Genomic DNA, 110,747 nt, shown 5'->3' on the forward strand with positions numbered 1-110,747 from the left:
TTGCCGAGCAGGTTCTGGCGGAACCGGCCCTGCTTGCCCTTGAGCATGTCGGACAGCGACTTCAGCGGGCGCTTGTTGGCGCCGGTGATGACGCGGCCGCGACGGCCGTTGTCGAACAGCGCATCGACGGCTTCCTGCAGCATGCGTTTTTCATTGCGCACAATGATGCCGGGAGCGCGCAGCTCGATCAGCCGCTTCAGACGGTTGTTGCGGTTGATGACGCGGCGATAGAGGTCGTTCAGATCGGACGTGGCAAAACGGCCGCCGTCCAGCGGGACGAGCGGGCGCAGGTCCGGCGGGATCACCGGAACCACCTTCATGATCATCCATTCCGGACGGTTGCCGGATTCCATGAAGTTCTCGACGACCTTGAGCCGCTTCAGATACTTCTTCTGCTTGAGCTCGGACGTGGTCGAAGCCAGTTCCGAACGCAGGTCGCCGGCGATCTTCTCCAGGTCCATGCCGGCCAGGAGGTCATGAATGGCCTCGGCGCCGATCATGGCGGTGAAAGAATCCTCGCCATACTCGTCGACGGCGATCATGTACTCTTCCTCGCTGAGCAGCTGGTGCTCCTTCAGCGCGGTGAGGCCAGGCTCGGTGACGATGTAGTTCTCGAAGTAGAGGACGCGCTCGATATCCTTCAGCGTCATGTCGAGCAGCGTGCCGATGCGCGAGGGCAGCGACTTCAGGAACCAGATGTGAGCGACGGGAGCGGCGAGCTCGATATGGCCCATGCGCTCGCGGCGGACGCGCGACAGCGTGACTTCGACGCCGCACTTCTCGCAGATGACGCCCTTGTACTTCATGCGCTTGTACTTGCCGCACAGGCACTCATAGTCCTTGATCGGGCCAAAAATGCGCGCGCAGAACAGACCGTCACGCTCCGGCTTGAAGGTGCGGTAGTTAATGGTCTCCGGCTTCTTGATCTCGCCGAACGACCAGGACAGAATCTTCTCAGGGCTGGCCAGTGAGATCCGGATGGAATCGAACACCTGCGCAGGCGCCTGCGGATTGAAGAGATTCATGACCTCTTGGTTCATGCCGTTCTCCTTTTCGGGGTCCTCGAAAACCCCTTGCATCTAGTCGCGGGCCAAACGCCCGCCGCCTTTGTCGGCCACAGGCCGACGAATTGGTTTGGCGCGCCACAACTTCGTGCGGCGCGCCGTAGCCTTACTCAGCCGCGTCGGGCAGCCGAACCGGGGCGTCGTCGAGCTTGGTGTTCTCCAACTCGACATTGAGGCCAAGCGACCGCATTTCCTTGACGAGCACGTTGAAGCTCTCGGGAATGCCGGCCTCGAACGTGTCGTCGCCGCGCACAATCGCCTCGTAGACCTTGGTGCGGCCGGCGACGTCGTCCGACTTCACCGTCAGCATTTCCTGCAGCGTGTAGGCGGCGCCATAGGCTTCCAGCGCCCAGACCTCCATTTCGCCGAAGCGCTGGCCACCGAACTGCGCCTTGCCACCCAGCGGCTGCTGGGTGACGAGCGAGTACGGACCGATCGAACGCGCGTGGATCTTGTCGTCCACCAGGTGGTGAAGCTTGAGCATGTAGATATAGCCCATCGTCACCTTGCGATCGAACGGCTCGCCCGTGCGTCCGTCATAGAGCTGCGACTGACCTGATGTGTGCAGGCCCGCCTGCTCCAGCATGATGTTGATGTCAGCCTCGTGCGCGCCGTCGAACACCGGGGTCGCGATCGAGACGCCGCGGCGCATCTGCTCGCTGAGGCGAACAATGCTCTCGTCGTCATATTCGCGAACCGGCTCGTTGCGGTCGTTGGCCGGCATGAAGCTCTCGAGCGTCTTGCGCAGCGGCTTGATGTCGCCGGCCGCCTTGTACGTGTCGATCAGCTCGCCGATCTTCTTGCCCATGCCTGCGCAAGCCCAGCCCAGGTGCGTTTCCAGGATCTGGCCGACATTCATGCGGCTCGGCACACCCAGCGGGTTGAGCACGATATCGGCATGCGTGCCGTCCTCGAGGAAAGGCATGTCCTCGACCGGAACGATGCGCGACACGACACCCTTGTTGCCATGACGGCCGGCCATCTTGTCGCCAGGCTGCATCTTGCGCTTCACCGCCACGAAGACCTTGACCATCTTCATGACGCCCGGAGGCATTTCGTCGCCGCGCTGCACCTTCTCGACCTTGTCCATGAAGCGCTGTTCGAGCGCCTTCTTGGAGTCGTCGTACTGGCCACGCAGGGCTTCCAGTTCGCTCTGGAGCTTTTCGTTCTCCACGGCAAACTGCCACCACTGCGAACGCGGATACTCGTCGAGCGTATCCTTGGACAGCGTCGAGCCCTTCTTGAAGCCCTTCGGTCCGGCAATCGCTTCCTTGCCGACGAGCACGTCGGAAAGACGCGCGTAGACGTTGCGGTCCAGGATGGCCTGCTCGTCGTCACGGTCCTTTGCGAGGCGTTCGATCTCCTCGCGCTCGATCGCCATGGCGCGCTCGTCCTTCTCCACACCGTGGCGATTGAACACGCGCACCTCGACGACGGTGCCGAAAGTGCCCGGAGGCATGCGCATCGAGGTGTCGCGCACGTCGGAAGCCTTTTCGCCGAAGATGGCGCGCAGAAGCTTCTCTTCCGGCGTCATCGGGCTTTCGCCCTTCGGCGTGATCTTGCCGACCAGGATGTCGCCCGGCTGCACTTCCGCGCCGATATAGACGATGCCGGCTTCATCGAGGTTCTTCAGCGCTTCTTCCGAAACGTTCGGAATGTCGCGCGTGATTTCCTCCGGACCGAGCTTGGTATCGCGCGCCATGACCTCGAACTCCTCGATATGGATCGAGGTGAAGACGTCGTCGGCGACGATGCGCTCGGAGAGCAGGATCGAGTCCTCGTAGTTGTAGCCGTTCCACGGCATGAACGCGACCAGCACGTTGCGGCCGAGCGCCAGATCACCGAGCTCCGTCGACGGACCGTCGGCGATGATGTCACCCTTGTTGACCCGGTCACCCATACGCACCAGCGGACGCTGGTTGATGCAGGTGTTCTGGTTCGAACGCTGGAACTTCATCAGCCGGTAGATATCGACGCCGGACTTACCCGGATCGAGATCCTCGGTGGCGCGGATAACGATACGCGTCGCATCCACCTGGTCGACGATGCCGCCGCGGCGGGCGCCGATGGCGGCGCCCGAGTCACGGGCGACGATCGGCTCCATGCCGGTGCCGACGAACGGCGCCTCGGCACGCACCAGCGGCACGGCCTGACGCTGCATGTTCGAGCCCATCAGCGCGCGGTTGGCGTCGTCGTTCTCGAGGAACGGGATCAGGGCCGCGGCCACCGACACCATCTGCTTGGGCGAAACGTCCATCAGGTCGACGTTTTCGCGCGGCGCCATCATCACTTCGCCGGCACTGCGGCAAATGACGAACTCGTCGACGAAGCCGCCATTCTTGTCGAGCTCGGCATTGGCCTGCGCGACATGGTGCTTGGCTTCTTCCATCGCCGAGAGATAGACGACGTCATTGGTCAGCTTGCCGTCGACGATCTTGCGGTACGGGCTCTCGATGAAACCGTACTTGTTGACGCGTGCGAAGGTGGCCAGCGAGTTGATCAGACCGATATTCGGGCCTTCCGGGGTCTCGATCGGGCAGATACGGCCGTAATGCGTCGGGTGCACGTCGCGCACCTCGAAGCCGGCGCGCTCGCGGGTCAGACCGCCCGGTCCAAGCGCCGACAGGCGGCGCTTGTGGGTGATCTCCGACAGCGGGTTGGTCTGGTCCATGAACTGCGACAGCTGCGAGGAGCCGAAGAACTCGCGCACGGCGGCGGCCGCCGGCTTGGCGTTGATCAGGTCCTGCGGCATGACCGTGTCGATCTCGATCGAGGACATACGCTCCTTGATCGCGCGCTCCATGCGCAGCAGGCCGACGCGGTACTGGTTCTCCATCAGCTCGCCGACAGAACGCACGCGGCGGTTGCCGAGATTGTCGATGTCGTCGATCTCGCCCTTGCCGTCGCGCAGTTCGACCAGCGTCTTGACCACGGCCAGGATGTCGTCCTTGCGCAGCACGCGCACGGTGTCCTCGGCCTTGAGTTCGAGGCGCATGTTCATCTTGACGCGGCCGACAGCCGACAGGTCATAGCGCTCGCTGTCGAAGAACAGCGAGTTGAACATGGCTTCGGCGGTCTCGAGCGTCGGCGGCTCGCCCGGGCGCATGACACGGTAGATGTCGAACAGTGCGTCCTGGCGGCTCTCGTTCTTGTCGACGGCGAGCGTGTTTCTGATATAGGCGCCGACATTGACATGGTCGATGTCGAGGATCTTGATCTCCTGCTCGCCGGTGCCGAGCAGCACCTTGAGCGTCTTTTCGTCGATCTCGTCGCCGGCCTCGAGGAAAATCTCGCCGGTGGCGTAGTTGACGATGTCCTCAGCCAGATAGTTGCCGAGCAGATCCTCGTCGGTTGCCTTGATCGCCTTGAGGCCCTTTTCGCCAAGCGCCCTGGCCTGGCGGGCGGTGATCTTCTTGCCTTGCTCGACAACGATCTCGCCCGTGTCGGCATCGACCAGGTCGCCGACGGCCTTGAGGCCGCGGAAGCGCTCGACGTTGAACGGAATGCGCCAGTGGTCGCCGGCGCGCACGTAGCTGATCTTGTTGTAGAAGGTCGACAGGATCTCTTCGCCGTCCATGCCGAGCGCCATCAGCAGCGACGTCACCGGAATCTTGCGGCGGCGGTCGATGCGGGCGTGCACGACGTCCTTGGAATCGAACTCGATGTCGAGCCAGGAGCCGCGATAAGGAATGACGCGCGCGGCGAACAGAAGCTTGCCCGACGAGTGCGACTTGCCCTTGTCGTGGTCGAAGAAGACGCCCGGCGAACGGTGCATCTGCGAGACGATGACGCGCTCGGTGCCGTTGACGATGAAGGTGCCGTTCAAGGTCATGAGCGGCATGTCGCCCATGTAGACGTCCTGCTCCTTGATGTCCTTGATCGACTTGGCGCCTGTATCCTCGTCAATATCGAACACGATGAGGCGCAGCGTCACCTTCAGCGGCGCAGCATAGGTCAGGTCGCGCTGACGGCATTCGTCAACGTCGAATTTCGGTCCTTCGAACTCGTACTTCACGAACTCCAGCATCGAGGAGCCGGAAAAATCGGAGATCGGGAAGACCGACTTGAAAACAGCCTGCAGTCCCTCGTCCGGACGCCCGCCCTTGGGCTCGTCCACCATCAGGAATTGGTCATAGGATGCCTTCTGAACCTCGATCAGGTTCGGCATCTCCGCAACTTCCGGAATCTTTCCGAAGAACTTGCGTACGCGTCTGCGGCCATTGAAAGTCTGGGTCTGGGCCATCGTCGCTCCTTAGCTCTAAACTCGGGGCGGACCTCGCCGCGGTCCGCCTTGCATACCGAGCCGCCTGGGCGGCGGCTCTCTGTCTGTTCTCCGTCCGCCCAACGAATTGCTTGTCGGCGGCCGGCTAAAACGGGAGAAAACCCGTTTCCTGAAGGCCGGTTGCGGCCCTCAGGAAAGAGGTTCTCGTACATCTCGCGCTACGCGTCCTCCCTCCAGGCGAAGGGAGTGGCGGACGGCGCGAGGCCGCCCGCCGCTTTTACGCTTACTTCAGGTCGACCTTGGCGCCGGCTGCTTCCAGCTGGGCCTTGAACTTGTCAGCGTCGGCCTTGGAAACGCCTTCCTTGACCGGCTTCGGAGCCGCTTCGACCAGGTCCTTGGCTTCCTTGAGGCCAAGACCGGTGATGGCGCGGACTTCCTTGATGACGTTGATCTTCTGAGCGCCAGCGTCGGTGAGGACGACGTCGAATTCCGTCTTTTCCTCGACCGGAGCAGCAGCAGCGGCAGCGCCGCCGGCAGCGGCAACCGCCACCGGAGCAGCAGCCGAAACGCCCCACTTTTCTTCCAGAAGCTTCGACAGCTCGGCCGCCTCGAGGACGGTCAGCTTCGAAAGGTCGTCTACGATCTTTGCGAGATCAGCCATTGTTGTATTCCTTCGTTAGGTTCGAACGTGTGTTTTTGATAGCGAGGAACGGCCTCATGCCGCCTCGTCCTTCCGGGCGTAAGCGCCGATGACGCGCGCGACCGAGGCCGCTGGCGCATTGACGATCTGGGCGATCCGGGTTGCCGGCGTGGCGATCATGCCAACCAACCTGGCGCGCAGCTCATCGAGCGACGGAAGTGTGGCGAGTGCCTTCACACCGTCGGCGTTGAGCGAGGTGGTGCCCATAGCGCCTCCGAGAATGACAAGCTTGTCATTTCCCTTGGCGAAATCGGACGCGACCTTCGGCGCCGCAATCGGATCCTCCGAATAAGCAATCAGCGTCTGTCCCTTGAACAGATCGATGATCGATGCGGAGTCCGTGCCCTGAAGAGCGATTTTGGCGAGACGGTTCTTCGCGACTTTAACGGTGCCACCGGCAGCGCGCATTTTCGACCGAAGGTCGTTCATTTGCGCGACGGTGATACCGGCATAGTGGGCCACGACGACTGAACCTGCGTTTCCGAACGCTTCGTTCAGGCCCGTGACGAGTTCGCGTTTTTCCGCTCTGTCCACTGCCTATCTCCAGTTGACCCCTGCCCTATTTCGAGGACAGGCGTCGGGTTGCCTTTTGCCGGCCGGGCCATCCAGTAACGGATCTCCCGAACGACGCTCGAGGATCCTGCCCCCTTTCGCCACACCGCCGGCAAGCCGACGATGCGCAGACAAAAGGCAAACACGGTTCGAACCTTTCATTGGAGCACTTGCTCCGTTGTCGGGTCTTCACCCGTCTCATGCAGGCCCACATGAATTAAGGCTTTTGGGCCGCCTGCAATCTCGGACAGGATGTCCGGAAGCCTTTCGACTTCCGGCACCGGGCCCAGGATAAATCCGGGGCCCGGAATTCAGTCACGGATCGGCCGTCCAGCGGCCGATCCAAATGGTCTTAATCAGGACGCAGCGAGCGTCGCGACGTCGAGCTTGAGGCCCGGGCCCATCGTCGAGGTGACCGACACCTTCTTGACGTAGTTGCCCTTGGCGCCAGCCGGCTTTGCCTTGGTCACCGCATCGGCGAAGGCACGGATGTTCTCTTCGAGCGCCTTGACGTCGAACGAGACCTTGCCGACGCCGGCATGAACGATGCCGGCCTTCTCGACGCGAAACTCGACCGCGCCGCCCTTCGATGCCTTGACGGCGGCAGCGACGTCGGTGGTGACGGTGCCGACCTTCGGGTTCGGCATCATGCCGCGCGGGCCGAGCACCTTGCCGAGACGGCCGACCAGCGGCATCATGTCCGGCGTGGCGATGCAGCGATCGAAATCGATCGTGCCCTTCTGGACGATGTCGACCAGGTCCTCAGCACCGACGATGTCGGCGCCGGCGGCCTTGGCTTCCTCGGCCTTGTCGCCACGGGCGAACACGGCGACACGAACCGAGCGGCCGGTGCCGTTCGGCAGATTGACCACGCCGCGGACCATCTGGTCCGCATGGCGCGGGTCGACGCCGAGGTTCATGGCGACTTCGACGGTCTCGTCGAACTTGACCGAGGAACGGTCCTTGAGCAGTTTCAGCGCTTCACCCAGGGCATAAGCCTTGTTGGGATCAATGCCTTCGCGGGTCTTCGATACACGCTTTGCAATCTTTGCCATGATCTCAGCCCACCACTTCCAGACCCATCGAGCGGGCGGAGCCCTCGACCATGCGCATGGCCGCCTCGACGTCGTTTGCGTTCAGATCCTTCATCTTGGCGGTCGCGATCTCGCGCACCTTGTCGCGCGAAACGGTGCCAGCCTTGACCTTGCCCGGCTCCTTCGAGCCCGACTTCAGGTTCGCGGCCTTCTTCAGGAAGTAGCTCACCGGCGGCGTCTTCATGACGAAGGTGAACGACTTGTCCTGGTAGTAGGTGATGACGACCGGAACCGGCGATCCCTTTTCCATTTCCTGGGTCTGCGCGTTGAACGCCTTGCAGAACTCCATGATATTGATGCCACGCTGACCAAGCGCCGGGCCGATCGGGGGCGACGGCGTAGCCGAACCCGCGGAGACCTGGAGCTTGAGCTGGCCTGCAATTTTCTTAGCCATCTCTTTTCCTGCCTTTGTTTATGCCGGTCCCACCATCAGGGAAAACACCGGCGGTTGCAGTCTGGTGGTGCGGTTCGCGTGGCCGGCTAAAGCCACATTCGCCTCCCACCGTTCTCAGGCCGTGCGTTTCCGCACCGCCTCCCCCGATCGCCGAACCGGCATCGCCGGCCCAACATCGGGGATTTCGGATCAGCCCTTTTCGACCTGTCCGAATTCCAGATCGACGGGCACGGCGCGCCCGAAGATCGAAACTTCCACCTTGAGCCGCGCCCGCTCCTCGTCCACTTCCTGGACGAAACCGTTGAACGACGCGAAAGGACCATCCGAAACGCGGATCGCCTCGCCGATCTCGAACGTGACCGAGGGCTTCGGCCGCTCGACGCCTTCCTGCACCTGGTTCAGGATGCGCTGCGCTTCCGCCTCGGTGATCGGCACCGGCTTGGAGTCACCGAGAAAGCCGGTGACCTTCGGCGTGTTCTTCACCAGGGAAAACACGGCATCGGTCAGGTTGGCCTTCAGGAGCACGTAGCCCGGGAAGAACTTGCGCTCGGCATCGACCTTGCGGCCACGACGAACCTCGACGACCTTCTCGGTCGGAACCACGATCTGCTCGATATCGGCGGACAGGCCCTTCTGCTTGGCCTTGTTCTCGATGTCCTCGGCGACCTTCTTTTCAAAGTTCGAATAAGCGTGGACGATGTACCAGCGCGCAGCCATTTTTTTAGACTTCTCCGTAATCGCCGGACTTAGCGTCCAATGCCCAGAATCTGTTCGATCGCGAGGCCCATCAACTGATCGGCGCTAAAGAAAAAGATCATCGCAATCACAGCGAAGGCCAGAACCATCACCGTCGAGATCATCGTTTCGCGCCGCGACGGCCAAGTCACCTTGGCGGTCTCCGAGCGAACCTGCTGGAGAAAGACGAAAGGATTTGTGGTTTTCGAAGCCATATGCCGCCTGTCTTCAAGACCCGTTGGCCGGGCCTCCTGGATGATCCCGCTGGCCGGGACGTGCCGCCTGAGCCCAGTCTCACGCCGAATCAGCGCAATCACTTCGCCCATGCAAATCAGACGCGTAAAGCCGGCTTCCCAGCTTCACGCGTCGCGTGCCTGTTCCGTCTACATAAAACCGATTCTTGATCCACGCAAGTGGCAAGTGTCCGCTTTATGACCAAACGCCGCCTCGGAACCATCCAGTCGTTCCGTCCCGGCTATGGCGCCCTTATGCCCCAATCGAGCTAATATGGCAAGCGTGTCGCCGATTTTCAAAGGGCGGCCCGCGGAAATATCGTTTCTGACGGTCATTTCGGAAAATGGCACGGGCAGCGGGACTCGAACCTACGACCCGCGGTGTTGGAGACCGAATAGCCTTGCCGCATCTCGTTGCGCCATGGCAACGACGAGAGCTACTGCTACCGCCCTTGCGATCAGAATTGCGTTCGGAGACCGAAATTGGCCTTGAGGATGTAGCTGTCGCCGAAACCACGGAACGGTGTGTTGCCCGAGAACTCGCCATAGAAGGTGAGATCCTTGCGCCAGCTTACGCTCGCACCGAGGCCGAGTTCGCCCCACAGCCGGTCGTCGGCATTGATGATGGGTGTCCCCGCGACCAGAGTGCGCGTGCCATCGAGCCATTCATAGCTGACATTGGCGATTCCGTAGATGTGGCTGCGGCCACCTTCCCCGGCGCCCTGATGATCGAGCGCGACGCCCCAGCGCGTTTTCAGGCTGTCGTTCCTGCCGGCGGCCACGTCGGCACCCGACGGATCAACGAAGTGATCGAACCGCACATTGGAATAGACGATCTGGAATTGCGGCGTGATGCCAAAGTGCTCGCCGAACGAAATCCGCTTGCCCGCTTCGATGCTGAACGCCTCGCCGCTGCCGCCATTGTCGTGGGTGAGTAAGCCGAGAAGTTCGGAATTGAGGTCGCTGCCATAGCGGTTGACCTGTGCCTGACCGTCAACATAGAAGCCCGTCATCCCATACCAGGTCAATGTCGCGCCAAGGCCATAGCCGTCGGTTTTCACCGCACCGTTGCCGAACGCCGAGTTGATCCGGCTGTTGGCCTCGCCATAGGAGACGTTGACGCCTGCCACCAGACGCCCGCTCGTGTCGCTATCGACAAGCACCCGATCGGCACCCGCCTGCATTTTCCAGGTATCGATGTCCTGATCCGAACCAGTCGCCGACACCGCGGCATTGTTGAAGCGCCCGTGGGAGCCTTCCGCTCGGCCCCAAATTCCATTGCCGTCGCCATTGGCGCCGGGGCCCCAGACACGGTTGCCGACACGTTGCTGCAGCGTCGGGAGAGTGTTGAGCGACTGCAGATTGGAGCCATAGGCCTCGTAAACCGGCACGCCGGGCTGATAGAGCGGCGCGCCGGGACCGCCCAGGGAGGAACGCAGATACCAGTCGCCATCCAAGGGAGTAGAGACGCCGCCCTGATAGAGGCGATAGGCATAAGCGCCGGCTATCACCGCCGGTGCGCCCTGGAAGACATAGTTGCTGTCGAGCACGAAAGCACCGTTGGACCCACCCGTCACGTCGACGATCTTGATGCCTTCCACCGTCGGCGCGCCAAGGCCGCCACGGTTGATGATGGTGACTTGCGTAACGCCTGAAGTCGTGCCGTTGACCGCAAGGCGGCTGGTCTGCGAGCTGTCGTCGCCCAGAACGGTCGCGATTTCGAGGCGTCCGCCAGTGCTGACATAATCGCCCTGGACGGTGAGCGTGCCCATGGCATTGCCATAGCCCGGCGCGACGACGCCGGTATTGACGACATTGCCCACGCCGCCCGTGCCGACGAGCCGTCCGCCGGTGTCGACCAGCATGTTGCCGCCCAGCACGCCGTTCACGGCCAGCGTGCCGGCCGACACGGTCGATGCGCCGGTAAAGCCGGAACTGTCCCCGGTCAGCGTCAGTTGACCGAGGCCGAGCTTGTTGAAGTTCGATGAGCCGGAAAAATCCGTGCCGATACCGATGTCGTGCCCGTTGGTATCGAACCAGGCTCCTCCGGCTGCCACAGTCAGTGTCGTGAAGCCGTTCAGGAAATCGGCTTCATCCCGGTTCGCACGCAGAATGCCGCCGTTGAGGTCGAGGATAGCGGTGGCGCCGGCTCCCTTGATCACCGAGCCGGTTTCGACAACGCCGCGTCCGGTGGCGTCGCCGTCGAGATGGAGCGTCCCAGTGGCTGTGCTGCCGCTGGCTATATGAACATCGGTACCGACGCCCACGAAGCCGCCTTTTCCAACGGTCATCGTACCGTCGCTAACATAACCGACATCGATGCGGTCGGTCGCGGTCAAGCTTGAGACGCTGCCCGTGCTGCTCGAGACATTGACCGTGCCCGTGCCGCCGCTCGCGTAGCCGATATAGACAGAGGCAGCGCCGCCTCCAGTTGCACTCGTGGCCACCGCGGCGCCGTCCACGACGTTGAGTGTACCGTTGCCTGAGAAACCCACGTAAATATTGTTGGCGGCGTTCCAGACCGAGGCGTTGCCGTTGCTGTCGCGACCCGAGACGGTGGCCGTGCCTTCGCTACCGCTCCCGTAGCCGATAGAAGCCTGTCCACTGTTCACCAGCCCGCCATCCAGGATGTCGAGCTTGTTGCCTGTGCCGCCATTACCAACATAAATCTGGTTGGTAATGTTCAGGGTCGAGGCATGTTGGTCTATGTCGCGGCCCGTGACCGCAACCATGCCAGTGCCGGTGCCATTGCCATCGCTATTGTTGCCGATGACGACCAATGCACTGTTAACGATCCCGCCATCCTGGATGGCGAGCAAGGCTTTGCCGTTGTCGCCGACATAAAGCGTGCCTGTATTGGTCCATGTCGAGGCGTGACCGCTACCGTCGTGGCCCGAGACAGTGACATCGCTTTGGCTGGCGGCCGCGACGCCGATATAGCCGTCAGCATTGCTCACCTGGCCGCCATTTCCGATATTGAGCGTGCCGTTGCCATCCTGACCGACAACGAGGTCACCGTTATTGGTCCAGGTCGAGGCATTGCCGCCACCGTCGGTGCCCGAGACGGTGACCGTCCCTTGGCCACCATAGCCGATAAAGCCAGTGTCATTGGTGACGGTGCCGCCATTCTGGATGTCCAGCGTGCCTGTGGCGATATTACCGACAACGAGATCGGCCCCGACCGTCCAATCCGGCGTTTGAATGGTGGTTGCGTCCGGCGATAGATCACCGGTGCCTGACACCGACTGCGCGGACGCCGGCCGCATGCCGGCAACCGCGGTGACGAGTGTGATGATTGCCGTGGTCAAAAACAAGGATCGGCGGAAGCCGACCGTATTGGCGCCGTCCTTTGCCGTGCATCTCATCCCTTGCGCCGCTCCCCGCCAAGCCCCCGCTTCACCATAGAAGTGCGACGCACCCGGCAAAGCCCGAGTCAATGACCGCTCGAATCATTGCCATGCGCTGTATTCGAGTAGATCAAGGTTAACCTTTGGTTGTAAGTTGAGTTGTCCTCCCTGAACCATTCTCGCCATCGCCTCAACTGCAGCGCGTACGTGCGGCAATGCTGCTCGATAGCCATCAAATACGGTCGAGTGGATTGGCGATCGCCGTGGCCGGCCCTCGTCATTCAGGTCGAAATACCAATCCTCGGCCCAATCCTTGGCCTGGCAAGACTTCTTCCTTGATGCTGACCCGGCGGTTCTTGGCTTCGACATACCTCGAACAGTGCCAAATCGGGCTGTCGTTACGCCTATGGACGTGGACCTTGCCTTCGAGAATCGAATGTTCTTCCGCTATCGCCAGGCACTCCCTGCGCGCGTTCAAGTTTGTGCAAGAGATGTGTAAGGCGGCTTGAGGCGTCCTTGCCAAGCAAGACGATCTCTAAATGCCTGATTTCCCTTGGGAAATGGCACGGGCAGCAGGGCTCGAACCTACGACCTGCGGTTTTGGAGACCGCCGCTCTACCAACTGAGCTATGCCCGTATCGTGCGCGCCTCGGCGCAGCAGGGGTTTCCTAAAAGCTTCCGAGCTCTCTGTAAAGAGTGGTTTGCACGCAAACGCGCCTTCATCCCCTTGCCGGAAATGCGGACCACCGATGACTGGCCGCCGCTTCGGCCTGTTCGCAACGGTTGCGACTACGATTTCCCGGCCGGCGGCGTGTATGGCCCGCCAGGCACGCCCCAGCCCCAGGCCGGCATCGGTTCGGTTTCCGGATCGCAGGTCTCGCCGAGATTGGAATTCATCTTGGCCAGCCGCGACCCCCATTCGACATAGCCCATGAAGGCCGAACGGAATTCGGGATCGTCGGGCAGACCAACGGCATCGGCTGCATCGGCGAGCAGGTTGATCCAGCGGCGGCGTTGCTCTTCGGTCAAATGCTTGCCCAGATGATGCATGACCATCTCCCGGTGGCCGCCGAACTTTTCGCTGTAGGTCTTCGGTCCGCCAAAGACCTCGCCGATGAACGCCGCGACATGGGCGGGATGGTCTGGCGACATGGCTTTGAACACCGGCCCGACGACCGGGTCCTTTGCCACCTTGTCATAAAAGGTCCGCGTCAGCCGGTTCAGCGCGTCGCTGCCGCCGGCCCATTCGTAAAGTGTCGGAACATCCTTGCGCATGGCGGTCACCTTGTCCTCGATCGCCAGACGGTAGCGGAAAGACCCGACCGGCCTCAACCTGCCTCGATGGCCAGTCCAACACAGGCGGCGTTACAATTTGGCCGGCATGTCGGCTTCGGCGTTGGCTGACGGGACGAGCCGGCAATTGTCCGGCCTCGGAACCGACCGGCATATGGTGGCGCCCGTCAGTTCGTCGGCGGACTGAGGCCCGGTCGCCAGCCCGAATTTCAGTATCGCCTGCTGATAGAGCTGCCGTTTGGATGAGGAGAGCTGCATGGCGGCGAACAGGCCGGGTCCGATCGCCATCTCCTCGAGATACGCCTTGACCTTATCGCCAAGCCCAACTGAACTCACGCTGAGGCGCACGGCAGGCCCGATGAAACGCCTGACGCCACCGGCAACCATGATCGGACAGGCCGAAGCGCATTCGCTCTCGGATTCAATGGTCAGCCCGCTATGGACGCCATCCTTGGCCAGGCACTCCGCCGAGGGATCGCAATCCGCGAAATCCGTGTGGGCGACAACGACATCGAGCTTGCGTTCCCGGATCAGCCTGCCGGCGGCGAGCGCGCTCTCGACATCGCCGCCCTGCGAGTTGATGACGATAGGCAGCCGCCGGCCGGCGATGGCATCGAGGGCCTGTCTAAGCTTTTCCGGCGTCTGCGCGGTGATCGAGCCCTCCGCCGAGATCCATTCCGGACAGTCGGGATTGCAGAGCGGGTTGCTGCCGCGGACAAGCACGAAGCGCATGTCGGCCTCCTTCGGCGTCGTGGCCTCGACCGGCGCAGCGAGAGTGGGTTTTGCCTGGGCGGTCGGGAGATTGGCCGGCGTCGCCTCTTTGTCAGCCGGTATCTCCCGGCAATTCGCCGGCATCGGGTTTGCCTTGCAGATGGTTCCCCCGGTGAAAAGCTCGACGCTGTCGAGGGAGGTTACGAGGTTCATGCGGAGCATGTTTTCGAGAACCAGCTGATGGATTTCACTGGCCGGCGTGTTCTTCATCGTTGTGAAGACGCCTTCGCCTATCCCCATCCCCTGCAAATAGGCCGAAAGCCTCTTCTCGACCGCCTTGCTCATTTCGTAGGTCTTGTAGCTGCCCGCGTTCTTGCGGCTGACGACCTTGGTGCTGATGATCTTCTTCTTGCCGTTCACGATCCGATAGGTCGTCCGGTAGAGCAGCTTCTCGCGCCTGTAGGTGGTGGTGACCTGATGAACGCCGAGATAAGCGAAATCCCCGACAACGCGGCGGACACCGCCGGAAAACATCAGCGGGCAAGCGGAATTGCACATGGCGCCGCTGTCATAGGCCATGCCGAAATATTCGGCACCCTTGCCCTGGTTGTCCCTGCAATTCTTCATCTGCGGCTCGCAGCCGGAAAACACAGTCGTGCCGACGGCGATATCGAGCTTGTTCTTGCGGATCATCTGGCCGAGCGTCACCGCAGCATCGACGTTACCGCCAGGGGAATTGACGACCACCGGCAATTGCCGGCCCTTGAGCGCCTTGAGTGTGCGCTTGAGCAACGACGGCGTGCCCGCGTCGATGGTGCCTTCCGCCGATATCCATTCCGGGCAATTGGGCTCGCAGCCCGGCGCGTTGCTGCGCACGACGGCAAACCGCATCGGGGGGATATCCAGCGACTGCTCCTGCGCCAGCGCCGGCGGGACAGCAAAGACCACGGCCACCAACAGCACGAGACGGACCAGTGCCCGCCATGCCTTCCCATCGAAACAGCGCCCTGGAACCACTCTTCGGCAAGCTCCCGCAATGCAACCTATACTAGTTGGCGCGATGGCGCTTGCAACAGCTTTGAAATGACCACGGCTGGCGGCTGTCCCGGGCTGCCCGGAAACGAAAAAGGGCGGCCCGAAGACCGCCCTTTCCTTGTCGATCCGGCTAATGCCGGTGTCGATTATTCCTTGATGGTGACGACGATGCCGGCACCGACGGTGCGGCCGCCTTCACGGATGGCGAAGCGCAGCTTCTCTTCCATGGCGATCGGCACGATCAGCTCGACATCGACCGTGATGTTGTCGCCAGGCATAACCATCTCGGTGCCAGCCGGCAGCGACACGATGCCGGTCACGTCCGTCGTGCGGAAGTAGAACTGCGGGCGGTAGTTGGTGAAGAACGGCGTGTGACGGCCACCTTCGTCCTTGGTCAGGATGTAGGCTTCGGCCACGAACTTCTTGTGCGGCTTCACCGTGCCCGGCTTGGCCAGAACCTGGCCGCGCTCGACACCTTCACGATCAACGCCGCGCAGCAGCGCGCCGATGTTGTCGCCAGCCTGGCCCTGATCGAGCAGCTTGCGGAACATTTCCACGCCCGTGCAGGTCGTCTTGGTCGTCGGACGGATGCCGATGATCTCGAGTTCCTCGCCAACCTTGACCACGCCACGCTCGACGCGGCCGGTCACGACCGTGCCACGGCCCGAGATCGAGAACACGTCCTCGATCGGCATCAGGAACGGCTTGTCGAGCGGACGAACCGGCGTCGGGATGTAGGCGTCGACCTGAGCCATCAGCTCGCGGATCGCGTCCTCGCCGATCGTCTTGTTCGAATCCTCAAGAGCGGCCAGCGCCGAACCCTTGACGATCGGAATGTCGTCGCCGGGGAACTCGTTCTTCGACAGAAGCTCGCGAACCTCGAGCTCGACCAGCTCGAGCAGCTCGGCGTCGTCGACCTGGTCGACCTTGTTCAGGAACACCACGATCGACGGCACGCCGACCTGACGGGCAAGCAGGATGTGCTCGCGGGTCTGCGGCATCGGGCCGTCAGCAGCGGAAACCACCAGGATCGCGCCGTCCATCTGCGCGGCACCGGTGATCATGTTCTTCACATAGTCGGCGTGGCCGGGGCAGTCGACATGGGCATAGTGGCGATTGGCCGTCTCGTATTCGACGTGAGCCGTCGAGATCGTGATGCCGCGCGCCTTCTCTTCCGGCGCCGCATCGATCTGGTCGTAGCGCTTGTACTCGCCAAAATACTTCGTGATCGCCGCCGTCAGCGACGTCTTGCCATGGTCAACGTGACCAATCGTGCCGATGTTCACATGAGGCTTAGTGCGCTCGAATTTACCTTTTGCCATAGTCTCTTTCCTTGGACGGCCTTGACCTTCAGTTCAGTCGAATGCGGGGCGATTAGCGACAAAGGCCAAAAAACACAAGCGTCTTTTGGCCGGGTGCCGTCTCACTCAGTCCGAACCTGGGATCCGATTGCGGGGATGTGGCGCTGATATAGGTAGTCGATGGGTGAAATGAAATGGGCTGGCCGGCCGATCGACCACGGCCTGCATCCCATGCTCTTGTCCGCCAGTCCCTGTCTCGATCACGGCCAGTTGATGGCCCATTGCGGTGGCCATCGAGGTCTGATCTCCTGACCCCATGCATTTCATCCCTACCTCGATCCGAGGCCCGCTGTTCATGATCGTTTCGACCGGGTCGTACCTGGTCAACGACACGATGATGAAGCTCGCGACCGCGGGGCTGCCCTCCTACGAAGTGCTGTTCCTGCGCGGGGCGGCGGCAACGCTCTGGGGCTTCCCGCTGCTGTTCCTGCTCGGCTACGGCAAACAGATTCCACTGATCTTCGACGGCCATGTGCTGCGCCGAAACCTGCTCGAGCTGGCGGCGATCCTTTGCTATGTCGTTGCGCTCGCCAACATGCAGATCGCGGATTCCACCGCGCTCGGACAAATCACGCCGCTGCTGATGCTGGTCGGCTCGTCGATCCTGTTTGGCGAGCGCATCGGCGGCCAGCGCATGGCGCTGATCGGGCTCGGCTTCATCGGCGCCCTGATGGTGGCGCAGCCGACCATGCAAGGCATTTCGGTCTATGCGCTGCTGGCGCTCGGCAACGCGGCGCTGTCGGCCGCGCGCGACCTGGCCGGCAGGCATGTCCCGGCGGAGGTGCCGGGGATGATCGTGGCGATTTCCGCCGTCTTGGTGGTGCTGGTCGGCGCGGGTGCCGCGCATCTGATATCCGAGCGCTGGGTCATGCCCGAGGGGCGCCATTTGCTGCTGATGGCCGGTGCCGGGTTTTTCCTGATCTTCGGCCATTTCTTCATCTTCATGGCCTATCGCGTCGGGCCGACCAGCGCGGTGGCGCCGTTCTACTACTGCTTCACCGTCTGGGCCGTCATTTCAGGCCTGCTGGTGTTCGGGCAGTTCCCCAACACGCTGGCGGTCTGCGGCATCCTGCTGGTGGTGGGCAGCGGACTGACCATCGTGTCGCTGGATCAGCGCAAACGGAGGCTGACTGTCGTCGCGTAGTATCGGCGCCATTGCGCCTGTCGTCCGCCGCTGTTGCAGAGGCCAGATTGATCGTCTATTCGGCTATGTATCGTCTATCCGGCGAAGACATGATCAATTCAGCCAAGGGAGGTTCCCCATGACCGATTTTGACCAGAAGAAGAATTCCGACGCCGAGCACAAGGCCGCCATTCGCAAATCGCTGGTCGGCTGGGTGGTATTCATCGCGGGAACGCTGATCTTCTTCGCCGCGGCCGATGCGGTGCTGATGCCATAGGCAAGCTCTGCCGCCGGCACCGAAGCAGATCTTGTCTCAGCAGAAACTCGAAATTTCAAACGTTCGGGCTGGCGCCTAAAGCGTCCGGCGTCCGCTGAACTGATGGTAGGCCCACAGGACAACCACCGCGCCAACCACCGCGACGATCAGGCTGTAGATGTTGAGGCCGGTGACGCCCGATGCGCCGAAGGCACTGAAGATCAGGCCGCCGACAATGGCGCCGACGATACCAAGCACGATATCCATTATCATGCCCTGGCCGGTCTTGTTGACGATCTTGCTGCCCAGGAAGCCGGCGATGACGCCGAGTATGATCCAGCTGATGATTGACATTTTTTCCTCTCCATCCCCCGCCGCCCCGACATTTTCATATGATTGTCAAAACCTCAAGCCAGCTTGAAATTCCGCCCGGATGCGCCATTGTTGTAGATGGGCTGGGCTTGGTCGAGATGGAGGATCCACTATGGGACTTTTTGACAACGCCGTTCCCGGCGGCAACATCACCAAACCGCTGATGATCGCGCTCGGCGCGCTGCTGGTCGGAAAGATGCTGAGCGGCAGAAGTGCCGAACAGCCTGACCAGCCTCAGGCACCGGCGCCATCCGACCCGGCCGCAACCACCGCCAGCGACGGCGGCCTGCTCGGCGGACTGGGCGGCCTGCTGGACAAACTGAAAGATGCCGGCCACGGCAATGTCGCCGATTCATGGGTCGGCACCGGGCAGAACCAGTCGATCAACGCCAATGATCTCGGAACAGCACTCGGGCCGCAAGTCATCCACGAGATCGCGCAACGCACCGGACTGGACGAGCAGGAACTGCTCAAGCAGCTGTCCACCGCCCTGCCCGGCATCGTCGACAAACTGACACCGAACGGCCAGGTGCCGCACCAGCACCAGGTGGCCTCGGCGTTCAACAGCTGACGCGGCGCACATTGATGCCCTGAAGCGCTGCGCGGATTGCCGCGCAGTGTCCGGGCTTACCGATCGCGGGGATGAAAATCTGGAGCGGGTAGCGGGAATCGAACCCGCATATTCAGCTTGGAAGGCTGCTGCTCTACCACTGAGCTATACCCGCGCCTTGCACTGAAGTATCGGATTCACCCGAAAAGCGCCATGCACTTTTCGGCCCGATGCTTTTCTCGTTTCAGGGCTTCCGGGCCGGCAGTGGTGGAGAGGGTTGGATTCGAACCAACGTAGGCTAAGCCAACGGATTTACAGTCCGTCCCCTTTAACCACTCGGGCACCTCTCCAGTCTGCCGCCGGAGCCATGCAACGAGGCATTCTTGCCGATCCCGGAGCCCGAGATAGATGTCTTCTCCGAAATCAGCGAAGCGCCTTATGGCGGCAAGGCCAGTGGGTGTCAACCGCGCAGGAAGGGTTTTTCGATGTTGTTCGCCGGCTGCGGCGACGGGCCATATCCTTGGCCGCAGCAGACGGCTATAGAAGCCGGCCATGAGCAACAAGACCAATACCCCCAAAGACACCCATTACGCCAAGCTGCGCCGCGCGCACCGCGACGAGAAAAGCGGCGGCGGGCCTGCGTTCCGGCCGCGCCAACCCGTTCCGCCCGGCGAAAACGCCTCCGACGGCCTGGTGCGGCTTTATGGCCTGCACACGGTGCGCGCCGCACTCGACAATCCGCGCCGCAAGATTCGCAAAATGCTGGTGACACGCAATGCGTCCGAGCGTCTTGAGATTGCCGATCTTGCCGCCCTGCCCTTCAAGGCGGAACTGGTCGAACCCAGGGACATCGACAAGATAACCGGATCGGATGCCGTGCATCAGGGCGTGCTGATCGAGGCGGAACCGCTGAAACCCAAGCGCCTCGACGCGCTCGGCGACACCAAGCTGGTGCTGGTGCTCGACCAGGTCACCGATCCACACAATGTCGGCGCCATCCTGCGCTCGGCGGTCGCCTTCGGGGCCGGCGCGCTGATCACCACGGCGCGCCACAGCCCGCAGGAATCGGGCGTGCTGGCGAAATCCGCCTCCGGCGCGCTGGAGCATATCGACCAGATCGAGGTGAAGAACCTGGCCGACGCGCTCGGGCAACTGCATGAGGCCGGCTTCCAGACGATCGGGCTTGATTCGGACGGGCCGGCGGAACTCGAGACCAGCTTTGCCGGCGACAGGATCGCGCTGGTGCTCGGTGCCGAAGGCAAGGGCCTGCGCCAGAAGACGCGCGAGACGGTGACGACGCTGGCGCGGCTCGATATGCCCGGCGCCATCCGCTCGCTCAACGTGTCGAACGCGGCAGCGGTCAGCCTTTACGCGGCGCGGGCATTCTTGAAGCGCGGCTGAACGGAAACAAGCAGACTATTTGCTCCAAACGAGAAACGGGTTCCGGCGACAGACGCCGAAACCCGTTCTTCGACGGACAGGAGTTGGCGACTTGGGAACGTTACGCCGCCTTCTCCCGACCTATGCCGCTTTGCCCTTGATTGCGGCCACTTCGCCGCCGACCTCGAAATTGGCCATCCGTTCCAGCGCCCTGACCAGCGCCGAATGGTCCTCCTTGGCCCCGCCATTGGCGGCGCAGGAATTGAACAGCTGCTGCGTGGTCGAGGTGTTGGGCAGCGAGACGCCGAGCGCCTTGGCGCCCTCCAGTGCCAGGTTGAGATCCTTCTGGTGCAGTTCAATGCGGAAGCCCGGCGCGAAGGTGCGCTTGACCATGCGCTCGCCATGCACTTCGAGAATGCGCGAGGCCGCCAGCCCGCCCATCAGCGCCTGCCTGACCTTGGCCGGGTCGGCACCGGCTTTCGATGCAAAAACAAGCGCTTCGGCGACGGCTTCAATGGTCAGCGCGACGACGATCTGGTTGGCAACCTTGGTGGTCTGGCCGACACCGTTCGGTCCGACCAAAGTGATGTTCTTGCCCATCTTCTCGAAGACGGGTTTTGCGCGCTCGAACGGCTTGTCCTCGCCGCCAACCATGATGGTGAGCGACGCCGCCTTGGCGCCGACCTCGCCGCCGGAGACCGGCGCGTCGAGATAATCGCAGCCGAGATCGTTAATCTTGCGGGCGAACACCTTGGTCTCGATCGGCGAGATCGAGCTCATGTCGATGACCAGCTTGCCTTTGGACAGGCCGTCCGCGACGCCATTGTCGCCGAACAGCACATCGGCGACCTGCGGCGTATCGGGCACCATGGTGATGACGATGTCGGCCGCCTTGGCGACGGCGGCGTGGCCGGAGACTGACTTCAGGCCCTTGGCGACGAGATCCGCCGGCGGCTTGGAGCGATGGTCGCTGGCGATGACCTTGTAGCCGGCATCCAGCAGATGCCCCGCCATCGGCGCGCCCATGATGCCGAGGCCGATAAAGCCTATGGTTTCCATTGTTTTTCTCCGTCTTTTGTTGGGCCGCGTTCCTTCGCGCCCCCCTCTGGCCTGCCGGCCATCTCCCCGACAGGTGGGGAGATTGGCAGCTTCGGCGCCCGATCTTAAGCCGCAGCGCTTCCCTGCCCGGCCAGATCCCGGAACCATCCAAGCCCGGCGTCGGTGCCGGCCCTCGGCTTGTATTCCGCACCGATCCAGCCGGAATAGCCGATGCGGTCGATGTGGTCGTAGAGGAAGGGATAATTGATCTCGCCCGTTCCCGGCTCGTGACGGCCGGGATTGTCCGCAAGCTGGATATGCGCGATGCGGCCGAGGTTGGCCTCGATTTTACGGGCGAGATCCCCCTCCATGATCTGCATGTGATAGATGTCGTATTGCAGGAACAGGTTTTTCGAGCCGACGCGGTCGATGATCGCCAGCGCCTGATCCGAGTAATTCAGGAAAAAGCCCGGAATGTCGCGGGTGTTGATCGGCTCGATCAGCAACCGGATGCCGGCCTGCTCCAGTTTCTCCGCCGCGAAGGCAAGGTTCTCGGTGAAAACATCCTCCAGCACCTTGCGGTCGGCGCCGGCGGGCGCGATGCCGGCCAGGCAATTCACCTGCGGGCAGCCGAGCGCCTGTGCATAGGTGATCGCCTTGGCGATGCCTTGGCGGAATTCCGGAACGCGGTCCGGCAGTACGGCAATGCCGCGCTCGCCCTTGCCCCAGTCGCCGGCCGGCAGGTTGAACAGCACCTGGGTCAGGCCGTTCTTCTTCAGTCTCGCCGCCACCACCTCGGGCGCATGGTCGTAGGGCCCGATATATTCGACGCCTTTGAAGCCCGCGCGTGCGGCTGCGTCGAAGCGATCGAGGAAATCATGCTCACCGAAGAGCATCGATAGGTTGGCCGAAAAACGTGGCATTCTTCTTGTCCTTCTTATCAGTCGAGCATCACGATAGCGGTCGGGGCGTCTTCCTGATGTTCGGCAAGTTCCTCGAATTCGGTGATCTTGTCGATCTCGGTGCCCATCGAGATGTTGGTGACGCGCTCGAGGATGAATTCGAGCACGACGGGAACCTGGTGCTCCTTCATCAGCCGCTGCGCCTGCTTGAAGGCACCCGCAAACTCCTCGGGCTTGCGCACCCGGACCGCCTTGCAGCCCATCGCCTCGGCGACCGCCACGTGGTCGACGCCATAGCCGGCTTCTGGATCGCCTGACCGGTTGATGTTCTCGAAGGCAAGGCTCACCTCGTAGTCCATCGCAAATCCGCGCTGCGCCTGGCGTATCAGGCCGAGATAGGCGTTGTTCACGACGACATGGATGTAGGGCAGCTTGTGCTGCGCGCCGACCGCCAGTTCCTCGATCATGAACTGGAAATCATAGTCGCCCGACAGCGCCACGATGGTGCGGTCCGGATCGGCGGCACGAACGCCAAGGGCAGCGGGCAGCGTCCAGCCGAGCGGGCCGGCCTGGCCGCAATTGATCCAGTTGCGCGGCTTGTAGACATGCAGGAACTGCGCGCCGGCGATCTGCGACAGGCCTATCGTGGTGACATAGGTGACGTCACGGCCGAACGCCTTGTTCATCTCCTCATAGACGCGCTGCGGCTTCAGCGGCACCTGATCGAAATGCGTCTTGCGCTTCATCGTCTTCTTGCGGCCCTGGCACTCCTTTGCCCAGCCGGACCAGTCGCGCAGCTTGCCTGATGTCTTCCACTCGGTGGCGACGTCTAGCAGCATTTTCAGCGCGGCACCCGCATCCGAGACGACGCCGAGGTCCGGCGCGAAGACACGACCGATCTGCGTCGGCTCGATATCGACATGGATGAATTTCCTGCCCTTTGTGTAGACGTCGACCGAGCCGGTGTGACGGTTGGCCCAGCGGTTGCCGATGCCGAAGACGAAGTCAGCCTCCAGCATCGTCGCATTGCCGTAGCGGTGCGAGGTCTGCAGGCCGCACATGCCGGCCATCAGCCTGTGGTCGTCGGGGATCGCGCCCCAGCCCATCAGCGTCGGAATAACGGGGACTCCGGTGATTTCGGCAAACTCGATCAGCAGATCCGATGCGTCCGCGTTGATGATGCCACCGCCGGCGACGATCAGCGGCTTTTCGGCTGCGTTGAGCATCGCCAGCGCCTTTTCCGCCTGGGCGCGCGTCATCGCCGGCTTGAACGGCGCCAGCGGCTCATAGGCGTCGATGTCGAATTCGATCTCGGCCAGTTGCACGTCGACCGGCAGGTCGATCAGCACCGGGCCGGGCCGCGACGAGCGCATGAGGTGAAATGCCTTCTGCAGCGCCATCGGGACGAGATAAGGCTCCATGACGGTGACCGCCCATTTGGCGACGGGTGCCGCGATCGCGGCGATGTCGACGGCCTGGAAATCCTCCTTGTTCAGCCGTGCCCGCGGCGCCTGCCCGGTGATGCACAGGATTGGAATGGAATCGGCTGATGCCGAATAGAGCCCAGTGATCATGTCGGTGCCGGCCGGCCCCGAAGTGCCGATGCAGAGCCCGATATTGCCCGCCTTGGCGCGGGTGTAGCCTTCGGCCATATGCGAGGCGCCCTCGACGTGACGGGCCAGCACGTGGCGGATCGTGCCCCTCGCCTTCAGCGCCGAATAGAGCGGATTGATCGCCGCACCCGGCACGCCGAAGGCGCAGGAAATACCTTCCTTTTCGAGAACGAGAACCGCCGCATCGACAGCGCGCATCCTGGCCATTTTCCGGCCCTCCACTAGGGTTGTCATTGTTGGATGGCCAAGAATGGCAGCAAGCCAGCTATTTTTCAATTTTTTCAGAATATTTTTTCATTTCTAGAAAATGGCTCCTGTGCCCTGATTTTATTCGTTTTTCGGTTTTCCAGGATTTTCTGCCTCGCCTAATTGAAAAACTTTTTCATTGCGTGTTCGGTGAAATTTGCGAGACTGGCGCCATGGAAACCACTGAGAAACGGCAGCGTGGTCGTCCGCGCGCTTTCAACGGACCATCCGAGGCCAGTTCGGTGCAATCGCTCGACCGGGCCTTGCGCATCCTGGCCATCGTCGCGGAGGGCAGCGGCCTGTCGCTGAGCGAGATTTCGGCGCAGAGCGGCCTTGCCGCCTCCACCGCCTACCGCATGCTGACGACGCTCGAAAACCACGGCATGGTCGAGTTCGACACATCAGACCAGTTGTGGTCGATCGGCGTCGAGACCTATCGCATGGGCGCGGCGTTCCTGCGCCGCCGCAAGCTGGTTGATCGCGCCCGCACCGTCATGCAGGAATTGATGGAAAGAACCGGCGAGACCGCCAATCTCGGCGTCGCCGAGGATGATTGCGTGGTGTTCGTCAGTCAGGTCGAGACGCACCAGGCTATCCGCGCCTTCTTCCGCCCGGGCACGCGCAGCCCCTTCCATGCGTCCGGCATCGGCAAGGCGGTTCTGGCGCATCTCGAACCGGAGCGCGTCGGGACAATCCTGCGCAAGGCCGGCCTGCAGCGCTTCACCGACAAGACGCTGTCCGAGATTCCTGCCCTCGCCCACGACCTGGCTGTCATCAAGCAGCGCGGCTGGTCGGTCGACGACGAGGAGCGGCATCCCGGCATGCGCTGCGTGGCCGCCGCCATCTTCAACGAATTCGGCGAACCGATCGGCGGCGTCTCCGTATCGGGGCCGACCGTGCGGGTGACGCCGGAACGGCTGGCCGAGATCGGCCCGATGGTGCGCAGTGCCGCGGCCGAAGTGACCAGGATGATCGGCGGGGCGCAGACCGGTTGATCAGCGGCTTGCCCCAGGCAATGCGCTCTGGTCGCAGTCAGGTCCTGCTCGTCCAGTGTCACCCTCCCCTCTGTTGGCGCTCGAATGGCCGATTGGACGTTCGCAAAATCGCTGGACATCGCCGGCAGCATGACGCCGCCTTGCCGCGGCATTCGAATGCATGCGAAAGGGCACGGATGCGGAAAACGGTTCAGCTCTTGCTTACGGCTTCACTTTGCGGATGCGTGGCGGCGGCACCTCGACCTGATGCCGGCGGCCAGCGCGTCGATCCCATTCCGATCCCGCTTGCCCTGGAGGAGATCATAACCACCGGCATCCGTCAGCACTTGCCGGATCCTGCTTCCGCCAGGTTCGGAAGGATGCTTGCCGGCGAGCGGACGCTGAACGGCCGCAAGGAGATCGTCGTCTGCGGCTTCGTCAACGGCAAGGATTCTTCCGGCCGCTACGGCCGCGACCAAGCCTTCATTGCCAAGATCTACCCGGATTCGGAAAGCAGCTTCGAACTCGCCGCCATGGGCGACGCTTCGGAAACGAGGCATATCGTCAGCAGCACATGCAACGCAGCCGGACTGCCAATCTCCGATCCCAGCTCGAAAACGCAACTGTAAACATTTGTGAGACAACGGAAAAAGGGGCTCACGCGAGCCCCCTTTCTGTTGTTGAACAGTCCTCCCTCAGAGCCTGCAGTAGTGGCGATAGCCGTCGTAACCGACATAGGTGTCCGAGTCCGGATCGTAGCTGGAGTAACGATCGAAGCAGCGGCGGACGTGCCAGGAACCGCCGTCTTCGTCGACATAGACGGTCCGCGGCGGCTGCTGGGCGAGCAGGCTGCCCAGGACGAACCCGCCGACGCCGGCGGCGATGCCGATGCCGAGGTCGTGGTGATGCGAATGAGCCGCCGAAGGCTGAACGGTACCGACCAGCATGGTGGTGGCAGCGGTGGTGGCGATGAGGCCGGAAACGAGTGTGCGCTTGAACATGATGATCTCCTTGCTTCGTTGACCGAGGCGATCCATCCGCCTCTTGATCATCTGTCGTTGCCGCGCAGGAAAAGGTTCGAATCTTTTTTCGATTTTTTGTAGAGCCGGCCGATATCCCCTCACCAGGTATCCCTCACTTCGCCCGACGATCGAAAGGTGGGCGCATCAAACGAAAAAGGGCGGCCGAAGCCGCCCTTTTGAGGAGAAAGTGGGTCCCTCCATCAAAGGAAAATGATCACCTTGCCGTGCTTGTGGTGATGATGGTTGTGGTGCCACCACCAATGCTTCTTGAAGTGCTTCTTGTGGTGATTGTGGTGATGGTTGTGATGATGATTATGCATGCCGTGGGCAGACGATGTGCCGACGGTGCCGGCAAGCGCGCCGGTGGCGACGAAAATGGCGACGAGGCCTGATGTCAGAGTGCGCTTGAACATGATGATCTCCTGGATCCTTGATCGAGGCGACCCATTCGCCTCCGAACCTCAGTCGGCGTGGCGCGAGAAAAGGTTCGAAAGGTCGAGGAGATTTTTCGGTGAGGCGGAGGAGTAGCGAGAGGCGGATCACATGGGGTCGCGGACCACTACTGGCTACCCACTTCACCCCATGCCCGTGATGTGGCGCAGCCAGAAGGCGAGCGCGATGAAGCCGACGATCGTGGTCACGCCGGTCCAGTCGACATTGGCCTTCTTCACGTCGCTGATGAGCTTCACCAGCAGCATCCAGGCGATGACGATGATGGGGAGAATGATGACAAGCCTGATCATGCGACACTCCAGTCCGAAGCGATTGCACCTGATATCGATGTAGGAACTGTCTTCGTGGATTTCAGCACGCTGCGGGTAACTGAAAATGGAGTTTTGTCTTTACTGGCGCACGAAATATGCTAACGGGGCGCCATGCCCTTGTAGCTCAGCTGGTAGAGCAGCGGTTTTGTAAACCGAAGGTCGCGGGTTCGATTCCTGCCGGGGGCACCAGTTCACCCGAGACAGTTCGGCTTTTGTTGCTCACTCGCCTGCCAAGCAGCGAGGATAAGACCCCAGCAGCGATCGGCTACTTGTGCTCCGACGACCAAGGGAAGTTTACGTATCTGTCGCGGCTGTCGTAGCAGATGTTCCCGTACGTTTTCAGATAGGCGTCCCGTCGCACCGCGTCCGCGTAAACCGAGGCTGGGTCCTTCAGGTCGGCCTCATACTGCGCAAGGTTGGCGCTCGTCAGCGCTATGGGAAGGATGTCCATCGCCTGGGGAATACTTTTGCCTCCAAGCCAGTCGGCTGCAAACTCTCCCATGGCATACCCGAAAACCGGCGAGGACAACGAGATACTCGCCTTGTAAGGGCTGCTTCCCTTCCTGATTTCAGCGACAGCCTCCGGCTCGCCGTCAATTCCGCCGAGGAATTGGTCGGGCCGATCTTTCCCCGCCGCACGCAACGCCTCCAGCGCACCAAGCACGACCGCGTCGCCGCCGAGCACCACGTCGATGTCGGGATTGGCAAGAAGGATGGTTTGCATGGTGGCGAACCCGCCTTCCTTGCTAACCGGTTTCGGCGCGATATCCGCCACGATCGTCACGCCGGGCATCGCATTCAGGCCGGCGCGCATTGCCTCGAACCGAGGCGCCAGAAACTCCATCGTATCCTGGGTCAGCAGAACGACCTTGGCCTTCCCGCCGAGCTTGGTTTTGATGTGATCGATCGCTGCGTCGGTCAGCACCTTGCCCGTTCGATATTGCGGTGCATTGAGCAGCAGTGTTGCCGGCGGAGGCACGATGGTGCCGACAAACGCACCCGACCAGATTGCCTGCTGAAGGGCGGGACTGAAAGCCGCCGGATCCGGAGAGGTGGCAACCATGGCGCCAACCTTTGCCGCCACCAAGGACTGAACCTGTGTTATCGCCTTTCCCACATCATTTTCCACCAGAACTCTTCGATATTCCAAGCCCCGATTCTTTGCGGCCATGGTCAGGCCATGGTCGACCCCCTGCAGGAAGTCGCGGTCGTTCTCCTGCACATAGGCCAGCACTTTTGTGAGACCAGCCGGGGCGTTGCATGAGGGCGCGTTTGGATCGAAGGCGGGGAATACTGTCCGCTGCGTAATGCCCGGGCCGCCTTCCCCGGCACTCGCGAAAGTCCCGCTCATCGTGGCAATTAGAAGCAGAGCTATCGCTGACCCGGTTGGCCATCGGCAGGCAATCTTCTTATGATCAAACACGTCTGCCCCCGTCGGCGTCAATTGCTGGCGCCATGATTATTACATCACACGCGCGGTGCTGCTGCAGTCAATTTTTCCACCTCGCGACGGCGCGGTCTACTATGCGGCGGTAGAGCGCCGTGGTTTCGTCGAAAACTGCAAATGAGCGGCTGTTCCTGGCTGAAGCGTTCGATACTCGATCTTGGCACCCAGGCTGATGCACATGGCATGGATGATCCTGCTGCCAACACCGGTCCCTTTGGCGGGCGTACCTTCAACCTTTCCGACCCCATCATCTTCAACCACCAATTCCGCTTGCTCGCCTGGCAGCTTGCTGAGCCGGACGCGGACTTCTCCGACACCATCCGGATAAGCGTATTTGAAGGCATTGGTGACCAGTTCGGTGATCACCACGCCAAGGTTGATGCTGATGTCGGTTTCGAGCTTGATCTGGTCGATGTTGTAAGACAGGCCCACACCATGGACTTGGCTGCGCAGCGAGGTTCGTAGGTGATCGAGCAGCCCGATGAGATATTCGTCCAAATCAACCGAGCGGACGTCGGATGAGCCGTAGAGCCGCTTGTGAACGAGCGAAATCGCAAAGATGCGATCCTGGGTTTCGGCGAGCGCATCCTTCGAAGCGCGGTCTCCGACGGCCTTCGATTGCAAGTTCACCAGCGACGAGACCAGAGCCAGGCTATTGGCCACGCGGTGATTGACCTCCGACAAGAGCACTTCGGCCCGATCGCGCGCCTTGGCCAGGTCCTCGGTACGGGTGGCGACCCGTTGCTCTAGCTCGCTGTTGAGCGCATTGACCTCGTCGCGCGTGTCGCGAAGTTCTCTGGTGTACCGAGCGGCACCATAGGCTGCTCCGCCAACCACCGCGACGATGACGAACCCGCCGATTGCCGAAACGAGCCGCAGCCATGCGCTGTTGGCACGCTGTTCGGCGACCCCTGACGTCAGCCGGTCATCGGCTCGTCCAATGATCCCCGAAAAGAACACGTTGGCTTCGTCGGTCAGAGCCTTGCCTCTGTTGGTGCGGAATATCGCCAGTATCTCGGCGTCGCGCTGATCACGCTTGAGAGCTATCGTTTGGTCGAGCTCATTAAACTTGGTGGTTATGATCGCGGATAGCCGTTGCAGCGTGGATTGCGAATTGGGGTAGGATGTCAGCGAGGTTTGCAAAGTCTGCAGATGACGCTGCGCTTGCGCCTTGGCGGTCTGGTAAGGCCCCAGATAGATCTCGTTCCCGGTGATGACGAAGCCGCGCTCACTCGCCTCCGCCGTCTGCATTGCATTTCTCAACTCGACGGCCGCGATACGCGTGTCGCGCGCCTCAATCGCATTGTCGAAATAGGATTGAGCTCTCTGCCCCAGCCAGAAGTTGGTGGCGACGATGGCCATAAGCGCCGCAAACCCTATGAGCAGGGACGCGGATGTGAGTCGGACAATTTTGCGGCTGGAAACTGGCATTTGGGCATTCCTGCCCGATTTTGAGTGGCCGCGCCATCATGTAGTGAGAGCTAATAAGCCGCACATGCAAAACTTGCTGCTGGGCGTTGATTTTGCGCCGACATCTTCCGGCCCTACGAACTGGTGGGAACGACACGGCAGCGCCGCTAACCGCCCAATGCCCTAGTTCGGGCATTTCTCGAAAAAAAGCGGAGCGCTGGATTTCCGGCAGGCCTTCGAACTGAATCCGAACCACTTCGATCCTTGATCCAACCTTCTGAAAGACAAGATGCATGTTGTCGTAGTCGTGTCGGGATGCCGTTTTGCCATCTGAACGGGTGACCGTTAGGGGGTGAAGGCCAATTCGGCCGCGTTGGAGCGTGGTCGGCGGATTGCAGCAGGGACGTTTCCCAGCCGACGATGGATAGAGTTACTTTTGCGGCCCCGTCTGGCGGAGAGGCGACGGCCGGATGCCAAGAGAACGCCGAAAAAGCTGCGCATTGCCCCTTCTACAAGCTATTCACATGCCACATGCGCTAGCTGGGCACCGAACTTAGGCACCTCTCTCGAGTGGTTTTCGCACAGGCTGCGCCAAAGACACCTGTCAACCGCTCAGCCGCTCCGGCCGTAATCCCATCACACCCCAATCGCCGCCACCAATATCCGGTTCTGCCGGCGTATCGCGGCGCGCAGTTCCGGTATCCTCGCCTCGTCACGCTTCACGAACTCTATGAACATCATGTTCATGTTGTTGAAGATCAGTTCGCCGAGGGCTGCCCCGTCTATGTCCCGGCGCACCAGGCCTAGCTCCTGCAGCCGGGAGATCAGCGCTCGGATCTGCTCGGTGAGCGAGCGGTCGAGCGCGGTGTAGGCCTGGCCGAACGGGCTGTCGGGCAATTGCGTCGAGATCGCCATCGCCTGCCGCCACATCTCCTTGCTGAGATAGTGCAGCGAGTGCTCGATATAGATGCCGACCAGCGTGTCCAGCGCATCACCGACATTGGCCGGCGGCCGGGCGACGACGCCGCGCCCGGCATTGAGCACCTCGTTGACCTCCAGCGACACGATGGCGCCGAGGATGTCGCCCTTGTTCTCATAGTAATTGTAGATCGTGCCGACCGAGACCTCAGCCTGGGCGGCGATCGCCTCGATCTTGGCGCCCTCATAGCCGGCCTCGCGAAAAAGTGCCGCCGCCGCCTCGATGATGCGCCTGTGCCGGTCCGCTTTTTGCCTTGCCCGCAATCCGCTCATATCGGCCTCTTGCCACAAAAACAGAATTGACTCAATTTTAGAATTGGTTCAATTTTTTGCAAGAAGCCACAAAGGCAAGGGAGAACACTCGATGTCCATCAAATCCACATCCGGGAATCCGCTGTCCGTTCTGAAGCGCCACCTGCACGCGGCATGTGCCGCCACGGCACTGGTGCTTGCCGCCGGCAGCCTCGCCGAGGCCGCCGATCTCAACGCGCTGATCTGGTGCGATCATTCCGATCCGGCGCTGCTGCAGCCCTTCGAGGAAGCCAACAACGTCAAGGTCAACGTCAAGGAATTCGAGGGCACCGGCGCCGGTCTGGCCATCGTCGAGCAGTCGCAGCCAGGCGACTGGGACGTGATGGTGATCGACTCGATCGACGTGCCGCGCGGCGTCGAAAAGGGCCTGTTCGAGCCGTTGCCGGAAGACAAATTGCCCTTCGCCGACCTCTTCCCACAGGTGAAGATGGACGGCTCCACTGTGGTGGGCGGCAAGCGTTACGGCATCACCGAAAAGTTCGGCTACAACACGATCGGCTTCAACAAGACCAAGGTCGATCCGGCCGACATGCAGTCCCTGGCGTCGCTGACATCAGACAAATACAAGGGCAAGGTCGCCATCTACGATTATTACCTGCCCGTAATCGGCATGGCGGCGCTCGCCATCGGCAAGAAGACGGCGGATCTGACCGAAGCCGACCTGCCCGCCCTCAAGGAAGAGCTTCTCAAGATGAAGGCCAACGCCAAGCTGGTCGGTGAAGTGACCGCCAGCCAGACGGCACTCGCCACCGGCGAAGTCGATATTCTGGTCGGCGGCGGCGAATGGGTGACGGCGGGGCTGGCGAAGGAAAACCCGGCGCTGGATTTTTCGATCCCGAAAGAGGGCGCGGTGCTGTGGTCGCAATCGCTGGCCATGTTCAAGGATTCCAAGAACAAGGACATGGTGCTGAAGTTCATCCAGTACATATTGAGCCCGGAAGGCCAGGCGCGGCTTGCCACTTCCTCCTGCTATTGGGGCATGCCGTCGAACACCAAGGCAGCGCTGACCGACGAGCAGAAGAAGATCCTGCGTTTCGACGAGCAGCCGGGCTTCCTCGCCCGCGCGCAAGCCTATCCGGCGCCCAATGCCGATCTCGACAAGAAGATGCAGGACATGTGGACTGAAATGCTGCAGGCGAAGTGAGCGCCTGCCGCTGATGAGCGCTTCGGCAAACAGCGGACGTGCCCTGCCGCGGGCGGGCCGCGCCTTGCCTTGGGCGCTGGTCACGCCGGCGCTTGGCTGGACGCTGCTGTTCTTCGTGCTGCCGTTCATCGCCATGGGGTTTTCGAGCCTCACGGCGCATGAGGGCGGCGGCTTCACGCTTTCCAACTACAGCCAGTTCTTCACCAACCCGTCCTACTGGCAGGCGATGGTCAACACGCTGCAGGTGACGGCGATCGTCACCGTGGTCTCGGTGCTGCTTGCCTATCCCTTTGCCTGGATCCTCGCCGAACAGGTGCCGGAACGCTGGCAGCGGCTGGCGCTGATGCTGGCCGTGCTGCCGTTCTGGACGTCCTATGTCGTACGCTCCTATTCCTGGCTGCTGGTGCTGGCGCAGAACGGTGTCATCAACCGCGTGCTGACCGGTTCAGGCCTTATCTCCGAGCCGCTGCAGCTGGCCAATACACGCCTGGCCACCGTCACCGGCTTCGTGCATTTCTTCGTCATGCTGTTGACGCTGACCATCTTCGCCAACCTCAAGCAGCTCAGCCCGAGTTACCGCAAGGCGGCCGCCGATCTCGGCGCCGGGCCGGTGCGAACCTTCCTGCATGTCATTCTGCCGCTGACCCTGCCCGGCATCATGGTCGGCGCCTTCCTCACCTTCGTGCTGTGCATCGGCGACTACATCACGCCGCAGATCCTCGGCGGCAACAACGAGCTTCTGATGCCGCAACTGGTGATGATGCAGATCGGCCGGCGCGGCGATTTTCCGCTGGCCTCGGCGCTGTCGATCATCCTGATGGCGGTGGTGACCATCGCCTATCTTGCCTGCGCGCGCTGGCTGAAGATCGAGCGGGCGTGACCATGCGCCAGATCGTCCGCGTTGCTTCCTGGGTCTACGCGCTTGCCGTCTACGGCTTCATCTTCCTGCCGGTTGTCGTGCTGGTGCTGTTCTCGCTCCAGTCGACCTCCTTCCCCATTCCCCCCTTCACCGGCCCATCGCTACGCTGGTACGACGCGGTGCTCTCCGACGCGCGGCTGACTTCGGCGCTGGTCAATTCGCTGATGGTTGCGGTGCTTTCCTCGGCCACCGCCGTCACGCTTGGCTTCCTCTCGGCCTGGGGTTTCGCCCGCTTCATGCTGCCGGGCTCGGGCCTGCTGCGCGGCCTGATCACGCTGCCGCTGACGGTCAGCTACCTCATCATCGGCATGGGGCTCCTGGTGCTGTTCAACTGGGCCGGCGTGCCGAAATCGTTGCTTGCCGCCGGCATCGGCCATGTCGTGATCAACCTGCCGCTGTGCTTCGCCATCATCTACAGCCAGATGGGCGACCACCAGATCAACATCGAGCGCGCCGCGCGCGACCTCGGCGCGCCGGAATGGAAGGTGCTGCTCCTCATCACCGTGCCGGTGATGGCGCCGGCCATCTTCGCCGGCTTCTTCCTGTCGATGACCTTCTCCTGGGATGAGTTCGTGATCTCCTTCCTGCTGACGCGCTTCGACACCACGCTGCCGGTGGAAATCTGGAACCTGCTGCGCTCCGGCCTCAACCCGAAAACCAACGCCGTCGGTTCGCTGGTCTTCGCCGTTTCCATCGTGCTGGTGGTGCTGTTCGAACTGACCCTGTTGCGGAGAAAGCCGGCATGAGCGCGCCCTTGGTCGACATTCGCAACGTCTCGCACCGTTTCGGGCAGCTGGCCGTACTGAAAGACATCTCGCTGCGGATCGAGCCCGGCAGCTACACGATCCTGCTCGGGCCGTCGGGCTCCGGCAAGACGACGCTGCTTTCTATCCTGGGCGGCTTCGTCACGCCCAGCGAAGGCAAGGTGTTCATCCGCGGCGAGGACTGCACCGCGACGCCGCCGGCCAAGCGCCCGACGACGACCGTGTTCCAGGACTATGCACTGTTTCCGCACATGAGCGTCGGCGGCAATGTCGGGTTTGGACTGCGCATGCAAGGCGTCGACGGAACGACGCGGGCCGCCCGGGCGCGCGAAGCGCTGGCGCTGGTCGGGCTGGGCTCCGCCTTCGAAAAGAAACCGCACCAGCTCTCCGGCGGGCAGCGGCAACGCGTGGCGCTGGCGCGGGCGCTGGTGATCGAGCCGGCGGTGCTGCTGCTCGACGAGCCGCTCGGCGCGCTCGACCTCAAACTGCGCCGGCAGATGCAGGACGAGTTGAAGGCGATCCAGAAGCGCGTCGGCACCGCCTTCATCCATGTCACCCACGACCAGGAAGAGGCAATGGCGCTGGCCGACCATTGCGTGGTGATGAATGATGGCCGCATCGAGGACGAAGGCCCGCCCGAGCGCGTCTATCACAGGCCGGCGACACGTTTTTCGGCCACCTTCATGGGTGAAAGCACGATCCTTGCCGGCAAGGTGACGGAGGCCAAGGACAGGACGATCACCGTCGCGACGCCGGTTGGACCGGTTTTGGTGGCCGGCACTTTGCCTGCGGGTTCGGCCATTGCGCTGGCCATGCGGCCGGAGCATCTCATTCTCGGCGGAGCCACGGGCACCGCGGGTCTCGGCATGGCAAAAGTGAGCGACGTGGTCTTCCAGGGCAGTTTCAAGCGCGTGCTTGCCATTTCCGCCGAAGATCCCTCGCTGCAGTTCATCGCCAAGCTGCAAGCGTCAGCCACCGTCCAGCCCGGCGACACGGTTGCCGTTTCGTGCGATACCGACCAGATCATCGTTTTGGCGGACTGAAATGGGAACTCTTCCGGCCATCGACGCCGCTGATTGGTACGAGACCATCCGCATGGCCGACGGCGTCACGCTGATCCACGAGCCATGGATCAAGCCGTTCTTCCGCTGCAACATCTGGCATGTGCGCGGCCGCGACCGCGATCTTCTGTTCGACACCGGTCTTGGCCATTTCAGCCTGCGCACGCATGTGCCTCTGGTGAGCGAGCGCAAGCTGACCTGCGTCGCCAGCCACACGCATTTCGACCATATCGGCTGCCATCACGAATTTCCCGACCGCTGCGTGCACCGCGCGGAGGCGGAAATCCTCGCCGATCCGCGCAATGAATGGACAGTGGCCGACCGCTATGCGACCGACGATATGTTCGATCGATTGCCGCGGGGTTGGGAGTCGTCCCGCTACCGGATCCTGCCCGCCCCGGCCGACCGCTTGCTCGAACATGGCGACGTCGTCGATCTCGGCGACCGCGCCTTCGAGGTGATCCACACGCCCGGTCATTCACCCGGCGGCATAGCACTCTACGAGCGAAAGACCGGCATCCTGCTGTCCGGCGACATCATCTATGATGGCCCGCTGATCGACGACGCCTACCACTCGGATGTCCCGGACTATGCGGCGACCCTGCTCGCCATGCGCGACCTTGATGTCTCGGTCGTGCATGGCGGCCATTTTCCGAGCTTCGGCAAGGTGCGCTACCGCCAGCTTGTAGACGAATACCTTGCGCGGAAGCGGCAGGCCGGCTGCCATCTGCGGCGCACCCCTTAGATCGGATCAACGCATCAATTCGAAATGCCGTGGAAATGCCTGATGCAGCAGGAGCAGCATGGTCTTGCGCAGCACATCGGTGTCACGGCTGGAAGGGTTCAGATGATCCCAATACCACGCGCCGTGAACCAGATAATTCAGGCTCTCCGACAAGGTTTGTATGTCGACGCCGGCATAGCCGCCGCTGCGTGAAATCTCGACCAGCAGCTCGCGTGCTTCGGCGGTATAGGCCAGGTCGCTCGGCAGCCCGATTTCATTGTAAATCTGCATGCTCTTGCGGTCGCTGGAGAACACGACAAAGACCGACACCCATTTCGGATGCTGCCGGGCGAAGCGTTGCGCGCAATCGACCGCGCCCAATAACCGTTCAACCGGCGACAGGCCGGGTGCCCGCACCAGCGTGACCCAGAGCGCGTCATACTGATCGCTGAGATATTGCAGCACCGCCCGGAACAGATTCTCCTTGCTGCGGAAATGAAAGACGACCAGCGCGTTGGACGAGCCGACATGTTCGGCAATGCGCTGCATGGTGACGCTCGCCAGGCCCTCCTCCGCGATGAGCTCTATGGTGGCGTCAATGATGCGCTGCACGCTCGCTTCGCCACGCTCGCGCCGACGGTCCCTGGGAGGCGCGGCATCGTTTGCCGCGCCTTTCGTCGCCACAGCCTTGCGTTTCTCCGGCTTTGCGGTTGGCTTGCGTTGCGCCATTTTCGTCAGGCCTTTCGGACCCGCGGCGGAACTATCCGCCGCATAAGTTACTACGGCATATGGTACGCCGACTCATCCCGGAAGTCGCTCAAAGCGCCGGACGTGTCTGCGCGTTTCCATACCATTGGCCCTGAGCCGTTTCATAGGCCAACCCTGCCCGGAAGACATCGGCATCGCTATAGGTGCGGCCGACGATCTGCATGCCAGTCGGCACGCCATTGGCGGCGCGGCCCGACGGTATGGTCAGAACCGGGCAGCGGCTCAGCATGTTGAACGGCGTCGTCATTACCCAGCCCAGCGATGGGTTCACCTCTTTGCCGTTGATCTCGACCTTGTCCCTGGTCTGGTCGAACTCCGCCGGCACCGCGGGAAGCGCGTTCGTCGGGCAGATCAGCACGTCATAGGTCTCGAGCAACGGGCCAAGCGTCTGGTACATCCGTGCCGCCACATCGAGGGTCGCGACAAATTCCGTGGCCTTGGATTTCTGCCCGTCCTCTGCAAACTGCCTGGCATAGCTGGTCATGTCCTTGCCGTGCTTCTTGAGCAGTTGCGACAGGGAGGCGCCGAACAGGTGCTCGAGATAAGCGATGCCGGCCTTGAGCACTTCATCGCCCCAGCCGAGGTCGACCTCCTCGACCGTGGCACCCAGCGAGCGGAACACATCGCAGGCGGCAAGCGTGTTCTTCCGCACGTCGGGATGGACTTCAAAGGAACCGAGATCCATCGACAAGGCGATCTTCCAGCCCTTGATCGGCTTGTAGTCGAGCGGCAGGCGCAGTTTGGGACGCAGCGTGGCGATGTCGAGCGGGCTCGGCCCGGCCATGACATTCTGCAGCAGGATCGCATCCCTGACGTTTCGCGCCAGCGGTCCGGTGTGGCAATAGAAATCGAGGTTGAAGGGGGGCTCGTCCGGATTGCGGCCGTAAGGCGGTTTGAAGCCGACAAGACCGCAGGCCGAGGCGGGAATGCGGATGGACCCGGCGATGTCAGAGCCGGTGGCGATCGACGATGTGCCGGAAGCGAGCGTTGCCGCCGAACCGCCCGACGAGCCGCCTGGCGTGAAATCGCGATTCCATGGGTTGCGGGTGACACCCCACCGCTTCGACCAGGTATAGCCGGCGCAGCTGAATTCCGGTGTCGCCGTGCGGGCATGGACGATGCCGCCAGCCTTCATGATGCGTTCGTTCATGGTCGAGGTATGGCCACCAATGGCGTCCTTCGACAGCAGCGAGCCGTGCGAGGTCGGCTTGCCCTTGATGTAGCTCTCGTCCTTGATACCGATCGGCAGTCCTTCGAGCGCGCCGGTCCTGGCGCCCTTTGCATATTTCGCCTCGGCCTTGGCGGCCAATCCCATCGCTTCCTCGAAATGCGTGAAGGTGTGGCAGTTGATCGCCGATCTGGTGGCTTCGGCACGACTGATGGTGGCCCGCATCAATTCGACGGGCGACAGTTTCTTCGCCTTGAACAGCCGCAGCGCCTCATTGGCCGGCATGTAGCAAAGGTCGAGATCGGACATCGGAAGTCTCCCGCGATCGTGAGATCGCACTTGGCATGAAGGGTTGCCGGACCGCGTGTCGCGGCCCGGTGGCTGTTCGTTGGTGTTGGCGGCGCTATTTCTGGAGGTCGGTCCAGATCTTCGTGTACAGCGCCTGCACATCCGGTGGACAGGCCGGCATGAACTGGCCCTTGGCGGCGAATTCAGCCGGAACCGCCACTTCAGGCGCCGTCTTCATGTCGTCCGGCATGAAAGCCTTGGAGCCTTTGATGCCGTTGGCATAGCGGGCGAAAGCCGAAATCATGGCGGCATTCTTCGGGTCCATGATGAAGTTCTGGAAGAGCTTGGCGTTCTCGACATTCCTGGCGTCCTTGAGGACGGCAACATTGTCCATCCAGATCGGGAAACCTTCCTTGGGATAGCCGTAGACGATCTTGGCGTTCTCGAGCCGCTCGCGCAGCGATATGCCGTTCCAGTTGACGCCGGCTGCAATGTCGCCCCTGCCCAGGCCGTCGACAGCCGCATAGTCCAGCGAAAGCCACTTCGCCTTTGCCTCGACCAGCTTGTCATGCACCTTCTTCAGCACCTGCATGTCGTCGGTGCAGTATTTGCCGCCCTCATAGGCGATGGCGAGAAACATGATGTCACCCATTTCGGGCACGACATTGATCTTGCCGACGAGCTCAGGCGGCGGATCGAGGAAGATCGCTGACGTGTTCGGGTCGCCGGCATAGACCGACTTGTTCACCGAAATGCCTGTCGTGCCCCACTGCCATGGGACTGTGTATTTGCGGCCCGGATCGAAGGGAACATCGACCCATCGCGGATCGACATTCTTGAAGTTCTCCATCTTGTTGGGATCGGTTTCCAGGAGCAGACCTTCGCTGATCCAGATCGGCACGACACTGGCTGACGGCACCACGATGTCATAGCCGGATGCACCCTGGCGGACCTTGGCCAATGCGGTGTCGTTGGAATCGTAGTCCGTTACGGTGACCTTGATCTTGTAGGTCTCCTCGAACTTCTTGATGAGGTCCGGGCTGGTGTAGTTGCCCCAGTTGTAGATGTTGAGTTCGCCATCGGCGCGGGCCACGCCTGTCACGGCAAGCAGCGACAGCCCCAGGGCCGCCGCGGTCAGTTTCCAGTTCATGCTAGTGCTCCCATTGTTGGGACCGGCCGCGTTGCCGCCTCGGTCCGTCTCCTGCTGATGAACAAGCCTGGCGATGCCTTTCGGCCCATGGCGAGCCGACTGGCTGTCAAAATTCCCCTCTTCGCGGCCATTCACTGCGGATACCAGCTGGCCAACTTGGTCGTTTGTTCAAAGCTAGATTATAACTAACTATACAGTCAATATCTTTTCATCAGCATGGCCGCGCCGCTGCCGGTCACCCGGCAGGGTCTACACAGTGAGGAGCGGACGAAGGCAGCGGGACTTCAGCCATCCCTGCTGGCGGGAAGTGAAATCCGATAGTCCGGACCGCGGTTCCTTGGCTTGCGCCACGGCCTCAGACGGTCCTTCAATCTCGTTTGGACAACCGGCTTCTCATAAAGCGGAGCCGACAGGCCGGCGAGCGCATAATAGTCGTCAAGGATGCTGGTCTGCAGCAGACGCTGCTCCTGGGTGAAGAAGCTGAAATGCGCGGCGACCAGATCGCCGAAAACCTTTCCCGGCCGATCGAGCTTCGTTGGCAAGGTCACTGACAGCCATTCCTCCTCGTCATTTCCCGGCGGGAAGAAAAGCTCGCCAATCTCCAGTATATCCGACCCGAAAAACCCGATCGCGTTGATCGAGAAGCGCCCCAGCCTGACTTCCCGGTCGGGCACACGGAAATCACCCAACCGGTTCGTCCGGACAGCCTCGATGAAGACCGGATGAAGCGCCTCTGGAAAGCTTGCATGAGCCCAGGAATAGGGACACATCGCCTGGCAGGTGAGCGGTCCTTCGATCAGAACCCTGGAAAGATTCTTGATCAAGCTGTTGCAGACCGCGTTGTTGATGATGAGCGGCGCATACCAGAGGGCCGCTCCCTTTTCCGCCAAGGCCCGCGCCTTGAATCTGGGAAGGAAGCCCTCCTCCAGAAAAACCACATCATCGTCGAGGCGCAGATAGAGAGCGTCGGCGTCGTCACAGAAGCGAAAGAACCTGCCGATGACATCGATGCTGCCGTCGGCGCTCGGAAGCGTCTTTATCTTGCAGCGCGGATCGCTGGCAGCCAATCGCTGGAGATAGGCCCGGTCGGCTTCGTTGCGGCAATTGTCCCACAGATGCCATTCGTGCACCTCAGGACTTTTCAGAACATGGTGGCTGAGCAGGCGCAGATATTTCTCGCGGCCTGCCGGGGTCACAACAATCAGCTTCATAGTGGTCCGGTCCCGCAATGGTCGCGTGTTCTGATCAGCTTTACAGCCGATGGTGAGCCTAGAACCTATCGTTTGACGAATCCAGATTCCCGCCGAGTGGCAAGATCACGGCGCGTTCCGCTGCCGGAGGCCAATTCCCTCACAGCCCGCAGCCCTTCGCATTCATCCGGCTTTGGTGTAGGGGCTCGCCATGACAGTATTGGACCAAGGCACAAATGCCGACAGTGGGGCCATGACGAACGCTGCCTGCCGCAATCTCGTCGTCGTCAGGGCCGATGACAACTCTCTCCATCGCGGATGGGGGGCGGACGATCCCCGATGTGAATTCGATTTGATCGTCAGCTACTACGGCAGCGAGCCGTCAGCTTTCCGTCTGCCCTGTGAAAACCGTGTCGATTACAAGGGCGGAAAATGGGACGGCATACACGCTCTGTTCTCAGAGCGGCCCGAACTGCTAGATCACTACCGATATATCTGGTTCCCGGACGACGATATCGAGGCCGACCGGGCGACCATCGAAGCTTTGTTCGTCAGTATGCGCCGGTTCGACCTGCACGTCGGCCAGCCGGCACTGACGCTGGATAGCTACTACACCCACCTGCCGTTTCTTCGCTGCAAGAGTTTCGAATTTCGCCTGGTCGACAAGATCGAGGTCATGGCTCCCTGCATAAGGACCGACATCGTGGCCAAGATGCTACCGCTTTTCGAACACTCCATGGGCGGTTTCGGTCTCGACTCCTTGTGGACGCGGCTTGCCGTACGAAACCTTGGAAGATCAGCCGTATTCGACGCCCTACCTGTCCGCCACACGCGGCCAGTGGGAGTTCACCTGGCTACCACGATGCTCGGGTCCGGCCACACGGCGGAGTCGGAACTCCGCCAACTGGGGTTGCGATATGGATTTGGCGAGTTCTTTCCCCTGTCTTACGAGGCCGTTGACCTCAAAGGCAGGCGTTGGCGATCGCGGCCGATTATCGGCTTGCGCATGGTGGCTGACTATGTTCTGGGCCGAAGTGCCTTTCGTCAGGTGCACAAGTGGAAAAGGCGACTTTGGCACCTGCTGCGCAGGCAGTATTCCAAGCCGGTCGAACTGTCTCAGATCAAACTCTAACCATAAGTCGGCAGATCCGCGAATGGACAAGAACCTGCTCAGCGAAGCGGACATTCTCATTGTCGGCGCGGGCTTTTATGGCGCGACGCTCGCCGAGCGCATCGCCACTCAACTCGGCCGGCGCGTGCTGGTGATCGACCGGCGCCGGCATATCGGCGGCAATGCCTACACCGAACAGGATCCCGCCACCGGCGTCGAGATCCACCGCTACGGGCCGCATCTGTTCCACACATCCAACGAAGAGGTCTGGAATTACCTGCGCGCCTTCACCGGCTTCACGGCCTATCGCCACCGTGCGTTTTCGACCTATCGCGACAAGGTCTATCCGCTGCCGATCAACCTTGCCACGATCTGCCAGTTCTTCGGCAAGCGGCTGAGCCCGGACGAGGCGCGCAGCATGATCACAGGACAGGCGGCGGAGCTTGGTGATCGCCCGCCGGCCAATCTCGAGGAAAAGGCGATCTCCCTCGTCGGCCGTCCGCTCTACGAGGCTTTCATCAAAGGCTACACCGCCAAGCAATGGCAGACCGATCCGCGCGAACTGCCGGCGCAGATCATCGCCCGCCTGCCGGTCCGCTATACGTTCGAGGATGGCTACTTCAACGACCGCTTCCAGGGCCAACCGGTGGATGGCTATACGGCGATCTTCGAAAAAATGCTCGCGCACGAGCTCATCGAGACCCGGCTTGGCATCGATTTTTTCGATATCAAACCCTTGCTGCCGAAAGACCTGCCGGTCGTCTACACCGGTCCGATCGACCGGTATTTCGACTATTCGGAGGGCGAGCTCGGCTGGCGGACCATCGACATCGATCTCGAGGTCATGGACACGCCGGATCATCAGGGCACGGCCATCATGAACTATGCCGACGAAGCCGTGCCCTACACCCGCGTGGTCGAATTCCGGCATTTCAATCCGGAACGCCAGCACAAGAGCGACAAGACACTCATCGGCCGCGAGTATTCCCGTTTTGCCGGCCGCGCCGACGAGCCCTACTATCCGATCGACACACGCCGGGATCAGGCGGTTTACCGTCGCTATCTCGAACGGGCGGCCGCCGAGAACAACCTGCATCTCGGCGGACGGTTGGGCACCTACCGGTATCTCGACATGCACCAGGCGATCGGCGCGGCCTTGAAGGCCTTCGAAACCGTGCTTGAACCCTACTTTACCGGCAAGCTCGATTCGGTCTCACGGTCGCAATGACGGGTCGGGCCTGAACGTCAGGCGCTCAGGCTGACGCCACCGATCTGGCGTTAGTCGCAATCTGCCGGCGGAACCATTCGAAGGTGCGCTGGATCCCCTCCTGGTAGCCGGTTTTTGCCTCCCAATCGGGAAGCACCTGTCTTGCCATGGTCAGGTCAGGGCACCGGTTTGTCGGATCCTGCGGGGCAGGCGCATGGTGTTCGATGCGGCTGCCCGGAACAAGCGAACTGACGAATTTCGCGGTCTCGAGAACCGAGACCTCGCGATTGTTGCCGATGTTCAAGGGCCCCCGGTGCGAGATGCCGTCGCGCCAGAAGAACCGCTCCAACCCGTCGACGATATCGTCGATGTAGCCCCAACTGCGCGATTGGGAGCCATCGCCATAGACGGTCAGGATTCCCGTGGTCAGCGCCTGGCAGACAAAATTCGAAACGGCGCGGCCATCATCGATGCGCGTTCGCGGCCCATAGGTGTTGAACAGCCTGACGACGCGCACATCGAGTCCGTTGACGCGTTGTTCTTCGAACAGCAGCGCCTCCGTGCAGCGCTTGCTCTCGTCATAGGAGGCCCGTGGCCCGGTGCAGTCCACGGATCCTCGATAGGTCTCCGGCTGCGGCGAGACCAGGGGATCGCCATAGACTTCCGAAGTCGAGGTGAAGCAGAACCGACCGCCGGGCTTGAGCAGCGACAGAAGATTGAGCGCGCCGCCTATGTTGGCCCTAATCGTGCGCGCCGGCTCGCGCATATACCACACGGGCGAAGCCGGTGACGCCAGATGGATGATCTCGTCAAAATGCCGGCTGGCGGTGAAGCTTTCGGCATCGGCAATCCGCAGGCTGAACCGCGGGTCCGAGACATGGGCAATGTTATCTTGCAATCCGGTCCACAGATTGTCGACGACAACAAGCGTTTCCAGATCATCGCGCCGCAGCAGGCGATCGACAAGATGGGAACCAATGAAGCCGCAGCCACCAGAAACCAACACGCTGCGTGGCATGCCCACTCCCCTCCAGAAACTCTTCGTTCAACGCCCCGGATAGGCCCGTTCCCAGAAACTATGGGAACCATGTCCTATCCAGATCCGAGGGACTTCTAGCAGTGCTTTCATCGATACCGCAATTGCAACGATCAAACTTGTTCCGCGCCAATTGGTGGCCGGCTGTCCGAGGATGAAACCATCGCCGGATATATGGTGCGGATGGGTAAGTGTATTTTCGCGGGTTACAGTGCCTTTTGCGGGCATGGCATTCCCGCGGCATCGCCGCAGCGCGACGCCGTGGGCTGTGGTCTGATGCTCAATTCTTCGGACTGGCGCACAAGCTCGGCGAAGATCAGCGCGAAGCTACCCAGCATGACAAATACGATGATCAGGCGTGTTACCGGCAATATGTCGGCCTCGTCTGGCTGGTGCGTGCCCCCGAAGACCGGAATCATCCAGGAGATCTTGCGCACAAAACAAAAGTGCCACAGCGTCCTCGTGGTCTCCCGAAGGATACAGCGATGCTGCGGGCGCCCCACGCCACCCATGCCGGCTAACATGATCGATCGGGCTTTACGAGAGCTTAAGCCCCCTCTTAACCATCACATTCGCTCAAGCCATGACATCAAGCGCGACCTGCCGGTCCGGGCGATGCCGTCACGGCATGGCCTTGCCGGCTGGCACGATGGCTCCCTTTGCAGACCTACCCGCACCATGCTACCCCGGCGCTGGCGCGGCCAGACCCGCCGCCCGCCAATCGGTCGCGATCGGGGAGCCATGAGCACAGCCGCCAACAGCATCGCCTTCGTCTCGTCCGACACAGCAGACGCCAAGGCGGCGCTGGAGAGCCTGTCGGCGCGCTATGGCCAATGTCCGGTCGCCGATGCCGGGGTAGTCGTAGCTCTGGGCGGCGACGGGTTCCTGCTGCAGACCCTGCGCGACACGATGGGGACTGGGAAGAAGGTCTACGGCATGAACCGTGGCACCATCGGTTTCCTGATGAACGAGTATCGTTCCGGCGGCCTCACCGAACGCATCGCGGCCGCCGTCGCCGAGACGATCCGCCCGCTGGAGATGCAAGCCGTCACCTCGGAGGGTGAAACGGTTTCCGCACTGGCGATCAACGAGGTTGCGCTTTGGCGCCAGTCCTACCAGACGGCCAAGATTCGCATTACCATCGATGAGCAGATACGGCTCGAAGAGCTGAACTGCGATGGCGTGATGATCGCGACGCCGGCCGGATCGACCGCCTACAATCTTTCCGCGCACGGGCCGATCCTGCCGCTCGACGCCCCACTGCTGGCGCTCACGCCGGTCAGCCCGTTTCGCCCGCGCCGCTGGCGTGGCGCATTGCTCTCCAACAAGGCGACCGTGCGCTTCGACATTCTGGAGCCGGAAAAGCGGCCGGTGAACGCCGCCGCCGACCATACGGAGGTCAAGGCGGTGACCTCCGTAACGGTTCGCGAGTCGCCGACAGCAACGGCGACCTTACTGTTCGATCCCAATCATTCCTGGAACGAGCGCATCCTGGCCGAACAGTTCCGTTACTGAGCCGGCACACAGACAAGCGGCCGGATTAGGCATAGCGATTAAGGTTACAAGTTCACAATCGCACCAATCCCGCCCGTTTCTGTTGACAAATCGCGGACTTGCGCCTAATCGCAATGCCAATCTTGCAAGCGCGTGGCGCTTGCCGCGACGAATAACGTTGCGCCTCCCCGAACCAGCCAAAGACAACAACACTTGTCCTCAGACACCACGATCGCTCAAGAAGCGTTGACCTTTTCAGACCTCGGCCTGTCGCCGAAGGTGCTTTCCGCAGTTACCGATGCCGGCTATACGCAGCCGACTCCGATCCAGGCCGGTGCCATCCCACACGCCTTGCTTGGCAAGGACGTGCTGGGCATAGCCCAGACCGGCACCGGCAAGACCGCCTCCTTTGTGCTGCCGATGCTGACCCGGCTGGAAAAGGGGCGCGCCCGCGCCCGTATGCCGCGCACCCTGATCCTGGAGCCGACGCGTGAGCTTGCCGCGCAGGTCGAGGAAAACTTCGTCAAATACGGCAAGAACCACAAGCTCAACATCGCGCTTCTGATCGGCGGCGTATCGTTCGACGAACAGGACAAGAAGCTGGAGCGCGGCGCCGACGTGCTGATCGCGACGCCCGGCCGCCTGCTCGACCACCGCGAGCGCGGCAAGCTTTTGCTCAATGGCGTCGAGATCCTCGTCATCGACGAGGCCGACCGCATGCTCGACATGGGCTTCATTCCCGATATCGAGCGCATCTGCGAGATGATCCCGTTCACCCGGCAGACGCTGTTCTTCTCGGCGACCATGCCGCCGGAAATCACCAAGCTGACGGAGAAATTCCTGCACGCGCCGGTGCGTGTCGAAGTCTCCAAGGCAGCCTCCACCGCCACCAGCATCACCCAGCGGCTGGTGAAGTCCGGTTCGAAGCCGTGGGACAAGCGCGAGACGCTGCGCAACCTGATACGGGCCGAGGACGCGGAGCTGAAGAACGCCATCATCTTCTGCAACCGCAAGGTCGAGGTGTCGGAACTGTTCCGCTCGCTGCTGAAATACGATTTCGATGCCGGCGCCCTGCATGGCGACATGGACCAGCGTGCCCGCATGCAGATGCTCGCCAATTTCCGTGACGGCAAGCTTCGCTATCTCGTGGCTTCGGACGTCGCCGCGCGCGGCCTCGACATCCCCGATGTCAGCCATGTGTTCAACTATGACGTGCCGATCCATGCAGAAGACTATGTCCACCGCATCGGCCGCACCGGACGCGCCGGACGCTCCGGCAAATCCTTCACCATCGCGACCAAGTCCGACACCAAGTATATCGACGCCATCGAACGGCTGATCGGCAACAAGATCGAGTGGCATGACGGTGACCTGTCGACCGTGGTCGCCAGCGAAGGTGAAGACGATGCGCCGCGCCGGGGCAAAGGCGCGCCGCGCCGCGCCGGCCGCAAGGACGATGACCGCAAGGACAGGGGCGAGCGCAAGAAGGGCGGCGAACGTCGCGCCAGACATGGCGAGGAAGAGGCCTCTCCAGTAGTCGCACAGCGGGAACAGCCCGATGTGGCTGAGACGGCCGTCGCCGATATCGGCGAGCGGCGCGCGCGCAAGGATGCGATCCGCTCGGAAAACAGCGAGCGCAAGAGCTCCGCGGATCGTGCGCCGGAACGGGGCGACACCAGGCCGCAGCGCGATGGCAACCGCCCTGCCCGCCACCGGCAGGAAGACAACGACACCACCGTGGGCTTCGGCGACGACATGCCGGCCTTCATGCGCATCGTCGCCAAGGTATAATCCAGACCGCTTTCGAGGGCACGCCGGCCAGCCGGCATGCCCCTGGGCGAACTCCAAACGTGCATCGGTTCGAACCGGCCTGGACGACGCGCTTCATGCATGTCGCCCTGCTGAAACCGCGTCATTGCTGGACGCCATCGGTTGGCCTGGCTCGCCCGTTACATTGGCCCGGGCATCATCTTGGTCGGTTTCTCCAGCATCGGAAACTCGGCCTTGTTGCATTTCACGTTCGGGTTCGTCGGACTGAACATGCCGTTCGGATTATCCCTGAACAGCCAGGCGTGAAGATCGTAGTGGACGAACTCCCTCGGGATGAGCGGATAGTGTCCCTCCATCGGCCCCATGAAGGTCTGGCCAAACAGCTTCGGCGGCTCTTTGGTATCCGGCGTCAGCGGCACCAGCCATTCCACGCCGACCAATTTCAGGCCCTTCCTGGTCGGCTCGTAGATCAGGACGTTGGGCTTCATCGGGTCGAGTTTCTGGCCGACACTTGGGACGTTGACGAAATGGATGCCCATGGCCCCTTTCGGATAAAACATCGCGCCGGATATCTTTTCGCCGCCATAATAGACGCACCCGACGGTCGACAGATAAAGGTCGCGGACAGCTGCGGTATAGTCTTCATACTTGGCCAATGATTTCTTCAAGGCTTCGATGTCGGCCTTGTTGGCTTCTTCGGCTTGGGCCGTGGCAGCATCGAACGATACGCCGAGAAGGCCGGCCAATACGAGGACGCCGCAACGCCCAAGGCGAGCTGTTCTTGTCATGCATTCCTCCCAGATATTTCATCTGGCCGTGCAAGACCGAGGCGGGAAAATGTTTGATTGCGCGGCCAGTTGTACCGCCTCATCCCCTCTGGAACAGCAATGATGCTATTCCTTTCCGGGCCTGTGGGAAAGCTGTTATTTAGAACTAGCTAATTCTCAGGCACGCCAATCTGAGGAGCGCTTAAGTCCCCTCAAACAAAAACGGCCCCCGTGGGGGCCGTTTCGCATTCACTTGCCGAACAATCAGGTGAGCGGCGACAGCTGGATCTCGACGCGCCGGTTCTGGGCGCGGCCTTCGGCCGTCGCGTTGGATGCGATCGGACGCGTCTTGCCGAAGCCGGTGACGGCGAAGCGACGCTGATCGACGCCCTGCCCGGACAGATAGTTGGCGACCGCCAGCGCACGGCGCTGCGACAGATCGAAATTGTGCTGCTCACCGCCCGTCGAATCGGTGTGGCCAAACACATCGACGGTCGTCTGGCGGAACCTCTTCAGCACCAGCGCAACGGAATTCAGCACCGGGTAGAAGCCGGGCTTCACCGCATCCTGATCGACATTGAAGGTGATGTCGGACGGCATGTTGAGGATGATCTGGTCGCCGCTGCGGGTGACGCTGACGCCGGTGCCCTGGAGCTGCCGGCGCAATTCCGCCTCGTTCTGATCCATCGTCGCGCCGATGGCGCCACCGGCCAGCGCACCGATGCCAGCGCCAATCAGCGCGTTGCGGCGGTCATTGCCGCCGGCAAGCAGACCGAGGCTCGCACCTGCCAGGGCGCCGAGACCGGCACCAGCGGCCGTGTTGGAAATCTTCTGGTCGCCCGTATACGGATCGGTGGTGGTGCAGGCGCTCACGAGCAAAGCCGTCGCCATGACGACGAGCACGGTCTTCTTCATAAATGATCCCTCTCCAAGTCGCGCCTTTTTCGACGGCGCCAAATCAACCCTTCCCGCGACTTGTAACATGAATTGCGGCGAAAAGCGGAACAGGAAAAACGCCCGCGACGGCTTTTCCCGGGGTCAGTCACGTGACGAACCGCCTTGGCCGGTTACCAGAGATTCTTGCCGTCAATGACCACCACTTCGACCTTGTCGAGATCGAAATCATCGAACAGCCGCGAATTGATGCTGATCTTGGGATTGTCGAAATCCGGCTCGCCGGTCGACCAATCCGGTGTTTCGGTGAACGTGCCGCAGCCGCAGGTGGTGCAAAAACCATGCTTTACGGTTTTCGAGCCCCACTGATAGAAGGCAACGTTTTTCAGTGGCGTGATGAGCTTGAACTGCGATGGGGTGTAGTAGGCCCAGAGCGAGCCGCGTTTCGAGCAGAACGAACAGGTGCACTGCGTCACCGTCCGCGGTGCCTCTGAAACCTCGAATGTCGTCGCCTTGCAGTGGCAGCTTCCCTTGATGGTCATCGACGTAACCTCTCCGTTGTCCGCCGCCCATGCGGCAGGGCACCATAAAGAAGCGATCCTGACAACTGTCCGTCAGCAGGCTCCACGCCTGATCAGCCGGCCGGAAATCCTAGTAGGACGATGGCGGCACGAACAGGCAGATGGTCTTGCCGGCATCGAGCCCGGCCTCATGCGCGCACCAATGAAATTCGCCGTCGGGCGAATCCTTGATACGTCTGTCGCTGTAAGCCAGCACCTCCCCGGTGTCCTTGATGACATAGCCTTCCGGGCGCTCGCTGATCGAAGTCTGCGACACCTCATGGCAGTCGTAGTTCGCGCAGCAGGCGAACGGATAACTCCAGCCTTGCGGCTTGGCCGCGGTCGGCTTGGCGTCATGCGCCAAGGCAGGCACCGACAGAAGCGCGATCACACACGCCGCGCACAGGGGAATGACAAGCTGGCCAACCGATGGAACGGCGATGGCCGATCTGGAATTGGCGGCAAACATGGGAACGTTCCTTTCAAACGAGGTTCAAGCGTTTCTTGCTTGCCCGTTCCCGGAACGTGTCTTCCCAGCGGCCAAATCGTCAGCAGATATGCCGCGACCGGCCATAAATGCTTTTGTCTCTTCCTGCCCTCGAAGGTGAGCCGAAATGTGAGTCGGCGCAAGAAATTGCTGCATGAGACGCGCAGCTGTTGCCTGGCCGCGCAAGGCAGCGACTACCTGCCGTTAACAGGCAGGGCAGATCTTCGGCGATGGCCCGCTTCCTCCTGAAGAAGGTGCAAGCCATCGCAACCCAGGTCAGTGGCGGACGGGTTAGTCCAGATCCGCCACGGCCTCGCCGGCGCCGCCCTCGATGCGTTGCGACAGCGAGGCTTCCATGAAGTCGTCGAGGTCGCCATCGAGAACGCTTGACGGGCTGGTGCTTTCGACGCCGGTGCGCAGATCCTTGACCAGCTGATAGGGCTGCAACACGTAGGAACGGATCTGGTGGCCCCAACCGATGTCGCTTTTCGAGGCTTCGGTAGCGTTGGCGACGGCCTCACGCTTCTTCAGCTCTTCCTCGTAGAGCCGCGAGCGCAGCATCTCCCAGGCCTTGGCCTTGTTCTTGTGCTGTGAACGCTCAGCCTGGCAGGCGACCGCTATGCCGGTGGCGATATGGGTGATGCGCACTGCCGAATCGGTGGTGTTGACGTGCTGGCCGCCGGAACCCGACGAGCGATAGGTGTCGATGCGCACATCCGATTCCGAAACATCGATCTCGATCCTGTCATCGACGACTGGGTAGACCCAGATGCTGGAGAAGGACGTATGGCGACGCGCATTGCTGTCATAGGGCGAAATGCGCACCAGACGGTGGACGCCCGATTCCGTCTTCAGCCAGCCATAGGCATTGTGGCCCTTGATCAAGAGCGTAGCGGATTTGATGCCGGCCTCTTCGCCATCATGTACTTCCAGCACCTCGACCTTGAAGCGGCGGCGCTCGGCCCAGCGCGTGTACATGCGCAACAGCATCGAGGCCCAGTCCTGGCTCTCGGTGCCGCCGGCGCCGGCATGAACTTCGAGATAGGTGTCGTTGGCGTCGGCTTCACCCGACAGCAGCGTCTCGACCTGGCGGGCCTTCGCCTCGCCCTGCATCGATCGGATCGCCGCTTCGGCCTCGGCGATGACGCCCTCGTCGCCTTCTTCCTCGCCAAGCTCGATCAAGCCGATATTGTCTTCCAGCGCCTGCGTCAGGCCCTTGACCGCCGCGATGCCTTCCTCGAGGCCCTGGCGTTCGCGCATCAGCTTCTGGGCTTCCAGCGGTTCGTTCCAGAGGCTGGCGTCCTCGGCCCGCACATTCAGGTATTCAAGCCGCTTTATGGCCTGATCCCAGTCAAAGATGCCTCCTCAGCAGGGTTATCGCCTGCCTGATCTCGTCGACAATATTCTGCGTTTCCGCGCGCATGGCTTGGTATTTCGTCCTGTTGCTGAAGTGACGCTTGGGTCGGCGCGATACATAGGGACGGCGTCGTCATGTGTAAAGCGAAATGGGCCGGCCCTAGGCCAGCCCAACAGTCGGCATTGAGACCCGTCAGTAGAGGCCGCCGCCGCCGTCCTGGATGGCCTGGTTCGCCTGCGGCGACAGTGCGCCGCCCGATGCGTTGGAGCCGTCGGCACCCATGCCGATCACCCAATAGCTGTCGGCGGGACCGGTGCCCGGCTTGAAGGCCTCGATGATGGTGCCCGGATCGCCCGACGTGGCACGCATGCCGGTCTTGCGGTTGATGGCGATCAGATTCATGCCGTCCGGCACCTTGAAGTCGACATTGGGCGTGCCGTCCAGCGCCACGCGCATGAAGTCCTTGAAGATCGGGGCGGCGAGACCGCCACCGGTGGCGCCATGGCCAAGGCCGCGCGGCGTGTCGTAGCCCATGTACAGGCCGACCACGAGGTTCGGTGTATAGCCGATGAACCAGGCGTCCTTTTCGTCGTTGGTGGTACCGGTCTTGCCGGCGATGTGCCGTCCCAGTTCGCCGATGGTGGCGCCGGTGCCGCGTTGCACCACGCCTTCCATCATCGAGGTGATCTGGTAGGCAGTCATCGGATCGAGCACCTGCTCGGAATTGTCGACCAGTTCCGGTTCCGGCTGATTCTTCCACTCAGGCGCGTTGCAGCCTTCGCAGCCACGCTCATCCTGCTTGAACACGGTCTTGCCGTAGCGATCCTGGATGCGATCGATCAGCGATGGTTTGATCGACTTGCCGCCATTAGCCATGATCGAATAGGCCGAAACCATGCGCATGACGGTCGTCTCGCCGGAGCCCAGCGCCATCGGCAGATACGGCGCCAGATGATCGTAGACGCCGAAGCGCTCGGCATATTCGACGACCAGCTTCATGCCCATGTCGTTGGCAAGCCGCACGGTCATCAGGTTGCGCGACTTCTCGATACCGGAGCGCAGCGTTGCCGGCCCGGCGACGGTGCCGTCATAGTTCTTCGGTGTCCAGGTCGTGTTGCCGCTCTGGATGGTGATCGGTCCGTCCATGATCACCGAGGCCGGCGTATAGCCATTGTCCAGTGCCGCCGAATAGACGATCGGCTTGAACGAGGAGCCCGGCTGGCGCATCGCCTGGGTGGCGCGGTTGAATTCCGACTGCGAATAGGAGAAGCCGCCGACCATGGCCAGCACGCGGCCGGTATGCGGATCCATGGCGATCAGGCCGCCTTCCACCTCGGGAACCTGGCGCAGGCTGTAGGCAGTGTCGGAACCTTCGTTCTTTTGCACGAAGATCACGTCGCCCGGCTTCAGCACGTCGGCCGGCGACTTGGCCTTGACGGTCTTGCCGTCGACCAGATGGCGCATGGCAAAACCCATGTCGTCCTTGCTGACGGTGCCCTCGACGCGTTCCTTGACGATGTCGCCCGACGCCTGACGTGCGGGCTGCAGGCCGATCGACAAACCAGTCGCGGAGCTGTCGAGCACGACGGCCAGCGACCATTCGGGGACGTCTTCCAGGCCCTTGACGGCGCCCAGCGCCACGCCCCAGTCGCCGGATACGTCGATCGTCTTCACCGGCCCGCGATAACCGCGCAGCGTGTCGTATTTCATCAAGCCGTTCTGCATCGCCCTGCGGGCAATGAGCTGGACCTTGGGGTCGAGGGTGGTGCGAATGGAGAGGCCGCCCTCATAGAGCGCATTCTCGCCGTAGCGGGCGATGATCTGCCGACGGACCTCTTCGGTGAAATACTCGCCGGCGAAAAGATAGGAGCCGGCGCGCCGCGGTGAAACGCCAAGCGGCTCGGCCTTGGCCTTGGCACCCTCTTCGGGCGTCACATAACCATTCTCGACCATCTGGCCGATGACCCAGTTGCGCCGCTCGATCGCCCGATCGGCGTGCTTGAAAGGATTGTAGTTGGCCGGACCTTTCGGTAGCGATGCCAGATACGCGGCCTCGGCCACGGTCAGTTCGTTCACCGATTTGTCGAAATAGGTCAGAGCGGCGCCGGCCACGCCATAGGCGTTGAAGCCGAAGAAAATCTCGTTGAGATAGAGTTCGAGGATGCGGTCCTTCGGGTAAGCCTGTTCGATGCGGAAGGAAAGGATGGCCTCCTTGACCTTGCGTTCCAGGGAGCGCTCGTTGGTGAGCAGGAAGTTCTTGGCAACCTGCTGGGTGATCGTCGAACCACCCTGCATCGGTCCACCCGAAACGTAAGTGAGCACCGCTCTACCCAACCCCGTTATGTCGACACCAGGATGGCTGTAGAAGTTCTTGTCCTCAGCGGACAGGAAGGCCGCCTTGACACGGTCCGGGATCGCCTGGATCGGCAGATACAGGCGCCGTTCGCGCGCATACTCCGCCATCAGCGAGCCGTCCGAGGCATGGATGCGGGTGGTGACCGGCGGCTCGTATTTGGCGAGCACTTCGTAGTCGGGCAGATCCTTTGCGACATGGCCGATGTACAGGGCAACGCCCGCCGCGACCAGAAGGGCCAGCGTCGTGCCGATGCCGAAGAAGTAGCCAATGAGACGAATCATACCCGCTCCAGTCCTTGGTCGGGAATTTCCTAAACGAAGCCGCCTTCCACGCAAGCTTTCGAACCGGTCCCAATCCGTAATCGAAAACCCATGTCGCCACCATGTGGACAAAATACGGCAAGGCTTGCTTTCATGACCTCGAGCCAGAAATAAAGGCACCGGGTGTTGTCATCCAGCAACGCCGCCTTAGGTTGCAGGCGCCGCCAGGCATGTCAACCTCCGGTCCCCGTTCCGGCACGGGCGGAAGCGAACAGCGCAACGGCGTTGGTGATGCTTTGTGCGGCCTTGCCGCGCCATTCGGCGTCGAGCAGTTGCGCCTCGTCCTTGGCATTCGAGAGATAGCCGAGTTCGACCAGCACGGATGGCACGTCCGGCGCCTTCAGCACCTTGAATCCCGCCGAACGCTGCGGATTGTTGATGAGGCCGACGCTGGTCGAAAGCTGGCCGACCAGCGTGTGGGCGAAACTCATCGAGAAGGTGTGCGTCTCGCGGCGGATCAGGTCGATCAGGATGTCAGTCACTTCCTTGTTATCGTCCTTGATGACCATACCGGCAAACTGGTCCGAGAGATTCTCGCGGTCGGCAAGCGCCTGCGCCTCGGGATCGGATGCCTTGTCGGAGACCGTATATACGGTGGCGCCGCGGATGCCCTTGACGCTGATCGTATCGGCATGGATCGAAATCAGCAGATCGGCCTCATGCTGGCGGGCAATGCGCACACGGTCGTCCAGACGCAGATACTCATCGGTGTCGCGCGTCATGAAGACATCGTATTTGCCGATCGCCGTGAGCTTGTCGCGCAGCTCCGTGGCGAAGGCCAGCGTCACGTTCTTCTCGATCGTACCGTTCAGACCCTCGGCTCCGCCGTCGACGCCGCCATGGCCGGGATCGATGACGACGGTGAAGCGATGGCCCGGATTGGAGACCGGCCCGGTGCCGACCCTCCCGCCCTTGTCGGTTGAAACCGTCGAGCCGGTGGTCAGCGCCTGGTTGGCAAGGGCGGCGTCGAACTCACGTTCGGAGGCGGCCGACATGTCGATGGCAATGCGGTAGCCGGTTCCGTCTTCATTCTTGAGCACATCCAGCTTGTCGACCGCGAACGGTCCCTTGCCGGTGAGGATCAGCCGAGAAACGCCCTCTCCGAGCTCGCCCAGGCGCACACTCTTGACCAGGCCGCGCGGCTTCAAGTCCTTGGCGTCGATCGCCAGCCTGGTATTCGCCAGATCGATGACCAGGCGATTGGGTCCGCGCAGCAGGAACCACTTGATGTCAGGCTCGCGATCGAAATCCACGACGATGCGCATCTTGGTGGCATCGCCCGCCATCTTGTAGCCTTTGGCCACGAGCGGCGCGTCGGCGGCATTGGCAACGGAGGAAAGCGACTGTGAAATCACGACCAGCAGCAGGAGACAGAAGGCGCCGAGAATCCGGCCGCCAACACGACATCCCTTGTCTGTGAAGTCTGCCAATCCCATCTCTCTTCCAGTCGCTCCTGGTTTGGCGCCAGGCGCCCGCTCGTTTCGTCGAAGTGCCGGTTAGGCCGCGAACTCGATTAACGATTGGTATCCAGAGAAGGTTAACCAAGCCTTTTCACGCAAGGATCGGAACCAGGCTTACGTTACGGAACTGCTTTTTGCCGGCATCGGAAATCGGGGTTGCCTTCCACCCCGCCAAATCATAAAAGCGATAGTGGATCACTGCAATCCTGGAACCGCCCTCCTCCGCAGCTTCCTGCTACAGGGTTAGATGAAAGGCGGCTCCTTTCGCTTCACGCGAAAAGGCTTCAAGTGATTGCGACGAATTTCGCAGGTGTGCTCCCGTGGCGGGGGAATCGCCTGCGTGAGGAAAACGGCCGGGTTTGTTCCCGTGCCGGCTCTGTACGAGCAAACAAGCTGGTCCGGTTTCCGGGCTTTGGTTCAAAAGGTTCTGCTGGTGACGATGGCTTCAAGCGCAATCATGGAAAGGTCCGCATCAAACCGCGCCAGTATGGCTGCGGGCGGCACCGCCATGACACGCAGGCACCGTCCGGCGGACATTCAATTATCCGGCACCCACTCTCATCCAGACACACAGCAGCGGGTTTTACCCCGCCAGCTGCGGCTGACGGCTGCCGGGGGGAAACGAAATAATGCCCAACAAAATGCTGATAGACGCCTCCCACCCGGAGGAAACACGAGTTGTCGTCGTACGCGGTAACCGTATCGAAGAATTCGACTTTGAATCCCAGGACAAGAAGCAGCTCAAAGGAAACATCTACCTCGCCCGCGTAACGCGCGTCGAACCCTCCCTTCAGGCAGCCTTTGTCGAATATGGCGGCAACCGTCACGGTTTTCTCGCCTTCAGTGAAATACACCCCGACTACTACCAGATCCCGGTCGCCGACCGTCAGGCACTGCTGCGCGCCGAAGCGCAGGAGGCCGAGGACGAAGAGGACGAGGACGGCGACGGCGATGACCGCCAGAGCCGCGATCGCGGCCGGCGCGGGCGCCGGCGCGGCGGCAAGAGCCGTGACCGGGCCGAGCACAAGCGCGATGCGAGCGAGGCAGGCGAAGGCTCCGGCGAGCCGAGTGAAGGCGGCGACAATGGCGACATCGTTGTCGAAGAGATCTCCCACACCTCCCAGATCATCGAACACGCAGCCGACACGTCAGAACATTCAGATACGTCGGAGCATGCCGATACGTCCGGCCACGATGAAGGTTCCACCGAGCAGGACGAAGCCGAAACCCGCGAGGGCGGCCCGACATCGATAGCCGCCGCTGTCGAAGGCGATGTGGTTTCCGAACCTGTCCCGCAGACAGAACAGGGCACTGAAGCAACGTCCGGCGACAATGACCGCGGCATGCTGGAGGAAGTACAGTCCTCGCATCCGGATGACCACGAGGTCGAATCGGTCGGCGCCGAGGATGCGCTGGAAGAAGTGCGCAATCGCCGCAAGCCCGTGCGCCGCCAGTACAAGATCCAGGAAGTGATCAAGCGCCGGCAGATCCTGCTGGTGCAGGTCGTCAAGGAAGAGCGCGGCAACAAGGGCGCCGCCCTCACCACCTATCTGTCTCTTGCCGGCCGCTATTCGGTGCTGATGCCCAACACGGCACGCGGCGGCGGCATTTCCCGCAAGATCACCAGCGCGGTCGACCGCAAGCGCCTGAAGGAGGTTGTCGCTGATCTCGAAGTGCCGCAAGGCATGGGCGTCATCCTGCGCACCGCCGGCGAGAGCCGCACCAAGGCCGAGATCAAGCGCGACTATGAATATCTGATGCGGCTGTGGGAGAACGTGCGCAATCTCACGCTCCAGTCCACCGCCCCTGCCCTCGTCTATGAGGAAGGCAGCCTGATCAAGCGTTCGGTACGCGACCTCTACAACAAGGACATCGACGAGATCCTTGTCTCGGGCGAGGAAGGCTATCGCGAGGCCAAGGACTTCATGCGTATGCTGATGCCGAGCCACGCCAAGGTGGTTCAGCCGTTCCGCGACACGACGCCGATCTTCGTGCGCAACGGTATCGAGGCGCAGCTCGACCGCATGCTGCAGCCGCAGGTGACGCTGAAGAGCGGCGGCTACATCATCATCAACCAGACCGAGGCGCTGGTTGCCATCGACGTCAATTCGGGGCGCTCCACCAAGGAGCACTCGATCGAGGACACGGCACTCCACACCAATCTGGAAGCGGCCGAAGAGGTTGCCCGCCAGCTCAGGCTTCGCGATCTCGCCGGCCTGATCGTCATCGACTTCATCGACATGGAGGAGAACCGCAACAACCGCTCCGTCGAGAAGCGGCTGAAGGATCACCTCAAGAACGATCGTGCGCGTATCCAGGTCGGCCGCATCTCGCATTTCGGCCTGATGGAGATGTCACGCCAGCGCATCCGCGCCAGCGTGCTCGAATCCACCATGAAGCCCTGCCCGCATTGCGGCGGCACCGGCCATGTCAGGTCCGATTCGTCGGTCGCGCTGATGGTGGTGCGGGCGATCGAGGAATTCCTGCTCAAGGATTCGCGCAGCCACATCACGGTCCGCACGCCGGCCGCGACCGCGCTCTACGTGCTCAACCACAAGCGCGGTACGTTGGTGGAACTGGAAAGCCGCTTCGGCCTGACCATCACCATCGAGGCCGACGACACGGTCGGCGCGCAGCACTATGCGATCTTCCGCGGCGCCCTGGCTGAAAAGCCCGAGGGCTTTGTAGAGGTGCGCAGCCTGCCGGCCTATGTCGAGCCGGAAGAGCCCGAGGACGAGATTGTCGTCGTCGAGGAAGATGACGAGGTATCGGTCCAGGCCGAGCAGCCACGCCAGCAGCCGCAGCAAAACCAGCAGCCGCGGCCTGTCGGTGGCGAGGACGGCGAAGGCCGCGACCGCAAGCGCCGCAAGCGCCGCAGACGTCGCGGCGGCCGGGATCGCGATCGCGAACATGGCGCTCCTACGGATGGCTCATCCACCTCGGCTCCGGCCGGCGATTTCGCCGAATCGGCAAACGCGGCGGACGATGACGACACCGAAACGGACGACGCCGCTCCGATCGCCGCCAGCGCCTCCGATGAGGCGGCGCAGGCTTCGGATGACGGCCAGGGCAAGAAGCGTCGGCGCGGCAAGCGCGGCGGCAAGCGCAACCGTCGCGAAGACGGCGAAGGCGAGGCCGAGGCAAGTGCCGGCGAAACGACCGAGCCTTCCGAAGCTGATGCTTCCGAGAGCGAGCCTGCCTCGATCGAGCCGGTGGCTGTTGCTGCTGTGGCGGAAGAGCCGGTAGCCGCGGTGAGCGAAGAGGTGCCGAGCACCGAGAAGCCCAAGAAGCCGCGTCGCGCAGCCAAGCCGAAGAAGGCAGCCGCCGAGGCCGCCGTCGAGACGGCCGTTGTCGAAGCGGCTGTGGAAACGCCGGCCGAGGCTCCCGCGGCGGTCGCCGAGGAACCTGCGATTGCGGCCGTCAAGGAACAGCCCTCGAAGGCCCGGCCGTCACGACGCAAGCCAGCGGCGATCGATGCACCGGTCGTGCCTGTGGTTTCCTCGACCGTCGCCAGTGAGCCGGAAGCCAAGACCGAAGAAAAGCCGAAGCGTGCCGGCTGGTGGCAGCGGAAAGGTTTTTTCTAAGCCTTTCAACTGGTTGAAGTAATTTTTTGATAAGAAAATCCCGCGCCGATCGAAGGATGGCGCGGGATTTTTCATGTCAGGTGTTCCCACAGTGCGAGAAATGGGGAAACCGTCCCACACTTTTCCTGGAATTGCGCTAAGGCGCGAAAATCGACCAATTCATCATCCTGGCCAGCTTCTCCAAGGCGATCGAACCCAGCTTGGAATTGCCATTGGCGTTGAGGCCGGGCGACCAGACGGCAAGCGAGGCGACACCCGGAACGATGCCCAATATGCCGCCGCCGACGCCGCTTTTTCCCGGAATGCCGACACGGAAGGCGAAATCGCCGGATCCGTCATAGTGGCCGCAGGTCAGCATCATGGCACCGATGCGCCGCGCGCGCTCCGCCGATACCACGGAATGGCCGGTCGCCGGGTTCTTGCCGCCATTGGCAAGGAAGCGGCCGGACATCGCCAGTTGCCGGCAACTCATGGCAATGGCGCAATGGTGGAAATAGACGCCGAGCGCCAGTTCCGGTGCATGATGAAGATTGCCGAAGGATTTCATGTAGTTGGCCAGCGCGAAGTTGCGATAGCCGGTGGCGCGTTCGGACGCCGCCACCTCGCGGTCGATGATGATGGTCTCGTCGTCGGCGAGGAACTGGATGAAGCGCAGGATCTCGCCGATCGCCTCGCGCGGCTGATGGCCGGCAAGCAGGATATCGGAGATGACGATGGCGCCGGCATTGATGAACGGATTGCGCGGAATGCCGTTCTCGTGCTCGAGTTGGACGATCGAGTTGAACGGATTGCCCGACGGCTCGCGTCCAACCCGTTTCCATAGCGCGTCGCCGACATTGCCGAGCGCCAGCGTCAATGTGAACACCTTCGAGATGCTCTGGATGGAAAAAGGCTGGTCGGCATCGCCCGCCGTCAGCACACGACCGTCATTGGTGACGGCGGCAATGCCGAACTTCCTTGGATCGACCTTGCCCAATTGAGGAATGTAGGTCGCGACATCGCCGCGATCGGTGCGCTCAGCCATTTCGGCCGCGACCTCGGCCAATGCCTGATCAAGTTTGGGGGCCTGTTCGAGTTCCGGCATGGCGCTACCTCAACCAGCGTTCGATGCGCGACATCGCCTCGACCATGTCGTCGTGGCTGCCGGCATAGGAAAAACGCATCGTGCGATGCCCCGCCTGGGTGTCGAAGTCGCGGCCGGGCGTCGCCGCCACATGCGCCTCGGCCAGCATCTTGCGCGCGAAGGCCATGCTGTCATTGGTGTGCCGGGTGACGTCGCAAAACGCATAGAAGGCGCCATCCATCGGCGCGGCCAGCGGAAAGCCAAGCTCGGGCAGACGTTTCATCAAGAGCTCACGGTTCCAGGCGTAGCGGCCCTTGACCACCTCCAGCTCCTCGGTCGCGGCAAAAGCCTCGATCGCAGCGATCTGCGACAGTTCCGGCGGCGAGATGTAGAGGCTTTGGGCAATCCGCTCGACCGGGCGCACCAGCTCTTCCGGCAACACCATCCAGCCGATGCGCCAGCCGGTCATGCAATAGTATTTCGAGAAGGAATTGATCACGGTCACGCTGTTGCCGAAGGCGAGTGCCGTGGTGTCGGGCGCGCCATAGGCCAATCGATGATAGATCTCGTCGGAAATGACGGCGATCCCCAGTGTCTCCGCCATATTGACCAGCGCCGACAGTTCGTCGGCCGGTATGACCGCGCCGGTCGGGTTGGCGGGGCTTGCGAAAAGAACCCCCTTCAGCGGCTTCTCGCGGTGCGCTGCCTCCAGATGACCGGCATGCAGATAGGCCGCGTCGCCGAGTTCGATCTCGACCACATCGATGCCGAGCGCCGCCATGATGTTGCGATAGGCGGGGTAGCCGGGGGCCGCGATGGCTACGCGGTCGCCCGGATCGAACATCGCCAGGAAGGCGAGATTGAAGGCCGCCGACGATCCTGTGGTCACCGCGATCCGGCCGGGCTCGACCTCAAGCCGATAGTGATCCGCGTAATGCTCGGCGATCGCCTTGCGCAGACCGGCCAGCCCCAGCGTGTCAGTGTAGCCTATGCGCCCGTCCTGCAAGGCCTTGGCAGCCGCGGCGCGAACCCTTGCGGGCGCGGGGTCGGAGGGCTGGCCGACCGCCATTGAGATCACTGGCACGCCCTGAGCCTTCAGCCTGTTCGCTTCGGCCAGGACATCCATGGCGTGGAACGGCTCGACATTGCCACGGCGTGAGAGCGAAACGACCATTTTATCCCTGTCCAGACAGTTGAGCACGCCATTCCCTTGATGCATGCGCCGCACAAATGCCCGATTGATGTGAGGATCACAAGTTGAGGAAGTTTTTCCGGTGCCGACTTTTCATCTTTCGCCCGCTCGTCTACCAGTTGACACGTCATGTTGAGCCGACCCAGATCGACGATTGCCCAGGCAGCACGCGTTTTCGCGACGTTTTCGCTCGGCGTCGTTGTTGCCGTGGCGAGTTCGGTCACCGCCTTCGCCCAGAACGTGCCTGTTATACGCGATGCCGAGATCGAGGCTCTGGTGCGCGATTACGCTCGGCCGATCTTCAAGGCCGCCGGGCTGGCGAATGACGGCATCGACATCGTTCTGGTCAACGATTCCAGCTTCAACGCCTTCGTCACCGGACGCCGGCTGTTCATCAACACAGGCGCGCTGATGACGGCTGAAACGCCGAACGAGATCATCGGCGTCATCGCGCACGAGGCCGGTCATATCGCCGGCGGCCACCAGCAGAAACTGCGTGACCAGCTTGAACGCGCCAAGACGATGGCCATCATCGCCACCTTGCTTGGCGCGGGCGCCATGGTCGCTGGCGCGACCACCAACAGCCGCGGTCTTGCCGGCGCCGGCATGGGCGTGGCGGCTGGCGGCGGTGAGATGGCGCAACGCAGCATCCTCGCCTACCAGCGCACCGAAGAAACGACCGCCGACCGCTCGGCGATCACCTATCTCAACGCCACTGGCCAGTCCGGCATGGGCATGCTGAAGACCTTCGCCCGCTTCCAGAGCGCGCTGTCCTTGTCGGGCACGCAGGTCGATCCCTATCGGATCAGCCATCCGATGCCGCAGGAGCGCATCGCCAATCTCGAAGTGCTGGTGAAGCAGAGCCCCAATGTCGACAAGGTCGACTCTCCGGCGCTGCAGCAGCGCCACGACATGATGCGGGTCAAGATCGCAGTCTATATGGACGGCCAGGCCGGGGCGGCGCGACTGATGCAAAAGATGCGGGGCAGCCTCGCCGCGCAGTATGGCGATGCCCAGTCCACCTATCTTTACGGCAACCTTGCCGCCGCGCTCGTCAAGGCCAACGCCCTGGTCAAGGCGCAGCCCAAGAATGCCTACTTCCAGGAATTGCGCGGCGACATACTGATGAAGGCGAACAAGCCCAAGGATGCGGCCGAAGCCTACACCAAGGCGGTCAGCCTCGATCCGGTGCGGTCCGGCCTGCTGCCTGTCTCGCTCGGCCAGGCCCTGATGGCCATAGGCACGCCCGACTCGCTGAAGAAGGCCGTGGTGCAGATCAACAACGGCCTGGGGCGCGACAAGGAAAATTCCGCTGGATATCGCTACCTGGCGCAGGCTTATGGCGAGTTGGGTGACATACCGGGCGCCGAGCTTGCCACGGCCGAGGGTCATTTCTATTCCGGCAACTACAAGGATGCGAAGATCTTCGCCATGCGGGCGCAGCAGCAGATGAAGCGTGGCGAGCCGCGCTGGATCCGCGCGCAGGACATTATAAACTACAAATCGTCAGGCAAAATCTAGTGAACCTTCCGGCCACGCGCTGCGACACAGCCGGACCGGGAAACAGGCAAAAGGAACGAGAACGATGAAAAAGGCACTGTTGCTGGGTACCACGGGGATCGCTGTAGCCCTTGCCATGCTGGCTTTCGGTTTCGTGGCCGGCAGCCCACAGATTGCCAAGGCCGGGACGGCGCAGCCCGTCGAGACGACACAGCCTGTCCAGACCGCGGCGGCCGATACCAAGGCGGCGGATACCAAGATCGACCGCACCGAGGTCGAAGGGATCATCCGCGACTACCTCTTGAAGAACCCCGAAGTGCTGCTGGAAGTGCAGGACGCGCTCGAGGCCAAGCAGAAGGACGAGCAGCGCCTCGCCGCGCTTGGCGTCATCAAGAACGCCAAGGAGCAGATCTTCAACTCCAGCTTCGACGGCATTGTCGGCAACCCGAACGGCAAGGTGACCATCGTCGAGTTCTACGACTACAATTGCGGCTTCTGCAAACGCGCCATCGAGGACATGCGGGCGCTGACCAAGGCCGATCCGGATTTGCGCTTCGTGCTCAAGGAATTTCCGATCCTCGGGCCGGACTCACAGAAGGCGAGCGTCGTCTCGATGGCGTTCCACCTGATGATGCCGGAAAAATACGGCGAGTTCCACAATGCTCTGCTCGGCGGCCAGGGACGCGCTACCGAAGCGGCCGCGATCAAGGTCGCGCTTTCGCTCGGCGCCGACGAGGCGAAGCTGCGCGAGAAGATGAAGGACCCGTCGATCAACGAAGCCTTCGCCAAGACCTATGATCTTGCCAACAAGTTGTCGATCACCGGAACACCGTCCTATGTGGTCGGCAACGAGGTCGTCTTCGGTGCTCTCGGGCAGGAAGTGCTGGCCGAAAAGATCGAGGCGGCGAAGGCCGCGCTTTGATCGGCCGGGAGTTTTCTTCACGGTCGGATTTCGGCCTGTTGTGGACAGTGAAAGAACGCACTTGCGCTCTTTCCGCGGGCGACTATGCCCATTATAGAGAGCCAGCGCGCCGGTTTGACACCGGCGCCGGTAAAGGTCGGCTTTTTTGAAAACGGTTTTCGTCCTGAACGGTCCCAATCTCAACGCGCTTGGCAAGCGCGAGCCGGGCATCTATGGCGGCAAGACGCTTGCCGCCATCGCCGACGACTGCAAGCAGGCGGGCACAGCGCTCGGGCTCGAGATCGATTTCCGCCAGTCGAACCACGAGGGCGATCTCGTCGACTGGATCCAGGAAGCAGGAGACAAGGCCGCCGGCATCGTCATCAATCCAGGCGCCTACAGCCATACCTCGATCGCGATCCACGACGCCATCCGCTCGGTCGCGCCGCTGCCGGTTGCCGAGGTTCATCTTTCCAACATCCATGCGCGGGAATCATTCCGCCACGTCTCCATGGTCGCGCCGGTCGCCGTCGGCATGATCTGTGGCTTTGGGCCGCTCGGCTACACGCTGGCGCTACAGGCGCTGGCCGCACGCTTATGACCGGCCAACAAACAGAAGGCTCGAAAATGTCGATAAAGAAGACCGGTGTTGACCAGCAGCTGATCCGCGATCTGGCGGGCATACTGAACGACACCAACCTGACCGAAATCGAGGTCGAACTGGGTGACCTGAAGGTGCGCGTGTCGCGGCAGGCGCCCGCCGTCCATGCCATCGCCGCACCCCAGCCAGCCTATGCGCCCGCGGCTGCCGCCCAGCCCGCGGCATCGGCCGCGCCGGCAGCGGCCGACGTATCGAAGAACGCGGTGGCCTCGCCGATGGTCGGCACCGCCTATCTGGCGCCCTCGCCCGACGCCAAGCCGTTCATCGAGATTGGCCAGAAGGTCAAGGAAGGCCAGACGTTGCTGATCATCGAGGCGATGAAGACGATGAACCAGATCCCTTCGCCGCGCGCCGGCACGGTGACGGCGATCCTGTTCGAGGACGCGACGCCGGTCGAATACGGCATGCCGCTCGTCGTGATCGAGTAGAGCTGGCAGGATGTTCCAGAAGATCCTCATTGCCAATCGCGGCGAAATCGCGCTTCGGGTGCTGCGTGCCTGCAAGGAACTCGGCATCCAGACCGTGGTGGTGCATTCGACCGCCGACGCCGACGCCATGCATGTCAGGCTCGCCGACGAGAGCGTATGCATTGGGCCGCCGCCATCGCGCGACAGCTATCTCAATATCCATCAGATCGTCGCGGCCTGCGAGATCACCGGTGCCGACGCCGTGCATCCAGGCTACGGTTTCCTGTCGGAAAACGCCAAGTTCGCCGACATATTGGCCGCGCACAACATCACCTTCATCGGCCCGTCCGGCGACCATATCCGCATCATGGGCGACAAGATCGAGGCCAAGCGTACCGCCAAGCGCCTTGGCATCCCCGTGGTGCCCGGTTCCGACGGCGCGGTGACCGACGAGAAGGAAGCCAAGCGCATTGCCGCCGAGATCGGCTATCCCGTGATCATCAAGGCCTCGGCCGGTGGCGGCGGGCGCGGTATGAAGGTTGCACTCACCGAGGCGGACCTCGAGATCGCCTTGCAGACGGCGCGCACGGAAGCCGGTGCCGCCTTCGGCGACGACGCCGTCTATATCGAGAAATATCTGCAGAAGCCGCGCCACATCGAGGTGCAGGTGTTCGGTGACGGCTTTGGCCGTGGCGTGCATTTCGGCGAGCGTGACTGTTCGCTGCAACGCCGCCACCAGAAGGTCTGGGAAGAAGCCAATTCGCCAGCGCTCAACGCCGAGGAGCGGTCCCGCATCGGCGGCATCTGCGCCAAGGCCATTGCCGATCTCGGCTATTCCGGCGCCGGCACGATCGAGTTCCTGTACGAGAATGGCGAGTTCTATTTCATCGAGATGAACACGCGCCTGCAGGTCGAGCATCCGGTGACGGAGGCGATCACCGGCATCGATCTCGTGCATGAGCAGATCCGTGTCGCTTCCGGCGGCGGTCTTTCGGTCAAGCAGGAAGACATCAAGTTCAACGGCCATGCCATCGAATGCCGCATCAATGCCGAGGATCCCCGCACCTTCACCCCCTCGCCCGGCACGATCACGCATTTCCACACGCCGGGCGGCCTCGGCATTCGCGTCGATTCGGGCGTCTATTCCGGCTACAAGATCCCACCCTATTACGACAGCCTGATCGGCAAGCTGATCGTTCATGGGCGCAACCGCGTCGAATGCATGATGCGGCTGCGGCGGGCACTGGATGAGTTCGTCGTCGACGGCATCAAGACGACCTTGCCGCTGTTTCGCGATCTCGTCGGCAACGCCGACATCGCCAATGGCGACTATGACATCCATTGGCTGGAAAAATACCTGGCCAAGGAAGAGTAGTCCGGGGACGCGATGACCCGTCCCTACGCGCCCGGCTATCGCATCCCGACCGACCTCCTGCTCAAGGCATACGCTTCGGGCGTCTTCCCGATGGCTGAAAGCGCTGGGGATCCGGAGGTTTTCTGGGTGCGGCCGGAGACGCGCGGCATCATTCCACTCGATGACTTTCACACGCCCAAAAGCCTGAAGAAGGCAATCCGCAAAAACCCATTCGACATCCGTTTCGACTTCGATTTCGAGGCGACGATCGATGGCTGCGCCGAGAAGCGCGAGGAGCGGCGCTCGACCTGGATCAACGCGCCGATCCGAGAGGCCTATGTGCAGTTGCACCGCATGGGCCACTGCCATTCGGTCGAGGCCTGGCGCGAGGACAACTTGGTCGGCGGCCTTTATGGCGTTTCGCTTGGACGGGTATTCTTCGGCGAAAGCATGTTTTCCAAACAAACGGATGCTTCGAAGATCTGCCTGGTCTACCTCGTCGAGCGCCTGAAGGCGCGCGGCTTCGCACTGCTCGACACGCAATTCACCACCGAGCATCTGAAGCACTTCGGCGCCGTCGATGTGCCGCGCGGCAAATACGAAAAGATGCTGGCCGAAGCACTGAAAGGCGAGGCGATCTTTTTTCCGTAGGGGTCGAGACCCTACTTGGCCGCCGCCTCGATCGGCGTCTGCGAATGGAACATCATCTTCCAGCCGTTGACGCGATGGACATAGCCGGTGCTGACCAATGCCGCGTAGGGTTCGCCATTTTCCCGGGTCGCGTGCGCCTCGTAAGTCAGCATGATGATATCGCTGCCCGGCTCGATTATTCCCTTGAGTTCGATATCGAGATCGCGCCAGCGGTTGGGCTTGGTCGCGGTCTTGGCGAGGTCTGCATTGTCCATCGCCCGTGCCATCTGAGGAAACGCCACCAGGCATTCCGTGTCGGCATTGGCGGCGTAGTAGGCTGCGTCGCCGGTCCAGAACCCTCTTTCGAGCTCAAGCAGCTCTTTCTTGCTGGCCGTGATCCGCTTGCTGTCCGACATCGGTCTATCCTCCGGGCGCATCGATGCGCAATCGTTCGTGATCCAACGCATGATGGACACGACGGTTCCGGGGGATCAGTTGGTGTCGGACGTATCCGGTTCCGTGGGGGCGGACTGTTCAACATCCGAGGTGGCGGCAGGCTTGGTCGCGGCTGGCTTGGCCGCGGCTGGCTTGGTCGCGGCAGGTTTCGAAGCGTCGGCCTTGGTCGCGTCAGCCTTGGTGGCGCCGGGCGCAGGGACATCCGACTTCTGCTTGCATTCCTTCAGCCAGACGTCATAGACGGCATGTTCGACAGCATTGAGGCCCGGGCTTTCGGCGAACATCCAGCCGGTGAAGATGCGACGGATCTTGCGGTCGAGCGTGATCTCGTCGACCTCGACGAAGGAATCGGTCTTCGGCTCCTCGGTTTGCGGCCGGGAATAGCAGACGCGCGGCGTCACCTGCAAAGCGCCGAACTGCACCGTTTCGTCGATATAGACATCGAAGGTGATGATGCGGCCGGTGATCTTGTCGATACCGGCGAACTCGGCGACCGGGTTGCTGATGCGATCCGATCCCGCAGGGGCCGCCGGCGCGGGTGCGGGCGCGGCAGGTGCGGGCGAAGCGGCAAACGCCGCGGTGCTGACGGCGAGGCCGGCGGCTAACGTCAGACCGCCCGTCGATATCAGGTTGAAAAAGCTCATATAGGGGTACCGGTGGTTCGCGCCCGGGTGATTCCGTCAACCACCAAGGCTAGTCGCCGTTTTCTGATCAGCAAGCAGCTAAACACCAATTGTGGCGATAAAGGACCGGCCTGCACCTTGTGTCGCTACAGACCGGGGCCGTTACGACCCAGGCGTCCAGGCGTCATAGTCACCCGTGACCTGCGGGCGATGCTGGTTCGTCAGCACAGAGCCCTTCGGGCGATAGGCCGCCGGCGTGCCGGTCAGATTAGGCTGATGCGGCTTCTGCCAGTCGCGCGGCTTGTACTCGTCACTGGGCGGCGCGACGTCGACACGGTGATGGATCCAGCCGTGCCAGCCCGGCGGGATGGCAGAGGCTTCGGAATAGTTGCGATAGATGACCCAGCGGCGCGTGCGGCCTTCCGAATCGATACCGCCTTCGTAATAGACATTGCCGGCCTCGTCCTGGCCGACTCTCTTGCCGTACCGCCAGGTGTGCAGGCGTGTTCCCAGCGTCTGGCTGTTCCACCAGGTGAAAAACTGCGTCAGGAAAGTCTTCATCTCAGAACCCTCGCGCCGGCGGCGACTGTTTCCTGCTTATGGCGTCAGGCCTTCGGGAAGGCAAGGGTTTTGCCGCGGGGAGCGCGCAAATGGCGCGCCAGGGACCCGACACAAGCCTGTGATCCCCAGCGGCGGCAGGATGCACGCTTGCCAAGCCTTTCCGCTCTTTCTAAAGCTCAGCGCGCCCATGCGGGCATCAATCCGGCCATGGGCCGAAGGAGGTGACGATTGGCCACGAAATTGCCGACCACCGACATTCGGATCGACGCCGAGCTGATTCGCCACCGCAAGGGCGGCACGCCACTGGTCTGCCTCACGGCCTACACCTATCCCGTCGCTCGCCTGCTCGATCCCCATGTCGACCTGCTCCTCGTCGGCGACAGCGTCGCCATGGTCCTGCATGGCCACGAGACGACGCTGGGCGCCTCGCTCGAGATGATGATCGCACATGGGCAAGCCGTGATGCGCGGCTCGGCCAGGGCCTGTGTGGTCGTCGACATGCCGGCCGGCAGCTACGAGGACTCGGCGGCGCAGGCGCTGGCCTCGGCGCGACGCATCGTTGGCGAGACCGGCTGCCAGGCGGTGAAGCTCGAAGGCGGCGTCGACATGGCCTTGCAGATCGCGGCGATCGTGGCCGCCGGCATTCCGGTCATGGGCCATATCGGCCTGCTGCCGCAATCGGTGGAGAAGGATGGCGGCTACAAGATCAAGGGCCGCACGGACGAGACGATCGCGGCGTTGATGGCTGATGCGCTTGCCGTAGAAAAGGCCGGCGCGTTTTCGGTGGTCATCGAAGGCACGATCGAGGCGGTCGCCGCCGACATCAGCCACAGCATCGCCATTCCAACCATCGGCATCGGCGCCAGCGGCGACTGCGATGGCCAGATCCTGGTCATCGACGACATGGTGGGGCTGACCGTCGACCGTGTGCCGAAATTCGTCAAGGAATACGCCGACCTGCGCAGGGTGATCGCGCATGCCGCCGAGCAGTATGCATCGGAGGTGCGAAATCGGACATTCCCCGGTCCGGCCCATGTCTTTTCCGGCTCAAACACCAATGGCGGAGACCGAGCATGAGCCAGCCCGATGTCGTCGATAGCGTTGCCGCACTTCGCGCCAGGATTCGCGACTGGCGGCGTGACGGCTTGCGCGTCGCCATGGTGCCAACCATGGGCGCGTTGCATGAAGGGCATCTCTCCCTGATCAGGATCGCGCGCGAAAAAGCAGAGCGCTGCGTGGTGTCGATCTTCGTCAACCCGACGCAGTTCGCACCGAGCGAGGACCTCGACAAGTACCCGCGCCAGCTTGCCCGCGACCTGGACCTGCTGGCGACGGTGAAGGCCGATCTTGCCTTCACGCCGACGGTTGGCGCGATGTATCCCGCCGGCTTTGCCACCAGGATCTCGGTCGGCGGCCCCTCCGCCGGGCTCGAATCGGACTTTCGCCCAACCTTTTTCGAAGGCGTGGCCACCGTGGTGGCCAAGCTCTTCCTCCAGGCAACGCCCGACTACGCGGTCTTCGGCGAAAAGGATTATCAGCAGCTTTGCGTCGTCAGGCAGCTCTGCCGCGACCTTGACCTGCCCGTCGAGATCATCGGTGCCCCGACCATACGCGACGCGCATGGCCTCGCCATGTCGTCGCGCAATGCCTATCTCGACGAGGGTGAACTGGCGGTCGCTCGCCAACTCAACGTGATTCTGCGCAAGGCGGCAGCGGCGTTGGCGGCCGGCGTGCATCGAGACGACGCAACCGGCGAAGCCGGTCGTGCCCTGATCGCCGCCGGCTTCCAGAAGATCGACTATGTCGAGGCCCGCGAAATCCTGACGCTTGCGCCTTGGAGCCGCGACCATACGGGGCGCCTCCTCGCCGCTGCCTGGCTTGGCAAGACGCGGCTGATCGACAATGTGGAAGTTCCCACCGCCTAGGGCAAAGGGTCGATCGACTGCATTCGGCTTCCTGCCGCGCTTACCCTCACTCCTATTCGCCCGCTGGTCCTCACCAATAACTGCCCCACGACGACCCCAATAATCCCAGCTGATGCTTTCACGAGTGCATCGGCAAGATGCGCGTGGCGGCCGGGATCGATGATCTGAAGCAATTCCAGTATGCCGGCAGTCAAAACCACAAAGATCAAGGTCTGATACACTCGGTTGGGGAAGCTGAGCGCCAGGGCGAAGCCCAACAGCACATAGGCCAGGGCACGCTCGATATTCGCCTGGGCTATGTGCGGCCTCATCTGGATCGGCGACAAGGTCGCGAAAATGATGATGACAAGCAGCACCAGCGCCGCGATGCGGAACAGTTTGATCATGCCCCTGCATATCCGTCGTGAGCCGGCGCAGCAAATGCTGGAATGACGCAGGAGCGGATTGGGAACCGATCGGCCGGCCCCAGCAGAACGGGTATGCGCATAGCGAACACCGATGCATGACTGGCACGACTGGTCGCCCAGAGTGAAACAATCAGCAGATCGCGGCCGCCAGCGGCGTTTCCGACGGCACCATCAAATCGCAACTGGCGACGATCTTCGACAAGACGGGAACGGGCGATCAACGGACACTCGAATTGGTGATGCGTGAACTGTCACCGCCGCTGCGCTCACGCTGACCTGCCTTTTTTGCCCGAGCCCTGTCGGAGCTACTCCTCTGTCGGCATATGCAGATACATGGACTGGATGCCGACCCGGCCCGGGCCGGTGAAGCGATTGACGATGAAATTCATGTTGGCTCCGAAGAAGCCGCTCGACAGGCGGTCGATCTTGGTTTCCATCCTGACCGAGGCATCCTTGAACAGCCAGCCGCCCGGCTCGATGTCGATGGTCTCGCCTGATGCAAGCGTCTTTTCGAAGACATTGCCGTAGCCGTGCAGCCAGACGATGCCGTCGCCGGTATCGCCGCGAAAACGGTCGATGAAGAAGCCGCTCTGGCCAAACAGCATCGTCGCCAGGCCGCGTACCCGCTCGAATGTGTAGTCGACATTGCCGGTCGCGGCGAGAAACTGGTGTTCGCGCACCTGGATCTCCTCGCCGCGCCTGAGATGGATCGGCACGATGTGGCCGGGCCCGTCACGGCTGAAGGCGATGATGCCCGCCCCCGACGCCTCGGTGACGAAGATCTGCATCCCGGCCATCATGCGCTTCAGCGCGCCTTTGAGCGATTTCAGGCCGATGGTGATGGTGGAATTTTTCCACAGCAGGATGTGGTGCTCGAAATAGACCGGCATCCGTGTCACGTCGACCGAAAGCACGGGCACCAGCTCACCCGCAATGTGATAGGTGACGCCACCAAAGGTTTCGTCCGACACCTGCGTCGGCATCAGTTCCGGCAAGCTTGGCATGGTTCCCCCCTCGCCGCCTTGCGCGCCAGCCTATTCCGGCTCCCGCACGGTCAGCCGCAGCAGCTTTGGTGCGTGACCCCCGGGCCGTCAAACGAAAACGGGGCGCATGCCGAGCCGCTCGCGAGAAGGTGATCTGGAGTGCCAGCAGATGGCAGTCAGCCGGCAAGCGGCCTGCGATAGACCAGTGTCGGTTCGCCGGACGCACCCGTGTGCTCGCCGGCATCGCCGGATCGCACGAAGCCGTTCGCCTCGTAGAAGGCAATGGCACGCTTGTTCTGTTCTTCCACTTCCAGACGGATGGCGCGAGCTTCAGGGAAACTCTCGATGATCTCGTCGAGCAGCATGCCGCCGATGCCCCTGCCCTGCAGGCCTGGAAGCACGTAGAGCTGTTTCAGCACAACCAGTTCTCCGCCATCAATGCCTTCGGCAAAAGCCACGCCGCCAATGCGCTTGCCGTCATCGGCGACGAGGAACTCGCTGTTCGGCCGTGTCAGTCTGGTTCTCAGAGAAGCAATCGAGTGCCATTGGTCGGTGATTTCGGTGACCTTGGCAGCGCCATAGATGGCGTCATAGGTCGCATGCCAGGTTTCAACCAGCAGCGCCCGGATGGCGGCGAGGTCGCGATCTCCGGCGGTGCGGACGAACATGGTTCTCTCTCCGCCTAGGCCGCGACGCGATTGCGTCTGAAATCGATCGCCGCAAGCAGTACAACCCAGATCAGCAGCACCATGCTGCCCGGCATGTTGGCCGCCATGGCAAGGCCGGAGAAACCGGTTGCCGCGATGGCCAAGCCGCCGAACAGAACGCCTACGGCGCCTGCGCCGCCAAGCAGCGCCAGCCACAGCGGACAGCGCCTGGCCCGATACAGGGCGACATTGGCGAGCAGAACCGTCAGGCCGAGCAGAATGGCGCTGACCGCCGCAAAGCCGATTTCGACCTGGCGCACGGCGAAGGCGGCGCTGAACAGCGACGGCTTTGTCGCCGCATCGGCAGCGGCCCAGGCGTTGACCACCGCCTTCAGCGCAATGCCGTCGACGGCTTGCAAGGCAGCGGCCGCCGCCAGCGACGCCGCGCCGAACACGATCGTCAGAAGGGTCCAGCCACGGCGCGGACCGTCGGACGGACGACCAAGGATCAGCAGCAGTCCGGCAACCATCGCGAAGACGCCGGCAAGCTGTGCCATGTGGCTGTAGAGCCAGATATGGTCGGCAGCATATTCACCGAAGGCGGCAAGCGCCTCATTCGGATCTTCATGCATCGGGTGCAGGGACGTGCCGACGAAAAGCAGCACGGCGCCAGCAATCAACAGTACCGACGAGACGCTTGCCGGGTTGCCCGGCTTTGCGTCTCCGCTCATTGATCCGCTATGCCGAGCTTGGCCTTGACGAGGTCGTTGACCGCCTGCGGGTTGGCCTTGCCGCCTGTCGCCTTCATCACCTGGCCGACGAACCAGCCGGCCATGGTCGGCTTGGCGCGCGCCTGTTCGACCTTGTCCGGATTGGCCGCGATAACCTCGTCGACAGCCTTCTCGATGGCGCCGGTATCGGTGACCTGCTTCAAGCCACGGCTTTCGACCAGTTGACGTGGATCGCCACCTTCGTTCCAGACGATCTCGAACAGGTCCTTGGCGATCTTGCCGGAGATGGTGCCATCCTTGATCAGGTCGATGACGGCGCCAAGCTGGTCGGGCGAAACCGGCGCATTTTCAATGTCCTTGCCCGCCTTGTTCAATTGACCGAGCAGGTCGTTGATGACCCAGTTGGCGGCGAGCTTGCCGTCACGTCCGGCGGCCACCTTCTCGAAATAGTCGGCGATCGACTTTTCCGAGACCAGGATCGAAGCATCGTAGGTCGAGAGACCCAGCGAGGTGATCAGCCGCGCCTTCTTGTCGTCGGGCAGTTCCGGCAGTCCTTTGGCCAAAGCATCGACATAGGCCTGATCGAATTCCAGCGGCAGAAGATCGGGATCGGGGAAGTAGCGGTAGTCGTGCGCTTCTTCCTTCGAGCGCATTGAGCGCGTCTCGCCCTTGACGGCATCGTACAGCCGCGTTTCCTGGTCAATCTTGCCGCCATCCTCCAGGATGGCGATCTGGCGGCGCGCCTCATAGTCGATGGCCTGGCCGATAAAGCGGATCGAGTTCATGTTCTTGATCTCGCAGCGCGTGCCGAACTCGCCACCGGGCCGGCGTACCGAGACGTTGACGTCGGCGCGCAGCGAGCCTTCATCCATGTTGCCGTCGCAGGTGCCGAGATAGCGCATGATGGTGCGCAGCTTGGTGACATAGGCCTTGGCCTCATCGCCGGAACGCAGGTCGGGCTTGGAGACGATCTCCATCAGCGCCACGCCGGAGCGGTTGAGATCGACATAGGACATGGTCGGATGCTGGTCGTGCATCGACTTGCCGGCATCCTGCTCCAGATGCAGCCGCTCGATGCCCACCTCGATGTCCTCGAACTCGCCCTGGCGGTCGGGGCCGACCGAGACGATCACCGTGCCCTCGCCGACGATCGGCTGCTTGAACTGTGAAATCTGGTAGCCTTGCGGCAGGTCGGGATAAAAATAGTTCTTCCGGTCGAAAACCGACTTGTGGTTGATCTGTGCCTTCAGGCCGAGACCGGTGCGGATCGCCTGCTTGACGCATTCCTCGTTGATGACAGGCAGCATGCCGGGCATTGCCGCATCGACCAGGCTGACATTGGCATTGGGCGCCGCACCGAAAGCGGTCGAGGCGCCGGAGAACAATTTTGCTTCCGAGATGACCTGCGCGTGCACTTCGAGACCGATGATGATTTCCCAGTCGCCGGTGGCGCCGGGGATCAGGCGTTTTGCGTCGGGCGTGCGGGTATCGATGAGGGTCATGGTGGCCTGCGCTTCTAGCTCGCGAAGATTGCGATTTTCGCAAATTTGAGTGTTGGCCTTCGCTAGTGCAAACCGCCAAAAGAGACAAGCGCAAAGCCGCAGGCTGGCCTTTTCAGCCGCCTTCGCCTATAGGACGCCCATCCCAATGGAGAGTGGATGTCCACTTACGCTCAGTCCCGGTAGGGCCCTGACCTCGTAGCGAGGCAGGGCAGAAAACCTGAAACCCCGTGCCGCGAAGCTTCGCGGCGGCGGCATTTTTTGTTTTCCCGGAAAAACTCTCCACATGGATATTTCGCGCACTGAACAACGCATCCTGCACCTGCTTGCGCAGGGCGGCCGCATTGAAATCAAAAAGAACCAGAAGAAGCGGATCGCCTCCGTCAAATGCCTGACCCGCGACGGCTGGCACTATCCGGGCGTCGATCTCGACCTGTTTCGAAAGCTGAAACGCAAGAAGGCGGTTTCGTCGTCTGGCGGCGGTCCCTACCGCATCACAAGGCGCGGGCTCGAGCTCGTGCGCTCCGAACTCGACAACAGATAGGATATGGTTCCGCCGGTCCGGTTTCCGGCCGGCGGCTCCGTTCACCGTTCAGGCGGTGGCGATATAGGCCCTGATCTCGTCGGCCTCGCGCTCGACATCCTCGATGCGGCGCTTGACCACGTCGCCGATGGAGACGATGCCATCGAGCAGGCCGTCCTTTTCCACCGGCAGATGGCGGAAGCGGCCCCTGGTCATGATCTCCATCACTTCGTTGACGGTGTGGTTCTCGTTGCAGATCTTCACCTTCGGCGTCATCGCCGAACGCACGGCGATATCAAGCGCGGCGCCACCTTCCTTGGCGACAACCCGCACGATGTCGCGCTCCGACAGAATGCCGACGATCTTGCGATCGCCATTGGTGATGACCAGCGCGCCGATCTTGTGTTCGGCCAGGATGCGGATGGCTTCGCTGAGCTTTTCGTTCGGCCCGAGCGTCAATACGTCATGGCCTTTTCTTTCCAGAATTGCCTTAACCGTCATGGCGTCCTCCTCTGCTTCGCCTGCCGGCCCCCTGCCCAGACCGGCTTTCACGTAAGAGTGAACATCGTGCGCCGTGATCGGCTGCATTTCAAGTGCCGCGGTCGGTGGCCTCCCATTCGGAGGGCTGCCATCGCCGGTCGAACCAGCGCAGGCCGAAGAAGCCGGCGACGAAGCCGCCAATATGGGCCTCCCAGGCGATCTGTCCGTCTACTCCAGGGGCAAAGCCGAGCAGGCCGGTGGCGAGATTGATGATCATCCACACGGCGAGAAAGATCACGACGCCGCGCAAGCGCAGGACAGTTGCGATCGGCAGCACGGGGCCAGCGAAGGCAGCCTTGCCGGCCGACCGGTCGGTGCGAAAACCAAAACGCGCCGCGGCCCCCATCATGCCTGATATGGCGCCGGATGCGCCGACCAGTGGTGCCTCGCCATACGGGTGCATGGCCCAGAAAAGCGCCACGGAAGCCAGTCCGGTGGCCGCGAAGAACAGGGCGAACCAGAGCCCGCCGAGACGATTGGCCAATGGCGAGCCAAAGGCGGCGAGCCAGACCATATTGATGGCGATATGGGCAAAACCGCCATGCATGAAGGCATAGGTGAAAGGCCGCGTGAGCAGGAACCAGTCGAAGCCGTATTGGCCGGTGTAGAGAACCGGGATGAAGGCCCCGTCGTACAACAACGTCATCTGTTGCGCGTCGTTCAGCACATATTGCTGCAGCAGGAAAACGACCGCGCAAATGCCGATCACCGCCAGCACGACGGGCGGCAGATTGAACACCGGCTCGCGCCGGGGCTCCGGCATCGGTTCGGCGTGTTCGGCCTCGGAAGGATCTTGCGGTTCGCTCATCTGCAATCGCACTCTGCTGGGTTCGATCTGGGGGCTGGTTCGATCTGGCCAGCATCTAGATCATGGTCAATGGAACCGCAAACAGCGAATCGCCTTGGCGCGAATCAAAAAAGAAGCCGTCCAAGGTTTCCCTTGAACGGCCGGTCGAGCCCCCTGCTCCCCTAAAACTCTTGACTGAAGTGCTGCCGATCGTCGCGAAACGACCGCTTCTGGAGTGGTTTTGGTGTGCCACAGGGCCTGCCCGGGCGCAACGTAAACCAGTTGTTAACCTTAACGGTCCCGACCCGTGAACAAGTGTTAACGACGCTGGCACGCTTCCTGCTCCCCAACGCATGTAGGTCATCGGAGGGCGCCCTTCTGTTCACCGATGGGACATCAGACGACAGAATGCGCGGAGCAGCATAACATGAACCAAAACGGATCGATCACGCTGTTCCAATATTGGAACCGCCTGCGTGACGGACGCCCTGCCCCGAAGCGATCGGAAGTCGAACCGGCCGATATCAAGTCGCTGCTGGCCGATACGTTCATCCTGGAAAGGGACACCCGCGGGCAACCCGTGTTCCGTCTGGCCGGCACCAGGCTCTGCGCCTGCTATGGCCGCGAACTGAAGGGTTTCTCCTTCCCGTCACTGTGGCGCGAGAAGGATCAGCGCCTGGTTTCAAGGCTGATTCATGGGGTTTTCGATCAGAAATCGGTCGTGTTGATCATATTTGAGGGCTTCAGCCGCAACGGCCGCTCGAACAGGTTCGAACTGCTTGCCTTGCCGCTTGACGGCGGCATCGAAAACCAGCGCTGCCTCGGCGTGGTCAGCGCCGTGGAGAAGCCATTCTGGCTGGGTGCAGACCCGATCACGGACGCACTGATCGATTCGATCCGTGTCATCGATCCGGAGAAAGAGCTGCTCAACAACCGTCCGGCGATCGACGTCCCCTCGCTTGTTCCGGCCGAACTCGATGCGCCCGATACGATCTCGGCGCTTGGCCGGGCGCGCCGCATCCGCCATCTCGTCGTCTTCGACGGCGGGCGCGAGGAATAGTTGATCATCCCACGGGTCCCGCAGGCTCGTTTTTCCCCTTTGTTAACCTGCTTTGTTGTAATTCTCCGATGAAGTCCTTCGCATCGACGCGCGGGAATGCCAAACGGGGTGTAGGCAGTCATGAGGTCAGCGGCGGTCGACTATGCGCCGTCCCAAGCTGAAAGGCGTAACTTTCAGCGCGTCCGGGTCAAGATATACGGGCGATTCATGCTGGAAGATCGCACCGAGCATCCTTGCCAGGTCGTCGACATGTCGCCCGGCAACGTCGCGCTCCGCACCGATCGCATCGGCATGCCCGGCGAAAAGGTGATCGCCTATATCGACCATATCGGCCGCATCGAAGGCGTCGTCACACGCACTCTGCAGGACGGCTTCGCGATGACGGTCATTGCTTCCGACCGCAAGAAGGACAAGCTGGCGGCGCAGCTGACCTGGCTGGCCAACAAGCATGAACTCGACCTGCCGGAAGACCGCCGGCACGAGCGCGTCGCGCCGCGCAACCCGACCAGCGTGCTGCAACTCACCGACGGCCGTCAGTACCAGTGCAGGATCATCGATCTGTCGCTGTCGGGCGCGGCGATCGAGATCGACGTCAAACCGGCGATCGGCGTCCAGGTCATGCTGGGCACCATGCGTGGGCAAGTCGTTCGTCATTTCGAGGATGGCGTCGCCATCGAATTCGCCGTCATCCAACGTCCCGAAACGCTCGATTCCGAATTCAACACGCCGCGCGCCTGAACGGCACGGACAGGCAATCAAACCGGCCCTTCGCGGCCGGTTTTTTGTTGCGGCAATCACCCAAGAAAATTTCCGGAAGCGGCTGAACCGCGCGGCAGCCCAAAGGTGGCCATCCGCCCCCATGGACAGCGAAGCCCTCACGCCTTTGACAAGCCGATAATCCAAACAATTAAATACTAAAATGATTCAAATTTTATGTTTATTCTACTGGCGTTTTACTTAAAGTCTGCTTCGCGCCTTTGCGTCAAATAAATCCACATGTGGCAATGTCTCCTTCGAACGGGGAGACTAGAAATGAAAGAAACGAGGGGCAAGCTGTTGCTGATGGCAATGGCGATGCAGCTTTCAGCCTGGGGATCAGCATATGCCGCGGGACCGGCCTATATGCACACCGGCGGCCGTACCACGCAGCCTGTTGGCCATTACGAATTCTGCCAGCGCATCCCTGGCGAATGCAACGAGAAGACGCCCAAGGGCGCGCCAGTCGACCTGAGCCGCAAACTCTGGGCGACGATCGTCAGCATCAACAATTCGGTCAATACCCGCATCAAGCCGCGCACCGACATGGAAAATTACGGTGTCGAGGAGTACTGGGCCTACCCCGACAACGGCTATGGCGATTGCGAGGACTACGCGCTGGAGAAGCGCCGCGAACTGATGGACGCAGGCGTGCCGGCGGGTGATCTGCTGATGACGGTTGCACGCCAGCCCAATGGCGACGGCCACGCCGTGCTGACCGTGCGCACCAGCCTCGGCGAGTTCATCCTCGACAATCTGGAAACCAAGGTGCTGTCCTGGACGGACACCGACTACACCTATCTCAAGCGTCAATCGACGGAAAATTCCGGCGTTTGGGTGACGATCAACGACGGCCGTTCCGACGCGGTCGCCAGCGTCCGCTAGAGCGCCAATGCATGCCGCCCAAAGGGGCAGCGGTTTGCGGCATGCATGGAACAGAGGTTAAGCGCATCGCGACGCGCTTGAGGAGAAACCCGGTCGAGTCCCCACCCTCCCCGTCCCCAACGACCGGGTCAAAGGAGCCGGCCCCGTCCCCGGGCCGGCTCCGCCATTTCCGGGATAGCTGCTAAAATTGATCCCAATTTCCATGGCATGTGCATTCGCGCCGCCATATCTCCAGAGGATATCAGCAGCAGGAGGCCTTATGCCGACCGAAGCTCGATCACCGCGTCTTGCGGTTCTTATCGACGCGGACAACACCTCCGCCAAGATCGCCGACGGTTTGTTCGAGGAGATCGCGAAGATCGGCGAGGCCAGCGTACGCCGTATATATGGCGACTTCTCCAGCACACGGTCCAAGAGTTGGGCAGACATATTGGCGAAGCACGCGATCATTCCGCAGCAGCAGTTCGCTTATACCACTGGCAAGAATGCTTCCGATATTACACTGGTGATCGACGCGATGGACCTGCTCCATAGCGGCCGTTTCGACGGTTTCTGCCTGGTTTCTTCCGACAGCGATTTCACGCGGCTTGCTGCGCGCATACGCGAACAGGGTGTCGATGTCTTTGGGTTCGGAGAGCAGAAAACCCCGGAGAGCTTTCGGCAGGCTTGCCGCCGGTTCATCTACACCGAAAACCTTCTACGTGGCCCGGCGAACATCCCGGACGCCGCGCCCGCATCGAAGCCGCTTCAATCATCCAGTGCCGCGCTGCCGATACTCAAGAAAGTCATTGGCCAGATGGACAGCGAAGACGGCTGGGTGCTGCTCGGCACGTTCGGAAAGCAGCTCTCGAACCTCTTCTCCGACTTTGACCCTCGCACCTATGGTTTCGGTAAACTGAGTGACCTGGTGAGGAATACAGCCGAATTCGAGATCGAAGCGCCCAAAGGGGGAGCCATGCGCATTCGAATCAAGCCCGCGACCGCGAGGAAAGGAAAAAACAAATCCGCCTGATCCATACGGGACCGCCGTCCTCGCAACTGCCGGCTGGATCGTGACCTCAGAGCTTCTTCAACCCCGCCTTGAAGCGTTTGCCGTTGGCGACGTAGTGCGCGGCCGAGCCGCGCAGCCTGGCGACAGCCGCGTCGTCCAGCACCCTGATCGCCTTGGCCGGCGAGCCGACGATCAGCGAATTGTCGGGAAATTCCTTGCCTTCGGTGACCAGCGCGCCGGCGCCAACGAGCGAATTGCTGCCGATCCTGGCGCCGTTCAGCACAATGGCGCCCATGCCGATCAGACTGTTGTCGCCGATCGTGCAGCCATGCAGCATGGCCCGGTGGCCGATCGTGCAACCTTCGCCGATGGTCAGCGGAAAGCCGGGATCGGTGTGCATGACCGTGTGTTCCTGCACATTGGTGTCGGCGCCGATCACAACAGGTTCGTTGTCGCCGCGAATGACGACGCCAAACCAGAAGCCGGCATTGCGGCCGACGCGCACATTGCCGATCAGCGTCGCATCGGGCGCGATCCAGTTTGAACCCGCATCCTCGAAGTTGGGCTCTGCTCCGTCGATCGCATAAAGCGGCATTGTCGGTCTCCGAATCGTCTCAGATGCCGGACCCTAGGAGACTGATCGTCCATGAGGCAATGGCGAGCGTGACAATGCCCAGCGCCAGGGACCAGGCAATCGCCGTGCAACCGCATGACAAGAGCGCGACGGTCGAAATGCGACCCTCCCGCCGGGCATCGAGGGCATCGTTGACCAGCATGAACGGCCCGGCGCCAGCCGTGGCTGCCAGCGAGCGCAGCACATGCGAGGATGATACGTAGGGCTCGGTGAAGGCGACCTTGCGGCCTGACATCAGTTCCATCGTCGAGCCCGTCAGCCCGCAAACCGTCAGCCCGACGGCAAAAGCAAACAGGAAGAGTTCCATCTGGGCCATCTTAACCTTCCATTTACCATGAAATCGCACAGTCGTTTCAGGAAGGCTGCAAGAGCCGTGCCGTGCGATGTGTGCCGCCGAGGCACAGCTGGAATGGCGGACGGACGGTTGCGATGAGGACCGAGATGAAGCAGGCAGCGATCGCCGACGGCCCGGAACTCACCGTGGTCGATTCCATGTTGATGAAGCGGGTGTTCTACGCCTTCGCCGCACTTGCCTTGCTGTCCGTGGCGATCAGCCTCGGCGGCAAATGGTTCGGCCATTCGATCGCCATGGCCGGATACACGGATGATCCCACCATCCGCCAGGTCGTGATCGGCAACAATGTCATCGCGGTGCCGGCCAATTTCATCCGTTTCGCCCAGGCCCGGCGCGACGGCATCGCCTCGCGTCTCGACCTCTATCTGCGCTATCCCCAGATGGACGGCTACAGCGAGGCGGCTCGCGACGATTTCAACCACTCGGAAGCCAACAGGAACATCGTCTTCCTGTCCTTCGAACCACAGATGATGTCGCGCGACATGAGTGGCCGGTTCGCGCCGATCTACAGCGCGCTCATCGTCCAGCCCGGCATTCCGGGACCTGGCGGCACGACGGTCTACGGTTTCAACGAGAAATCAGGGTATCTGAACGAGGTGCTGGTGGTCGGCAAGCGCCCGGGCAAGGATCCCTTCGTCGCCCGCTGCCTGAGCGGGCCGAGTGCCGGTCAATCCCTGGCGCCTTGCGAGCGGGACGTCCATGTCGGCAACGATCTCAGCCTCACCTACCGTTTTCCCAAGGAATTCCTCGGTGACTGGCAGACGCTCGACGCGGCGATCACGGCCGAGACCGGGCGATTCCTGAAAACCGGACATTGACAGACAAAGACAGGCCACGCCCGGCGCGGCCTGTCTTTGGATTGCGGGCTCAGCCCAGATCGATGTCGAGGATCGCCATCGAGAAATTGTAGTCGCCGTCATCCTCGTCCTTGAAGACGATGCCGAGGAACTCGTCGCCGACATAGACTTCGGCCGAATCTTCCTTGCGCGGCCGTGCCTTGACCTCAAGCTTGGGGTTCTGGAAGACGCGCTTGAAATAGGCGTCCAGCTTTCTGATTTCGTCCGGCTTCAACAGTCTTCTCCGATCATCGGGCTTGCTGGTTTGAAGGGCGCTTCTGGCACGTCGACAATGGCGATGTAAAGGCAAGCCGGCCGTATTGCACCGGAAGCGGCGGCTACCGGGCACAATCGCAATCACGCCGGACAGCGCGCCGGCGCGGAAATCAGATGTCGAAACTGATCACCTGGTCCATCTTCTGCGACGGCAGGAGCTGGTCCATCTGGCGCGAAGGCTGGTCGCAGCCGGTCTCGCCAACCACGCGGGCCGGCACGCCGGCAACCGTCTTGTTGTGCGGCACGGGCGACAGCACCACCGATCCGGCGGCGACCTTGGAGCAATGGCCGATCTCGATGTTGCCGAGAATCTTGGCGCCTGCGCCAATCAGCACGCCACGGCGGATCTTGGGGTGGCGGTCGCCACCGGCCTTGCCGGTGCCGCCCAGCGTCACGCCGTGCAGGATCGATACATCGTCCTCGATCACCGCGGTCTCGCCCACGACCAAGCCGGTGGCGTGATCGATGAAGATGCCCTTGCCGATGCGTGCGGCCGGATTGATGTCGGTCTGGAAGACCGAGGACGAACGGCTCTGCAGGTAGAGCGCGAAGTCCTTGCGGCCCTGGTTCCACAGCCAGTGCGCCAGCCGATGGGTCTGGATGGCGTGAAAACCCTTGAAATACAGCACCGGCATGATGAACCGGTCGCAAGCCGGGTCGCGGTCATAGTAGGCCTGGATGTCGACGCGCACGGTGGTCGGCCAGTCCTTGTCGTCGGTCAGCATGGTCTTGAAGGTCTGGCGGATGAGGTCGGAGCCGATATCCTGATGGGCAAGCCGTTCGGCGATCCGGTGAATGACGGCCTCTTCCAGGCTCTCCTGGTTGAGGATCGTCGAATAGAGGAAGGCGGCGAGCAACGGATCGCGGTTGACCGCGTCCATCGCCTCGTCGCGGATCGAACGCCAGATCGGATCGACCGGCTGCAACGCGCTGTGGCGGGAAATGCTGATGCTGTTCATCGACGTCTCGTCCTGCGTCCTGCTGGCTTGCCTGCTGTCTGGCCGCACATATAGGCCAGATCATAGCACGATTGAACTCAATTTTCCTTAGTGCTTCGTCAAATGGATTTGGTTCGCAGGAATTCAAGCAGCCATGGAAAACGAACCCTTGATCGCCGAGCCCCCGGAAAGCGGCCGTCCGCGCCAGTTGCCGGCAAGGCGTAGGACGATCTGGTGGCGGGCACGGTCAGCGCGGCGCCGATGACGCCGCGCCGAGATCGACGCAGTTCAAGTCGGCAGCGACGTGCCGGCCTGTTCGGCCACCATGTATTCGGCATACCAGTCGGGCCAGTTCACATCATGCTGTCCGCCGGTCCGTTTCTCGTGTTCGCCGTGTGCTGCCGCCGCACGTCGCAGCGCCGCGGCGAGCTCGTCCGACGACGTGAACACCGTATCGCTGGGATCGACGCGTCCAGGCAATCGCTGGGTGATTTCCTGCAGGATGAAGCTGTTGCCGTCGGGATCACTGAACGTGACATAGGAGGAATAGCTGCGCCCTTCCGGATGCCGGCCACTGACCGGCAGCTGGCCAGGCCCCGTGCGGTGGAACACCTCGCTCGCCTCGACGCCGCGCGCCACGAGTTCGGCGTGCGCCGCCTCGATATCGGATACCACGAGATAAAGCCCCTTGGCCGAGCCTGGCGCGGCTGATGTCAGACCCTTGCCGAAATGGATCGAGCAGGGCGAACCCGGTGGCGTGAACTGCACAACTCGAAACGCATCGCCGACGACGAAGTCCGCGTCGAGCCGCCAACCCAGGCCACTGTAAAAACGCTTGGACCGATCCGCATCCGCAACGGCAATGATGACGGCCTCGAGCTTCATGTCGATGGTCCCCGGTCTGGGGTTCTCGCTGCCAGGCGTATTGGTCATGTCAGCCTCCTGGTTGGATATTCCTGGGTGGCAACATTCTCCAGAGCCCCGGCCCGTGCAAGGTTCGAAATGATTGGCTCGAAGAGGCCGAGATCGATTAACTGGCCGGATGACGAAAATGAAAGACCAGTCCTTGATCGCCGAACCGTTGAAACAGGAACTCTCGGCGCTCTACCGAGCCGAGGATCGCCACTACCACAACCTCGCCCATATCGAGGCCATGCTGGCGCTGGCCGGCGACTATCGAGCGTCGCTGCATGACCCCGAAGCTGTTGAAGCGGCAATCTGGTTCCACGACGCCATCTATGACAGCAGGGCCAAGGACAATGAGGCCAGAAGTGCCGCTCTTGCCGAGAAAAAGCTCGCGGGCAGCACCGATGCCGGGCGCCTGAACCGCATCAGCGCGATGATCCTCGCCACCGCCACACACCAATTGCCTTTGTTCGACAACGCGGCGGCAACACGCGACGCCAGCCTCTTCCTCGACATGGACCTGTCGATCCTGGGTAGCGCGCCTAATGCTTTCGACGCCTATGAACGCGCGGTCCGCCGCGAATATGGCTGGGTGGAGGAGCCGATGTGGCGTGCCGGACGGGCTGCCGTGCTGAAGGATTTCCTTGCCCGCCCGCACATCTTCCACACGCAGGAATTTCGCCAGCGCTTCGAGCCTCAGGCCAGGCTGAACATGGCGCGCTCGCTGGAGACCCTGCAAAAGCCGTCGTGATTTTCGCTCTGGTTCTCCCGGCTTTCGCATCCGGCCCAACAAGGCAGAACTGCGAGACGCCGAAATCGTCAAACGTGAATTCTTCAGAGGTGCCGACACTATGAGCAGCAATTTCTTCCAGCCGGTCGACGCCTCGGCCGTTCCCCGTTTTGCCGGGCTGTCGACCTTCATGCGGCTGCCAGCGGTGGCGAGCGCCGAAGGACTCGATATCGCTCTCGTCGGCATACCGTGGGATGGCGGCACGACCAACCGCGCCGGCGCCCGCCACGGCCCGCGCGAGATCCGCAACCAGTCGAGCCTCATGCGGCGCGTCCACCACGTTTCGGGGACCGAACCGTTCAGCATCGCCAATGTCGCCGATGTCGGCGACCTCTCGGTCAATCCGATCAATCTCCTGGACGGGTTGAAGCGCATCGAGGAAGGCATCGCAGCGATCGTGACGGCAGGCGCCATTCCGCTTGCCGCCGGCGGCGACCACCTGACGACGCTGCCGGTACTGCGCGCCGTCGCCAGGGAGCGTGCGGTCGGGATGATCCATTTCGATGCGCATTCCGACACCAACGACCGTTATTTCGGCGACAACCCTTATACGCACGGCACGCCGTTCCGCCGTGCCATCGAGGAAGGCCTGCTCGACCCGAAACGGGTCGTTCAGATCGGCATCCGCGGCTCGATCTACGAGCCCGGCGAGCACGACTGGGCGGTCGCCCAGGGCATTCGCATCATCTACATGGAGGAATTCGTCAGGCGGGGTGCCGCCAGCGTCATGGAGGAAGCGCGCGCCATCGCCGGAGCCGGCCCGACCTATGTGACCTTCGACATCGACTGCATCGACCCGTCGATGGCGCCGGGAACAGGCACGCCCGAGCTCGGTGGCTTCACCACCCGCGAGGCGCAGGAAATGGTGCGCCTGCTCGACGGGCTGAACATTGTCGGCGCCGACGTCGTGGAAGTGGCGCCGCCATTCGATCTCGCCGGCATGACGGCGCTGGCGGGTGCCACGATGATGTTCGAATTGCTGTGCGTACTGGCGAAGTCTGTCCAGGCAGCAAGGGCACCGGACCTAGGCGAAAGTACCAGTGCGGCGGCTCAAAGCGGATTTTCGGCGTAGAACTCAAGCACGCGTTGCTTGAAGGTCTTGTCCCCGACCGCCAGCATGTGGTCGCGGCCTTCGATGTGAAAAGCCCTGGCGTTCGGCATCAAGGCGGCAAGCTCGTCGGGCGAGCCGCCGATATCGTCTGTCGTGCCGACGGCAACCAGCGTCGGCTGGGCGATGCGGGCAATGTCCGCCTCATCAAGCAATTCCCGGGATTTGGCGATGCAGGCGGCAAGCGCCCGGCGATCGCTGCGGGTCTGGTCGGCGAAGGCGCGAAAGGAGCGGCCGCGCGGATGGGTGGTCGCGGCTGGATCCTCGGCAAGCAGGGCCGCGGCAATCGGATCCCAGTCGCCGACGCCGTCGATCATGCCGATGCCAAGGCCGCCAAAAACCAGCGTCGCCACCTTGTCCGGATCGGACAGGGCCAGGAACGCCGCGATGCGCGCGCCCATCGAATAGCCCATGACATGGGCCCGTTCGATGCCGAGATGGTCAAGCAAGGCGGCGGCATCGGACGCCATCTTCGCGGGTGTATAATCGGCCTCGTCATAGCTCTTGGATGATGAGCCATGGCCGCGATTGTCGAAGGCGATGGCGCGATAGCCGGCGTCGTTGAGCGTCTTGAACCAGCCGGGCGACACCCAGTTGACATAATGGCTCGAAGCGAAGCCGTGGATCATGAGTACGGGATCGCCCTCGCCCGACGCCGGCTGGCGATCGAGGAAGGCAAGATCAAACCCGTCATGAGAAAAAAACTGCATCGGAAGGCGATCCCCTGCTCTCAGTCGGAATCGACGTTCGGAGAATCGCCCTTGTCCGCCGGCGGCATGCCGGGACCCGGCGCGGTGCCGATCACGGGATGGCGCAACAGATCGCCGTCCACGATACCGTCCTTGGCGGCCGTGCCGGCCTTGAGCTCAAGTACGAAGCGGACCGGCTCACCGGGCGACACAATCGCCTCGGATTGCGGCTCCCCTTGCTTAATCGCGCGGATCCTGCCGTCCTGGCCGACAAAGATCAGGTCGAGCGGCATCGGCGTGTTCTTCATCCAGAAACTGACATCACGTGTCTCGTCGAAGACAAACAGCATGCCATGATTGGCAGCCATGTCCTCACGAAACATCAGGCCGGCCTCACGCTCGGCCTCGGTGTCGGCGACTTCGATCGAGAAGGAGCGTTCACCTTGTTTCGTCACCGCGACCAGCGGCGTCGGGTCGACAGGAAGGATCATCGCCCGGCCGTCGGCCGCGCTGGGGACCTGGAAATAGAAGAAGGCGCCTGCGGCGATGATGACGGTAGCAGCGGCGCACAACACGCCCGCCGTCAGCCAGTTCTTGTGAGCCATATGAAATCCTCGGCCGGGATCGCCCTAGTGCGAGACCGGCAAGGTGCCCATATCGGGGTGAATTTCGGCGGCCATAAGGCCTTTGTCACCACGACCGAAACGGACAAGCACAACCTGCCCCGGCCGAAGCTCGGTGATGCCGTAGCGGCGCAAGGTCTCCATATGGACAAAGATGTCCTCGGTGCCCTCGCCACGCGTCAGGAATCCGAAACCCTTGGTGCGGTTGAACCACTTGACCAAAGCGCGTTCGAGCCCGCTCTCCGGCGTCACCGCGACATGGGTGCGCTGTTCCTGCATTTCCGCGGGATGGACAGCGGTGGTGACATCCATGGACAGCACGCGGAAGGCCTGCAGACCGCGATCGCCCTGTTTGACCAGGCAGACGACGCGCGCCCCTTCCAAGGCTGTCTGAAAGCCGTCTTTTCGAAGGCATGTCACATGGAGGAGGATATCGCCCGAGACACCGTCATCGGGAAGGATGAACCCGTAGCCCTTGGCCACATCGAACCACTTGATGGCGCCGGCAATTTCGGTCAGGTCGGCGGCATCGCCGCCTTCATCGCGCTTCAAGGCGTCGCCAAGGGTTCCGGCCCGCCCCGTCAAAGAGGCCTTTTCCCCCATAAGAATGCCCCCTTTTTTGCAAGAACACCGCAACTGATTCTTGACACCAGATTAACACTGCGGCTTCCGGTGTGTGCAAGACCTGCCGTGCCTTTTTTCACGGTTCATTGCGCGAATACCGGATTTGTTCTTTGCCGGCATTGCCCGCGGCCGGCAGATTGCCCTTTGAGCGGGTCGACCCTATGTTGCGCCGCATCCCAACAGAACGAGGAAAACACATGCGCTATCTGCACACCATGGTCCGCGTCGCCGATGTCGATGCCTCGCTCGATTTCTACTGCAACAAGCTCGGGCTTAAGGAAGTCCGCCGCTATGAAAACGAACAGGGCCGCTTCACGCTGATCTTCCTTGCCGCCTCCGAAGACGAGCAGAGCGGCATCGACGAGAAGGCGCCGCTGATCGAACTCACCTACAACTGGGACCCCGAAGACTACAAGGGCGGGCGCAATTTCGGCCACCTCGCCTATGAGGTCGACGACATCTACGCCACCTGCCAGCACCTGATGGACAGTGGCGTCATCATCAACCGGCCGCCGCGCGACGGCAACATGGCCTTCATCAGATCGCCGGACGGCATCTCGATCGAGCTTTTGCAGAAAGGCCCGGCCAAGGCCAAGGCCGAACCCTGGGCTTCGATGGCGAACACTGGAAGCTGGTAGGCGTTGACCCGGCACCGGGCGGACAGCGCCCGGCAACCCTTTGGCGCTCGGCGAGACAATGCCTATCTGTGGGATGTCGTGCCGGCACCAGCGCCGGCCCATTGTCATGCGAACGGGCACCCGCCCGCGGAGAATTCCCCATGCCGTCCAGCCATGCCGACGTCGCCACCGAACATGCCAGCCGTTACCTGCAGCAATTGTGCAAGCATTGGGCACACAAATTCCCGGTCGAGTTCGATCCGCACCATGGCGCGATCGATCTCTCGCTCGGCCGCACCGTCATGGATGCCGATGCGGCCGTGCTGCACATCACGGTGTCGACCGATGAGGCAGGATCGCTCGAGCGCCTGGAAAGCGTGGTCGCCGATCACATCAAGCGCTTCGCCTTCCGCGAGGAACTGACCTTCGACTGGAAGCCGGCGGCGTGATCTAGTTTTTGCCGGCCTGACCGGCCATCTCCAGCAGCGCCAGCACCGAGCGCCAGTTGCGCGCGGTGCCCGGCACCTTCAGAACGCGCGGAATGAGGTTGGCAAACACGGATTTGCCGTGCCCATCGGGCGCGCTGAGGTATAGCACGTCGCCCTTTACCTCGAAGCGTTCGGGGCCGGTGCACTTCTCGGCCAGCCGCGCCACCTCGTCGACGGTCGGCTCACGCTCCAGCGCATAGGCATGGAGCTTGGTGTGGTCGGCGGCCGCTTCCGGGTAGGGATTTTCACGCACCAGACGTTCGAACCATGCGAGATCGCGCACCATGATGCGCGAATGAAAACCCCATTTCTTCTCGAAGGCCGCTTCGATCTGCTTGGTCAGCGCGGCCGCGTCGCCCTTGCCGGCCCGGAACACAGCATTGCCGCTTTGCACATAAGTGGCGACATCGGAAAAGCCGAGATCCTCGAAGAACGACCTGAGCTCCGCCATCTTGACGATGCGGTTGCCGCCGACATTGATGCCTGAAAACAGCGCGATGAAAACCTTACCGCTCATATGATGAATCCCGCCAATGTTTCATTGTCGGTGATATCCTGATACTGGACGCCTTCTGCCTCGAAGTTTGCCTTCAGCAGGTCGAAATTGCGCCGGTCCTTGGTTTCGATGCCGATCAGAACCGAGCCGAAATTTCGCGCCGACTTCTTCAGATATTCAAAGCGCGCGATGTCGTCGTCCGGACCCAGCATTTCGAGGAAGTCGCGCAGCGCGCCAGGGCGTTGCGGGAAGCGGATGATGAAGTACTTCTTCAGGCCCTCGAAGCGTAGCGCCCTTTCCTTGACGTCCGGCAGCCGCTCGAAATCGAAATTGCCGCCCGAGACCACGGCGACGATGGTCTTGCCGCGGATTTCCTTCCTGGAAAAATCCTTCAGCGCATCGATCGCCAGCGCACCGGCCGGCTCGAGCACGACGCCTTCGATATTGAGCATCTCGATCATGGTCGCGCAGAGCCGATTTTCCGGGATCAACCGCACCGTGTCAGCGGCGAATTCCTTGAGATGCCGCAAGGGTTCGCGACCGATTTCGGCCACCGCCGCGCCGTCGACGAAGTTGTCGACCTTGGCGAGCTTCAGCCGCTTTCCGGCCGCGAGGCTGTCGTGCAGGCTCGGCGCCCCGGCCGGCTCGCAGAAGACGAAACGCGCCTCCCTGCCCTGATCGGCGAAATAGTGGGTGACGCCGGCGGCAAGCCCGCCGCCACCGACCGGCAGCATGATGATGTCAGGCATGCGCGCACCGGCCATCTGGTCCGCGATCTCATAGGCCACCGTCGCCTGCCCCTCGATGATGTCCTTGTGGTCGAAGGGCGGCACCATGTGGGCACCGGAGCTTTCGGTGAATTCGAAGGCGGCGCGATAGCAGTCGTCGAAAAAGTCGCCGATCAGCCTGATCTCGACGAAATCGCCGCCGAACAGCCTGGTCTTGTCGATCTTCTGTTGCGGCGTCGTCACCGGCATGAACACCACGCCTTTTTTGCCGAAATGACGGCAGACGAACGCGAAACCCTGTGCATGGTTGCCGGCCGACGCGCAGACGAACAAGTCAGCCTGGTTGCCGGCGGCAAGCGCCTTGCGGAAGAAGTTGAAGGCGCCGCGGATCTTGTAGGAGCGCACCGGGCTCAAATCCTCGCGCTTCAGCAGCACCCGAGCGCCGGTCTTTTTCGACAGGTAGTCGTTTTCCTGTAGCGGCGTTTCAGGAAAGATCTGGCGGATCGCGGCGGCAGCAACGGCGACGCGGGAGGAAAAACTGCTCATCGGAAAGCCACCTTGTGCCGCATGTTTCGTACAGACCTGTTGTCGATCTAGCCGCACAGCGCCTATCTGTTGCACGCTGATCTGGCGCAGCCGATCCTGCCTATTGCATATCCGGCTCCGCAACGCCATTGTCCGGCCCTTCATGCCCTTGCGCAAAGGGCATTCGCAGAATCCTTGCAAGCACTTGGGGGCGTTTGTTCATGCCTGTTGCATCGGTCGGTCTGAAATCCATGTCGCTGCCGGAATTCGGCGAACCGACGGTGATGCCGCTGGTTGCCCGGAATACCCATGAAGCGCGCATCGATGCGCTGATGGCGCGCGGGGCCAAGGCCGGTTTCGATGCCTTCGCCGTCTATGGCGACCGCGAGCACGCCGCCAACGTCGCCTATCTCTCAGGCTACGATCCGCGCTTCGAGGAGACATTGCTGGTCATCGTTCCCGGCAAGCGGCCACGACTTCTCGTCGGCAATGAAGGCTGGGGCTACGCCGAAATCTGCGGTGGACCCTACGAGCGTGTTCTCTACCAGACCTTCTCACTGCCGGCGCAACCACGCGACCGCTCGGATGCTCTAGCTGACATCCTCGCCGGCTGCGGCCTGAAGCCCGGCCACAGGATCGGCGCCATCGGCTGGAAGCCTTTCGGCGCCGGCGATGCCGGGTTTGACGAGACGACGCTCGACCTGCCCTCCTTCGTTGCCGACACACTGCGCGCTTTCGTCGGCGACAAGGGCGCGGTTCTGAATGCCGCCAATCTGCTGATGAACCCCACCGACGGGCTGCGCGCCATCAACGAAGCCGACCAGTTGGCCAGCTTCGAATTTGCCGCGACCTTCACCTCGCAGGGGTTGCGCAACGTCCTGCAAGGCATTGAACCCGGCATGACCGAACTGCAGGCGGCGAGGCTGATGGGCATGAACGGCCTGCCGCATGGCTGTCATCCCATGCTGTCGGCGGGAAAACGCGCCGCCTATGGCCTGCCAAGCCCTCGCCTCGACGTCATCCGGCGCGGTGACCCGATCACCATGGCCTATGGCATCCAGGGTGCGCTCAACGCCCGTGCCGGCTTTTTGGCCGAGGATGCCTCAGAGCTGCCTGCCGCTATCCGCGATTATGTCGAAAAGCTGGTCGCGCCCTATTTCGCGGCCGTCGTCGACTGGTACGAAGCGATCGGCATCGGCACGACGGGCGGCGCTCTGTGGAAGGCGGTGCATGATCGTATCGGCGACCCGTTCTTCGGCGTCTCCCTCAATCCCGGCCATCTGGTCCATATCGATGAGTGGATGCATTCGCCGGTTTTTTCCGGCTCCGACATCAAGCTGCGATCAGGCATGGCGCTACAGGTCGACATCATCCCGGCGACCGGCAGCGACTATTTCACCACCAACATCGAGGATGGCATCGCGCTCGCCGACGACGCGCTGCGCGAGGAGATCGCGGCGCGCTATCCCGAAGCCTGGAGCCGCATCGAAGCGCGGCGCGCCTTCATGTCGGATGTGCTCGGCATCCGCCTCAAGCCGGAGGTGCTGCCCTTCTCCAACATTCCAGCTTTCCTTCCGCCATTTTGGCTTTCGCGCAACAGTGCGATGGCCGTAGCCAGCCGCTGACCACATTTCGACTGGACACGACTTAGTTCTGCCGCACTCTCCCTGTCCGGGAGGTGTCGCGGGGGTAGATGGGCCTTTTGGCCGGAGTGGAATTCAGACGTGCCTTTGAAGAATATACTTACCGTTGTTATCGCCTTGCTCGTCGCCGGCTGCGCCGGCCCGCAAACGCAGGAATTGCTTGGCAGCGCCATCGTCGCCGCGCCGGTGACAGAAATCGCCGGCAACCACTCCATCTTCATCGCCACGACGCGCAAGAAATCCGATGATCCCAACAAGGTTTTCGACGGTGAGCGCTCTGCGACGCTGAACTATGCGCGCGTGAATGTCACCGTCCCAGGGCTCCACAAGACTGGCCAGATCGAACGGCGCTCACGCGGCAAGTCGGATGATCCGGCCAAATATTTCATGGCTTCCGAGGTCGTCGGCTACGACGCGCAGCCGAAATTCTCCAGCGCGCTCAACGCCGATATCGCGGCGCGCGGCGGCCGCGTCATGGTCTTCGTCCACGGCTACAACACCGGCTTCGACGACGCGGTCTATCGCTTGACCCAGATCGTCCACGATTCCGGCTATCCGGGCACGCCGGTACTGTTTTCCTGGGCCTCGGGCGCAAGGACCACCGACTATGTCTATGACAAGGAAAGTGCCAGCGCCGCACGCGACCAGCTCGAAGTGACATTGCGCATGCTGGAGCAATCCGGCGCGCGGCGCATCGACATTGTCGCGCATTCGATGGGAACCTGGGTGACCATGGAAACGCTGCGTCAGATGGCCATCAGCGGCGACCGTGATCTCGGCGGCAAGCTCGGCGACGTGGTGCTTGCCTCGCCCGACATCGATGTCGATGTGTTCAAGAGCCAGATGCGCCGCTATGGCAAGCCCGACAAGCCGTTCATCCTGCTGTTGTCCGACGACGACCGCGCGCTGAGACTCTCCGGCCTGATCGCCGGTTCACGGCCGCGCGTCGGCGATTACAAGGATGCCGCCGATCTTGCCTCCTACGGCGTGACGGTCGTCGATCTCTCCAAGGTCAAAGGCAGCGACAGCTTCAACCACACGAAATTCGCCGACAATCCGGCCTTGGTGAAGATGATCGGCCAGCGGCTGCGCGAGGATGACGGCTTTGCCAGCGACCGGGACGTGACCGACCGTATCAGCCTGCTCGGGCAATAGATGCGGCACCACGGATTTCGCCGTGTCCGTTCACCCTCGCGGCAGTATCAGGCCACTTTGAACTGGACCACGCCGGCCTCTGGCTATATCGGAATGGTGTGCGACGTCATGCGTTTGACGTCCCCCGTCGCGGGAGCCGGCGCTTGACCTTGCGCTTGAACAGTTTCGTCGTCGCCTTTGCGCTCGCCGTTGCCGGCTGTGCTGGCCAGAACACGCATGATCTGCTCAACAAGACGACGGTCGCGGTACCTGCCTCCGACATCGCGGCCACCCACGAGATCTTTGTCGCCACCACCCGCCAGCAGGCGACCAAGGATCCGCGGCAGGTATTCGACGGCGATCGCTCGTTGACCACAAGCTACGCCCGCGTCGATGTCACCGTGCCGAAGGTCCACCAGGTCGGAGCTATCGAGCGGGCCAAGGGCTCGGCCAATTCGAACCCGGCCAAGCAATTCACCGCCACCAATGTCGTCCACTATGGCGATGCCCCACAATTCGCCAAGGCGGTCGGCGCCGACATCGCCATGCGCGGCGATCGCGCCCTGGTGTTCGTGCACGGCTTCAACAACGGCTTCGACGACGGCATCTATCGGCTGACGCAGATCGCCCACGATACGAAATATCCCGGCACGCCGGTTCTGTTCTCCTGGGCGTCGAGCGCCAAGACGACGGGCTATATCTACGACAAGGACAGCGCCAACGCCGCTCGCGACGATCTCGAGGCGACGCTGAGGATGCTCGCCAAGACGCGGGTCAAGAGCATCGACATCATCGCCCATTCAATGGGTACCTGGCTGACCATGGAGGCGCTGCGCCAGCTCGCCATCACCGGCGACCGCGATCTCAACGGCAAGCTCGGCTATGTCGTCCTGGCTTCGCCCGACATCGATGTCGACGTGTTCAAGAAGCAGATGATACGCTACGGCAAGCCGGACAAGCCGTTTGCCGTGCTGCTTTCGGGCGATGACCGGGCGCTCAAATTGTCTTCCCTTATCTCTGGCGACAAGCCGCGTGTCGGCGACTATGGCAATGCGGCCGATCTCGCCAGCTATGGCGTCTCCGTGGTCGACCTGACAAAGGCCAAGGGCGGCGACGGTGGCCTCAACCACGCAAAATTCGCCGACAATCCGATCCTGGTGCAGTTGCTTGGCGACCGGCTGCGCACCCCTGCCGGCCTGGCCTCCGACGAACCCGACCCGGCACAGCTCAACAATCTCGGCCAGGGCCTCGGCAAGGCCGTCGGTTCGGTCGCCGAGGTCGTCATCACCACGCCGTTCAAGGTGCTGACCATCGTCACTGGCGGGTGAGCGAGGCGCCGGTGCCTGGTCTCAGACGAACAGGTCGACCTTCTGGAAGGTCGTCACATCGATCAGGCCGACATCGGAAATCCTGAGCTCCGGAATGACCACCAGCGCCAAAAGCGAATGCTGCATGTAGGCGTTGTTCAGGGAACAGCCCATCTTTCGCATCGCCTCGGTCAGTTTCTCCGCCTTGGCGGCGACGATCTCGGCGCGCTCGTCCGACATCAGCCCGGCGATCGGCATTTCGACCAGCGCCAGTTCCTTGCCCTTGGAAAACAGCACGACGCCGCCGCCGACTTCGCCCAGCCGGTTGACCGCCAGCGCCATGTCCCGCTTGTTGGTGCCGACGCAGATGATGTGGTGGGCGTCATGCGCCACGCTCGAGGCCATGGCGCAATCGCTCATATAGCCGAACCCGGAGACGAAGGCGTTGGTGACGCCGCCCGTTCCCCTGTGGCGCTCGACGAGCGCGATCTGGCAGACGTCGTTGCGGCGATCCATGGCGACCAGCCCGTCCTCGACCGGTAGATCCGCTTCCAGCGCCCGCGTCGGCGCCTGGTTCTCGATGACGCCGATGACCCGCACCCGCACCTCGTTGGCGCCCTTGGGGGCGGCGATGTCGAAATCGCCGGCCTTCAGCTTCTTGCCCAACTTGACCGTGTTCTTCGCCGTCTTCGGGTAGTCGTAAGCCGGAATGTCGATGTCGAGCTTGCCGCCCTTGGCCAGCCTGACGCCGCGCGCATAGACCTCGTCGATGGTCATTGCCGCGAGATCGGAGACAATCAGTACGTCGCCCAACCGCCCCGGCGCGATCGAACCGATCTCGCGTTCCAGCCGGAAATGCTGGGCGGTGTTGATCGTGGCCATCTGGATCGCCGTCACCGGCTTCAGCCCTTGGCTGATGGCGTGGCGCACCACCCGATCCATGTGACCTTCGTGCACCAGCGTGCCTGAATGGCTGTCGTCGGTGCACAGGATGAAGTTACGCGGATCGATGCCGCTCTCCGTCACCGCCTTGATCTGCGAGGCGACGTCGTACCAGGCCGAGCCAAGCCGCAGCATGGCCTTCATGCCCTGGCGCACGCGGGCGATGGCGTCCTCGGCGCGCGTGCCTTCGTGATCGTCCTCGGGGCCGCCGGCGACATAGCCGTGGAACGGCAGGCCGAGATCGCGCGAGGCGTAGTGGCCGCCGACCGTCTTGCCCGCATGGACCGTCGCCGCGATCTCGCCCGACATAACAGGATCGTTGGCGGCGACGCCTGGAAAATTCATCACTTCGCCGAGCCCGATAATGTTTTCCCAGGTCATCGCTTCCGCGACATCGGCAACCGTCAACTCGGCGCCGGCATGTTCCAGCCCAGGCGCCGAAGGCACGCAGGACGGCATCTGCACATGCACGTTGATGGGCATGGCCACCGCCTCGTCATGCATCAGCCGCACACCGGGCAAGCCAAGCACATTGGCGATCTCGTGCGGATCGATGAACATCGACGTCGTGCCGTGCGGGATAACGGCACGGCAGAATTCGGTGACCGTCACCATGCCGCTCTCGACATGCATGTGCGCGTCGCAGAGGCCGGGCACCAGATAGCGCCCGCCGGCATCGACCACCTTGGTGCCCTGGCCGATGGCGTGGCTGGCATTCGGACCACAATAGGCGAAACGGCCGCCGGCAATGGCGATGTCGGTGCCGGCGATGACCTCGCCCGAGTGAACATTCACCCAGCGGCCGTTGCGAATGACGAGGTCGGCGGGCTTGCGACCCATGGCGACGTCGACCAGATGCGTCGCCATCTCGGTCCAGGGCTTGGGTTTCGTCGCATGCGCCGCCGGCTTCTTTGCCATGAAGGGACTCCTGTTTGCACGACTGTGCCAAGCCTGCCTGGTTTTGACCAGCGCCAAACCGCGGGTCGGCGAGCGGCACAGGCTGCAACCAGAAATAGGATTCCGTTTTGTCGTAAATCGGTCTACCCTGCCTGCCAAGGATCTTTCTGGCTCTTCATCCGGGGAGTTCGATGTATCGCCTAGTGGTCGCAAGCGCCGGTCTTCTTGCCGCCCTGTCCATGCCGGCTTTCGCGGCCGACCCGACAGTCGACGTGCCGATGACCGCGCCAGGCTTCGACTGGACCGGATACTACGCCGGCCTGCAGGCAGGCTATGGCTGGGGCCAATCCGACATCTCAGGAACGGAGGGCGCCCCGTTTTCCGTCTCGCCTGACGTCGATGGCGGTTTCGTCGGCGGGCACGTCGCCGGGCTTTGGCAGTTCGACCAGGCGGTGATCGGCGCGGAAGCCGACCTCAACTATTCCGCTGTCGACGGCACGACCGAGGCGGAGCCGGGAAACAATTTCGGCACCGACATCAAATGGTTCGGGTCGGTCAACGCCAAGGCCGGCTACGCCATGGACAGGGTGCTGGTCTACGGTATCGGCGGCATCGCCTTTGCCGGTATCGAAACCTCGCAAGCCTCGGGCTCTGCGTTCTCCCAGACACGCACGAATGTCGGCTGGACCGTAGGTGCCGGCGTCGACTACGCGCTGACCGACAAGTTCGTCGTCGGCGCGCAGTATCGGTATTATGATTTCGGCTCCGAGCACTATGATGGATCCGCCGATTTCGTCGGCCGCGACCAGGATACGAAGCTGAACACCGTCGGGATCAATCTCAGCTACAAGTTCTGATCCCTGCCGACATCGATCGGCGCGTTGCGCCTGTGACGCAGTCGGCAATTCGACGAGAGGGGCGGCCGGCGCCCCCAGTGGGCGGGGGAATGGGTTGGGCCTGGTAGACGCCGGCCTCGGCGGAGCAAGTCCACCGCCCAAACACCTTACTCATTGCGCGCGGCGCGGATAATTCCGCGATCACACCAGTATCGCCACGCCTCCTCCTCTGGGGTGCGCGTCCAGACAGCTCAAGAACACGACTTGACGGCCTGTGTCTGACATCTGAAAAGGGCGGGCCTGCGGACGTGGCGGAATTGGTAGACGCAAGGGACTTAAAATCCCTCGATCTCTGATCGTACGGGTTCGATTCCCGTCGTCCGCACCACAATGAAAGCCATACGACCGTCACAGGTGACCTTCTTCCTGTTTGCTAGATGCGCGTGGTGCCACTCTCTTGGCCACCAGGACGTTGCACCGGCGACGGCTGATCGGCGCTTCGGCCATGGTCTGGTCCACAGCCCACCTCAATGATTCCGACCAGTGCGCGAACAAACTCAACCATGTCGTTTGCCGTTATGGCCGCCTGGTCAGGGCTCTGCCCAATGTGTTCGGCGGCCGCGCAACATGACAGGCGGATGAGATCGTAGTGCGGATCCCTTTCATCCTCCGGCAACACAGACAATTTCATGGCTCGGCGATAAATCAACCGCAGCAATTGTTCGAGAGCTGCTCCGACACGCATGCGCTTGCTCCGCATTGGTCAGGCGTCCCGGCCCTCCAGGGCGCTGGGAACGTCGATGAGGAGGTGTCCCATTCTGTGCCAAAGGCTGCATCACAGCCATTAATATATCGTTTATTGCTAATATACACCTCAGTAAGGTCGCCTGTGAGTGCCAGACCACTGGTCAGGCAATGATCGGGTTCAGTTTCAGATGCTGGATCAAAATAATCGTCTTGGCATCGACGATGCGGCCGTCGGCAATGCCGGCCAGCGCCTCGTCGAGCGGCATTTCCAGAACCTCGATGTCCTCCCCCTCCTCCGGTGCGCCGCCGCCGGCCGAGATACGGTCGGCGGGCGAATAGCGCGCGACGAAGAACCAGAGCCGCTCGGTGACGCTGCCCGGGCTCATGTAAGGCGAGAACAGCCGTTCCACATGCTGCAGCCGGTAGCCGAGTTCTTCCTCGGCCTCCTTGCGGATGGCGGTCTCCGGATCGTTTTCGTCGAGCAGCCCGGCACAGGCCTCGATCAGCGGTTCGCGGTGACCGGTGACGTAGGCGGGATAGCGGAACTGGCGCACCAGGAGCACCGTCGAGCGCTGAGGGTCGTATGGCAAGATCACCGCGCCATCGCCGCGATCATAGGTCTGTCGGACCTGCGTCTCCCACTGGCCGTCGCGCCGGCGGTAATCGAGGACGGTCTTCTTCAGGACAGCCCAGTCGTCGGAGAGGATTTCTTCCGAACGGATGCGGATGCGGTCTTCCATCATGGTCTCCATGCTATGGGTCGAGGCGTAGCCGCCAACCGGTATTTGCGCAATGCAGGCGAATGGTTCAAAAATACGTTTCACCGTCTCGTGTCTGGCGCGCCCTCGATCCATTGCCTAGACAGCTGCTTACCTCTCCCGGAGCCCCTTTTCATGACAACATCGCTTTTCCAGCCGATCACGCTCGACGGCCTCGCCTTCCCCAACCGTATCGCTGTCGCTCCGATGTGCCAGTATTCCGCCGAGGACGGCTGCGCCAGCGACTGGCATCTTTACCACTGGATGAACCTGGCCATGTCGGGCGCCGGCATGGTCACGGTGGAGATGACCGATGTCGAGCGGCGCGGGCGCATTTCGCATGGCTGCCTGGGTCTCTATTCCGACGACAATGAAGCCGCCGCCCGTCGTGCCCTGGACGCCGCCAGACGCGTGGCCGCCCCCGGCACGAAGTTCGGCACGCAGCTTGCCCATGCCGGCCGCAAGGCCTCGAACCGCAAGCCTTGGGAAGGTGGCGGGCCGCTGCAGCCAAACGAGGATCCGTGGCAGACCGTCTCGGCTTCGGCCATCGCCTACGACACCGGTTGGAATGTGCCACGCGCGCTCGATGAGGAAGAAATCCTGCAGCTCATCGAACGGTTCGCTCAAGCCGCAAGGCGGGCCGAACGCGCCGGCTTCGACTTCATCGAACTGCATGCCGCGCATGGCTACCTGATCTTCCAGTTCCTCTCGCCATTGTCCAATCAACGCACCGACCGCTGGGGCGGCTCGCTGGAAAACCGGATGCGCCTTGTCGTCGAAATCGCCAAGGCAGTGAAGAAAGCGGTGCCGAAACTGATGCTCGGCGCGCGGTTGTCGGTGAAAGACTGGGTCGATGGCGGCTTCGAAGTCGAGGATGCGATCGAGGTGGCGAAGGCACTGAAGGCCGAGGGCGTCGCCTATCTCTGCTGCTCCAGCGGCGGCAATTCGCCGCTGCAGAAATTGCCCACCGGCCCCGGCTATCAGGTGCACCTGGCGGAAGCGGTGCGCAAGGGTGCCGGCATCCCGACCCGCGCGGTCGGGCTGATCGACGATCCCAAGCAGGCTGAGGCAATTCTCGCCGAGGGCCGCGCCGACATGGTGGCGCTGGCGCGCGCCTTCCTTGCCGATCCGCGCTGGGGATGGCGTGCGGCCGCAACATTCAGCGAAACGATTCATCCGGCGCCGCAACTCGCCCGGTCGGTGACGACCATGGAACACTGGATGAAGGCAGCCGGCTGACCGGCCTTTGCCCAGGGCCTTTGCGGGTCAGCCTGAGATGGCGGCCCGCAGGATGGCTCGCAGTTTGTCGCGATCGAGTTTGATCGGGTTGCCGCCGGCGCAAGGGTCGCTCTCGCCCATCGTGGCGACGCGCTCCTCGTCGATGTCGGTCAGCCCGATCCCCGGCAACGTGGCGGGGATGTTCAATCGGACCCGCAGTTCGATGATCCAGTCCACGACCGCTCGAGCATCGTGCGTCGGAAGGTCGAGGAAGCGCGCAAGCAGGCTGAGCTTCTCTTCCACCACCGGGGCGTTGAATTCGACGACATAGGGCATCAGCACGGCGTTGAGCAGGCCGTGGTGGGTGTCGTAGAGAGCTCCGAGCGGATGGGCGAGCGCATGTATCGCGCCGAGGCCCTTCTGCAGGGCCACGCAGCCCATGCCCGACGCGATCAGCATCTGCGCGCGGGCTTCGATGTTCTGCCCATCCTCCACGGCGACCGGCAGCCAGGTCTTGATCAGCCTCAAGGCATTGAGCGCGATGCCTTCGGCCATGGGGTGATAGCTCGGCGCGCAATAGGCTTCCAGCGCATGCGAGAGCGCGTCCATGCCGGTGGCCGCCGTGATATGGGCGGGCAGTCCGGTGGTCAGTTCGGGGTCCATGAGCACCACATCCGGCATCATGCGCGGATGGAAGACGATGACCTTGCGCTTCTCAGCCTCGTTGGTGATGACCGAGGCGCGGCCGAGCTCGGAGCCGGTGCCGGCGGTCGTCGGTATGGCGATGACAGGAACGAGGTGGGACGTGTCGGCACGCTTCCAGTTGTCGCCGATATCCTCCAGGTCCCACATCGGGATGGATTGCGTCGCCATCAGCGCGATTGCCTTGGCGGCATCGAGCGCGCTGCCGCCGCCGATGGCGACGACGAGGTCGTGCTGGCCCTGCTTCAGAACGGCCACGCCGTCGGCGACATTGCCGCCGGTCGGGTTCGGCTTGACGTTGTGGAAGAAGCCGGCATCCAGTCCGCTCACCTTCAGCACTTCGAGCGTGCGCTGCACTGGAAAGAGCGTCTTCAGGCCATCATCGGTGACGACCAGCGGCCGCTTCGCGCCGAGTTCACGAACGATACCGGCCAGTTCGGCGATCCGGCCATTGCCGAAGCGCACAGAGGTCGGAAAGCTCCAGTTGCCGGAGACGGCCGGGGTGAAAGCGGTCATGGGATCATTACCTTGAATTGGTTTGGGAATTGGCTTGAGGTCAGGCTGTCGCCAGCTTCTGTCGTTTGAGCGCCCGGCGTCGCAGGAAATCGACCAGGAAAACCAGGATCAGGGCGGGGATGAAATTGAGCGTGGCGAGCGCCGGATAGATCGGCGAGGAGCCGACGGCGATGCCGCTGTAGACGAAGATCGGCAGCGTGCGCGCGGTGCCAGCCAGCGAATAGGAGACGTAGAAATTTCCCCAGGAAAGGAGAAAGGCGAAGGTCGCGGCGGAGAGGATGCCTGGCCACAGCAGCGGGAAAGTGATTTCGCGGAACACCTCCCAGCCGGTGGCGCCGGCATCGCGCGCGGCGTCCTCCAGCGTCTCGTCGAAGCCGTAGACCTGCACGGCCACGATAACCAGCGCGAAGGGAGTGATGTAGACGATGTGGCCGATGATCACCGTCGCCAGCCCGGTCGAAAAACCCAGCCAGTTGCCGAGCACCGAGAACCACAGCAGCATCACCACGCCGAGCAGCAGTTGCGGGAACAGCAGCGGCAGGAAGCTGACGGTGCGGAAGATGTTCTGGAAGCGGAAGCGATAGCGGATCCACGCCACGGCTCCGGCCGAGCCGAGCACCGTGGCAAAGACCGTCGAGATCGCCGCGACGATCGCGGAATTCGCGACCGCCGGCAGGAAGTCGGGCTTGCGGAACAGTTCGCCATACCATTCGAGCGAGAAACCTTCGATCGGGAAGGTCAGCACGCGGCTGTCGGTGAAGGAAAACACCACCAGCGTGAGGATCGGCACGTAGAAGAACAGGATCAGCAGCGCCATGGTGCCGACGAGGAAAACGTCGACAACCCTGTTCTTCAGGCGTTCCGGGATCATCGGACAGACCTTTCGTGGTTGGCCGACCCGCGCATCAGAATAAAGGCAGCGAGCGACAGCGACAGAGCGCCGATGACGATCAGCACCAGCGTCAGCGCCGCACCGAGAGGCCAGTTGACCCGCGTCTCGAAGCTTTGGCGGATCAGCTCGGAAGCCAATGGCGCGGTGCCGCCGCCGAGCACCTTCGGTTCGAGGAAGGCGCCGAGGCTGAGCACGAAGACCAGCACGGCGCCGCAATAGAGCCCCGGACGGGCAAGCGGCAGCGTCACTTCGAAGAATGCGCGCAGCCGCGATGCGCCGGAATCATAGGCGGCCAGCACCAGGTCCCGGTCGATGCGTGCCAGCGACAAATAGATGGTGAACATCGGATAGACGACGAGGCCATAGACCATGCCGATCATCGTGCCGGTCGGCGTGAACAAGAGATTGAGCGCTTCCTGGCCGAGGCCGAGATGCGCCAGCAGCCAGTTGGCGACGCCGCTCTTGTCGAGCACGAGGATCCAGCCGAAGGTTTTCAGCACCGCGTCGGTCAGGAAGGCGAAGATGATCAGGATCTGGATCTGCGCATTATAGGCCCTGAGCCGCGTCGCCAGCGCGTAGGCGGCGGGAAAGGCGATGAGCACGCAGACGACCACGCACACCAGCGCCATGGCGACGGTTCGCGCCATGATGGTCCAGTAATGCGGCTTGGAGAACACTTCGGTCCAGACCTTGAGGTCCCAGGTCCAGGACAGGCGATAGAACTGCGTCGTCTGGAACGACAGCACCACCGTCATCAGCAACGGAATGATGAAGAACAGCAGCATCACGACCGCGAGCGGCGCCACCGCCGCCACGAGAACCGGATCACCCCAGCGCTTGCTATCGGTCCGCACGGCTCACTCCGAAAGCAGGAAGCTGCGGGTCGGATGAAAGCCGATCCTGACGCTGTCGGAGACCTTGGCGGGCAGATCGAGCGAACCGGCGAGATCCATGACCACGGCCTTGTCCAGGCCGGGGACGCGCACGCGATACTGCGTGGACGAACCCTTGATGAAATACTCCTCGACGGTGCCGTTCAGCACCCATTCGCCGGGTTCAGCCGCGCCGGTGACGAAACGGATGGTCTCGGGACGAACCAGCAGGGCTGTCGCGCCGCTGCCCAGGAAGAGAGAAATCCGCTCCCCGGCGATCACGGCTGCGTTGTCGCCAACCAGCGGTGAAGTAACCTTTGCGTCGCCACCATCGCGCGCGACGGATACCGGCAAGAAGTTGGTTTCGCCTATGAAGCCGGCGACGAACATGTTGGCCGGGCGGTAGTAGATATCCGACGGCGTGCCCAGTTGCACGACTTCGCCGGCTCGCATGACGCAGATACGGTCGGCAAGCATCATGGCTTCTTCCAAATCGTGGGTAACGAGGACGAAGCTGGTGCCGAGTTCGCGATGCAGCTTCTTCAGCTCGGCCTGCAGCGATTTCTTCAGCTTGGCGTCGAGCGCGCTCATCGGCTCGTCGAGCAGAAGCACGCTCGGGCGCGAGATCAGCGCGCGGGCGAGCGCCACGCGCTGCTGTTCGCCGCCGGAAAGCTGGACGGGATAGCGTGTCAGGTACTCGCGCTTAAGATGCATTAGGTCGAGCATGGCTGATATGCGCTGGTCCATCTCGGCCTTCGCCACCTTCTGCAGCTTGAGCGGAAAGCCGATATTGTCCGACACGGTCTTGTGCGGAAACAGCGCCAGCTTCTGGAAGACCATTCGCGTCGGCCGCTTCGCGGCCGGCACGCCCTGCATGTTCTGGCCCTGGATTTCCAGCACGCCGGCGGTCGGGTCCTCGAAACCGGCAAGGATCTTCAGCAGCGTGGTCTTGCCGCAACCGGAAGGGCCGACAAGCGCCATGAACTCGCCCGCGCCGATGTCGAGGGACACGCCATGCAAGGCTCGCATGGAGCCATAGTCCTTGACTATGCCAGACGCATTGATGATCGGCGCGTTGATGATTGCGGTTGTCAAAACTCGCCCGCCCTGAATGTGGGTGAAAATATGATGGAGCCCGCGCGCCGGAACGCGCGGGCTTCAATTCAATAAATGACGTTCAACGCGCGGCCAGTTCTTCCTGCCAGATCGCCAGCATGTCGTCGATGTTCGGCGCGACCGTGTGGAAGTGGCTGTTGTCCCAGGCCGTCCACATGTAATCCATCTGCAGCGCCTTCTTCTCGGCGTCCGAGAACAGCGCTTCCGTCTTGGCGTTCGGAACGAGATTACAGGTCGCCTCGGTGATCGACAGCTGCTTGGCCACCTCCGGCGAGACGATGTATTTCAGGAAGTCGGCGGCGACCTTGGAGTCGCGGTCGTTTGCGATCAGGCCCGTTGCCTCCATCCAGATGATGCCCTGCTTGAGGCCATTCTTCGGCTCGGGCACGATCGATTGGATGTAGTCGTGGCCCTTCATGCGCAGCGACGAAGTGGCGTAGGTGCCGCCGCCGATCAGCGCCCGGAACGAGCCGTCGATCAGGCCTTTCTGGGCAATCGCCAGGTCGGCGACGATGGCACGGGTGTTCTTGAAGGCGGCGCGCAGCACCTTGCGCACTTCGTCGAGTGCTGCCTGGTCGAGTTCGACATAGGGATTGACGCCGGCGTAAAGGGCCAGCGGCATGATCGGCCAATCGCCCCAGTCCAGCAGGCAGATCTTGTCCTTGTAGGCGGCGTCGAAAACCGGCGCGTAGCTCGACCAGGTCTCGAGCTTGTCGAACTTGGTGTTGACCGTCGGTCCGACCCAGCCCCAGCGGGTCGGCAAGCCGGTTGCCTTGCCTTCGAATTGCAGCGGCGTGAAGGGCGCACGGAACTGCGGGTAGAATTCGGCGTATTGGTCGGCGAAATCCTTGTCGTCGATGTAGCGGCAGATGCCCGCCGGCCCCATGCGTGCGATCCAGGGGCTGTCTGATGAAACGAGGTCGAAATCCTTCGACGCACCGGCGGCGAGCTTGGCGAAGCCGCCCGCGGAGTCAGTGATCAGGTCGACGGAAATGGAGACGTCCTTCTGCTTCTGGAACGGGTCCAGGATGGACGGCGCGTTGTAGCCTTCCCAGCACATGTAGTTGAGGCTCTCGGCGGCGGATGCGCCTTTCGGCATGCCGAGTATGCCGGCGCCCGCGACCGCCAGCCCGAGGCCGCCCATGCCCTTCAGCACCGCGCGGCGATCGACGCTCCCGATGCCTGATGTTTCCTTCTTCATTTGCCTGTTCCCTTCCTTTGTTATCAGTCCAAAAAACTCCCGATCAGACGATGCCGAGATATCGCCTGATCTCCCATTCGCTTACCTGTTTCTGGTACTCGCCATATTCAAAGCGTCGTCCGGTCACGAAGCTGTCGATGAAGTCCTCGCCGAAGATCTCGCGGGCGGTTGTGCTTGCGTTGAGCCGCTCCGCCGCCTGGCCGAGATCGGACGGGAAGACGGCCTCCGGTGAAGGCGTTGCGGCATAGAAATTCTCGCCGCTGCCGGCCGGCGGCTCGATCTCGTTGCGGATGCCGTAAAGGCCGGCGCCGATGCAGAGCGCCAGCGCCAGATAGGGATTGGCGTCCGCCGAGGGCACGCGAAACTCGACGCGGGTGGATTCGGGCTCGTCATTGATGACGCGCACCGCCGCCGTGCGGTTCTGGACACCCCAATTGGCCGCGGTCGGCGCCCAGGCGCCAGGCACCAGCCGCTTGTAGGCGTTGACGGTATGGGCGCACATGGCCAGCAGTTCCGGCATAAGCCTGACCAGGCCGCCGATGAAATGACGCCCGAGTTTGCTGAGACCATCCTGCGCGCCGGCATCGGCGAACACCGGATTGCCCTGCCGGTCGCGCATGGAGACATGCAGGTGGCCGGACTGGCCAGGCAGCGCCGGCGAAAGCTTCGACATGAAGCCGGCGGTCAGGCCGTGGCGCGAGAAATAGGCCTTGGCGAAATTCTTGAACAGCGCCGCGTCATCGGGCGATTTCAAGCCTTTGGCGTAGGTGAGCGGCGCCTCGAAACAGCCCGGACCAAGCTCGGTGTGGACGGCGTCGAGGCCGATCCCCATCGTCGTCATCGTATCGTGCAGGCCCTGCAGGAGGTCGCCATGGATGGCCGATGTCTGCAGCGAATAGGTGCGGTTGCCCTGCGCGAAATAGGTGAGGTCGCGATAATCCTTGGCGCGCAGGCTTTCGGGCGTCTCGTCGAACAGGAAGAACTCGTATTCGAAGGCCGAGAACACGTCGAAGCCAAGTTCAGCGGCCTCCCCCATCAGCCTCTGGCAAAGATTGCGCGGCGAGCGCTTGCCGAAATCGCCTGAGAAATCGGCGATGCAGAGCGCCGCATCCTCCGCGAACGGATATTTGCGCAGGCTCGCGGCATCGAGGAATGCCGGCCGGTCGACGAAAGCACCGTCAATGAAGGTTTTCTCGGCGATATCCCAGAAATAGAGAACCTCGCAGAACGGATAGCCCCTGGCGGCCAGCTTGACTGCCTTGTCGACAGAGACCAGCTTGTCGCGAAATTCGCCGGCCGGGTCCATCATGCCGATGTGCACGGCCCTGGCGCCAAGCTTTTCAACACCAGACGCGAAGGCCGCACCGGCTTCATTGACTGTCGACATATATGCCCGCCTCGATATTTTCGCCCCGAGGCTAGGGTCGACCCGCACGCAACTGAATATCCCGATAGGGATAGACGAGACGAAAATTCGGGCAGCCTCGAACAGGCCCTGGAAACCCGGCCAGAGGACAAGAAGATCGTGGTGATTGCAGGCTTTGCGCCGTGGAACCGAAAGATCGCCGCAGCGATCCAGGAGGTCGGCACGCCGGACTTCCCGCAGCGTATCGAAGAGGCGCTGAAGGCGGTCATCGACCTAGATATCGTGATGATCTTCGCCTATTCCGGCACGGAAAAGCCGATCTGCCTCTACCACAATATCGATCCCGTACGCGCGGCGACCGTGATCACCGCCTATGCAAACGGACCCTATCTGCTCGATCCCTTCTATCGCGCGGCGACGGACCCCAAGGTCATCGGGGTCAGGCAACTGAGAAGGATGGCGCCGGACCAGTTCTACAGTTCGGAATATTTCCGCCAGCATTACGGCCTGACAAAAATCCGCGACGAGGTTGGCATCGTCTGCCGGCCGGCGGGGAGCGCGGCCATCGTCATCAGTTTCACCCGCCCGATGGAATCACCCGCCTTCGGACGGCGCGACCTCAAGGCTATCCACGATGCCGAACCGGTAATCCGCCTTTTGATCGAACGGAACTGGAGCAACGCTCGCCTCAGTTCGAGGGAAACCGATGGCGAACCGGTCGATCCGATAAACGCGACCCTGAACCGGATGACAGGCGGCGTGCTGACGCCGCGCGAGATCGAGATCACCTCGCTGATCCTGCGTGGACATTCGAGCGCGGCTATCGCCGATGCGCTGAACATCGCCGAGGGGACGGTAAAAATCCACCGCAAGAATATTCACCAGAAGCTTGATATCTCTAGCCAATCCGAACTGTTCTCGATGTTTATCTTTCATCTGTCGAAGCAATAACGCCGCAATGGCGCGGAGCAGCGCTTCCAGCGAGCGTTGAGACAGGTCGAGCCAAGCCACCGCGTGTCAAAGATGGGCCGCATGCGAACCGGCTGGCGTTGAAAAGGTTCGGGATTTGCCTTCTTTGCCGAGAAGGTGCCGCAGCCCGGCTGCAATTTCGTTCGCAAACTGTTACGTTGGGTGAGGCTGCGGCGGGCGCGGCCGGGCTTGGGAGGAAATCATGTCGTTCAGGGCATTCTTGCCGGCTGCGATGCTTGTGGCGATGGCCGGGTTTTGGCTCGGCGCATCGACGCCGAGCGTCGCGCAATATTGCGAAGGTACGGTGCACGGCCTGTCCGGGCGCTACAATCTGGCGACCGGCAGCGGCTTTCTCGCCGTGCGGGCGCGACCGAACTCGTCGTCGCGGATGATCGGCCAGCTGTTCAACGGCGATCATACCGAAATATTCGACCGGCGCGGCAACTGGTACCAGGTCGAAATCGGCGGCACGACCGGTTGGGCAAACGCACGCTGGCTACGCAACGATTGTGGCTACTGAGACGCCCGTGCATGTCGCCCAAAAGTGGATGCGGTTTTGGGACAACGACATGCATCGAACAAAGAGCTAAAGCGCGTCGCAGACGCGACGCGACTTTTGGGCGCAGGCCGAAAGCCACTTTTGCAACCAAATTGGCTGTTTTGCGTTGCGGCCATGATGGACAACAACAAACCCTTTGAAACGCCGGTCGTGGTCGAACTCGGCCATGTCGGCAAGTATCGCCATATCCGCAGCACCCAGGAAGCGGCGGAGTGTCTGATGACGGTGTGGCCGCTTAATCGCGGCCCGCGTCATCGTGATGCCCTCGACACTTGCCTCAAAGTGCTGGAAGGTTATCGTTCGACAGCGGATGCGCGACGGGCATTGATCGAGGCCGCCAGGGAGTCTGAAGTGCTGGTGCCCGAAGACAAGCTGTCCGACGACCGGCTGCATTGAGCAGGCGGACCTTTCAACCGGAGGTTTTGATGGCGAAGCTGACTTACAAGATCGTCGAGCATGACGGCGGCTGGGCCTACAAGGTCGGTTCGACCTTCTCGGAGACATTTCCCACCCATCAGGACGCACTGCGCGCCGCCGAGATCGCTTCGGCCGAGCAGCAGGTGGCAGGCGCGACGGACGGCATCCAGTATGAGGATGCCGACGGCAAATGGCACGAGGAATTGGCTGACGGCCGCGACCGGCCGCAGACCGAGGTGTCAGACTAAATTTCCGAAGAAGAGAGCTTGCCTGCCGGAAAAGGCAGGGCGCCGACCGCGGACGCCAGGAGAGACGGCGTCCTACGGTCGACGGCTGCCCAGCGGCCGACTATTTGCCGCAGTACTGGTCGTTCACGTTGCCCTGGGCATTCGCATCAGGCCCGGCCGTGTTGTAGGCACAGGGGCCGACCGCACCCGAACTGCCAAGGGTGTCCAGCCCGGAGCGGTCGCCATTGATGCTTCCGGTCGTGTTCTGGTCAACGCCTGACGACTCTTCGTTGCCGAACGGCCACCAGTTGTGATGATTGGAATATGCGCCTTCGGATGACTGGGCCTTCGCCGATGTGGCGAGGCCGATCGTCAGAACCGATGCTGCGAGAAGTTTCGTGTACATTGAATTACTCCGTGTCTTGGTCGCCTTGGGTGCGACACGGGGTAAACCCGCCGGTCAGCCGGATGGTTCATTGAAATTGTCGTGAGGCAGAGGTGATGGAAACGCTCGGGCGCCGATCCGCTCTATGAAACCGGTCACCCGCTCGGGCTCGACAAACTGCGGCATATGGCCAACGCCGTCGACAGGTTCGAAATCGAGCCCTTCGATCCTGTCTCGCATAGGCTCGCCATGGATGCGGATATCGATGACGCGGTCGGCGGTTCCGAAGAGCATGCCTGCAGGCATGGCAATCTCGTCATAGCGTTGTTCGATGCGACCGAGATCCTATTCGATGGCCACGACATCGGCTGATGTTGCCTGGAAATGGCCTGGCCGCAGCCCGAGCCACCCGCCGCCGGCGACCATGTAGTCCGCGGGAAAAGCCTGCGGCCCGAAGATGAACTCCATTGTCGGCCGGGCATAGCGCAGGCTCAGAGGTATCGCCACGGTATAGGCCATGATCCGGCGCAACAGGCGTGAGGGAATGTAGAGCAGGTCAAATCGCTGGCGTGCCCGGGTTTCCAGATGCGTCAGCGGCGCCAGCAAGGCGATGCCCGAAATCGCCGAGGGATATTCCACGGCCAAGGTCAGCGCGATGGCGCCACCCAGCGAGTGGCCCACCACCAGTGGCCTTTCCAGCCCCAGTCTTTCGATGAAGCGCCGCACCAAGGCCGCCTGTTCGGGCAACCGGCCCGTGGCGCCATTGGCGCGAACCGAATAGCCCGATCCCGGACGATCGAGCGCGATCAGCCGGTAGCCCGGGCCAAAATGTGCGAACAGCGTGTGCCGGAAATGATGGAGTTGAGCGCCAAGCCCATGCAGGAAAACGATCGGCCGTCCCTCGCCCACATCGATATAGTGGATGCGGTTGCCATCGATCTCGACGAATTTTCCGATGGGCGGCACCAGTCTCCGCGCCTTCGCCGCGATCCACAGCGTCGCCAGCACCAGACAGGCAATCCCCAGAACCGCCAGCAGGAACAGCAGGGCCAGCAGCCACGACAGGATCGATATCAGCATTGTTCACCCGGACCAGAACCAGCCTGAGCTTAGCCGCATCCGGTCACGCCGCAACCTTGCGTCGAAGCGGGCGCGTCCAAGTGTGGATTGTTCCCCGCCCGGTTGGCATTGCCGACAGCCACGCGCCGCGCTATCTCAGGCGACCCGTCCTGCCGGAGCCCTCCATGACCGAAATCGTTACCGCCGCCATGCTCGTCATCGGCGATGAAATCCTGTCCGGCCGCACCAAGGACAAGAATATCGGCCACCTCGCCGATATCATGACGGCGATCGGCATCGACCTCAAGGAGGTGCGCATCGTGCCCGACGAGGAAGACGAGATCATAGCTGCGGTGAATGCGGTGCGCGCACGCTACACCTATGTGTTCACCACCGGCGGCATCGGCCCGACCCATGACGACATCACAGCCGATTCGATCGCCAAGGCGTTCGGTGTTCCCTGCGAATACGACGCCAAGGCCTATGCGATGCTGGAGGCGAGCTATGCCGCGCGCGGCCTCGAATATACCGAGGCGCGCAAGCGCATGGCGCGAATGCCGCG

Annotated in this window: 113 protein-coding genes and 5 tRNA genes (2 of these 118 running past the window's edge); 46 read left to right on the forward strand and 72 right to left on the reverse strand. The window is 62.1% G+C overall.

Annotation, left to right across the window (positions count from 1 at the left end; translation table 11 throughout):
- From rpoC to tuf, 13 genes are all read right to left on the reverse strand, one after another.
- A protein-coding gene (gene rpoC, locus MesoLj_RS23855) for a DNA-directed RNA polymerase subunit beta' (RefSeq protein WP_140777465.1) crosses the window boundary here: on the reverse strand, positions 1 to 1,040 show its 5' end (the start). The gene continues 3,157 nt to the left of window position 1, outside the view; 1,040 of the gene's 4,197 nt are visible here — the first part of the coding sequence; its start codon is at positions 1,038 to 1,040; the stop codon falls past the left edge of the window.
- A 130-nt stretch (positions 1,041 to 1,170) separates the two neighbouring features.
- Positions 1,171 to 5,307, reverse strand: a complete 4,137-nt coding sequence (rpoB, locus tag MesoLj_RS23860) for a DNA-directed RNA polymerase subunit beta (protein WP_140777467.1) — start codon at positions 5,305 to 5,307, stop codon at positions 1,171 to 1,173.
- A 262-nt stretch (positions 5,308 to 5,569) separates the two neighbouring features.
- Positions 5,570 to 5,947 (reverse strand): 50S ribosomal protein L7/L12, encoded by a 378-nt coding sequence (rplL, locus tag MesoLj_RS23865; RefSeq protein WP_006202136.1) that lies wholly within the window; start codon positions 5,945 to 5,947, stop codon positions 5,570 to 5,572.
- Positions 5,948 to 6,001: 54 nt separating this feature from the next.
- Positions 6,002 to 6,520: a 50S ribosomal protein L10 gene (gene rplJ, locus MesoLj_RS23870; RefSeq protein ID WP_019857958.1), complete on the reverse strand. Its 519-nt coding sequence runs from the start codon at positions 6,518 to 6,520 to the stop codon at positions 6,002 to 6,004.
- A gap of 374 nt (positions 6,521 to 6,894) precedes the next feature.
- Entirely contained in the window at positions 6,895 to 7,593 is a 699-nt protein-coding gene (gene rplA, locus MesoLj_RS23875) for a 50S ribosomal protein L1 (RefSeq protein ID WP_056568375.1), read from the reverse strand.
- 4 nt (positions 7,594 to 7,597) lie between these two features.
- Entirely contained in the window at positions 7,598 to 8,026 is a 429-nt protein-coding gene (gene rplK / locus MesoLj_RS23880; RefSeq protein ID WP_010909262.1) for a 50S ribosomal protein L11, read from the reverse strand.
- A 189-nt stretch (positions 8,027 to 8,215) separates the two neighbouring features.
- On the reverse strand, positions 8,216 to 8,743 hold the full coding sequence (gene nusG, locus MesoLj_RS23885) for a transcription termination/antitermination protein NusG (protein ID WP_010909261.1): 528 nt from the start codon (positions 8,741 to 8,743) through the stop codon (positions 8,216 to 8,218).
- A 29-nt stretch (positions 8,744 to 8,772) separates the two neighbouring features.
- Positions 8,773 to 8,976: a preprotein translocase subunit SecE gene (gene secE / locus MesoLj_RS23890; protein ID WP_010909260.1), complete on the reverse strand. Its 204-nt coding sequence runs from the start codon at positions 8,974 to 8,976 to the stop codon at positions 8,773 to 8,775.
- A gap of 476 nt (positions 8,977 to 9,452) precedes the next feature.
- The gene (locus MesoLj_RS23895; RefSeq protein ID WP_202322792.1) at positions 9,453 to 12,359 is read right to left on the reverse strand and encodes an autotransporter family protein; all 2,907 of its coding nucleotides are present in this window, start codon (positions 12,357 to 12,359) and stop codon (positions 9,453 to 9,455) included.
- Between the two features lie 543 nt (positions 12,360 to 12,902).
- A tRNA-Trp gene (locus MesoLj_RS23900) sits at positions 12,903 to 12,978 on the reverse strand.
- Between the two features lie 152 nt (positions 12,979 to 13,130).
- Positions 13,131 to 13,616, reverse strand: coding sequence for a group II truncated hemoglobin (locus MesoLj_RS23905; RefSeq protein WP_202327439.1), 486 nt, complete (start codon positions 13,614 to 13,616; stop codon positions 13,131 to 13,133).
- A 90-nt stretch (positions 13,617 to 13,706) separates the two neighbouring features.
- Positions 13,707 to 15,362 carry a COG3904 family protein gene (locus tag MesoLj_RS23910; RefSeq protein WP_202322793.1) on the reverse strand — a complete coding sequence of 552 codons (1,656 nt, stop codon included), beginning with the start codon at positions 15,360 to 15,362 and terminating at the stop codon, positions 13,707 to 13,709.
- 164 nt (positions 15,363 to 15,526) lie between these two features.
- Positions 15,527 to 16,702 (reverse strand): elongation factor Tu, encoded by a 1,176-nt coding sequence (gene tuf / locus MesoLj_RS23915; protein WP_010909256.1) that lies wholly within the window; start codon positions 16,700 to 16,702, stop codon positions 15,527 to 15,529.
- Between the two features lie 295 nt (positions 16,703 to 16,997).
- Between tuf and MesoLj_RS23920 the strand changes: the two genes are divergently transcribed.
- A complete protein-coding gene (locus MesoLj_RS23920) occupies positions 16,998 to 17,885 on the forward strand; it encodes a DMT family transporter (protein WP_140767688.1) in 888 nt (295 codons plus the stop codon).
- A 118-nt stretch (positions 17,886 to 18,003) separates the two neighbouring features.
- The gene (locus MesoLj_RS23925) at positions 18,004 to 18,141 is read left to right on the forward strand and encodes a hypothetical protein (RefSeq protein ID WP_181179429.1); all 138 of its coding nucleotides are present in this window, start codon (positions 18,004 to 18,006) and stop codon (positions 18,139 to 18,141) included.
- 75 nt (positions 18,142 to 18,216) lie between these two features.
- On the opposite strand, the gene MesoLj_RS23930 is transcribed toward MesoLj_RS23925, so the two are convergent.
- Positions 18,217 to 18,474 (reverse strand): GlsB/YeaQ/YmgE family stress response membrane protein, encoded by a 258-nt coding sequence (locus tag MesoLj_RS23930; protein ID WP_056566410.1) that lies wholly within the window; start codon positions 18,472 to 18,474, stop codon positions 18,217 to 18,219.
- 130 nt (positions 18,475 to 18,604) lie between these two features.
- Between MesoLj_RS23930 and MesoLj_RS23935 the strand changes: the two genes are divergently transcribed.
- Entirely contained in the window at positions 18,605 to 19,063 is a 459-nt protein-coding gene (locus MesoLj_RS23935; protein WP_202322794.1) for a YidB family protein, read from the forward strand.
- Positions 19,064 to 19,143: 80 nt separating this feature from the next.
- Here the strand turns inward: MesoLj_RS23935 and MesoLj_RS23940 are convergent.
- Positions 19,144 to 19,217: transfer RNA gene (locus MesoLj_RS23940), tRNA-Gly, on the reverse strand.
- A 90-nt stretch (positions 19,218 to 19,307) separates the two neighbouring features.
- Positions 19,308 to 19,392: transfer RNA gene (locus MesoLj_RS23945), tRNA-Tyr, on the reverse strand.
- Between the two features lie 202 nt (positions 19,393 to 19,594).
- On the opposite strand from MesoLj_RS23945, the gene MesoLj_RS23950 reads away from it, so the two are divergent.
- Complete coding sequence (locus tag MesoLj_RS23950) at positions 19,595 to 20,443, forward strand: TrmH family RNA methyltransferase (protein WP_202322795.1); 849 nt, start codon at positions 19,595 to 19,597, stop codon at positions 20,441 to 20,443.
- A gap of 120 nt (positions 20,444 to 20,563) precedes the next feature.
- On the opposite strand, the gene MesoLj_RS23955 is transcribed toward MesoLj_RS23950, so the two are convergent.
- From MesoLj_RS23955 to gcl, 3 genes are all read right to left on the reverse strand, one after another.
- Positions 20,564 to 21,481, reverse strand: a complete 918-nt coding sequence (locus MesoLj_RS23955; protein ID WP_202322796.1) for a 2-hydroxy-3-oxopropionate reductase — start codon at positions 21,479 to 21,481, stop codon at positions 20,564 to 20,566.
- Between the two features lie 104 nt (positions 21,482 to 21,585).
- On the reverse strand, positions 21,586 to 22,383 hold the full coding sequence (gene otnI, locus MesoLj_RS23960) for a 2-oxo-tetronate isomerase (RefSeq protein WP_202322797.1): 798 nt from the start codon (positions 22,381 to 22,383) through the stop codon (positions 21,586 to 21,588).
- Positions 22,384 to 22,400: 17 nt separating this feature from the next.
- Positions 22,401 to 24,182, reverse strand: coding sequence for a glyoxylate carboligase (gcl, locus tag MesoLj_RS23965; RefSeq protein WP_202322798.1), 1,782 nt, complete (start codon positions 24,180 to 24,182; stop codon positions 22,401 to 22,403).
- A gap of 212 nt (positions 24,183 to 24,394) precedes the next feature.
- Between gcl and bhcR the strand changes: the two genes are divergently transcribed.
- Both bhcR and MesoLj_RS23975 read left to right on the forward strand, forming a co-directional pair.
- Positions 24,395 to 25,216, forward strand: a complete 822-nt coding sequence (gene bhcR, locus MesoLj_RS23970) for an HTH-type transcriptional regulator BhcR (protein WP_202322799.1) — start codon at positions 24,395 to 24,397, stop codon at positions 25,214 to 25,216.
- A gap of 176 nt (positions 25,217 to 25,392) precedes the next feature.
- Positions 25,393 to 25,824, forward strand: a complete 432-nt coding sequence (locus MesoLj_RS23975) for a hypothetical protein (RefSeq protein ID WP_202322800.1) — start codon at positions 25,393 to 25,395, stop codon at positions 25,822 to 25,824.
- A 66-nt stretch (positions 25,825 to 25,890) separates the two neighbouring features.
- Here the strand turns inward: MesoLj_RS23975 and MesoLj_RS23980 are convergent, their stop codons facing one another.
- From MesoLj_RS23980 to MesoLj_RS23990, 3 genes are all read right to left on the reverse strand, one after another.
- On the reverse strand, positions 25,891 to 26,196 hold the full coding sequence (locus MesoLj_RS23980) for a BA14K family protein (RefSeq protein ID WP_056566846.1): 306 nt from the start codon (positions 26,194 to 26,196) through the stop codon (positions 25,891 to 25,893).
- A 221-nt stretch (positions 26,197 to 26,417) separates the two neighbouring features.
- Positions 26,418 to 26,630 (reverse strand): hypothetical protein, encoded by a 213-nt coding sequence (locus MesoLj_RS23985; RefSeq protein WP_202322801.1) that lies wholly within the window; start codon positions 26,628 to 26,630, stop codon positions 26,418 to 26,420.
- A 162-nt stretch (positions 26,631 to 26,792) separates the two neighbouring features.
- Complete coding sequence (locus MesoLj_RS23990; RefSeq protein WP_140767696.1) at positions 26,793 to 26,960, reverse strand: hypothetical protein; 168 nt, start codon at positions 26,958 to 26,960, stop codon at positions 26,793 to 26,795.
- Positions 26,961 to 27,094: 134 nt separating this feature from the next.
- On the opposite strand from MesoLj_RS23990, the gene MesoLj_RS23995 reads away from it, so the two are divergent.
- Positions 27,095 to 27,170 (forward strand) — tRNA-Thr (locus MesoLj_RS23995).
- A 76-nt stretch (positions 27,171 to 27,246) separates the two neighbouring features.
- Here MesoLj_RS23995 and MesoLj_RS24000 read toward each other — a convergent pair.
- The 3 genes from MesoLj_RS24000 to MesoLj_RS24010 all read right to left on the reverse strand — a co-directional run bounded on the left by MesoLj_RS24000 (position 27,247) and on the right by MesoLj_RS24010 (position 31,089).
- Positions 27,247 to 28,215 (reverse strand): sugar ABC transporter substrate-binding protein, encoded by a 969-nt coding sequence (locus MesoLj_RS24000; RefSeq protein WP_244735153.1) that lies wholly within the window; start codon positions 28,213 to 28,215, stop codon positions 27,247 to 27,249.
- A gap of 288 nt (positions 28,216 to 28,503) precedes the next feature.
- A complete protein-coding gene (locus tag MesoLj_RS24005) occupies positions 28,504 to 29,859 on the reverse strand; it encodes a sensor histidine kinase (RefSeq protein ID WP_140767698.1) in 1,356 nt (451 codons plus the stop codon).
- 615 nt (positions 29,860 to 30,474) lie between these two features.
- Entirely contained in the window at positions 30,475 to 31,089 is a 615-nt protein-coding gene (locus MesoLj_RS24010) for a TetR/AcrR family transcriptional regulator (protein WP_140767699.1), read from the reverse strand.
- Positions 31,090 to 31,180: 91 nt separating this feature from the next.
- Between MesoLj_RS24010 and MesoLj_RS24015 the strand changes: the two genes are divergently transcribed.
- The 5 genes from MesoLj_RS24015 to MesoLj_RS24035 are packed head-to-tail and all read left to right on the forward strand — an operon-like array spanning position 31,181 to position 35,761.
- The gene (locus MesoLj_RS24015) at positions 31,181 to 32,272 is read left to right on the forward strand and encodes a polyamine ABC transporter substrate-binding protein (RefSeq protein WP_202322802.1); all 1,092 of its coding nucleotides are present in this window, start codon (positions 31,181 to 31,183) and stop codon (positions 32,270 to 32,272) included.
- A gap of 13 nt (positions 32,273 to 32,285) precedes the next feature.
- The gene (locus MesoLj_RS24020; protein WP_202322803.1) at positions 32,286 to 33,152 is read left to right on the forward strand and encodes an ABC transporter permease; all 867 of its coding nucleotides are present in this window, start codon (positions 32,286 to 32,288) and stop codon (positions 33,150 to 33,152) included.
- 2 nt (positions 33,153 to 33,154) lie between these two features.
- Positions 33,155 to 33,937 carry an ABC transporter permease gene (locus tag MesoLj_RS24025; RefSeq protein WP_202322804.1) on the forward strand — a complete coding sequence of 261 codons (783 nt, stop codon included), beginning with the start codon at positions 33,155 to 33,157 and terminating at the stop codon, positions 33,935 to 33,937.
- The gene (locus tag MesoLj_RS24030) at positions 33,934 to 34,998 is read left to right on the forward strand and encodes an ABC transporter ATP-binding protein (RefSeq protein ID WP_202322805.1); all 1,065 of its coding nucleotides are present in this window, start codon (positions 33,934 to 33,936) and stop codon (positions 34,996 to 34,998) included. Before MesoLj_RS24025 ends, MesoLj_RS24030 begins: the two co-directional genes overlap by 4 nt.
- A gap of 1 nt (position 34,999) precedes the next feature.
- A complete protein-coding gene (locus tag MesoLj_RS24035) occupies positions 35,000 to 35,761 on the forward strand; it encodes an MBL fold metallo-hydrolase (protein ID WP_202322806.1) in 762 nt (253 codons plus the stop codon).
- Between the two features lie 6 nt (positions 35,762 to 35,767).
- Here the strand turns inward: MesoLj_RS24035 and MesoLj_RS24040 are convergent, their stop codons facing one another.
- The 4 genes from MesoLj_RS24040 to MesoLj_RS24055 all read right to left on the reverse strand — a co-directional run bounded on the left by MesoLj_RS24040 (position 35,768) and on the right by MesoLj_RS24055 (position 40,325).
- Positions 35,768 to 36,469, reverse strand: coding sequence for a TetR/AcrR family transcriptional regulator (locus MesoLj_RS24040; protein WP_172373935.1), 702 nt, complete (start codon positions 36,467 to 36,469; stop codon positions 35,768 to 35,770).
- 88 nt (positions 36,470 to 36,557) lie between these two features.
- Positions 36,558 to 37,985, reverse strand: coding sequence for an amidase (locus tag MesoLj_RS24045; protein ID WP_202322807.1), 1,428 nt, complete (start codon positions 37,983 to 37,985; stop codon positions 36,558 to 36,560).
- Between the two features lie 94 nt (positions 37,986 to 38,079).
- Positions 38,080 to 39,114, reverse strand: coding sequence for an extracellular solute-binding protein (locus MesoLj_RS24050; protein ID WP_202322808.1), 1,035 nt, complete (start codon positions 39,112 to 39,114; stop codon positions 38,080 to 38,082).
- Positions 39,115 to 39,398: 284 nt separating this feature from the next.
- Positions 39,399 to 40,325 (reverse strand): hypothetical protein, encoded by a 927-nt coding sequence (locus MesoLj_RS24055; RefSeq protein WP_202322809.1) that lies wholly within the window; start codon positions 40,323 to 40,325, stop codon positions 39,399 to 39,401.
- Between the two features lie 190 nt (positions 40,326 to 40,515).
- On the opposite strand from MesoLj_RS24055, the gene MesoLj_RS24060 reads away from it, so the two are divergent.
- Positions 40,516 to 41,436 carry a hypothetical protein gene (locus MesoLj_RS24060; protein ID WP_202322810.1) on the forward strand — a complete coding sequence of 307 codons (921 nt, stop codon included), beginning with the start codon at positions 40,516 to 40,518 and terminating at the stop codon, positions 41,434 to 41,436.
- Between the two features lie 22 nt (positions 41,437 to 41,458).
- Positions 41,459 to 42,643 carry a UDP-galactopyranose mutase gene (glf, locus tag MesoLj_RS24065; protein WP_202322811.1) on the forward strand — a complete coding sequence of 395 codons (1,185 nt, stop codon included), beginning with the start codon at positions 41,459 to 41,461 and terminating at the stop codon, positions 42,641 to 42,643.
- A gap of 25 nt (positions 42,644 to 42,668) precedes the next feature.
- Here the strand turns inward: glf and MesoLj_RS24070 are convergent, their stop codons facing one another.
- Positions 42,669 to 43,640 carry an NAD-dependent epimerase/dehydratase family protein gene (locus MesoLj_RS24070; protein WP_202322812.1) on the reverse strand — a complete coding sequence of 324 codons (972 nt, stop codon included), beginning with the start codon at positions 43,638 to 43,640 and terminating at the stop codon, positions 42,669 to 42,671.
- A 224-nt stretch (positions 43,641 to 43,864) separates the two neighbouring features.
- On the reverse strand, positions 43,865 to 44,182 hold the full coding sequence (locus tag MesoLj_RS24075) for a hypothetical protein (RefSeq protein WP_244735154.1): 318 nt from the start codon (positions 44,180 to 44,182) through the stop codon (positions 43,865 to 43,867).
- Between the two features lie 217 nt (positions 44,183 to 44,399).
- On the opposite strand from MesoLj_RS24075, the gene MesoLj_RS24080 reads away from it, so the two are divergent.
- The gene (locus MesoLj_RS24080; protein WP_056566482.1) at positions 44,400 to 45,173 is read left to right on the forward strand and encodes an NAD kinase; all 774 of its coding nucleotides are present in this window, start codon (positions 44,400 to 44,402) and stop codon (positions 45,171 to 45,173) included.
- A gap of 192 nt (positions 45,174 to 45,365) precedes the next feature.
- Complete coding sequence (locus MesoLj_RS24085) at positions 45,366 to 46,943, forward strand: DEAD/DEAH box helicase (protein WP_202322813.1); 1,578 nt, start codon at positions 45,366 to 45,368, stop codon at positions 46,941 to 46,943.
- Positions 46,944 to 47,101: 158 nt separating this feature from the next.
- Here MesoLj_RS24085 and MesoLj_RS24090 read toward each other — a convergent pair whose 3' ends face one another.
- From MesoLj_RS24090 to MesoLj_RS24120, 7 genes are all read right to left on the reverse strand, one after another.
- The gene (locus MesoLj_RS24090; protein ID WP_202322814.1) at positions 47,102 to 47,710 is read right to left on the reverse strand and encodes a hypothetical protein; all 609 of its coding nucleotides are present in this window, start codon (positions 47,708 to 47,710) and stop codon (positions 47,102 to 47,104) included.
- A gap of 243 nt (positions 47,711 to 47,953) precedes the next feature.
- Positions 47,954 to 48,604 carry an OmpA family protein gene (locus MesoLj_RS24095; protein ID WP_140767714.1) on the reverse strand — a complete coding sequence of 217 codons (651 nt, stop codon included), beginning with the start codon at positions 48,602 to 48,604 and terminating at the stop codon, positions 47,954 to 47,956.
- 152 nt (positions 48,605 to 48,756) lie between these two features.
- On the reverse strand, positions 48,757 to 49,125 hold the full coding sequence (locus tag MesoLj_RS24100) for a GFA family protein (protein ID WP_202322815.1): 369 nt from the start codon (positions 49,123 to 49,125) through the stop codon (positions 48,757 to 48,759).
- Positions 49,126 to 49,234: 109 nt separating this feature from the next.
- Positions 49,235 to 49,612 carry a hypothetical protein gene (locus MesoLj_RS24105; RefSeq protein ID WP_056566494.1) on the reverse strand — a complete coding sequence of 126 codons (378 nt, stop codon included), beginning with the start codon at positions 49,610 to 49,612 and terminating at the stop codon, positions 49,235 to 49,237.
- 309 nt (positions 49,613 to 49,921) lie between these two features.
- Positions 49,922 to 51,053 (reverse strand): peptide chain release factor 2 gene (gene prfB, locus MesoLj_RS24110; protein ID WP_096445560.1). Its coding sequence is split into 2 segments (ribosomal slippage): positions 49,922 to 50,986 and positions 50,988 to 51,053, totalling 1,131 coding nucleotides; the frame shifts between segments, so codons are not numbered across the junction.
- Positions 51,054 to 51,179: 126 nt separating this feature from the next.
- Positions 51,180 to 53,624, reverse strand: coding sequence for a penicillin-binding protein 1A (locus MesoLj_RS24115; protein ID WP_202322816.1), 2,445 nt, complete (start codon positions 53,622 to 53,624; stop codon positions 51,180 to 51,182).
- 212 nt (positions 53,625 to 53,836) lie between these two features.
- Complete coding sequence (locus MesoLj_RS24120; RefSeq protein ID WP_202322817.1) at positions 53,837 to 55,099, reverse strand: N-acetylmuramoyl-L-alanine amidase; 1,263 nt, start codon at positions 55,097 to 55,099, stop codon at positions 53,837 to 53,839.
- Between the two features lie 653 nt (positions 55,100 to 55,752).
- Here MesoLj_RS24120 and MesoLj_RS24125 point away from each other — a divergent pair.
- Complete coding sequence (locus MesoLj_RS24125; protein WP_202322818.1) at positions 55,753 to 58,707, forward strand: Rne/Rng family ribonuclease; 2,955 nt, start codon at positions 55,753 to 55,755, stop codon at positions 58,705 to 58,707.
- Between the two features lie 136 nt (positions 58,708 to 58,843).
- On the opposite strand, the gene MesoLj_RS24130 is transcribed toward MesoLj_RS24125, so the two are convergent.
- Both MesoLj_RS24130 and MesoLj_RS24135 read right to left on the reverse strand, forming a co-directional pair.
- Positions 58,844 to 59,791, reverse strand: a complete 948-nt coding sequence (locus MesoLj_RS24130; RefSeq protein WP_140767719.1) for a glutaminase — start codon at positions 59,789 to 59,791, stop codon at positions 58,844 to 58,846.
- 4 nt (positions 59,792 to 59,795) lie between these two features.
- Positions 59,796 to 60,944: a pyridoxal phosphate-dependent aminotransferase gene (locus MesoLj_RS24135; RefSeq protein WP_140767720.1), complete on the reverse strand. Its 1,149-nt coding sequence runs from the start codon at positions 60,942 to 60,944 to the stop codon at positions 59,796 to 59,798.
- A gap of 147 nt (positions 60,945 to 61,091) precedes the next feature.
- Between MesoLj_RS24135 and MesoLj_RS24140 the strand changes: the two genes are divergently transcribed.
- The 6 genes from MesoLj_RS24140 to aat all read left to right on the forward strand — a co-directional run bounded on the left by MesoLj_RS24140 (position 61,092) and on the right by aat (position 66,436).
- Positions 61,092 to 62,483, forward strand: coding sequence for a M48 family metalloprotease (locus MesoLj_RS24140; protein ID WP_202322819.1), 1,392 nt, complete (start codon positions 61,092 to 61,094; stop codon positions 62,481 to 62,483).
- A gap of 64 nt (positions 62,484 to 62,547) precedes the next feature.
- Positions 62,548 to 63,384 carry a DsbA family protein gene (locus MesoLj_RS24145; protein WP_202322820.1) on the forward strand — a complete coding sequence of 279 codons (837 nt, stop codon included), beginning with the start codon at positions 62,548 to 62,550 and terminating at the stop codon, positions 63,382 to 63,384.
- Between the two features lie 145 nt (positions 63,385 to 63,529).
- Entirely contained in the window at positions 63,530 to 63,964 is a 435-nt protein-coding gene (gene aroQ / locus MesoLj_RS24150; protein WP_096445540.1) for a type II 3-dehydroquinate dehydratase, read from the forward strand.
- A gap of 26 nt (positions 63,965 to 63,990) precedes the next feature.
- Positions 63,991 to 64,452: an acetyl-CoA carboxylase biotin carboxyl carrier protein gene (gene accB, locus MesoLj_RS24155; protein WP_140767723.1), complete on the forward strand. Its 462-nt coding sequence runs from the start codon at positions 63,991 to 63,993 to the stop codon at positions 64,450 to 64,452.
- Positions 64,453 to 64,462: 10 nt separating this feature from the next.
- On the forward strand, positions 64,463 to 65,806 hold the full coding sequence (accC, locus tag MesoLj_RS24160; RefSeq protein ID WP_140767724.1) for an acetyl-CoA carboxylase biotin carboxylase subunit: 1,344 nt from the start codon (positions 64,463 to 64,465) through the stop codon (positions 65,804 to 65,806).
- A gap of 12 nt (positions 65,807 to 65,818) precedes the next feature.
- Positions 65,819 to 66,436: a leucyl/phenylalanyl-tRNA--protein transferase gene (aat, locus tag MesoLj_RS24165; protein WP_140767725.1), complete on the forward strand. Its 618-nt coding sequence runs from the start codon at positions 65,819 to 65,821 to the stop codon at positions 66,434 to 66,436.
- Between the two features lie 11 nt (positions 66,437 to 66,447).
- Here aat and MesoLj_RS24170 read toward each other — a convergent pair whose 3' ends face one another.
- The 3 genes from MesoLj_RS24170 to MesoLj_RS24180 form a co-directional block, all read right to left on the reverse strand.
- The gene (locus MesoLj_RS24170; RefSeq protein ID WP_140767726.1) at positions 66,448 to 66,831 is read right to left on the reverse strand and encodes a hypothetical protein; all 384 of its coding nucleotides are present in this window, start codon (positions 66,829 to 66,831) and stop codon (positions 66,448 to 66,450) included.
- Between the two features lie 75 nt (positions 66,832 to 66,906).
- Positions 66,907 to 67,515: a DUF2155 domain-containing protein gene (locus MesoLj_RS24175; RefSeq protein WP_202322821.1), complete on the reverse strand. Its 609-nt coding sequence runs from the start codon at positions 67,513 to 67,515 to the stop codon at positions 66,907 to 66,909.
- A gap of 141 nt (positions 67,516 to 67,656) precedes the next feature.
- Positions 67,657 to 68,055, reverse strand: a complete 399-nt coding sequence (locus MesoLj_RS24180) for an NADH:ubiquinone oxidoreductase subunit NDUFA12 (protein WP_056566539.1) — start codon at positions 68,053 to 68,055, stop codon at positions 67,657 to 67,659.
- A 228-nt stretch (positions 68,056 to 68,283) separates the two neighbouring features.
- Between MesoLj_RS24180 and panB the strand changes: the two genes are divergently transcribed.
- Entirely contained in the window at positions 68,284 to 69,132 is an 849-nt protein-coding gene (gene panB / locus MesoLj_RS24185; protein WP_202322822.1) for a 3-methyl-2-oxobutanoate hydroxymethyltransferase, read from the forward strand.
- Entirely contained in the window at positions 69,129 to 69,980 is an 852-nt protein-coding gene (panC, locus tag MesoLj_RS24190) for a pantoate--beta-alanine ligase (protein WP_202322823.1), read from the forward strand. The genes panB and panC overlap by 4 nt, the downstream gene beginning before the upstream one ends.
- On the opposite strand, the gene MesoLj_RS24195 is transcribed toward panC, so the two are convergent.
- The 5 genes from MesoLj_RS24195 to gatB all read right to left on the reverse strand — a co-directional run bounded on the left by MesoLj_RS24195 (position 69,977) and on the right by gatB (position 74,250).
- Positions 69,977 to 70,366, reverse strand: a complete 390-nt coding sequence (locus MesoLj_RS24195; protein WP_202322824.1) for a VanZ family protein — start codon at positions 70,364 to 70,366, stop codon at positions 69,977 to 69,979. The two genes, panC and MesoLj_RS24195, sit on opposite strands and share 4 nt — an antisense overlap.
- Before the next feature lie 326 nt (positions 70,367 to 70,692).
- Positions 70,693 to 71,391 carry an AIM24 family protein gene (locus tag MesoLj_RS24200; RefSeq protein WP_140767731.1) on the reverse strand — a complete coding sequence of 233 codons (699 nt, stop codon included), beginning with the start codon at positions 71,389 to 71,391 and terminating at the stop codon, positions 70,693 to 70,695.
- Positions 71,392 to 71,546: 155 nt separating this feature from the next.
- Complete coding sequence (locus MesoLj_RS24205; protein WP_140767732.1) at positions 71,547 to 72,038, reverse strand: GNAT family N-acetyltransferase; 492 nt, start codon at positions 72,036 to 72,038, stop codon at positions 71,547 to 71,549.
- Positions 72,039 to 72,052: 14 nt separating this feature from the next.
- Positions 72,053 to 72,748, reverse strand: coding sequence for a hypothetical protein (locus tag MesoLj_RS24210; protein ID WP_202322825.1), 696 nt, complete (start codon positions 72,746 to 72,748; stop codon positions 72,053 to 72,055).
- Positions 72,745 to 74,250 carry an Asp-tRNA(Asn)/Glu-tRNA(Gln) amidotransferase subunit GatB gene (gene gatB / locus MesoLj_RS24215; RefSeq protein ID WP_202322826.1) on the reverse strand — a complete coding sequence of 502 codons (1,506 nt, stop codon included), beginning with the start codon at positions 74,248 to 74,250 and terminating at the stop codon, positions 72,745 to 72,747. The genes MesoLj_RS24210 and gatB overlap by 4 nt, the downstream gene beginning before the upstream one ends.
- 283 nt (positions 74,251 to 74,533) lie before the next feature.
- On the opposite strand from gatB, the gene MesoLj_RS24220 reads away from it, so the two are divergent.
- Positions 74,534 to 74,791, forward strand: coding sequence for a YjhX family toxin (locus MesoLj_RS24220; RefSeq protein WP_202322827.1), 258 nt, complete (start codon positions 74,534 to 74,536; stop codon positions 74,789 to 74,791).
- A 48-nt stretch (positions 74,792 to 74,839) separates the two neighbouring features.
- On the opposite strand, the gene MesoLj_RS24225 is transcribed toward MesoLj_RS24220, so the two are convergent.
- Together MesoLj_RS24225 and MesoLj_RS24230 are read right to left on the reverse strand one after the other, a co-directional pair.
- A complete protein-coding gene (locus MesoLj_RS24225) occupies positions 74,840 to 75,271 on the reverse strand; it encodes a CBS domain-containing protein (RefSeq protein WP_027051720.1) in 432 nt (143 codons plus the stop codon).
- A gap of 88 nt (positions 75,272 to 75,359) precedes the next feature.
- Positions 75,360 to 76,118 carry a rhomboid family intramembrane serine protease gene (locus MesoLj_RS24230; RefSeq protein ID WP_140767735.1) on the reverse strand — a complete coding sequence of 253 codons (759 nt, stop codon included), beginning with the start codon at positions 76,116 to 76,118 and terminating at the stop codon, positions 75,360 to 75,362.
- A gap of 406 nt (positions 76,119 to 76,524) precedes the next feature.
- Between MesoLj_RS24230 and MesoLj_RS24235 the strand changes: the two genes are divergently transcribed.
- From MesoLj_RS24235 to MesoLj_RS24250, 4 genes are all read left to right on the forward strand, one after another.
- On the forward strand, positions 76,525 to 77,157 hold the full coding sequence (locus tag MesoLj_RS24235; RefSeq protein WP_202322828.1) for a PAS domain-containing protein: 633 nt from the start codon (positions 76,525 to 76,527) through the stop codon (positions 77,155 to 77,157).
- A gap of 120 nt (positions 77,158 to 77,277) precedes the next feature.
- Positions 77,278 to 77,895, forward strand: coding sequence for a PilZ domain-containing protein (locus MesoLj_RS24240; RefSeq protein WP_056566564.1), 618 nt, complete (start codon positions 77,278 to 77,280; stop codon positions 77,893 to 77,895).
- 294 nt (positions 77,896 to 78,189) lie between these two features.
- A complete protein-coding gene (locus tag MesoLj_RS24245) occupies positions 78,190 to 78,798 on the forward strand; it encodes a transglutaminase-like cysteine peptidase (RefSeq protein WP_140767737.1) in 609 nt (202 codons plus the stop codon).
- Between the two features lie 259 nt (positions 78,799 to 79,057).
- Positions 79,058 to 79,810: an NYN domain-containing protein gene (locus MesoLj_RS24250; RefSeq protein ID WP_140767738.1), complete on the forward strand. Its 753-nt coding sequence runs from the start codon at positions 79,058 to 79,060 to the stop codon at positions 79,808 to 79,810.
- 46 nt (positions 79,811 to 79,856) lie between these two features.
- Here the strand turns inward: MesoLj_RS24250 and MesoLj_RS24255 are convergent, their stop codons facing one another.
- Positions 79,857 to 80,384 (reverse strand): gamma carbonic anhydrase family protein, encoded by a 528-nt coding sequence (locus MesoLj_RS24255; RefSeq protein WP_202322829.1) that lies wholly within the window; start codon positions 80,382 to 80,384, stop codon positions 79,857 to 79,859.
- Between the two features lie 19 nt (positions 80,385 to 80,403).
- A complete protein-coding gene (locus MesoLj_RS24260) occupies positions 80,404 to 80,739 on the reverse strand; it encodes a DUF6949 family protein (protein WP_140767740.1) in 336 nt (111 codons plus the stop codon).
- 125 nt (positions 80,740 to 80,864) lie between these two features.
- Here MesoLj_RS24260 and MesoLj_RS24265 point away from each other — a divergent pair, with 125 nt between their 5' ends.
- Positions 80,865 to 81,596: a hypothetical protein gene (locus MesoLj_RS24265; protein WP_202327442.1), complete on the forward strand. Its 732-nt coding sequence runs from the start codon at positions 80,865 to 80,867 to the stop codon at positions 81,594 to 81,596.
- A 49-nt stretch (positions 81,597 to 81,645) separates the two neighbouring features.
- On the opposite strand, the gene MesoLj_RS24270 is transcribed toward MesoLj_RS24265, so the two are convergent.
- From MesoLj_RS24270 to MesoLj_RS24280, 3 genes are all read right to left on the reverse strand, one after another.
- Positions 81,646 to 81,849 carry a DUF3126 family protein gene (locus MesoLj_RS24270; RefSeq protein WP_019857879.1) on the reverse strand — a complete coding sequence of 68 codons (204 nt, stop codon included), beginning with the start codon at positions 81,847 to 81,849 and terminating at the stop codon, positions 81,646 to 81,648.
- 151 nt (positions 81,850 to 82,000) lie between these two features.
- Positions 82,001 to 82,849, reverse strand: coding sequence for a serine O-acetyltransferase (cysE, locus tag MesoLj_RS24275; RefSeq protein WP_056566866.1), 849 nt, complete (start codon positions 82,847 to 82,849; stop codon positions 82,001 to 82,003).
- Between the two features lie 267 nt (positions 82,850 to 83,116).
- A complete protein-coding gene (locus tag MesoLj_RS24280) occupies positions 83,117 to 83,761 on the reverse strand; it encodes a VOC family protein (RefSeq protein ID WP_202322830.1) in 645 nt (214 codons plus the stop codon).
- A gap of 109 nt (positions 83,762 to 83,870) precedes the next feature.
- Between MesoLj_RS24280 and MesoLj_RS24285 the strand changes: the two genes are divergently transcribed.
- Together MesoLj_RS24285 and speB are read left to right on the forward strand one after the other, a co-directional pair.
- Positions 83,871 to 84,485, forward strand: coding sequence for an HD domain-containing protein (locus MesoLj_RS24285; protein WP_446720255.1), 615 nt, complete (start codon positions 83,871 to 83,873; stop codon positions 84,483 to 84,485).
- 100 nt (positions 84,486 to 84,585) lie between these two features.
- Positions 84,586 to 85,596 (forward strand): agmatinase, encoded by a 1,011-nt coding sequence (gene speB / locus MesoLj_RS24290; protein WP_202322832.1) that lies wholly within the window; start codon positions 84,586 to 84,588, stop codon positions 85,594 to 85,596.
- Here speB and MesoLj_RS24295 read toward each other — a convergent pair.
- From MesoLj_RS24295 to MesoLj_RS24305, 3 genes are read right to left on the reverse strand one after another with little or no spacing between them, the layout of a single operon-like run.
- Positions 85,575 to 86,342, reverse strand: a complete 768-nt coding sequence (locus MesoLj_RS24295; protein ID WP_140767744.1) for an alpha/beta fold hydrolase — start codon at positions 86,340 to 86,342, stop codon at positions 85,575 to 85,577. The two genes, speB and MesoLj_RS24295, sit on opposite strands and share 22 nt — an antisense overlap.
- A gap of 20 nt (positions 86,343 to 86,362) precedes the next feature.
- Positions 86,363 to 86,926: a DUF192 domain-containing protein gene (locus MesoLj_RS24300; RefSeq protein WP_202322833.1), complete on the reverse strand. Its 564-nt coding sequence runs from the start codon at positions 86,924 to 86,926 to the stop codon at positions 86,363 to 86,365.
- 24 nt (positions 86,927 to 86,950) lie between these two features.
- On the reverse strand, positions 86,951 to 87,547 hold the full coding sequence (locus MesoLj_RS24305) for a cold-shock protein (RefSeq protein ID WP_140767746.1): 597 nt from the start codon (positions 87,545 to 87,547) through the stop codon (positions 86,951 to 86,953).
- A 218-nt stretch (positions 87,548 to 87,765) separates the two neighbouring features.
- On the opposite strand from MesoLj_RS24305, the gene gloA reads away from it, so the two are divergent.
- Both gloA and MesoLj_RS24315 read left to right on the forward strand, forming a co-directional pair.
- Positions 87,766 to 88,206, forward strand: coding sequence for a lactoylglutathione lyase (gene gloA / locus MesoLj_RS24310; RefSeq protein ID WP_202322834.1), 441 nt, complete (start codon positions 87,766 to 87,768; stop codon positions 88,204 to 88,206).
- Between the two features lie 140 nt (positions 88,207 to 88,346).
- A complete protein-coding gene (locus tag MesoLj_RS24315; protein WP_140767748.1) occupies positions 88,347 to 88,634 on the forward strand; it encodes a DUF2218 domain-containing protein in 288 nt (95 codons plus the stop codon).
- 1 nt (position 88,635) lies between these two features.
- Here MesoLj_RS24315 and MesoLj_RS24320 read toward each other — a convergent pair whose 3' ends face one another.
- On the reverse strand, positions 88,636 to 89,190 hold the full coding sequence (locus tag MesoLj_RS24320) for a DUF1697 domain-containing protein (RefSeq protein ID WP_202322835.1): 555 nt from the start codon (positions 89,188 to 89,190) through the stop codon (positions 88,636 to 88,638).
- On the reverse strand, positions 89,187 to 90,443 hold the full coding sequence (ilvA, locus tag MesoLj_RS24325) for a threonine ammonia-lyase IlvA (RefSeq protein WP_202322836.1): 1,257 nt from the start codon (positions 90,441 to 90,443) through the stop codon (positions 89,187 to 89,189). The genes MesoLj_RS24320 and ilvA overlap by 4 nt, the downstream gene beginning before the upstream one ends.
- A gap of 200 nt (positions 90,444 to 90,643) precedes the next feature.
- On the opposite strand from ilvA, the gene MesoLj_RS24330 reads away from it, so the two are divergent.
- The 3 genes from MesoLj_RS24330 to MesoLj_RS24340 all read left to right on the forward strand — a co-directional run bounded on the left by MesoLj_RS24330 (position 90,644) and on the right by MesoLj_RS24340 (position 94,527).
- The gene (locus MesoLj_RS24330; protein WP_202322837.1) at positions 90,644 to 92,047 is read left to right on the forward strand and encodes a M24 family metallopeptidase; all 1,404 of its coding nucleotides are present in this window, start codon (positions 90,644 to 90,646) and stop codon (positions 92,045 to 92,047) included.
- A 99-nt stretch (positions 92,048 to 92,146) separates the two neighbouring features.
- Positions 92,147 to 93,220, forward strand: coding sequence for an alpha/beta hydrolase (locus tag MesoLj_RS24335; protein ID WP_202322838.1), 1,074 nt, complete (start codon positions 92,147 to 92,149; stop codon positions 93,218 to 93,220).
- Positions 93,221 to 93,363: 143 nt separating this feature from the next.
- Positions 93,364 to 94,527, forward strand: a complete 1,164-nt coding sequence (locus MesoLj_RS24340) for an alpha/beta hydrolase (RefSeq protein WP_202322839.1) — start codon at positions 93,364 to 93,366, stop codon at positions 94,525 to 94,527.
- A gap of 21 nt (positions 94,528 to 94,548) precedes the next feature.
- Here MesoLj_RS24340 and ade read toward each other — a convergent pair whose 3' ends face one another.
- Positions 94,549 to 96,366, reverse strand: coding sequence for an adenine deaminase (ade, locus tag MesoLj_RS24345; RefSeq protein ID WP_202322840.1), 1,818 nt, complete (start codon positions 96,364 to 96,366; stop codon positions 94,549 to 94,551).
- Between the two features lie 170 nt (positions 96,367 to 96,536).
- Here ade and MesoLj_RS24350 point away from each other — a divergent pair, with 170 nt between their 5' ends.
- Both MesoLj_RS24350 and MesoLj_RS24355 read left to right on the forward strand, forming a co-directional pair.
- On the forward strand, positions 96,537 to 97,202 hold the full coding sequence (locus MesoLj_RS24350; RefSeq protein WP_202322841.1) for an outer membrane protein: 666 nt from the start codon (positions 96,537 to 96,539) through the stop codon (positions 97,200 to 97,202).
- Between the two features lie 281 nt (positions 97,203 to 97,483).
- Positions 97,484 to 97,569 (forward strand) — tRNA-Leu (locus MesoLj_RS24355).
- Between the two features lie 45 nt (positions 97,570 to 97,614).
- On the opposite strand, the gene MesoLj_RS24360 is transcribed toward MesoLj_RS24355, so the two are convergent.
- Together MesoLj_RS24360 and MesoLj_RS24365 are read right to left on the reverse strand one after the other, a co-directional pair.
- A complete protein-coding gene (locus MesoLj_RS24360; RefSeq protein ID WP_202322842.1) occupies positions 97,615 to 97,926 on the reverse strand; it encodes a hypothetical protein in 312 nt (103 codons plus the stop codon).
- Between the two features lie 163 nt (positions 97,927 to 98,089).
- Positions 98,090 to 98,668: an NUDIX domain-containing protein gene (locus MesoLj_RS24365; protein ID WP_202327443.1), complete on the reverse strand. Its 579-nt coding sequence runs from the start codon at positions 98,666 to 98,668 to the stop codon at positions 98,090 to 98,092.
- Positions 98,669 to 98,821: 153 nt separating this feature from the next.
- Between MesoLj_RS24365 and MesoLj_RS24370 the strand changes: the two genes are divergently transcribed.
- Positions 98,822 to 99,925, forward strand: coding sequence for an NADH:flavin oxidoreductase/NADH oxidase (locus MesoLj_RS24370; protein WP_140767758.1), 1,104 nt, complete (start codon positions 98,822 to 98,824; stop codon positions 99,923 to 99,925).
- A gap of 27 nt (positions 99,926 to 99,952) precedes the next feature.
- On the opposite strand, the gene MesoLj_RS24375 is transcribed toward MesoLj_RS24370, so the two are convergent.
- From MesoLj_RS24375 to MesoLj_RS24400, 6 genes are all read right to left on the reverse strand, one after another.
- Positions 99,953 to 101,122: an iron-containing alcohol dehydrogenase gene (locus MesoLj_RS24375; RefSeq protein WP_202322843.1), complete on the reverse strand. Its 1,170-nt coding sequence runs from the start codon at positions 101,120 to 101,122 to the stop codon at positions 99,953 to 99,955.
- A 40-nt stretch (positions 101,123 to 101,162) separates the two neighbouring features.
- The gene (locus MesoLj_RS24380; RefSeq protein ID WP_140767760.1) at positions 101,163 to 101,993 is read right to left on the reverse strand and encodes an ABC transporter permease; all 831 of its coding nucleotides are present in this window, start codon (positions 101,991 to 101,993) and stop codon (positions 101,163 to 101,165) included.
- Positions 101,990 to 102,868, reverse strand: a complete 879-nt coding sequence (locus MesoLj_RS24385) for an ABC transporter permease (protein WP_140767761.1) — start codon at positions 102,866 to 102,868, stop codon at positions 101,990 to 101,992. The genes MesoLj_RS24380 and MesoLj_RS24385 overlap by 4 nt, the downstream gene beginning before the upstream one ends.
- Positions 102,869 to 102,871: 3 nt before the next feature.
- Entirely contained in the window at positions 102,872 to 103,981 is a 1,110-nt protein-coding gene (locus MesoLj_RS24390) for an ABC transporter ATP-binding protein (RefSeq protein ID WP_202322844.1), read from the reverse strand.
- An 82-nt stretch (positions 103,982 to 104,063) separates the two neighbouring features.
- Positions 104,064 to 105,203, reverse strand: coding sequence for an ABC transporter substrate-binding protein (locus tag MesoLj_RS24395; protein WP_202322845.1), 1,140 nt, complete (start codon positions 105,201 to 105,203; stop codon positions 104,064 to 104,066).
- A gap of 43 nt (positions 105,204 to 105,246) precedes the next feature.
- Positions 105,247 to 106,590: a glutamine synthetase family protein gene (locus MesoLj_RS24400; protein WP_202322846.1), complete on the reverse strand. Its 1,344-nt coding sequence runs from the start codon at positions 106,588 to 106,590 to the stop codon at positions 105,247 to 105,249.
- Between the two features lie 141 nt (positions 106,591 to 106,731).
- On the opposite strand from MesoLj_RS24400, the gene MesoLj_RS24405 reads away from it, so the two are divergent.
- The 4 genes from MesoLj_RS24405 to MesoLj_RS24420 all read left to right on the forward strand — a co-directional run bounded on the left by MesoLj_RS24405 (position 106,732) and on the right by MesoLj_RS24420 (position 108,762).
- The gene (locus MesoLj_RS24405) at positions 106,732 to 107,520 is read left to right on the forward strand and encodes a helix-turn-helix transcriptional regulator (RefSeq protein ID WP_210346662.1); all 789 of its coding nucleotides are present in this window, start codon (positions 106,732 to 106,734) and stop codon (positions 107,518 to 107,520) included.
- Between the two features lie 220 nt (positions 107,521 to 107,740).
- Positions 107,741 to 108,058, forward strand: coding sequence for an SH3 domain-containing protein (locus MesoLj_RS24410; RefSeq protein WP_172350725.1), 318 nt, complete (start codon positions 107,741 to 107,743; stop codon positions 108,056 to 108,058).
- Positions 108,059 to 108,214: 156 nt separating this feature from the next.
- Positions 108,215 to 108,493 carry a DUF982 domain-containing protein gene (locus MesoLj_RS24415; RefSeq protein WP_446720338.1) on the forward strand — a complete coding sequence of 93 codons (279 nt, stop codon included), beginning with the start codon at positions 108,215 to 108,217 and terminating at the stop codon, positions 108,491 to 108,493.
- Between the two features lie 29 nt (positions 108,494 to 108,522).
- A complete protein-coding gene (locus MesoLj_RS24420; RefSeq protein ID WP_019857848.1) occupies positions 108,523 to 108,762 on the forward strand; it encodes a DUF2188 domain-containing protein in 240 nt (79 codons plus the stop codon).
- A gap of 100 nt (positions 108,763 to 108,862) precedes the next feature.
- Here MesoLj_RS24420 and MesoLj_RS24425 read toward each other — a convergent pair whose 3' ends face one another.
- From MesoLj_RS24425 to MesoLj_RS24430, 3 genes are read right to left on the reverse strand one after another with little or no spacing between them, the layout of a single operon-like run.
- The gene (locus tag MesoLj_RS24425) at positions 108,863 to 109,147 is read right to left on the reverse strand and encodes a hypothetical protein (protein WP_202322849.1); all 285 of its coding nucleotides are present in this window, start codon (positions 109,145 to 109,147) and stop codon (positions 108,863 to 108,865) included.
- Positions 109,148 to 109,201: 54 nt separating this feature from the next.
- On the reverse strand, positions 109,202 to 109,432 hold the full coding sequence (locus MesoLj_RS36395; protein ID WP_244735155.1) for an alpha/beta fold hydrolase: 231 nt from the start codon (positions 109,430 to 109,432) through the stop codon (positions 109,202 to 109,204).
- 39 nt (positions 109,433 to 109,471) lie between these two features.
- The gene (locus MesoLj_RS24430; RefSeq protein WP_244735156.1) at positions 109,472 to 110,206 is read right to left on the reverse strand and encodes an alpha/beta fold hydrolase; all 735 of its coding nucleotides are present in this window, start codon (positions 110,204 to 110,206) and stop codon (positions 109,472 to 109,474) included.
- Between the two features lie 164 nt (positions 110,207 to 110,370).
- On the opposite strand from MesoLj_RS24430, the gene MesoLj_RS24435 reads away from it, so the two are divergent.
- Positions 110,371 to 110,747, forward strand: the 5' portion of a protein-coding gene (locus MesoLj_RS24435; protein ID WP_202322850.1) for a competence/damage-inducible protein A. 367 nt of this gene lie beyond the right edge of the window; the window shows 377 of its 744 coding nt (coding positions 1-377); it begins with the start codon at positions 110,371 to 110,373; its stop codon lies beyond the right edge, outside the window.

It is taken from the genome of Mesorhizobium sp. 113-3-9, from assembly GCF_016756515.1.
GTDB lineage: Bacteria > Pseudomonadota > Alphaproteobacteria > Rhizobiales > Rhizobiaceae > Mesorhizobium.

Bases quoted from the DNA above. Each gene is read 5' to 3' on its own strand.
- rpoB (WP_140777467.1), bottom strand. From the start codon at position 5,307: ATGGCCCAGACCCAGACTTTCAATGGCCGCAGACGCGTACGCAAGTTC.
- rplL (WP_006202136.1), bottom strand. From the start codon at position 5,947: ATGGCTGATCTCGCAAAGATCGTAGACGACCTTTCGAAGCTGACCGTC.
- rplA (WP_056568375.1), bottom strand. From the start codon at position 7,593: ATGGCAAAGATTGCAAAGCGTGTATCGAAGACCCGCGAAGGCATTGAT.
- rplK (WP_010909262.1), bottom strand. From the start codon at position 8,026: ATGGCTAAGAAAATTGCAGGCCAGCTCAAGCTCCAGGTCTCCGCGGGT.
- nusG (WP_010909261.1), bottom strand. From the start codon at position 8,743: ATGGCTGCGCGCTGGTACATCGTCCACGCTTATTCGAACTTTGAAAAG.
- secE (WP_010909260.1), bottom strand. From the start codon at position 8,976: ATGGCTTCGAAAACCACAAATCCTTTCGTCTTTCTCCAGCAGGTTCGC.
- MesoLj_RS23895 (WP_202322792.1), bottom strand. From the start codon at position 12,359: ATGAGATGCACGGCAAAGGACGGCGCCAATACGGTCGGCTTCCGCCGA.
- MesoLj_RS23905 (WP_202327439.1), bottom strand. From the start codon at position 13,616: ATGCGCAAGGATGTTCCGACACTTTACGAATGGGCCGGCGGCAGCGAC.
- tuf (WP_010909256.1), bottom strand. From the start codon at position 16,702: ATGGCAAAAGGTAAATTCGAGCGCACTAAGCCTCATGTGAACATCGGC.
- MesoLj_RS23920 (WP_140767688.1), top strand. From the start codon at position 16,998: ATGCATTTCATCCCTACCTCGATCCGAGGCCCGCTGTTCATGATCGTT.
- MesoLj_RS23925 (WP_181179429.1), top strand. From the start codon at position 18,004: ATGACCGATTTTGACCAGAAGAAGAATTCCGACGCCGAGCACAAGGCC.
- MesoLj_RS23930 (WP_056566410.1), bottom strand. From the start codon at position 18,474: ATGTCAATCATCAGCTGGATCATACTCGGCGTCATCGCCGGCTTCCTG.
- MesoLj_RS23935 (WP_202322794.1), top strand. From the start codon at position 18,605: ATGGGACTTTTTGACAACGCCGTTCCCGGCGGCAACATCACCAAACCG.
- MesoLj_RS23950 (WP_202322795.1), top strand. From the start codon at position 19,595: ATGAGCAACAAGACCAATACCCCCAAAGACACCCATTACGCCAAGCTG.
- MesoLj_RS23955 (WP_202322796.1), bottom strand. From the start codon at position 21,481: ATGGAAACCATAGGCTTTATCGGCCTCGGCATCATGGGCGCGCCGATG.
- otnI (WP_202322797.1), bottom strand. From the start codon at position 22,383: ATGCCACGTTTTTCGGCCAACCTATCGATGCTCTTCGGTGAGCATGAT.
- gcl (WP_202322798.1), bottom strand. From the start codon at position 24,182: ATGGCCAGGATGCGCGCTGTCGATGCGGCGGTTCTCGTTCTCGAAAAG.
- bhcR (WP_202322799.1), top strand. From the start codon at position 24,395: ATGGAAACCACTGAGAAACGGCAGCGTGGTCGTCCGCGCGCTTTCAAC.
- MesoLj_RS23975 (WP_202322800.1), top strand. From the start codon at position 25,393: ATGCGGAAAACGGTTCAGCTCTTGCTTACGGCTTCACTTTGCGGATGC.
- MesoLj_RS23980 (WP_056566846.1), bottom strand. From the start codon at position 26,196: ATGTTCAAGCGCACACTCGTTTCCGGCCTCATCGCCACCACCGCTGCC.
- MesoLj_RS23985 (WP_202322801.1), bottom strand. From the start codon at position 26,630: ATGTTCAAGCGCACTCTGACATCAGGCCTCGTCGCCATTTTCGTCGCC.
- MesoLj_RS23990 (WP_140767696.1), bottom strand. From the start codon at position 26,960: ATGATCAGGCTTGTCATCATTCTCCCCATCATCGTCATCGCCTGGATG.
- MesoLj_RS24005 (WP_140767698.1), bottom strand. From the start codon at position 29,859: ATGCCAGTTTCCAGCCGCAAAATTGTCCGACTCACATCCGCGTCCCTG.
- MesoLj_RS24010 (WP_140767699.1), bottom strand. From the start codon at position 31,089: ATGAGCGGATTGCGGGCAAGGCAAAAAGCGGACCGGCACAGGCGCATC.
- MesoLj_RS24015 (WP_202322802.1), top strand. From the start codon at position 31,181: ATGTCCATCAAATCCACATCCGGGAATCCGCTGTCCGTTCTGAAGCGC.
- MesoLj_RS24020 (WP_202322803.1), top strand. From the start codon at position 32,286: ATGAGCGCTTCGGCAAACAGCGGACGTGCCCTGCCGCGGGCGGGCCGC.
- MesoLj_RS24025 (WP_202322804.1), top strand. From the start codon at position 33,155: ATGCGCCAGATCGTCCGCGTTGCTTCCTGGGTCTACGCGCTTGCCGTC.
- MesoLj_RS24030 (WP_202322805.1), top strand. From the start codon at position 33,934: ATGAGCGCGCCCTTGGTCGACATTCGCAACGTCTCGCACCGTTTCGGG.
- MesoLj_RS24035 (WP_202322806.1), top strand. From the start codon at position 35,000: ATGGGAACTCTTCCGGCCATCGACGCCGCTGATTGGTACGAGACCATC.
- MesoLj_RS24040 (WP_172373935.1), bottom strand. From the start codon at position 36,469: ATGGCGCAACGCAAGCCAACCGCAAAGCCGGAGAAACGCAAGGCTGTG.
- MesoLj_RS24045 (WP_202322807.1), bottom strand. From the start codon at position 37,985: ATGTCCGATCTCGACCTTTGCTACATGCCGGCCAATGAGGCGCTGCGG.
- MesoLj_RS24050 (WP_202322808.1), bottom strand. From the start codon at position 39,114: ATGAACTGGAAACTGACCGCGGCGGCCCTGGGGCTGTCGCTGCTTGCC.
- MesoLj_RS24055 (WP_202322809.1), bottom strand. From the start codon at position 40,325: ATGAAGCTGATTGTTGTGACCCCGGCAGGCCGCGAGAAATATCTGCGC.
- MesoLj_RS24060 (WP_202322810.1), top strand. From the start codon at position 40,516: ATGACAGTATTGGACCAAGGCACAAATGCCGACAGTGGGGCCATGACG.
- glf (WP_202322811.1), top strand. From the start codon at position 41,459: ATGGACAAGAACCTGCTCAGCGAAGCGGACATTCTCATTGTCGGCGCG.
- MesoLj_RS24070 (WP_202322812.1), bottom strand. From the start codon at position 43,640: ATGCCACGCAGCGTGTTGGTTTCTGGTGGCTGCGGCTTCATTGGTTCC.
- MesoLj_RS24075 (WP_244735154.1), bottom strand. From the start codon at position 44,182: ATGTTAGCCGGCATGGGTGGCGTGGGGCGCCCGCAGCATCGCTGTATC.
- MesoLj_RS24080 (WP_056566482.1), top strand. From the start codon at position 44,400: ATGAGCACAGCCGCCAACAGCATCGCCTTCGTCTCGTCCGACACAGCA.
- MesoLj_RS24090 (WP_202322814.1), bottom strand. From the start codon at position 47,710: ATGACAAGAACAGCTCGCCTTGGGCGTTGCGGCGTCCTCGTATTGGCC.
- MesoLj_RS24095 (WP_140767714.1), bottom strand. From the start codon at position 48,604: ATGAAGAAGACCGTGCTCGTCGTCATGGCGACGGCTTTGCTCGTGAGC.
- MesoLj_RS24100 (WP_202322815.1), bottom strand. From the start codon at position 49,125: ATGACCATCAAGGGAAGCTGCCACTGCAAGGCGACGACATTCGAGGTT.
- MesoLj_RS24105 (WP_056566494.1), bottom strand. From the start codon at position 49,612: ATGTTTGCCGCCAATTCCAGATCGGCCATCGCCGTTCCATCGGTTGGC.
- MesoLj_RS24115 (WP_202322816.1), bottom strand. From the start codon at position 53,624: ATGATTCGTCTCATTGGCTACTTCTTCGGCATCGGCACGACGCTGGCC.
- MesoLj_RS24120 (WP_202322817.1), bottom strand. From the start codon at position 55,099: ATGGGATTGGCAGACTTCACAGACAAGGGATGTCGTGTTGGCGGCCGG.
- MesoLj_RS24125 (WP_202322818.1), top strand. From the start codon at position 55,753: ATGCCCAACAAAATGCTGATAGACGCCTCCCACCCGGAGGAAACACGA.
- MesoLj_RS24130 (WP_140767719.1), bottom strand. From the start codon at position 59,791: ATGCCGGAACTCGAACAGGCCCCCAAACTTGATCAGGCATTGGCCGAG.
- MesoLj_RS24135 (WP_140767720.1), bottom strand. From the start codon at position 60,944: ATGGTCGTTTCGCTCTCACGCCGTGGCAATGTCGAGCCGTTCCACGCC.
- MesoLj_RS24140 (WP_202322819.1), top strand. From the start codon at position 61,092: ATGTTGAGCCGACCCAGATCGACGATTGCCCAGGCAGCACGCGTTTTC.
- MesoLj_RS24145 (WP_202322820.1), top strand. From the start codon at position 62,548: ATGAAAAAGGCACTGTTGCTGGGTACCACGGGGATCGCTGTAGCCCTT.
- accB (WP_140767723.1), top strand. From the start codon at position 63,991: ATGTCGATAAAGAAGACCGGTGTTGACCAGCAGCTGATCCGCGATCTG.
- accC (WP_140767724.1), top strand. From the start codon at position 64,463: ATGTTCCAGAAGATCCTCATTGCCAATCGCGGCGAAATCGCGCTTCGG.
- aat (WP_140767725.1), top strand. From the start codon at position 65,819: ATGACCCGTCCCTACGCGCCCGGCTATCGCATCCCGACCGACCTCCTG.
- MesoLj_RS24170 (WP_140767726.1), bottom strand. From the start codon at position 66,831: ATGTCGGACAGCAAGCGGATCACGGCCAGCAAGAAAGAGCTGCTTGAG.
- MesoLj_RS24175 (WP_202322821.1), bottom strand. From the start codon at position 67,515: ATGAGCTTTTTCAACCTGATATCGACGGGCGGTCTGACGTTAGCCGCC.
- MesoLj_RS24180 (WP_056566539.1), bottom strand. From the start codon at position 68,055: ATGAAGACTTTCCTGACGCAGTTTTTCACCTGGTGGAACAGCCAGACG.
- panC (WP_202322823.1), top strand. From the start codon at position 69,129: ATGAGCCAGCCCGATGTCGTCGATAGCGTTGCCGCACTTCGCGCCAGG.
- MesoLj_RS24195 (WP_202322824.1), bottom strand. From the start codon at position 70,366: ATGATCAAACTGTTCCGCATCGCGGCGCTGGTGCTGCTTGTCATCATC.
- MesoLj_RS24200 (WP_140767731.1), bottom strand. From the start codon at position 71,391: ATGCCAAGCTTGCCGGAACTGATGCCGACGCAGGTGTCGGACGAAACC.
- MesoLj_RS24205 (WP_140767732.1), bottom strand. From the start codon at position 72,038: ATGTTCGTCCGCACCGCCGGAGATCGCGACCTCGCCGCCATCCGGGCG.
- MesoLj_RS24210 (WP_202322825.1), bottom strand. From the start codon at position 72,748: ATGAGCGGAGACGCAAAGCCGGGCAACCCGGCAAGCGTCTCGTCGGTA.
- gatB (WP_202322826.1), bottom strand. From the start codon at position 74,250: ATGACCCTCATCGATACCCGCACGCCCGACGCAAAACGCCTGATCCCC.
- MesoLj_RS24220 (WP_202322827.1), top strand. From the start codon at position 74,534: ATGGATATTTCGCGCACTGAACAACGCATCCTGCACCTGCTTGCGCAG.
- MesoLj_RS24225 (WP_027051720.1), bottom strand. From the start codon at position 75,271: ATGACGGTTAAGGCAATTCTGGAAAGAAAAGGCCATGACGTATTGACG.
- MesoLj_RS24230 (WP_140767735.1), bottom strand. From the start codon at position 76,118: ATGAGCGAACCGCAAGATCCTTCCGAGGCCGAACACGCCGAACCGATG.
- MesoLj_RS24235 (WP_202322828.1), top strand. From the start codon at position 76,525: ATGAACCAAAACGGATCGATCACGCTGTTCCAATATTGGAACCGCCTG.
- MesoLj_RS24240 (WP_056566564.1), top strand. From the start codon at position 77,278: ATGAGGTCAGCGGCGGTCGACTATGCGCCGTCCCAAGCTGAAAGGCGT.
- MesoLj_RS24245 (WP_140767737.1), top strand. From the start codon at position 78,190: ATGAAAGAAACGAGGGGCAAGCTGTTGCTGATGGCAATGGCGATGCAG.
- MesoLj_RS24250 (WP_140767738.1), top strand. From the start codon at position 79,058: ATGCCGACCGAAGCTCGATCACCGCGTCTTGCGGTTCTTATCGACGCG.
- MesoLj_RS24255 (WP_202322829.1), bottom strand. From the start codon at position 80,384: ATGCCGCTTTATGCGATCGACGGAGCAGAGCCCAACTTCGAGGATGCG.
- MesoLj_RS24260 (WP_140767740.1), bottom strand. From the start codon at position 80,739: ATGGCCCAGATGGAACTCTTCCTGTTTGCTTTTGCCGTCGGGCTGACG.
- MesoLj_RS24265 (WP_202327442.1), top strand. From the start codon at position 80,865: ATGAAGCAGGCAGCGATCGCCGACGGCCCGGAACTCACCGTGGTCGAT.
- cysE (WP_056566866.1), bottom strand. From the start codon at position 82,849: ATGAACAGCATCAGCATTTCCCGCCACAGCGCGTTGCAGCCGGTCGAT.
- MesoLj_RS24280 (WP_202322830.1), bottom strand. From the start codon at position 83,761: ATGACCAATACGCCTGGCAGCGAGAACCCCAGACCGGGGACCATCGAC.
- MesoLj_RS24285 (WP_446720255.1), top strand. From the start codon at position 83,871: ATGACGAAAATGAAAGACCAGTCCTTGATCGCCGAACCGTTGAAACAG.
- speB (WP_202322832.1), top strand. From the start codon at position 84,586: ATGAGCAGCAATTTCTTCCAGCCGGTCGACGCCTCGGCCGTTCCCCGT.
- MesoLj_RS24295 (WP_140767744.1), bottom strand. From the start codon at position 86,342: ATGCAGTTTTTTTCTCATGACGGGTTTGATCTTGCCTTCCTCGATCGC.
- MesoLj_RS24300 (WP_202322833.1), bottom strand. From the start codon at position 86,926: ATGGCTCACAAGAACTGGCTGACGGCGGGCGTGTTGTGCGCCGCTGCT.
- MesoLj_RS24305 (WP_140767746.1), bottom strand. From the start codon at position 87,547: ATGGGGGAAAAGGCCTCTTTGACGGGGCGGGCCGGAACCCTTGGCGAC.
- gloA (WP_202322834.1), top strand. From the start codon at position 87,766: ATGCGCTATCTGCACACCATGGTCCGCGTCGCCGATGTCGATGCCTCG.
- MesoLj_RS24315 (WP_140767748.1), top strand. From the start codon at position 88,347: ATGCCGTCCAGCCATGCCGACGTCGCCACCGAACATGCCAGCCGTTAC.
- MesoLj_RS24320 (WP_202322835.1), bottom strand. From the start codon at position 89,190: ATGAGCGGTAAGGTTTTCATCGCGCTGTTTTCAGGCATCAATGTCGGC.
- ilvA (WP_202322836.1), bottom strand. From the start codon at position 90,443: ATGAGCAGTTTTTCCTCCCGCGTCGCCGTTGCTGCCGCCGCGATCCGC.
- MesoLj_RS24330 (WP_202322837.1), top strand. From the start codon at position 90,644: ATGCCTGTTGCATCGGTCGGTCTGAAATCCATGTCGCTGCCGGAATTC.
- ade (WP_202322840.1), bottom strand. From the start codon at position 96,366: ATGGCAAAGAAGCCGGCGGCGCATGCGACGAAACCCAAGCCCTGGACC.
- MesoLj_RS24350 (WP_202322841.1), top strand. From the start codon at position 96,537: ATGTATCGCCTAGTGGTCGCAAGCGCCGGTCTTCTTGCCGCCCTGTCC.
- MesoLj_RS24360 (WP_202322842.1), bottom strand. From the start codon at position 97,926: ATGCGTGTCGGAGCAGCTCTCGAACAATTGCTGCGGTTGATTTATCGC.
- MesoLj_RS24365 (WP_202327443.1), bottom strand. From the start codon at position 98,668: ATGGAAGACCGCATCCGCATCCGTTCGGAAGAAATCCTCTCCGACGAC.
- MesoLj_RS24370 (WP_140767758.1), top strand. From the start codon at position 98,822: ATGACAACATCGCTTTTCCAGCCGATCACGCTCGACGGCCTCGCCTTC.
- MesoLj_RS24375 (WP_202322843.1), bottom strand. From the start codon at position 101,122: ATGACCGCTTTCACCCCGGCCGTCTCCGGCAACTGGAGCTTTCCGACC.
- MesoLj_RS24380 (WP_140767760.1), bottom strand. From the start codon at position 101,993: ATGATCCCGGAACGCCTGAAGAACAGGGTTGTCGACGTTTTCCTCGTC.
- MesoLj_RS24395 (WP_202322845.1), bottom strand. From the start codon at position 105,203: ATGAAGAAGGAAACATCAGGCATCGGGAGCGTCGATCGCCGCGCGGTG.
- MesoLj_RS24400 (WP_202322846.1), bottom strand. From the start codon at position 106,590: ATGTCGACAGTCAATGAAGCCGGTGCGGCCTTCGCGTCTGGTGTTGAA.
- MesoLj_RS24410 (WP_172350725.1), top strand. From the start codon at position 107,741: ATGTCGTTCAGGGCATTCTTGCCGGCTGCGATGCTTGTGGCGATGGCC.
- MesoLj_RS24415 (WP_446720338.1), top strand. From the start codon at position 108,215: ATGGACAACAACAAACCCTTTGAAACGCCGGTCGTGGTCGAACTCGGC.
- MesoLj_RS24420 (WP_019857848.1), top strand. From the start codon at position 108,523: ATGGCGAAGCTGACTTACAAGATCGTCGAGCATGACGGCGGCTGGGCC.
- MesoLj_RS24425 (WP_202322849.1), bottom strand. From the start codon at position 109,147: ATGTACACGAAACTTCTCGCAGCATCGGTTCTGACGATCGGCCTCGCC.
- MesoLj_RS36395 (WP_244735155.1), bottom strand. From the start codon at position 109,432: ATGCCTGCAGGCATGCTCTTCGGAACCGCCGACCGCGTCATCGATATC.
- MesoLj_RS24430 (WP_244735156.1), bottom strand. From the start codon at position 110,206: ATGCTGATATCGATCCTGTCGTGGCTGCTGGCCCTGCTGTTCCTGCTG.